Genomic DNA, 115343 nt, shown 5'->3' on the forward strand with positions numbered 1-115343 from the left:
CTTCTCGTCGCTAATATCGAAAGCCACTACTTTGGCATTGAATACGTGCTTCGCGTATTGCACGGCGAGGTTGCCCAAGCCGCCGATACCGAAGATGCCAATCCACTGTCCGGGCTGGATGCCGCTGACCTTAACCGCCTTGTAGGTCGTCACCCCGGCGCATGTGACGCTGGTCGCAGCGGCCGGGTCGAGCTGCTCCGGTACTTTGACCGCGTAATCCGCCCTGACGATGCATTGCTCCGCCATCGCGCCGTCTACGGTATATCCCGCATTTTTGACCTCTCTGCACAGCGTTTCCCGGCCTGTCAGGCAATATTCGCAGCGTCCACAGCTCTCGAACAGCCATGCGATGCTGACCCGGTCTCCAACGCGCAGGTTCGTGACCCCTTCGCCCAGTTCAACGACTCTGCCGATGCCTTCGTGGCCCAGCACCCGGCCCGTTACGTCGCCGAAGTCCGCGTTTTTAACGTGCAGATCGGTGTGGCATACCCCGCAGTATTCCATTTGGACCAAAGCCTCGCCGTGCTTTAGGGGACGAAGCTGCTTGTCCTCGATATGGACGTTTTGATCCTTCGTGACAACTGCTGCTTTCATGATCATAAATCTCCTTTGGCTGATATCGTTGGTATCACTGCTTCATACAGAGACTACCCGATATCATTCGAATTCTGTTTTGGAAATATACCTTAAGAATAAGAACATATATGGTTACCCCGTAATTGATATGAATTATCAACTACGGGGTAACGGGGGCAATTCCATAGCAATTTTTATCGGCAATTAAGTTTAGAGAGTAAAACAAAGAATGTTTCTTTATTGAGCTGTCTTTCCCATATTGGTGAACCTGTGATGAGATTCTCACTCGGAAACTTGGTTTAGCTTGCGTAGAAGCAAAGCCAGAAGGGCACCGACAATCCCCAGCCCAAGCAGTTAATGGAGGAGGGGGTAGTCACAGGAGTTTGCCGTAAAGTGGATCCGTGTTATCCCCAGCAGTATGAAAGCTATTGTCTAACGTATATTGAACCTTTGTTTAATCCAAACCTTGGAGAAAGTACGAGCTCTTACGAAAGATGAGACAAAAATTTAGGAGAAGAAAGAATGTAAGTCACTTCATTAAGCCATCGGGAAACGATGGCTTATGCCATTAATTATCCATTTCAAACAAAGCCATAAGCAACTCAATCGGAAGAACTGGCATACCAAGTCCTTTGCATCTCTTGAGCTTTTTGCGGATCGTCCATGAGTAGAGTCTTGTACTCCAGCATCTTGTTAAGGGTGTCCAGCATTTGGTCGTATTCTTTCTTCTTGCTTTCCGCTCGACAGCCTCTTCCGAATAGTTACGGTAATTGTTGCTTTCTCGCCGGACATGCCGAGCATCCAGCAAGCCTTCCTTTTCATAAAAGCGGATCGTATGGATCGTTAATCCCATCTTGTCCGCCAGTTCCTGAATTCTCATGATCATTTCTCCTTTGGGCCGCTTGCCCTAGAGTTCACTTCATAGTTTATGCTTAACACGTTCAAGCAGTCAACTCATGAAGGAGGATATCATTATGCATGTTTTTGTTACAGGAGCAACAGGGTATGTCGGTTCCGCAGTTGTCCGGGAACTGATCGGCGCGGGACATACAGTAACGGGTCTTTGCCGTTCTGAAGAGAAAGCCGCAGGATTAAAGGCAGCGGGAGCTGAAGCGCTATACGGCACGCTGGACGATCTCGATACTCTGCGCAGCGCCGCTGCAGCTGCGGACGGCGTGATTCATCTGGCGTTCACCGGCGACTTTTCCGACTTTGAAGCTGCGCTGGCTCTGGATTTGCGGGCCGCCCAAGCCATGGGGGCGGCGCTCGAAGGCTCCGGGAAGCCGTTTATTACCACGGGTCACCCTCACGAAAATGGACATACCGTGGACGATGCCGTGCTCGCCATGGCAGAGCGGGGTATTCGGGCATCCATCGTCACGCTTGCACCGACCGTGCACGGCGAAGGCGATAGGGCCTTTGTGCCGATGTTGATCAACATCGCCCGGGAGAAGGGCTTCGCCGCCTACATCGGCGACGGAATGAACCGCTGGCCGGCGGTTCACCGTCTGGATGCGGCGGTTCTGTACCGACTGGCGCTGGAATCCGCCCCGGCGGGCTCACGGCTGCTTGGCGTCGGCGATGTAGGCATTCCGTTCCGCGAGATCGCCGAGGTCATCGGGCGGCAATTGAACGTGCCGACGGTTAGCATCACACCTGAAGAAGCAACCGCCCATTTCGGCTTTCTTGGCCCCATTGCGGCATTCGACATCGCAGGCGTGTTCAACACTGCGCAGGGGAGTCTGGCAACACGGGAGCTTCTGGGCTGGAAACCGGTGCAGCCCGGACTGATCGCCGATCTCGAAGAAGGGCATTATTTTGGGGTGTAGAGATTAAAGTGAAATTATTGATCCGTATGCAAAGTGGAGACGGCGAGATGAACCGATAAATAAAGAAAAAATGAGGCGGCAAGAAACTGATTAAAGTTCCAAGAGACCCGTTCTTTCGGTGGCTGTAAGGCACGGATAATTCAGACATGTAATTTAATTTGGGGATGGGAGTTGTTGCATTTTTTATTTTGTGGTGGTAACATTACCGCAGAGCCTATGACATGTCATAGGACCACAACCAAATAAGCTACAATCCTTCGGGGCAGGGTGAAATTCCCTACCGACGGTGATGGCTGAAACGGATAGCGGCGATTTTCGCCGGTCGGTATTAATCCCCTCCGTTTCAAGCACGAGTCCGTGACCCGCGAAGCGCTGAACAAGCGCAAGCGGCTGAGCCGGTGCGATTCCGGGACCGACAGTATAGTCTGGATGGGAGAAGGAAAACGCGAAAAAACACGCACGTTTTAGTTATTCTTTATTATTTACTATTTCGGTGTGTTTGCAACCAAAGAGCTTTTTGTATTTCAAGTTCCGCATTTCACAAAGTTTAGTTGCGCGATGAAATGACGGCTTGAAAATACGGCGTCTTTAGGCTACCCGTCTTTTTGGCGGTATTGTCTTTGCCGTCCGCTCTTTTGGCTTGCGTCTTGCGTAGGATAACTCTCATACAACCCTGCCGGATTGGTTTCGGCAGGGTTATTTGGTTTTGTTTGGGGTTTTGGTTTGAGATTTATGTGATTTTGGATTTCGGCGGGAGGCGAGAGGCAATGCAAGTGATCGACGATGAATACTACATGGGGCTGGCCCTGGATATGGCCGAGCGGGCCCAAGGCCAAACCGGCGTCAACCCGGTGGTCGGCGCGGTGGTCGTAAAAGACGGCGCGCTCGTCGGCCTGGGGACGCATCTTGAGCGCGGCACGCCGCACGCGGAGGTTCACGCGCTGAACATGGCCGGAGCGAACGCCAAGGGCAGCACCGTTTACGTCTCGCTGGAGCCCTGCAGCCATTACGGTTTGACGCCGCCTTGCGCCGAGCGGCTGATTACCGAGGGGGTCAAGCGGGTCGTGATCGCCTGCGAGGATCCGAATCCCCAGGTTGCCGGCAGGGGCATCGCCATGCTCCGCGATCAGGGGATTGAGGTAAAGGTGGGCGTGCTCCGGGAAAGGGCCGTGAAGATCAACCGGAAGTTTATCAAATTTATTACGACGGGGCTCCCCTACGTCACGGTCAAAACGGCCAGCACGCTCGACGGCAAAATCGCCTCCCGCACCGGGGACAGCAAATGGATTTCCAATGAAAGCGCGCGGGAAATCGTGCATACGATGCGGCACCGGCATCAGGCGATTATGGTCGGCGTCTCCACCGTCGTTGCCGACGATCCGCAGCTCACAACCCGGCTTTCCGTTCCGGGGCTGTCGCCGGTCCGGTTGATCGTCGATTCCACGCTGCGGATTCCCGAAACGGCCAAGGTGCTGCAGGATCATGCGGCCCCGACGATCCTGCTGACGACGGAGCGGGCCGATCCGGCCAAGGCGGAGCTGCTAACAAGCCTGGGCGCCGAAGTGATGCGCTGCGGAAACGGGCCGCAGGTGGACCTCAAACTTGCCCTGGAACAGCTCGGAGCCAAAGGCATCTCGTCCGTGCTGGCGGAAGGCGGCGGCCGCTTAAACGGCTCGCTTTTGCAAAACCGGCTTGTGGATGAAATCGTGTTGTTTTTTGCCCCCAAGCTAATCGGCGGCGGCCAAGAGGCGGCGGTGAATTTCAGGTTTGCCGGCTTCGATTTGATGCGGGACGCCGTCACCTTGCGGGATATGGAAATAACGCAAATCGGAGATAATGTGTGCATCCGGGGTTATCCGGTTTGGAGCGAAACGTAAATGAACCAGAGGAGGGAAAAGAGATGTTCACGGGACTTATCGAGGAAATCGGAACGATGAAGTCGATCGGCCGCAAGGGAGAGGCGATGCTGCTGGAAATCTCCGCGCAGGTGGTCAGCGAAGATATCAAAATCGGGGACAGCGTCGCCGTCAACGGAGTCTGTCTCACGGCCACCGCCGTAGGCGCCGCCTCCTTTACGGTCGATGTGATGCCGCAAACGTACCGGAATACGAATTTGAAAGATTTGAAGCCGGGCAGCCGGGTCAATCTGGAACGGGCGATGGCGGCAAATGGGCGCTTCGGCGGCCATATCGTTCAGGGGCATGTCGACGGCGTCGGGAAAATCGTCGGCACAGGCCGGGACCAGAACGCGGTCGTATACGAAATCGCACCGCTTCGATCTTCTTTGTTCAAATACATCATTCCCAAAGGTTCGGTTACGGTGGACGGCATCAGTCTGACGGTCGTGGAGGCCGGGAGCGGGAAATTTGCCGTTTCGATCATCCCCCATACCCTTTCCGAGACGGTGCTTGCGTTTAAACGCCCGGGAGATACGGTAAATGTGGAATGCGATGTGCTGGGAAAATACGTGGAGCATTTGCTGAAATACGGAAAAAATCACGGCGAACCTGAGGATGAAGGTCCCGGCAGCCCAACCGGCCAATCCGGAATCGATCTGCCGTTTTTGACCGCCAACGGTTTTGCCTAAAGTTTGTTGAAACAGGAGGGGAAAAAGCATGAGCGAGATACGATTGGACCGTGTGGAAGATGCGATCTACGAGTTAATGCGAGGCAAAGTTATCATCGTCGTAGACGATGAAGACCGGGAGAACGAAGGGGACTTCGTCGCCCTGGCGGAAAAAGCGACGCCGGAAGTGATCAATTTTATGATCACGCAAGGGCGCGGACTCGTCTGCCTGCCGATCACGCAGGAGCGGGCCGAAGAGCTTGATTTGCAGCCGATGGTTGCGCAAAATACCGATTATCACGGGACGGCTTTTACCGTGTCCATCGACCATGCAAATACGTCGACCGGGATTTCCGCCTATGAACGTTCGCTTACGGTCAAAGGGATTATGGACCCGAACGCGAAGCCGGCGGACTTCCGGCGGCCCGGCCATATGTTCCCTCTGATCGCCAAAAAAGGCGGCGTGCTCCGGCGCGCGGGCCACACGGAGGCCGCGGTCGATTTGGCCCGCATGTGCGGCTCGTATCCGGCGGGGGTCATCTGCGAGGTGATTAAGGAAGACGGGACGATGGCCAGACTTCCGGATTTGGCCGAGATCGCCAAAACGTTTGATCTGAAGCTGATCAGCATCAAAGACTTGATTCATTACCGCAACGAAAAGGAAAAGCTGGTCAACCGCGAAGTCGAAGTGCGGATGCCCACCGATTACGGCGAATTCCGCGCGGTCGCTTATACGAACGAGGTTGATTCGAAAGAACATGTGGCGCTGGTTAAAGGCGAAATCAACAGCACTGAGCCGGTGCTCGTCCGCGTTCACTCGGAATGTCTGACCGGCGATGTGTTCCATTCGCATCGCTGCGATTGCGGCCCGCAGTTTGAAGCGGCGCTCCGGCAGATCGAGGAAGCGGGGAACGGCGTGCTGCTGTACATGCGCCAGGAAGGACGCGGCATCGGGCTGATCAATAAACTGAAAGCCTATAAGCTGCAGGAAGAAGGTTACGATACGGTCGATGCCAATCTGAAGCTCGGTTTTCCGCCCGATCTCCGCGATTATGGGATCGGCGCGCAAATCCTGAAGGATTTGGGCGTGCGGAAAATCCGCCTGCTGACGAACAACCCGCGCAAAATCAAAGGCCTGGAGGGATACGGCCTGGAAGTGGTCGAGCGGGTGCCGATTCAAATGAAGGAAAACGCCGATAACGCCAAGTACTTGCATACGAAGCAGACGAAGCTTGGCCACCTGCTGAAGTTCGACGATCTGGAGCAAGACGAGTCGCCCCGGGTCTGACAGGCCGAAGGGCGAACCGCTAGCGATTTTCATTCCAATAATGAAAGGTATGATTCGATATGGCTAACGTAAACGTATTTGAAGGGCATTTAATATCGGAAGGGTTAAAATATGCGATCGTCGTGGGGCGCTTCAACGAGTTTATCACGAGCAAGCTGCTGTCCGGCGCGCTGGACGCGCTGAAGCGGCACGGCGCCAAGGACGAGGAAGTCAGCGTCGCCTGGGTGCCGGGCGCATTTGAAATTCCGTTTGCGGCTCAAAAACTGGCGGAAAGCGGCAAATACGACGCGGTCATCACGCTGGGCACCGTTATCCGCGGCTCCACCTCGCACTACGATTACGTCTGCAACGAAGTCGCCAAGGGCGTCGCGGCGGTTGGCCTGAAAACCGGCGTTCCGACGATCTTCGGCGTTTTGACGACGGAAAATATCGAGCAGGCGATCGAACGCGCCGGCACCAAAGCCGGGAATAAGGGTTGGGACGCGGCGATAACGGCGATCGAGATGGCAAACTTGACGAAACAGCTAAAATAGTGCTTATTTAATGTAGTACTCTAATCGACGTTAGGGTACTACTTTTTTCATTTTTAAGGTAAACTTATTTACATATGTATGGTTACGGGTGGAGGATGTTCATTGACGACAGTATTGTACAAGCTGGAAACCTTCGAGGGGCCGCTGGATCTGCTTTTGCATTTGATCGACAAGGCGGAGATCGACATTCAGGATATTTCCGTCAGCGAAATTACGGATCAGTACCTCGAGTATTTACAAGACATGCAGGAGCTTGAGCTTGAAGTGACGAGCGAGTTCCTGGTGATGGCGGCGACGCTGCTGTCGATGAAAAGCAAGATGCTGCTGCCCAAGCCGCCCGTAATCGAATTTGACGATGATTTCGATTATTTGATGGAGGATGACGAGGACCCGCGGGAAGAGCTGATCCGCAAGCTCATCGAATACCGCAAGTATAAGGAAGTCGCCGGGCATTTGCACGAGCGCGAATGGGAGCGGAGCCTGATCTTCTCGAAGGAGCCCGAGGATTTAACTCCGTTTATGCCCGAGGTGGTGGAGAATCCGGTCAAAGGACTGCACGCCGCCGATTTGATCGCCGTGTTCCAGAAAGCGCTGAGACGGGCGGCCAAGCGAAATACGGTAGCGCGAATCCATCGGGATGAAATATCGGTCAAGGACCGGATCAAGGAAGTGGTGTCGGCCCTCCAGGAGTTGGGGAGGGGCGGAAGACTGCTGTTTTCGAAGCTGCTGCATGACGGGATGTACCGGCATGAGATCGTCGTAACCTTTTTGGCGGTGCTGGAGCTGATGAAGATGAAGCAGATCGTTTGTTACCAAAACAAATTGTTTGATGATATTGTCATGGAGTGGAGAGGGGAAGGAAACATCGATGGATTTTCAGGAATTGAAATCGATTATTGAGGGGTTGCTGTTTCTGGCCGGGGAAGAAGGCCTCAGCTTGAAACAGCTGGCCGAGGTAACCGAGCAGCGGCAGGAACTCGTCGCCGACGCGCTGGAGGACATGAAGTCGTCGTTCGAGCGGGCCGAAAGAGGGCTGCAGATCGTGCAGATCGCGGGCAATTATCAGCTTGCGACGCTGCCGGAGCACGCTCCTTATTTCGAGCGGCTGGCCTACTCCCCGTCCCGTTCTTCCTTGTCCCAGGCCGCGCTGGAGGCGCTGTCGATCATCGCCTACCGGCAGCCGATTACACGGGTTGAAATCGAAGAGATCCGCGGCGTGAAATCGGAAAGGGCCATCCATACTTTGGTGAATAAGGATCTGATTGAAGAAGTAGGACGTGCGGATGCGATCGGCCGTCCGATATTGTACGGGACAACCAAAGCGTTTCTGGATTATTTCGGACTGGCCAGCCTGGACGACTTGCCGGATCTGGCCGATTTCGAAAGTCCGGAACAGCTGGAGGAAGAGACGCAGCTGTTGTTTCAAAAGCTGGAGGAGCAGCAGCTGACCTTCGACGACGTGGACGGCGAAGAAGGCGCCGGATCCAAGGAAAATTTTTGAATGCAGGCCGTTTGGAAGGTGGCTACACCTTTTGAACGGCCTGTTTTGCCAGGAGTACCCATCCCTCCAATCGCTCAAATGTAGAAGTCAGAGCCATTAAAGAACGCCGTCAGGCGTTTTTCTTAATTCGCGAATTTTTTCCTGTCCGGGAAGGCATACTACCATGGAGAATTTTATTTGATAGGTATGGAGGGCTTTCCCGTGTGGATTTGGCTCGGAGGCATCCTGATCCTGCTGCTGCTCATCATTTTTTTGATTTTGATGTCCAAAGTCCGCCTGCGTTTGTTCATCCGGAAAGTAAACGATGACGATACGATAAAGCTCGATATTACGATGCTTTACGGGCTGTTATCCATGCACTATCAGGTGCCTTCCATCCTGCTGAAAAACTGGCGGGAAGGACTGGAGATTGAGCAGGAGCGAAGCGAAAACATGATTTTTGATTCGTCCGACAGCAAGCGGGACGTCAACAAGGATAAGGTGAATTCGTGGATCGATGATTTGGATCGAATGATAAAGGCGACGAAGGGGTTTAAAAAATGGCTGAAAAAGACGCTGCGCCGGGTTACTTTTCAAGGATTGGAATGGTCCACAAACGTCGCGCTGGACGATGCCGCCCATACGGCGACCTTAACGGGAGCGCTTTGGGGACTTAAATCGACGCTGGTCGGATGGTTGACCCGCCATATCTCTTTACAACAAAGACCCAAGCTGTTTGTCGTTCCTGTATTCGGCGGCAAGCCGTTATTTACCACGGAACTCAGCTGCATAGCGGAAATTCGCTGCGGTTATGCTATATATGCAGGACTGGTACTTATAGTTCGCGTGTTAAAAGTGAAGGGAGGAGTGAAAAAATGGCTGAACATCCTATCCAAGGGTTAATGCAAACGGCGATGGAAAACATCAAGGAAATGGTGGATGTCAATACGATCGTAGGCGAGCCGGTGCAAACGGCGGACGGCGGCGTCATTTTGCCGATCAGCCGCGTCGGTTTCGGATTTGCCGCCGGGGGCAGCGATTTCAACGTGGACGAAAAAAACGGTGCTTCCCATGAAGGGGGCAGACTTCATCCGTTTGGCGGCGGCAGCGGCGGCGGCGTTTCGATTAATCCGATCGCCTTTCTCGTCGTCGGAAAAGCGGGCGTTCATATCGTTCCATTGGACAACCAAACCCATCTGGTGGAAAGAATCATCGATTCTGTTCCGGGGCTCATCGATAAAATCCAATCGATGTTTCCGGGCAACGGCACCGCAAATGCAGGCATGATGATGGGCCAAACCTTTCAGGCCGCGCAAGCCCCCCAGACCGCTCAAGCCGGCATGAACGAGCCGAATGTGAACCCTGCCCCTGCCGTTAATCCTTTCGCCTGACCGACCGATCCTTTCCGGGACCTCCGGGAGGGGTCTTTTTTTGGCGGGAAGCTTGGACATACTCCCTCTTTCCGCCGCATATAGTTAACCAAGAACTCGCTACATATTACCGGAGGAATCTATGATGAGGAATTTATCACGATCCCGCGCGTTGAGAAGCTTCTGCGGAAAGGTGGCGGGGATACTGATTTTGCCGCTTCTGTTGCAGACCGGGACGGTTCAGGCCGCTCCTTCCGCGGCCGAGCCGCAAATTCACGCCCAGGCGGCGGCGTTGATCGATGTGACATCGGGGCGGATTTTGTACAGCCTTGAAGGGGACAAGGAGCTGCCGATCGCAAGTTTGACCAAAATCATGACCGCCATCGTCGCCATTGAGCACGGGAAGCTGGAAGATACCGTCACCGTGGGAAGAAACGCTTTCGCCAAAGAAGGGTCGTCTTTGTATCTGCGGTTGGGCGAAGAGATGAGCCTGGAAAATATGCTGTACGGGCTGATGCTCCGTTCGGGCAACGACGCCGCCACGGCGATTGCCGAGCATGTCGGCGGCTCCGAGGAAGGCTTCGTATACCTGATGAACGAAAAAGCCAAATTGCTGGGCCTGGCGCATTCGCATTTTCAAAATCCGCACGGTTTGGATGCGAAAGGCCACTACTCTTCGGCGAACGATTTGGCCAAGCTGACCGCCTACGCGCTCAAAAATCCGCAGTTTAAGGAAATCGTCCGCACGCCGAGCAAAAAGGCGCCGAATCCGAACGACCCTTGGGACTATAAATGGCTGAACAAAAACAAAATGCTCCGTTTCTACGAAGGGGCGGATGGCGTGAAAACCGGGTATACGAAAATCGCCAGACGCTGCCTTGTCAGCTCGGCGACCCGGGCCGGCCAGCAACTGGCGGTCGTCACGCTAAACGACGGGGATGATTGGAACGATCACCGGAAGCTGCTCGATTACGGGTTCGCGAATTTTCCGCTGACGAAAATTATCGAGGAGGGCCAAACGGTACAAAGCGGTTTGATTACGGGAACAGGCTTCAGTTACCCGCTGGCCAAAGGGGAACAGGAGAAAGTCGAAAGAAGGCTGAAGCTCAGCTCGCCGGCCGCCGCCTCGTTTGGCTATCGGGGAAAAATCAGCGTGATGCTGGACGGCAAAGAAATCGGCGCCGTTCCCGTTTATGAACAAGGGACGGACGGGCAGACACCGGGCCGGACGGCCGATACCTGGGGGGCCAAGGATTCGGGAAATACGTCGTTATGGGCGGAGTCCGGGGCATATCCCAACCGGGTAAAATTCCCGGAAGCCTGGGGCGGAACGTTCAAAAAAGTAATCCAAACCCTGTTGCTGGCCGATTAATGCGGCTGCCTCATGCAGGGAAGGCTATGGGAAGATTATTTATTGGGCAGAGGAGGGGAAACCATTTGGTCAATAAAATATGGCTTGCACTTATTCTGATCGGATTTTCGTTTGCGGCGGCCAAAGGGGAAATCGGGACGGTGACGCAGGCCGCCTTCGACGGGGCGGCAACGGGGGTTACTGTCTGCTTCGGACTAATCAGCGTACTGGTGTTTTGGCTTGGGATCATGCGGCTGGCGGAGGATTCCGGCCTCGTCAAGGCGATTTCGCGCCTGCTCGGTCCGGTGGTCGCCTATCTGTTCCCGGACGTGCCGAAAAACCATCCGGCCATGGGCTACATTTTGTCCAACATGAGCGCTAATTTGCTGGGCCTAGGCAACGCCGCCACGCCGATGGGAATCCGGGCGATGCAGGAGCTGCAGCAGCTCAATCCCGACAAGGAAACGGCGTCGCCGGCGATGTGCACGCTGTTGGCGCTGAACACCGCGAGCATCACGCTGATTCCGACGACGCTGATCGCGATCCGCATCAATTTCCATTCGGCGAATCCGGCCGAAATCGTTGGCTCCACCTTGCTCGCCACCGCGATTGCCACCGCGGCCGCCATTGTGGCGGACCGCTGGTACCGGAGGCGGAGCCTGCGCAGGACGCCGCCCCAGGCTCCCCCGACCACGCCGTCTGCGACTTTGCTGGAGAGGTGATGCCGCTTGCTGGATTGGCTTAACGTGGTTTCCGCTTGGGCGGTGCCGGTAATGATCGCTTTTATACCGTTATATGCTTATTTAAAAAAAGTGCCTGTCTATGAATCATTTGTTGACGGGGCCAAGGACGGTTTCTCCACCGCGATCGGCATCATCCCTCACCTCGTAGGCATGATGGTGGCGATCAGCGTGTTTCGCGCTTCGGGGGCGCTGGACGCGCTGGTCGGCTGGATGGCGCCGCTGCTTGCGCGGCTGAACGTGCCGCCCGAGGTGCTTCCGCTCGGTTTCCTGCGGCCGTTGACCGGAACGGGATCGCTCGCTTTTACGACCGATCTGATCAAAACGTACGGCCCGGATTCGATGATCGGCCGCATCGCCTCGACGATTCAAGGAAGCACGGACACGACGCTGTATGTGCTGACGGTTTATTTCGGCGCGGTCGGCATCAAAAACGGCAGGTATGCCTTGAAAGTCGGGCTGTTTTCCGATGCGGTCGGATTTGTGGCCGCGATCGCCGTTTGTTTGGTGCTGTTCGGATGATTAGACGATTATATGAAGCCAGGGCCGTTCATGGCGTTTTCCAAGCCGCTGTGGGCGGCTTTTTTCTGTACGTGCGGCGGCTATTGTGATTTTGTGCGTCTATGGGTATCATGTGTATGAGGTGACTATTGATCATGGAAAGATTACAGAAAATATTAGCCGGTGCGGGCGTGGCTTCCCGCCGTAAATGCGAGGAACTGATTTTGAGCGGCAAGGTGCAGGTGAACGGCGAAACCGTCACGGAGCTGGGCACCAAGGCGGACCCGGCCGCCGACGTCATTACGGTGGACGGCAAACCGATCGGCGCGGAAAAGAAGCTGTATCTCGTATTCAACAAGCCGAAAGGAGTTATTACGAGCGCAGCGGATCCGCAAGGCAGAAAAATCGTCACCGATTATTTAAAAGGCGTCAAGGAGCGGGTTTATCCGGTAGGACGGCTTGACTACGATACCGAAGGGCTGCTGCTCCTGACCAATGACGGGGAATTCGCCCATTTGCTGACGCATCCGAAACACCATGTGCCCAAAACGTATCATGCCACGGTCAAAGGGGTGCCGCACGGCGATGATTTGGAAAAGTTGAAGAAAGGAATCATGCTTGAGGACGGCATCACGGCTCCGGCCGAAGTAGAGTACCATGACGTCGATCCGGAAGGGAAGTTCGCCACCATTTCCATCACGATTCATGAAGGGCGAAACCGTCAGGTGCGGCGCATGTTCGATGCGATTTCTCACCCCGTGTCCAAGCTGAAGCGGATTTCCTTCGGCGATCTGTACCTCGGCAATTTGAAGCGGGGGCTGTACCGCCACTTGACCAAAGAAGAGGTCGACGGCCTCTACAAGCAAGCCCGCAGCGCCTCCCCCACCTCCCCCAAGCGCAAATAGTGCGTGAATGAAACGGCGGTAAAGGCAAGAGGGTGAAATGATTCTGAAGAAGCGGCAGCGTTCGCCTTTGTGAGCGGATTTCTACAGCTTGTGAATTTACATGATCAAAGAAATCCGCGAACAACAGCGATCGTAAGAACATTTCACCCGGCTGCCCCTATCCGCACGATCATTTCGAACCGCACTTTTGCGCGTCACATAATATTCATATTTCCCAAGGCTGAAATTGTGGCAATTTTCGTTATAATGTTCATAGAGTGTTCACGATTTGTTCAACGCTTTATGATTATGTTCATAGAAAGGAAGTTTTCGATGGGAAAGGCAAGACGGCCGATTCAGATCGTGATCTTAATGCTGATCGTTATCCTTGGCGGTTATGCGATCAGCAACGCGGTGTTTGGCGACGACTCCGGCAAGCCCGTCGTAGGAGAGAAGCCTCCGGCGTTCAAGCTGCTGGGTCTTGATGGCAACGTACATACACTTGGCGATTACAAAGGCAAAGCGGTGGTCATCAATTTCTGGGCGACCTGGTGCACGTATTGCGTCAAGGAAATGCCCGCCTTGCAGACCCAGTGGGAAAAGTGGAAGGATCGGGACGTCGTCATCCTCGGGATCAATACGGGGGAGGACAAGATGACCGTGGAAAACTTCGTCAAGCAGACCGGCGCCGGATTTCCTATTTTATTTGACAGCGACAACAAGGCGGTGCGCGATTATGGGATCGTGCCGATGCCGACGACGTTTTTTGTGGACAAAAAAGGCAAAATCGCCTCCATCCATCAGGGAGAGTTGAATCTTGACACCCTCGACGATCAAATTGCTCAGTTGGTTAACCCTTGATAGGAGAGGAGGCGGAAAATGGCGTTCATCGAAAATACAAAATGCGAATGCGGCCACCAGAACCGGGTCGGCACCGTGTTATGCGAATCTTGCGGGAAACCGCTGCAGGATGACGGAGCTCCCGGAGAGCTGCTGGAAATGCGCTACGACGGCGTGGCCAGAAGATCGCAGCGGGCCAACCCGAATTTCATCGACCGGATATGGAATTTTTTCTCCTCGGTGAAAGTCGCGGTTTATCTGATCATCATCACCCTGATCGGCGCCAGCCTCGGCACGATCTTCGAGCAGGAAAGCAATTTTATCAATTTCGATCCTTCCGCCTTTTACAAAAATAAATACGGAACGATCGGCGAGATTTACTACAAATTGGGCTTATCGCACACGTACGAATCGTGGTGGTTCATTCTGCTGCTGGTGATGATCGGGGCCTCCCTCGTCATCTGCAGCCTGGATCGGGTGCTGCCGCTTTACAAAGCGCTTTCAAAACAGAAGATCCGCAAACATCCGGAGTTTTTGACCCGGCAAAAAATCGTCTACCAGGGCCAAATCGGCGAGGACGGCAAGGCCTGGGTCCAGCGGGCGGTCCAGCCGCTCCGCAAAAAACATTACCGCGTCCATACGGACGGGGATGCGCTGCTGGCCGAAAAACAGCGGTTCAGCCGCTGGGGGCCGTATGTCATCCACATCGGGCTGATTGTTTTTTTGCTGGCCGTATTGTTCCGCGGGCTTCCGGGACTGCACATGGACAAACATTACTGGTTCCCGGAGGGGGAAATCACCCGGATTCCCGATACGAACCTTTATTTGAAGAACGAAAAATTCAGGGTGGAATATTACAGCGAGGATGAAATGTCGGAGGACTTTAAAAAAACCGGCAAGATCGTCCCGAAGCTGTACGAAACGCAGGCCGTGCTGTACGAATGCACCGCCGATTGCGACGATCCCTCGAAGCAGCCGCAGCTCAAGGAAGTGGAGCGGCATGCGATCCGGGTCAACGACCCGCTGAGCTATAAAGGCCTGAAGGCGTATCAGTTCGACTTCGATCTGACGCCGAAGCTGCGCTCCGTGCAGCCGGTGCTGGTGGACAAGGTGACGGGGGAGCAGTACGGGAAATTCAAGCTGGAGATGAAGAATCCGCAGCGCGAATTTAAGCTGGGGCCTTACACGCTGGAGCTTCAGAACAAATACATGGAATTTTCCTTGAATGAACAAGGGCAGCCGGTCTCCTTGTCCGGGGAGCCGAACGCGCCGGCCTTTTTATTTTTGGTCAAAGGTCCGGATTTGCCCAAAGAAGGCGCGCAATACATTTACTTCCCGAAACAGGTCGACAAGGAACGCTTCCAGCAGGATGCGATCAACGAGAAGCTGGGCGGTTTGCAGAACAAGCTTACGCTTGATGTCCTCGGGATGGAGGATGTCGATTTCATCAGCGCCTCCAGTTACCTGAACATCCGCGTCGACCGGGCGATGCCCTTTGTCTGGCTGGGGCTGGCGATCGTCATGCTCGGGCTCGTTCTGGGATTCTACTGGCAGCATCGCCGGATTTGGCTGCGCGTGGACGGCGGCAAGCTGACGCTGGGCGGCCATACGACGAAAAACTGGTTTGGCATGCGCCGCGAAGTGTCCGCGTTCCTGAAAGCGATGGGCATTGATGCGGATGAGAAGTCATTGGAAAACGGGGGGGAACGTCCATGATATTTTTGGAAATCAGCCGGGCAGCTTTTATGATCGCATTTTTCCTGTATTGCGCTGCCTTTATTTTTTACATCGTTGCCGTGACCGGGAAAACGTGGAGAAACCGCGACCCGAAGCGGCATGAGCACAAGTGGGGCCGCATCTCGTTTGCGGCCTCCTCGTTGGGCCTCGTCTCGCATTTAGTCTATTGCGGAACGCGCTGGGCCTACAGCGGGCATGTGCCGGTCAGCAATATGTACGAGTTCATGACGTTTTTGTCGATGATGATTATGATCGCCTTTACGGTCGTCTTTTTGATCTACCGCAAAATTTTGCTCGGCGTATTCGCGCTTCCGCTGGCGATTATCATTATGGCCTATGCCGCCGTGTTTCCGCAGGAGGTTCAGCCGCTGATTCCTTCGCTGCGTTCCATTTGGTTGTATATCCATGTCACGCTGGCGGCTACGGGAGAATCTTTTTTTGCCGTCGGCTTTATCGCCGGATTAATGTATTTGCTGCGGGTCATCGACTTTAGAGGATCCGGTAAATCCGCGCGCCGGCAAAAACGGTGGATTGAATTTACGTTTTTTTCGATTATGATAGTAGTGGGCTTTCTTGTTTCCGTATTCGCTTTCCGGGCCGCCGGATATGAAGCGGTGTTCATACAAAATGAGACAAAGATTGACAGCCAAGTACAAGGGGATAGTACAATAGGAAAAGAAGTTTATCAACTTCCGCCGATCGTAGCACCGTATCATAGCGAACCTGCGCAAATCAAACCGTTTTTGGGAATGGCGCAGCCTTTGTTCGAGGCCCCTTCCTGGATGAACGGCGCCAATGCCGGACGCAAGCTGAACACGATCATCTGGGCAATACTAACGGGAGCGGTGCTTTATGTACTGATTCGTGCGCTCCTTCGCAAACCGCTGGCTCAGGCGCTGGCTCCGGCGGTGCGGGCCATCGATCCTGACGATCTGGATGAAATCAGCTATCGGGCGATTGCGATCGGGTTTCCGATCTTTACCCTGGGCGCGCTTGTGTTTGCGATGATCTGGGCGCAGCAGGCCTGGGGAAGATTTTGGGGTTGGGATCCGAAGGAAGTATGGGCCCTGATTACATGGCTGTTCTACAGCGCGTATCTGCACCTTCGTTTATCGAGGGGCTTTCAAGGCCGCCGGGCTTCCTGGCTAGCGGTTTTGGGCTTCCTCGTGGTCATGTTCACATTGGTAGGGGTTAACCTGGTTATCGCCGGCCTGCATTCTTATGCGGGCACCGATTAAATAGCAGCACATCAAATGGAAGCTCACGCGCAATAGGTAAGAAGATGAAGGGGTTGTTGTTAATGTCAGATGAAACGAACCGCATTTTGGTAGTCGACGATGAGGAAAGAATCCGCCGGCTGCTTAAAATGTATTTGGAAAAAGAAGGCTACGAAATCGATGAGGCCGAGGATGGCGAAACGGCTTTGAAAAAAGCGACGGTCAACGACTACGGGTTGATCGTGCTTGATGTTATGCTGCCGGGAATCGACGGGGTCGAAGTCTGCAGCCGCCTGAGACAGATCAAATCGACGCCGGTGCTGATGCTGACGGCCAAGGGCGAGGAAATCAACCGGGTTCAGGGATTTGAAGTGGGCGCCGACGATTACGTCGTCAAGCCGTTTAGCCCCAGAGAGGTGATTTACCGGGTGAAAGCGATCATGCGCCGGGCCTCGGCGACAGCCTATTTGTCCAAAGAAAGCGGGACTAGCAACAATATCGTGTTTCCTCATCTCGTCATCGAGCATGACGCTCACCGGGTTACGGCAAGCGGCCAGGAGGTCAGCCTGACGCCTAAAGAATATGAGCTTCTGCATTATTTGGCGGTTTCCCCGGATAAAGTGTTTTCCCGGGAGGAACTGCTGAAGGACGTTTGGAATTATGAATTTTTCGGCGACCTGCGGACGGTCGACACCCACGTGAAGCGGCTGCGGGAGAAGCTCAACAAGGTTTCGCCGGAAGCCGCCGCGATGATCACGACCGTATGGGGCGTGGGCTACAAGCTGGAGGTCGCGAAGTAAGTGAATTTCTGGAGAACGCTGGTCGGCAAGCTTTGGATCACGATAACCTGCCTCGTTGCTTGCGTGTTGATGTTGATGGGGTTGTTTCTGCTGCCTTACATCGATACGAATTTCACCAATTCCGGAGCCGTGAAGAGACTGTTTGTCATCGTCGCGATGATCGGGTTCTCGCTTACGACGTTTTTTGCGTTGTTTCTGTTCACAAAAATCACGCAGCCGATGCAGAAGCTGATTCAGGCTACCGATTCGGTGCGCAAAGGTAAATACGATACCCGTCTTTCGCTGAGAACGAGCGACGAAATCGGCGAATTGGCGATCGCGTTTAACCATATGGCGGAAGAGTTGGAAAATACGATCCGCAGCCTCAGGCACGAGAAGGAGCATTTGTCCAGCGTGCTGCGCAGCATGAATGACGCGGTCATTACGCTGGACCGGGAAGGCGCCGTCATCTTGACGAACCCGCCGGGGGATCAAATCCTCAGCATGTGGGGAGATTTGGATGAAGAAGACGCCGGCTTCGAAATAGGCGGACAAGACGCCGGGGGAAGGTTGGCGCCGCAGCCGCTGCTGCAGATGTTTCGCCGGGTGCTGGACCGGGAAGGCGACCAGCGGATGAACGTGCATGTCATGAAAGGCGTGTGGTCGGTCCACATGGCCCCCTTGTCGTCGGACGGGGAAATCCGCGGCGCGGTCGCCGTCCTGCGCGACGTTACCGAAGAGGTGCGCCTGGAGAAGATGCGCCGGGATTTTGTGGCCAACGTCTCGCACGAAATCCGCACGCCGCTGTCGATGATGCAGGGGTACAGCGAAGCTTTGCTGGACGGGATGGCGGCTTCTCCCGAAGAAAGCGCGGAACTGGCGCGGGTGATCCATGAGGAATCGCTGAGAATGGGCCGGCTTGTCCATGATCTGCTCGACCTTGCCCGGATGGAAGCGGGGCATACCGATATGGACAAGCGGCCGGTTGATTTTCGCGGGCTTGCCGAGCGGGTGTACCGCAAGTTCATGGTCCGGGCCAAAGAGCATGGCATCGACCTGAAGCTTGAGCTGGGCGAAGGCCCGCTTTGCCTGGAAGCGGACGAAGACCGGATGGAGCAGGTGCTCACCAACCTGCTGGACAACGCCTTCCGGCATACGCCGGAAGGGGGGGCGATCGGCATTTCGGCGGCCACCCGGGACGGCGAGCCAGGGAAAGAGCTGCACATTTCGATTAAGGACAGCGGGGTGGGGATTCCAAGCGACGATCTGCCGTTTATTTTCGAGCGCTTTTACAAGGCGGACAAAGCCCGGGTGCGCGGAGAGAACGGGGGAACGGGACTCGGCCTCTCCATCGTAAAGAACATCATCGACGCCCATCACGGCTCGATCCGCGCCGAAAGCGGCGTCGGCAAAGGCACCGTTTTTCACATCGCGCTCCCTGTCGAAACGGGACAATAATCGTAAAAAGAAAAACATCCTTCGCCAGAGAAGGATGTTTTTTTGTTGAATACCGCAGATAAATCTTGTTCACCGTGGAACATTATTCAAAAATAATTTGCAGCGCCTTATTCAGTTCGGGCAGCTTTGTCAGATCGTCAAGCACTTCTTTCGTCACGGCCTTGTCCACCGTCAATACCATGATCGCTTCCCCGCCGACCAGCTTGCGGCCGACCTGCATGGAGGCGATATTGACGTCGTTTTTGCCGAGCAGGGTGCCGACGTTGCCGATAATCCCCGGTTTGTCATTGTGCGAAATGAAGATCAGATGCCCTTCCGGAGCAACGTCGACCGGGAACTTGTCGATTTGCACGATGCGGGCTCCGTAACCGTTAAGCAGCGTGCCGGCGATCCGGCGTTCCGCGCCGTCCTGCGTTTTCAGGGTGGCGCTGATCAGGTTGGTGAAGCCTTTCGTCGCCGAAGCCTGGGACACGACAACGTTAATGTCGCGGACTTTCGCCAGATGCATGGAGTTGACGATATTTACGTCGCTGCCGAAATGGCGGGACAATACGCCCTTGATGATGTAGCGCGTAAGCGGCTGCGTATCCACCTCGGCCAGGTCGCCGGCGTAATCGACGTGAATTTCTTTGACCGCCTGGTTGTTAAGCTGGGACAGGAACACGCCGATTTTTTCGCCAAGCTCGAAATAAGGCTGCAGCTTGTTCATAACGCTAGGTGCGACAGGCGGCATGTTGACGGCGTTTTTAAACGGCTCGCTGCGCAGAATATGCAGCACCTGCTCCGACACGTCGATCGCAACGTTTTCTTGAGCCTCCACCGTGGAAGCGCCAAGATGAGGCGTGACGATAATTTTCGGATGGTGCAGGAAAGGATGATCCGCTTCCGGTGGTTCTTTTTCGAAGACGTCAAAGGCGGCGCCGGCCACGATCCCTTGATCGATCGCTTCAACCAGCGCTTGCTCGTCGACGATGCCGCCGCGGGCGCAGTTGATGATCCGCATGCCTTTTTTCATCACTTCAAATTGCGGACGGGCGATCATATGCTTGGTTTCCGGCGTCAGCGGCGTGTGGACCGTAATAAAGTCGGCGTTTCTAACGATGTCGTCGACCGTGGCCAGCTTGACCCCAAGCTTCTCGGCGCGATCTTCCGTCAGGAACGGATCGTAGCCTAAAATCTCCATCCCGAACGCCTTGGCGCGTTTGGCCACCTCGCTGCCGATCCGGCCCATGCCGAGCACGCCCAGCGTTTTGTTGCGCAGCTCGACGCCGAGGAACTTGCGGTCCCACTGGCCCGAGATCGTTTTGGCGTAGGCCTGCGGGATATGGCGGGCGAGCGCCATCATCATGGCGAAGGCGTGTTCGCAGGTCGTGATCGTGTTGCCGTCCGGCGCGTTAATCACGATGATACCGCGTTTCGTAGCGGCTTCCAGGTCGATGTTGTCGACCCCGACTCCTGCGCGGCCGATCACCTTCAAGCGGGAAGCGGCGGCCATGATTTTTTCGGTGACCTTCGTTTGGCTGCGCACCAGCAAACCGTCATACTCGGCGATGATTTGTACAAGCTCGTCCTCGCTGAGTCCCGTTTTCTTCTCGACCGCGATGTCGTCTGCATCCATCAGCTGCTGAATCCCCATATCGCTGATCGGATCCGATACTAAAACTTTAAACATGTTTGAACCTCCTAAAAGTTTTGTATAGCAAGGCTTCCTCGAAAGTTCTTCGTACAAAACTTTCTTCGGAAGCATAAGCTTACGGTAGTGCATTAGCGCTTTTTTTCGTTACTGCAGAAAAGAATGGGGATAATGGGGTGCGCCCCACAAGATGCCAGCCCATAAAAGGGCGTGCGGGCATTAAAAAAACTCCCGATCCGCACACTACTTCCGTAGTAAGGGACGAGAGTTGTTCGTGGTACCACCCTAATTCGCTGCGCCTTCGCAGAAGCAGCCTCATTTGTCATCGCTGACAGACTGATAACGGAGTTCACCGACTGCGCCTACTGAACGTTCAACGCAGTGACTCAGGATCGCTAAAGTTCATCGTTCCGCTACCGGTTTGCAGCACCACCGGCTCTCTGGGAGCTTTCCGACAACTTCCTTCCTTCAAAGCCTTTCGTCAAATGTAATTTTTCATAATGTAACACGCCCCGCCTCAAGGTGTCAACTACTTCCCGAATAAATAGCGGCAATAACCCGGGCCCGTATCCCGGGGCTTTTGCCAAACTTGAACCCGGCTGATTTTTTGGTTATGATTTTGATAATGTCGAAAAACGTCTGTTATCCCCGGGGAACGGCCGATCTTCCGGTTAGTATTCCGTGAAAATAGGGAGCTCGGGCAGCAGCTCGGACGCATAATACGACGATTTGAAGCGGGAAAATTCATCCCCTTTGACGGCTTCAGTTTCTGTGACAATTTTCACAATAGAAGACACAGTTTTAAGATTTAAAGCCTTGGCTCGGCCGCTTTTGATCATTTGGTCAATTTTCGCGGTCATGTCTTGGGGAAGGTAGGCTTCATACCGCTTTTCGCTTTGCATCATATCGGCGACCGCTTTGTTTTTGACGGCCAAGGGATATTTGGACCATTCCTGAACCGGGATGTTTGCTTTATAATCGAACGTGGCCGGGATTTGACTGTTCGTCTTCGCCGTCCATTTAAGAATCGACGAATAAAATTTATTTTGCGCCTCAAGCCCGAAGTTTACCGCTTCAACGGTGAACTCGTTTTGTTTCAGCGCAGCCGCGAGCGCTGCTCCTTTTTTGTGTTTTACCGCTCCGGCGCCTTGATTGAACAGCTTCAAGCTTTTCATATAATCGGTTTGCGCCTCCTTCAGCAGAGGAGAAGAATCGGTTATGTATTGGGCTGCGATCTGCTCATACCCACGGTCGGCAATTTCGCGGATCTCCTTCAGATAAGCGCTTGATTCGGATGAAGTTGCGTCCTGTTCCAATAGCTCCAGGCGGGAAAGATAGGCTTCCTTAAACTGCTGATACGGCTGAAAGACAACGTAATAAAAAGAGACCAAATCCTGCTGCTGATAGGAGACGGCCGTTTCCTGCCCCGGCGGCACGACTTTGAGGTAAGCGTATTTTGCTTCGATTTTGTTCATGCCCGTCTGAAAGCCCCATAGAAACGTGCCGAATCCGACGATCAGCGTGAACAGAAAGCCCATGATAAAAAACGCTTCCTGACGGGTATTTTTTTTGCTGTTCATTATGAATTCCTCCTTACAAATGGTTTTGAATAGGCTAGAATAATAATAAAGGACAGGGATTGACAAAAACTATGAAAAAATTCAAATTCGGCAAGGTGAAGATCCAGAAAGTCGATCCCGGGCAGCTGGACGATCGTTTGCTTTTGATCAATCTATATTTGACGCAAGGGCTTACTTTATTTATCGGCTTAATCATCATTTTTTTTCAAAAAAGAAATCCGCTGTCTTTGCTGGCCTGGCCGGAGCATGCCGAATTCCTCTATTGGAGCCTGGGGCTTGCCGCGGTGATGTTCGGCGCCGATTTTCTGCTCTCCCGGTTTATTTCGGAGGAAAGCATGGACGACGGGGGGATCAACGCCAAGTTGTTCCGGGGCCGCCCGGTCTGGCATATTGCCGTTATCTCGGCGATGGTCGCCGTCTGTGAAGAACTGCTGTTTCGCGGAGCGATCCAGCATGGCATCGGCGTCTATTGGACGAGCATTTTGTTCGCCGCCATCCACGTCCGCTACCTGCGGCACTGGATTCCGACCGGATGGGTATTTGCCAGCAGCTACGGGTTAGGATTTATATACATGCAAACCGGGACGCTATGGGCGCCGATTGTATGCCATTTTCTGATCGATTTCGTATCGGGATTAGTGATCAAATTTCGGAGGGAGTCATGAGCGAACGTTTGAGTCGATTGGAACGTTACGGCCGCGGCAGGGCGAAAACAACGCCAAGAAGCCGCCGCGGCCGCGTTCACCTAGTGGAGAAAATCGAAAAATCCCGGGGAAATCCAAGCCCGCCAGATCATAACACAACAGCCGCGGAAGCGGAGGTTTCGTTCGAGATGCCGCGGCCGAGGACCTCGGCTTCGCCCGCTAGGGCGGCATCCGCTTGGGCCGGAACAGAGCAGGACGTTATGGAATTGCCCGCCCGCAGGGAATTGTTTCCTTCGCAAAGGCTGAAATGGACAAGATGGTTTTTTAATTCGCTATTATATATATTCGTCATCATTTTAGTTTTTTTGCTGTGGTGGGGGGTCAGCGATTCGCCTTGGGGCCAAAGCCATGGCTTGTGAGGTCCGGCGGCTTGTCTCCTAATTCGAGGCAGGAAACGCAGGGAGCCCGCGCCAAAATGCTGCCAAATGCAAAAGTGCAGGCGATTTTCGGTCAACAAAAGCACTGAAGGTGGCTCACCAAATGCAAAAGTGCATTTCATTTTCGGACAAAAAAGCATCGTTTTTTGTCGAATGAACTTCAACGGAATGTACTTTTGCATTTCAACGGCATAAAACGGGAGATTCGCGGGGAAATCAAATGCACTTTTGCAGTTGGTCACGTCAAGTGAATCCCTAACGGACACAGTTGACGTTATTTGCCCATTTCCCGCACTGGCGTTGCAATTAACCTTTGCTCAAGCTTTCCCGTAGAACCATCCGAAATCTAACGGTTGCAGTAGCGGCTATTTGCCGAAAAAAGACCATTTCGAAATTCTAACGGTTGCCAGCGGCGTTATTTGCCTGAATCCAAGCAAAAATTACCGATTTTCAGCAAATAAGCTCCATGGCAACCGTTACAATTTGAAATCAACGGTATTGGAACAAATAGCGCTTGTGGCAACCGTTAGAATATTGGTGTGCCCAGAAAATGTATCTTTCCACAGATTTAAATGCTACGTTAGTGGTGAACCATGTCCTTATTTTGTAAATTAAACCTTTTTTTCAAATTAACGGAAATTTGTGGTCCTAATTTGCAGCAAACCGGGGAAAATCACCTTCCACTATCGTTGCATTAACTTTCAATCTAGACAACTTGTCGCCCTGATACATTCCAGAACTTGCAATTTGGAAATCTTTCGTTCGGGGGCCGATTAGGGTCTCTGATGTCCGTTAGCGCTGCTGAAGGCCGCCCGCTTGGGCGGCTTTTGTCATCTTTTTCGTCCGAGTTCCGAGTTACTTCGCTTTCTGCCGGCCGGCGTCCGTCTGCCCCGCTGCCTGCCCCGCTGTCTGATCCGCCGCCGGAGCGGGCCCGATGCTGTCGGGGTCAACGAAGCCGTAGCCTTTATTTTCCAGTTCCGTCAGCAGCTCGTCCAACGCCTCCACGGTCCAGGGCAGTTCATGCATCAAAATGTTGCTTCCGGCGTGCAGCTGATCCAGCACATTTTGAATGACGGCGTCGGGCTTGTTTTTGTTTTTGCTGTCCCAATCCAGAGACCCGTTGGACCATGTCATGTAGATCAAGCCGTTGTCGTCGGCGATCCCATGCGTAACCTCGTTCCCGGAACCGAACGGAGGACGGAAAAATCTCGGGGCTTCGCCGATCGTCTCTTTGACGATGGTTTGCACATCCTCGATTTGTTGGCGCATTTTTGCTTTGCTCTCTTTTTTGAGATCGATGTGGTCCCAGCTGTGATTGCCGATGATCTGCCCGCGGTCGTGAATAAGCTGCAGGAGCTCGGGATGCGCTTTGACCCGGTAGCCGTTGACGAAAAAGATCGCCTTGGCGGCGTGCTTATCCAGCGTATCGATCAATCCCTCGATCATTTCCCGTTCTTTCGGCCCGTCGTCAAACGTCAATAGAACCACTTTTTTGTCGGTTTCTTCCTCGTTGGGCACGACGTTGTATGCTTTGTTGATGTGGTACAGCAGCTTCGGCTGCTCCGGCTTCGCCGCTTCGGCGGACTCTCCCGGTCCGGACGCGGAATTTTCATCCTGCGGCGTCTCCGGGACAGTCCGGATTCCGTTTCCGTCAGGGGAGCCGGCGGTTTCTTGAGACTCCGGCGCGGAAGTGGCGGCACTCGCCGCATTTTCTTCGCCTGGCGCGCTTGAATCGGGCTGCCTAACGCGGGAATCGGGCTGGCCGCAAGAGCCGAGCAAAACGCAAGCCGCCAAGGCGAGCAGGATTTTTTTGTAAAGCAAACGGGTCATCTCGCTTTCCTGTATTTATGCCGCATGAGTTTGTCGCAAACCGCGAACACTACAGATGATTTTAACATATCTAAGGAGGTATTTTGGTGAGATCTTCCACATTTTTAGGCGGAGTGTTGGTCGGAGCCATCGCGGCGATGTGGGCCTCGCGGCGGAGAGGCGGGATGATGTCCATCATGAATGGGGCGGGGAGCGCCCTGAAGCTTGCGGGTCTGAAATCCGATTTCCTGGGAGGCGGGCAAGGGCGGCATGGTTCGGAAGGTTCCGAATCGCATCATAAGGGGTATACTTCCAAGGCAACCGAAGAACATCGGGCCGGGGCAGGAAACGCCCAGGTGTATCCCAGTTCGGTTTCTGCGTCCGATGAGAAACATTCGAAGGAATACAATTTAAAGCAAATCACCGATTTTATTAAAGGCGACGCGGATGTGCGCCGGGAAGTGGAATCGATCCTAAAGGAGACGAATACGGTTATTCCGGGACTATAACCTCCAAAATGACGGAATCATTTTCCGCTGCGGTAAAGTTCGGCGGAAAATGATTCTTTTTTGTCTATTTTATTACGTGCATTTAAGGTGAATAAATGATAACATACATATCAAAGAACCATTTCCATCACACATTACAGCAGGTTTCATAATCTGTTATTACACGGTATAAAGAGAGGAGGATCCTGTATGAAGATAGAAAGACTTGGCCAGGATAAAATACGGATTTTCCTCACGTTCGACGACTTGAGCGAACGCGGCATTCAGAAAGAGGACATGTGGCAGGAAATTCCAAAAGTCCACGACCTGTTCACCGAAATGATGGATCAGGCTTATAACGAAGTGGGCTTTGACGCCACGGGCCCTCTCGCCGTGGAAGTGTTCGCCCTCCCCGCTCAAGGGATGGTTGTCATCGTAACGCGCGGTAAATACGATCATCATCATCACGGGATCGGATCGCCATATGAGGATGAACTGCCGGAAGAAGTTTATGAAATGGAAGTAACGCTGGAACAAAGCGACACGATTCTGTATTCGTTTGACGATTTCGAAAACTTGATCGAAGCAGCTCACGTTTTGCAGCCTATGCTCCAAAATGCTGGCAGACTGTATAAATATAATGGGAAATGGGTTCTTCAACTGGAGCCTGACGAGTTGGATGAAGGCAAACATCCGGCTTTAATCGCGGTATTGGCCGAGTTTGGCGAAGCGACGTCGGTCACTACGGCGATGCTTGAAGAATACGGAAATCTGGTCATGGCCGACAACGCGATCGAGGTTATTTGCAGCCATTTCAAACGTCAGGATTAATCGGCGTGCCAGGAACGCGAGTATGGATTCATGATGAGAGAGAGACAAGGAACAGCAAGCGGCAGACAAGGGGGGATTACCGTTGCTCTTTTTCTCTATTGCCACTGCAGCGGTAGCTCCCGGCCTTGCCCTGCTTACTTATTTTTATCTTAAGGACAAGTATGACACGGAGCCGCTGCATATGGTCGTCAAAGTATTTATGCTTGGCTTTTTGATCGTATTGCCGGTTATGATCATTCAGCGCGGCTTGACGCTGTGGCTTGGCGACAATCCATGGGTTTCCTCGTTCGGGATTTCGGCCGGCGTCGAGGAAGCCTTCAAGTGGTTTGTCCTGTATCACATGATCTACAATCATACGGAATTTGACGAACCCTATGACGGTATTTTGTATGCGGCGGCGATTTCGCTTGGCTTTGCCACGGTCGAAAACGTCATTTACGCCTTTGCCAGCCATGCCACGCTTGGATCTTTGCTGGTGCGGGCGCTGCTCCCGGTTTCCGGGCATGCCATGTTCGGCGTCATGATGGGATATTATTTGGGGCGGGCCAAGTTTTCGGAAGGTGCGGTAAGCCGGAAGTTTTTGATTTTTTCCTTGTTGCTGCCGATTATTTACCATGGGGTGTACGACTGGATTCTTAATAATACGACCCAATATTGGCTCTGGTACATCGTTCCTCTAATGGTCTTGTTGTGGTACGGCGGATTGGGCAAAATGACCCGGGCGAACAGCCGCTCGCCGTTTCGCTTGACGACGGGGGCCAAGGGGCAAGATTAATTTTAGGACGAATAGGGCATCCTATTTTCAGGAATGGCTGCGAAACTTGCGGCTTTATGAACTGGAAAGGGGTGCCTTTTTCGTGCGCGTCAAGGTGAAAATCACGTGCAAATCATGCGGAGAACGGTTTGTGCTGCGCGGTAAAAAAGAGCGTGGCCATATCGAAACCGGATTTAAGCAATGCTTGTGCAACAATCGGCACGATTTCGAAATCGAAGAAGAAACCCCATTATAACAGACTTTTTGAACGACCTCTTTAGCATGCATAAAGTTCCTTCCTTCTTGTCAAACTAATTCCAACCAGTTAAAGAAGGGAGAGAGCACTAGCCTAATGTATACACGTCTGAGTGCGATATTATTTCCGGTTACGGCGATTTTATTGATCGGCGCCTTAGTATGGGGCTACCAGGAAAACCAGGAAAAGAATTCGATCTTGATCAAAGCGGAAAACCAGTATCAGCGGGCGTTTCACGATCTGTCCTACCATATGGACAAACTGCATGCCGAATTGGGCAATACCCTTGCGGTTCACTCGGCTTCCACCGGATCGCATCGGAAAAGCCTGGTCAACGTGTGGCGGATTACGAGCGAGGCGCAAAACGAAATCAACCAGCTCCCGCTAACTTTATTACCCTTTAACAAAACGGAGGAGTTTTTGTCCCGGATCTCGAAATTTTCCTATCAGACGGCTGTCCGTGATTTAACCAAGCAGCCTTTGACCGATAACGAGATCAAAAACCTGAAGGAGCTGTATAAAAGCTCGGCGCTAATCTCCCAGGATTTGCAAGGCGTTCAGCACAAGGTCATCGCCAACCGCCTGCGTTGGATGGACGTCGAGACGGCGTTGGCCAGCGAGAGAGAACCCCGGGACAACACGATTATCGACGGCTTCAAAACGGTGGACAAAAGAGTCGGCGAATACCCTGAGCTCGATTGGGGGCCGTCCGTTTCCAGCATGTACAACAAACGGTCGGTCAAAAAGCTGGGGGGCAAACCGGTCACGATTCAGGAGATCCAGCGTAAAGCCGCTGATTTTACGGGGATGAAAGATCCGTCGGCGATTCAGGTGGCGGAAAACGGACGCGGTACGGAATGGGCTTCATACACGGCGAACGTTCCCGGAGGACGTGACGGGGAAGCTTGGTCGCTCGATTTTACGAAAAACGGCGGACACTTGATTTCCTACAACTATAACCGGCCCATCGGCCAGAAAACGGTCGATATGAACACGGCCAAAACCCGCGCCGACGAATTTTTGGCCAGCAAAGGCTATTCCGGTTTAACCCCGGTTTCCTACGACGAGTACGGCAACGAGGGGAACTTCACGTATGTAAGCAAAGATGGGGACGTGCTGATTTACCCCGAAAAAGTCACGCTCCGCGTCGCCCTCGACAACGGCCAGGTAACCGGGCTGCAGGCCAGCGACTATGTATACGAGCGCGAGAACAGAAGCGCGGTCAAGTCGCCGAAATTAACGCTGCAGCAAGCCCGCAAATTTTTGAATCCGGAATATAAGGAAACGTATCACCGGTTGGCGCAGATCGAAAACGACCAAGCGGAAAAAGTGCTTACTTACGAATTCGGCGGAGCCATTAACGGTTCGAACTACCGGATTTACATCAATGCGGATAACGGCAACGAGGAAATCGTCGAGGAAGTCAGAAAGAAAAAAGGGGCCGTTCAGTCCTAAGGTCAAAGTTCAGCCTATAAAAGGAACACGCGAGTATGCGAGGGCTTATCGCCTTTAAGCGCTCGCGTTTTATATTTATGCGCTTTTGCGAAGATTTCCGCTACAATCCCGTCCAGGCGTGATATAATCAGGGGGAAGCCAACAACTGAAATAGGACGGTGGGAAAACTTGTTTCCTAAAGTGAACGATCTCGTATACATTCAGGGCGCCTCGACAGACAAGCAGGATACGGATAAGGAATGTAAATCGCGGATCGCGGACGTGGAAGAAGAATCGTTTCTGATCGAGGTTCCGATCGAGAGCGGAAGCGGGCGCATCAAGAAGCTTTACATCGGGGACGAGCTTTCCATTTATTTTTTGACCGATGACGGAGTTAAAAATTACTTTAATACATATGTGCTCGGTTTTGCCGACGAGGTCGTACAGCTGGTGCGCATCCGCAAACCGGAAGCGGAGACGATCACCAAAATTCAGCGCCGCCATTTTTTGCGGGTTGTCGCTTCGCTGGAAATCGCCGTTAAAACGAAAAACAATCTTCGCTTTGTTACCTATACCGAAGACGTCAGCGGCGGCGGCGTTTCTTTTATTTGCGACGGCACGTACAAGCTCGTTCAAGGCGACCAGCTGTTCTGCTGGCTGCTGCTTTCGTTCAAGAACGGATCGATCGATCACGTTCCTTTCGAAGCCGAAGTGGTGCGCACGAAGAAGCTGGAAACCGGAAAAACGATGATCATGATCAAATTCGTCAGCATCTCCGATATGGAGCGGCAGAAATTGATTCGTTACTGCTTCGAGCGCCAGTTTGATTTCAAAAACCGCTAATCCGGCGGGTCTTCTCCTTTTCGCATTTGGAAAAGCTATATATTAACGGCTGATCGTGAAAATGGCGCGAGGAGGAAATGAAGATGCGGAAAATGAACGATGACGAAGCATATACGGCACTGTTTATAGAGTTTTCCGGGAAGGTTGAAAAGGCGCTGAAGAAGGCGGTGATCGCATTGCTTGCGGCGCTGTGCCTGTTCCAGGGACTGCTGCGGATTCCCGAACTCAGGCCCTTCCTCGCTTCGGCGGATCAATTCGAAGGAACCCCGCTTTATAAGGACGAGTTTAAAAAGCCGGGTTTTTAGCGCCGAAGCTTATGCTTAGGCCCGGCTGAATTCAAGATTCGACGCCCGATCCGCTTCGTGACCTACTTCGTGATGAAAAGCCGGCAGGATAAATCGGGCGGCTAAGCCTTTTGTTTCTTTTGCATCCCTTTGCTATCTGTGGTATAATTTTCACGTCGCAGGCAATGCCTGCTTTTTTCTTGAGGATCAGTTTTGAGGAGGAATGCCCCTTTGGCAAGCGAGGCGTCAACATCACAGGCTAAGATCAACATCGCGATCGACGGTCCTGCTGGGGCAGGGAAAAGCACGATAGCCCGCATGGTTGCCGGCAGATTGTCCTACGTATACGTCGATACCGGCGCAATGTACCGGGCGGCGACATGGTATTTTCTGCGGCAGGGCATTGAACCGGACGAGGTGGACAAAGTGCTGCAAATCGTCCCCGACCTGGTTATTGAATTATTGCCCGGCGAGCAGGGGCAGCAGGTGATTGTGAACGGCCAGGACGTGACGGAAGAAATCCGTTCCATGGCGGTAAATGCGAAGGTGTCCCGATATGCGCAAATCGAGGGGCTGCGAACCAGGCTTGTCTCGCTGCAGCGGCAAATGGCTTTGCGCAAAGGCGTCGTGATGGACGGGCGCGATATCGGCACCACCGTACTGCCCGATGCGGAAGTCAAGATTTACATGACGGCCAGCGTTGAGGAACGGGCGCGCCGGAGATACAAGGAAATGAAAGAGCAGGATCGGGTTTCGTTCGAAGAACTGGTGAACTCTATCGCGGAACGCGACCGTCTGGATCAGGAACGGGAAGTTTCCCCCCTGCGGCAAGCGCCTGACGCGACCTATCTGGATACGACCGAGATGACCCTGGATGAAGTCGCCGACCGGATCGTTTCCTTGTGCAGAAATTATGGAAGTGAGAGAGGAACAAGATGATTTACCGCTTCTGCCGCGCTGTGCTTCGCGCGCTTTACAAGCTGCTGTTTCGCTTTGAAGTCACCGGTTTGGAGCATATTCCGCGAGAGGGCGGCGTGCTTCTTTGCTCCAATCATCTTACGTTACTGGATCCGCCGACCATCGGCGTCATGCTGAAACGCAAGGTGCATTTTATGGCCAAACAGGAACTGTTCCGGATATTTGGCTTCGGTTGGCTGATCACAAAACTTGGCGCTTTTCCCGTCAAAAGGGGAGGCGTGAGCAAGGAATCGATCAAAACGGCGTTAACGCTGCTCCGTTCGGGGCATGTGATGGGGATCTTCCCCGAAGGCCGCCGCGTCAGAAACGGGGAAGGCGGCGGGATCGGCAAGAAAGGCGCGGCCACGTTCGCCCTTCGCAGCGATGCGGTCGTGATTCCGGTAGCTATCGTAGGCGATTATAAATTGTTTCGCAAATTAAAGGTGGCGTATGGTCCGCCCGTCGACTTGTCCGAATTTAAGGAGAAGGATGTTCCGGATGCGGCCGAGCAAGCCACGGAGAGAATTATGGCGGCCATCGCAGCGCTCAAAAAATTGTGAGAATGACCGGCCCTGCCGGAGCAATGCATGAAGGCGGGGAACTTTTGGGAAGCTATATTTTAGATATGTTTTGAACTTCGCTTCATGCGGGTTTAAATAAATGGGTTTTTGAATTGAGGAGGTTATTGACATGTCGGAAGAAACAAAAAATGTTCAGGAAGCTGCGGAAGTGGCAAGCCAGGACGAAATGGAACAAATCGTTTCCTTGAAAAAGGGGGACACCGTCAAAGGGACGATCGTCAAAATCGAGGATAACCAAGCTTACGTAAGCATTGGATATAAATATGACGGTGTTATTCCTATCCGCGAATTGTCCTCCGTACACTTGGACAATGCGGCGGACGCCGTTCAAGTCGGCCAGGAAGTCGAAACCAAAGTCGTGAGCATCGACGACGAGAAAGAACGCCTCGTGCTTTCCAAGCGCGCGATCGACAGCGAAAACGCCTGGGAAGACCTGGAGAAGAAATTCGCCAGCCAAGAGACGTTCGAAGTTACGGTGGCCGATGTTGTCAAAGGCGGTATTGTGGCTGACGTAGGAGTCCGCGGCTTCATTCCGGCATCGATGGTGGAGCGTCACTTCGTGGAAGACTTCAGCGACTACAAAGGCCGTACGCTGCGCGTTAAGGTGAAGGAACTGGACCGCGAGAACAATAAGGTCATCCTTTCCCAAAAAGACGTGCTCGACGAGGAATTCGAAGCCAACAAACAAAAGGTCATGAGCGAGCTGCAGGAAGGGCAAGTGCTGGAAGGCACGGTTCAGCGTTTGACGCAATTCGGCGCGTTTGTTGACGTAGGCGGCGTAGACGGCCTGGTCCACGTGTCCGAAATCGCCTGGAGCCATGTCGACAAACCGGCGGACGTTCTGAGCGAAGGCGAAAAGGTCAAAGTGAAGGTGCTGAAAGTCGACCCGGAAAAGGGCAAAATCAGCCTCAGCATCAAAGCCGCTCTTCCGGGTCCTTGGGATACGGCAGCCGAGAAGTTCCATACCGGCGATATCGTAAGCGGCGAAGTGAAACGCCTCGTCAATTTCGGCGCGTTTGTGGAAATCGCGCCGGGCGTGGAAGGACTCGTTCATATCTCTCAAATCTCGCATAAACATATCGGTACCCCGCATGAAGTGCTGAAGGAAGGCCAAACGGTGCAAGTCAAAGTGCTTGACGTCAATCCGGCCGAAAAACGGGTTAGCCTCAGCATTAAGGAAACCGAAGAAGCTCCGGCTCCAGCTCCGAGAAGCGAAAAACCGTCCAAAGGCAGCGGCGTGAGAAAAGAAGATTTGGGCGATAACCCGAATGTTTCGCTGAGCAACCAAGGCCTTAGCATTACGCTCGGAGAGCGCTTTGGCGACAAACTGAGCAAATTGAAATAAAATGGTGTAGCAGGCTCGATCATCGGCGGACCCTGAAGAAGCGGGTTCGCCGATTTTGTTTGCCGGCCTTGGGGCCGGGGACTTAAGGGCGTGTTAGCCATTTTATGTTTTTTTTGCTATGATGAAATACGTGTATTAAGACGAAACAAGGTGATTTTAATCATATAAGATGGAACGCTTACAAACCTAGGAGGAATGTCTATGGCAAGACCCGTAGTGGCTATTGTCGGGAGGCCGAACGTGGGGAAGTCTACTATTTTCAACCGCATTATCGGCGACCGCCTCGCCATTGTAGAAGATAAGCCGGGAATTACGCGCGACCGGATATACGGGGTTTCGGAATGGAACGGCAAGCCCTTCAGCATCATCGATACGGGCGGTATTGAGCTGGATGACGAAGAACCGATTTTGAAGTCGATCCGGATGCAGGCGGAGCTTGCCATCGAAGAAGCGGACGTCATCGTCTTTATGTGCGATGGCAAAACGGGGGTTACTTCTTCGGACGAAGAGGTGGCGGCCTTGCTGTACCGCTCCGGCAAACCGATCATCGTGGCCGTCAACAAGGTGGACAATATCGGGCGGATGGAGAACATCTATGAATTTTACAATTTGGGCTTCGGCGAACCGATCGGCGTCTCCGGCAGCCATGGAACAGGCATCGGCGATTTGCTCGACGCGATTACGGACAATCTTCCGGAAGAGACGGAGGACGAATACGACGAAGATGTCATTCGCGTAGCTCTCATCGGCCGGCCCAACGTCGGAAAATCTTCACTGGTGAACGCCATTTTGGGAGAAGAACGGGTGATTGTCAGCGACATTGCCGGTACGACGCGCGATGCGATCGATACCCCCTTCGAGAAGGATGGTCAGCGTTATGTCCTGATCGATACGGCCGGGATGCGCAAACGCGGCAAGGTTTATGAAACGACCGAAAAATACAGCGTCATGCGCGCGATGAAAGCGATTGAACGCGCGGACGTGGTGTTGGTCGTCATCAACGGCGAGGAAGGCATCATCGAGCAGGATAAGCATATCGCCGGTTACGCCTATGAAGCGGGCAAAGCTTCCGTCTTCGTCGTCAACAAATGGGATGCGGTCGAGAAGGACGATAAAACGATGCACCAGTTCGAGCAAAAAATCCGCGACCATTTCCTGTTCATGACCTACGCGCCGGTCGTATTCCTGTCGGCCAAAACGAAGCAGCGCCTGCACAAGCTGCTGCCGGTCGTGCAGCATGTCGCCGACCAGCACGCTAAACGGGTGCAGACGCATTTGCTCAACGACGTCGTTTCCGATGCCATCGCGATCAATCCGCCGCCGACGGACAAAGGACGCCGTTTGCGTATCAACTACGTGACCCAGGTAGCCGTGAAGCCGCCGACAGTCGTGGTGTTCGTGAACGATCCGGAGCTGATGCATTTCTCCTATGAACGGTATTTGGAGAACAAAATCCGGGCGGCCTTCGATTTTGAAGGAACGCCGATCCGGCTGTTTACGCGGCGCAAGTCTGATGAAGGTTAGGGGAGAGTAAGGTGATTTTACCCATCGTAGCAGTAGTTGTTTGTTATTTGCTGGGCTCGGTCAGCTTCAGCGTGGTCCTGTCGAAGCTCTTGAAAGGGATCGACATCCGCCAGCACGGCAGCGGCAACGCCGGAGCGACCAATACGCTGCGCGTGCTCGGCAAAGGTCCGGCGATTTTGGTGCTTGCGCTTGACGTATTAAAAGGGATCGCCGCCGTATGGCTCGGACGCTGGCTGGGAGGCGGCGACGCGTGGACGGCGGCGCTTTGCGGTATTGCGGCGATCATCGGCCACAATTGGCCGCTGTATTTTCGCTTTCGCGGGGGAAAAGGGATCGCCACCACGATCGGCGTGATGGCCACTCTCTTTTTCTTCCCGGCCTTGTACGCCGGCATCATCGCTATTCTCTCGATTGTGTTTACCCGTTACGTATCTTTAGGTTCCTTGATCTTTGTGTTTTTGACGCCGATTTTTCTTGCGGTTTCCGGCGAATTCGGCCCCTACTTTTGGACGAGTCTGATCATTGGCGTGTTCGCCTTCTGGAGACATCGCACGAATATCGTCAAAATCGTTCAAGGAAAGGAAAACAAGCTGGGTTCCAAAGGAGGAAAACGAGTTGTCTGAGAAAGCCGCCGTGCTGGTGGCGGGCAGTTGGGGGACGGCACTAGCCAGCGTGCTCGCCGACAAAAATATGGAAGTGTCCCTATGGACGCGAAATGAAGCGCAAAAGGAAGAGATCAACGTCTTGCACCGCAATGAGCGTTTTTTGCCGGGGGTCGCGTTGCCGGGCAACCTGAAGGCCACCACGGATTTGGAAACCGCCGTCAGCGGGGCCAAAGCGGTGGTCATGGTCGCCCCTTCCTCCGCCGTGCGCGAGGTGGCCCGCTCGCTGAAACCGTATTGGCGCGAGGATATGCTGATAGTCCATGCTACCAAAGGCTTTGAAATCGAAAGCCTCAAGCGCATGTCGACGGTCATCTCGGAAGAGCTTGGCTGCGAGGAGGGCCGGATCGTCGTGTTGTCCGGACCGAGCCATGCGGAGGAGGTCGTCAAGCGCAGCCCGACCACGGTGGTGGTCGCTTCGCTGGTGGAGGAACAAGCCGATTTGGCTCAGGACTTGTTCATGAATTCAGACTTCCGCGTCTATACGAACCGCGATCTGGTCGGGGTCGAACTGGCCGGAGCGCTGAAGAACATCATTGCGCTTGGGGCCGGGATGTCCGACGGGCTTGGCTATGGAGACAACGCCAAAGCGGCGCTGTTGACCCGCGGGCTTGCGGAAATCACCCGAATCGGCGTGGAAATGGGCGCCAATCCGCTAACGTTCTCCGGGCTGGCCGGCATCGGCGACCTGGTCGTGACGGCGACGAGCCGGCACAGCCGCAATTGGCGGGCCGGATATCTGCTTGGGCAGGGCAAGCCGCTCCCGGAAGTGCTGAGCTCGATGGGCATGGTGGTTGAAGGGATCCGCACGACGAAAGCGGCCCATGCCATTTCGCAGAAATACCAGGTGCAGATGCCGATCGCCGCGCAGCTGCATCACGTCTTGTTCGAAGGGCTGGACCCGCGGACGGCGGTGGAAGCGCTGATGGGGCGCGACCGGAAGACCGAAATGGAGGTCATGTCGCTGGAGACCTGGGAGCAGTGGCATTCCTAGAGCCCGTTTTGCATAGACAGCTTCACCTTTCCGAAGGTGTCCTCATACATTGGTGGAGAGGACAGCGGAGGAGGCGAATGCATGAGCAAAATATCCAAAGAAGCGCTGGATACCATCAACAAAAAAACCGGCAAAAAGATTACCGAGGGTTCGGTGAGAAAACTGGCCAGCACCGTTAAGCCGTCAACGATGCAAAACGAAGCGGAGCTGCGGAAGCTGATCAAGCAGGTGTCCGCGATGGCCAAAATCCCCGTTTCGGAAAGCACCGTGTCGGAAATCGTCAACGCCGTGAAAAAGAGCGGCATGAACCCGGCCAATATGGAAGCCATGATGAAAATGATGATGAAAAAATAATGATATGGGGCCATCCCCCAAACATCGGCTCTGCGGCGTGAAAGCTGCAGGGCGTTTTTTTAAGAATATAGAAATTCAAGTTTTCATCCGTCTTCTTTGCAAGTACGTCGGTAGACGTTTTTCTTAAGTCCCTTCGGCGCGTAGCCTATAAAGCGGCGAGATGCTATAATATGGATCATATCAATCCAAACGAAATGGGAGAATCAAACCGATGGATGCAATGACGAAAATGTGGCTATCGATAGCAGCCGTTTTGATTATGGGATTATCCGTGTTTTTGATTACGTTTGCACGGGCGAAAACGAAAGGCATCGTTAAGGGAATCCTTTCGTTGCTGGCTTTTGTCATCATGCTGGCGGGCTTTCTGACCGGCCTCGTTTCCATCACATAAATTTCGTTAGGAAGCAGCGTGAAATTCTTGGCAGGAAAGAGAAGAGGGAGTTAACATGAATGGAAATCGGAGCTATGCATTTCCGGGACTAACCGCGGCCATCGGGCAAATGGCCGGGCTGTGCGCGGGGGCCGAGGCCAAGTGGCTGCTCGGAGGCAGCTGCGGCTTGTGGCTGCAGGGCGTCCGGCTCGATACGCGGCCCAGGGATATCGACGTGTATGCCGATGAAGGGGACGCGCGGCTTGTGCATGAGCGAATGAGCGAGTATGCTACCGATATCCCCAGGCAAGACCGGACCGGCTCGTACGCGTCGCTGCTTAGCCATTACCGGCTTGACGGCGTGACGGTTGAACTGGTCGGCGGATTTGAGGTGAAAACGGACAGCGCGTTTTACCGGACCGAAATCGCGGGGATTCTGGACGAGAACGCTCCCCTTGTCCGCTTGGGCGGGGCGGAGCTTCGCTTGATGCCGCTGGCCCATGAGTTTGTTTTTAACGTGCTGCGCGCGCGGCCGGACCGGTATTTGGCGATTGCCGAAGTTATCCGCGGCGAGGCTGACCGCCACTTGCCGCTGCTTCGCGAACTGCTGCGGAGAAATCAATGGACGGCCGGTATCGTCGGAAAAATGGCCGAGGTGCTGGATCGCCCGCTGCTGTCCGGGCCGTGGGGCGAATACGGCGGCGGACAAGCTTAAGGAGGCGCGCCGGTGGAGGTTCAGGTCATGTTTTGGCCGCAGGGCAAAAAGGTGAAGGTACGGCAGGGAACAAACGTGTTGAGGGCGGCCCGGGAGGCTAGGCTCCATATCGCGACCCGCTGCGGCGGCCAAGCCGCCTGTCTGCTGTGCAAGGTCCGGGTGGAGAAGGGGGGCGAGAGCGCGTTATCCCCGCTATCTGCGGCGGAAGCGCGCAAGCTGGGCGCGCTGGCGGAGGAAGGCATCCGGCTGGCCTGTCAGGCCAAAGTGATCGGAAATGCCGAAATCCATCTCCCGGAGGACCCGTTAAAGGCGGCCGTACGCAAGAAACTGCTGGAACAGCAGGAAGACGACAGATTGTGGTAATAATGCCACAGCCCCGATCGGGGAACCGGAAGAAAGAAATGAAAAGGATGGAAGCGAACAATGCCGGGAAATCGAAATATCCGTAGATTCGAAGAAACCATGGCACGGCAAATCGGTTTGGGCATGCTGCTGCTCGCCCTCATAACGCTCCTGTCAGGATGTATGTATCGCGGAGAGCAGCAGGCCGGACCGGTTTCCTATATGGATAGCGTCGACCGCGTCCAGCGGGCGCTGGACCGTTTTCAGGAGCGGGAGGGGATTCTCCCGATCATCACCGCCGGGGAGGAGACGCCGCGGTACGAGAAGTACCGGATCGACCTGGACCGCCTGAAGCGGTTGGGATATCTAGATGAAATTCCGTCGGCCGCCTTTGAAAAAGGGGGCAGCGTCTATTTTCTCGTTATCAATGAAGAGGTAGACCCTGCGGTAAAAGTGCTGGATCTCCCTACCGTGCAAAAGGTCAACGATGTCCAGCGGAGCGTAACCGCTTACCGTTCCTCCCACGGCGGCCGGCTGCCGGGAGAGGAGGCGGGGGAGACGTATCCGGGGCTGTATACGGTCGATCTTTCGCTCATCGGGGCCGAGAACGATGAACCGGTCAGCGTATACTCCGGCGAAACGTTGTCCTACATTATGGACTCCCAGGGCACGGTATATGTGGACTATGCCTTTGACATGATGCAAATCATCGACAAGACCCAGGCGGCTCCAAAGCAAGGCGAGGACTTAAGAACGATATTAACCGGCAATTCGTATTTTGTGCCGGTCAAGTCGCTGCCCTACCGGTTTATCGACGGGGCGCCGGTCCCGGTAGTCGAGGCGGATTGACGGACTGCGGGCCAGGTAAGGCGATGGATGGCAAGGCCGCTTCGGAATATTTTCCGGACGGCCTTTTTTGCTAGGCAGCTTATACAGTCATACTTTTTTCAATAGAATCATACAAATGGAGCATGGCGGATAAATGCCCGTCTTGTTCGGCGCGAATCGGACGATAAATTGCGAGTTCAAAAGGCTTCGTGACCAAAAGATGACTTTTTGAACTACCTCTTAAAGCAAAAAAAATGGGCTTGGACGGTTAATGCCGTCATATTTCCGCATCTGGTACATATGCTGTTACTAGTCCAAATGCAGGTACGAGTTTACGCCGCTTCGTTCAGCTTCGATCCAAGCCTTGGTTTACGGCGGCGGACATGGGCAAGAGGAGCTGCCGCTCCTGCCGTAACAGTGAAGCCCGAAATATTGGTAAATCAACGAAGCGGATGCTCGGGGAGCATTTTTCCTTCGGCGAAATTTGAGGAGGGGATATCATTGGTATTGGAGAAAGTGGACATTTTTAAGGACATTGCCGAACGAACCGGGGGCGATATTTATCTGGGCGTCGTTGGAGCCGTCCGCACCGGAAAATCGACGTTCATCAAACGTTTTATGGAAACCGTCGTGCTTCCGAACATCGCGAATGAAGCGGACCGGGTTCGCGCCGTGGATGAACTTCCGCAAAGCGCCGCCGGAAAAACGATCATGACGACCGAACCGAAGTTCGTGCCGAACAATGCGGTTCAGATCAAAGTGGCGGAAGGTTTGGAGGTCAACGTAAGGCTCGTCGATTGCGTCGGATACGCCGTGGAAGGCGCAAAAGGCTACGAGGATGAGAACGGGCCGAGAATGATCTCCACGCCATGGTTCGAAGATCCGATCCCGTTCCAGGAAGCGGCGGAAATCGGAACTCGCAAAGTAATTCAGGAGCACTCCACGCTGGGGGTTGTCGTTACGACGGACGGGACGATCGCCGATATTCCGCGCTATTCCTACGTCGAATCGGAGGAACGGGTCGTTGCCGAATTGAAAGAGGTGGGCAAACCTTTTGTGCTCGTCATCAACTCGACGCGCCCGAACAGCGAAGAAGCGCAGCAGCTGCGGGGAGAGCTGGCGGCCAAATACGATATTCCCGTCATCGCGCTCAGCGCGGCGACGATGACGGAAGAAGACGTGACCGGCGTGCTTCGCGAAGTGCTGTACGAGTTCCCGGTTCACGAAGTCAACGTCAATCTGCCCAGCTGGGTTATGGTGCTGAACGAAAACCACTGGCTGCGCAGCAATTATGAAAACTCCGTCCGCGATACGGTGAAGGACATCCGCCGGCTGCGGGATGTCGACCGCGTCGTCGGAAACTTCATGGAATACGATTTCATCGAACGGGCCGGCCTCAGCGGCCTCAACATGGGGCAGGGTGTCGCGGAAATCGATCTGTACGCCCCGGACGATCTGTACGACCGCATCCTGGTGGAAGTGGTCGGCGTGGAAATCCGCGGCAAAGACCATCTGCTGCAGCTGATGCAGGAATTTACGCATGCCAAACGGGAATATGACCGGTTTGCCGAAGCGCTGGAGATGGTCAAAACGACCGGCTACGGCATCGCCGCCCCGTCGCTGGCCGAAATGATGCTCGACGAGCCGGAATTGATCCGCCAGGGCTCCAGATTCGGGGTCAGACTGAAAGCGACGGCTCCGTCGATTCATATGATCCGCGTCGATGTCGAATCGGAATTTGCCCCGATTATCGGCACCGAAAAGCAAAGCGAGGAATTGGTCCGCTACCTGATGCAGGACTTCGAAAACGACCCGATCAAAATTTGGGAATCGGACATTTTCGGCCGCTCGCTGCACTCGATCGTACGCGAAGGCATTCAGGGCAAAATCGCCATGATGCCGGACAATGCCCGCTACAAGCTGCAGGAAACGCTGGGGCGGATCATCAACGAAGGTTCCGGCGGCCTCATCGCCATCATTTTGTAGATATAATTGCCTCCTCAATGACCGTGCGCGTGCTGATCTTTGGCCGCGTGCGGTTGTTTTGCTGCGTCCAGGTTCGATCTGGGCAAAGCGGCTATCGACTTCGCGGATCAGAACGAGCCGTTGCAGGAAAGCGATTGCCCTACCCGAGCGCCTACCCGGGCGGACCTGCTCTTTACTCCAGCTTTCTTGGTCCATTGTTGAATGGATTAGTTGCAAAACATACAGCAGCTTATCCGGAAATGCTGCCACAGCGCTTGATGAAGTGTAAAACCTGCAGTATTCCGCTACCTTTCGAAGAAGAGACAATGACACGAAGAAGTAGTTGTACGAAATGCAGTTAAGCGAATGGTTAGGTAAATGGATATAAAGTTAGATGTATGATTTGCAATTGGTTAGACGTTTTTCTTATATCGCGGCAGGCGTTTATATATTAAACTTACATAATGATCCAAGTTAATAGTTTCCAAAGGAGCAAGACATGTCAAACCGTAAATGGACTTTTATCCTGGTCCCTGTCTTCCTGCCATTCGTCTGGCTGCTGTTGCAATTTACTCTGTCTTCACTTCAAATTCACCAATTTGCCGAGCAATTGAAGACGGTTTCACCCAAAGACGGAGGTTCGGAAACAAAAGTGGTCTTGATATCGCAGGAATTGGACAATTTTTTCTGGCGGTCCATCGAACAAGGAGCCCGAAAGGAAGCGGCACAGTACGGGATGCGGCTCGATTATATCGGGCCGGGCCGCATCAATCCGTCCGAGCAGATCAAGCTGCTGGATAAAGCGATCGCCGCCAGGGCGGATGCCATTCTGGTTCAAGGCATCAATGATCCGGAATACCGCCGATTAATCGACAAAGCGGCCGGACTTGGCATCCCCGTCATCACGATCGATACGGATGAGCCGGATTCCCAAAGACTGGCTTACGTCGGAACGGATAACGAGGGGGCCGGAAAGCGGATGGGCGAGCTGGTGGCGAAGGCTTCCGGGGAGCGCGGCGACATTGGAGTTGTGATCAGCAACGAGCGCGTCGAGAACCAGCGGCTCAGGCTGGCTGGCTTTCGTTCCGTGATCGGCCGTTATCCCGGGCTGCGCATTGTGGAGATCCGCTCCTCGGACATTTCGCGGCTTCAGGCAGCCCAGCAAGCTCAGAACATGCTCGCCCGGTATCCGGAGATCCGCTACGTGGTTGGATTCAGTGCGCTGGACGGCCCTGGCATTCTGGAAGCCGCGGAGCGGATTGGCTCGAGGAGTCTGCATATATTCGCTTTTGACGATATGGCCGAAACGCTGGAAGCCGTCGGAGATAACAAAATCGAGCTGACGATTGTTCAACAGCCCGTGGAAATGGGGGCCATGGCCATAAAACGGCTGAATGATTATTTAAAGGGGAACGATCCCCAGGAAATAACATACACCAGGGTTTATGAAATACATGCGGACTCTTCCGACAAAACGTCCGGAGATGGCGGCCGATGACGATTAGAACAAAGCTGCTGCTGTTCATCCCCCTCCTGGTTGTGTTCGCCAATTTCATCGCTTATTTTGTTTTTCAAAGCGGAAAGGTCGTACAACAGAGCTACGATGAAATGCTTGGCCGCATTCTGCTCATCGAGCAAACCTCAGAAAGCGCGGAGAGCAACTTAAAGCTCCTGTACGCATATCTGCTTAATCCAAGCGACGATAAGGCCGTGCAAGGCCCGGCAGAACGCCAATTGATGCAGCTGCAAGGCAGAATCCGGGAAGTCTCCGGCACGGCGGATTCTTCTTTCTTCGAGGAGGACTACATGAACTTGCTGGTCACATTTCTGGAGCAGAAACAAGCCGCCGTTTTGGATGCGAATACGCAGGATCCCGGGTCGGCTTTTGAACATTATATTGAAGCGGAGAAAACCGTCGGCTACATCCATGAGGAGGGACAGCGGCTGATCGACGCCGAACTGGCTTATTACCGGCCGATCATCGAGAATATCCGCAAGCAGAATGCGCGAATGAACGGACTTGGAGCGGCGTTGTTCGGCATGAACGCGCTGATGGGGGTATTGCTTGCGATCTGGGTCTCGCGCAGCATTACCGGCCCTGTCGGCCGGCTTGTCGGGCTGGCGAAACGGATCGCCACGGGCGACCTGAATATCGGGCCCCAGCCGCGGCGGGACGATGAACTTGGCGTATTGTCGGAGGCCATTTCGCAAATGTCCGCCGATTTGAACATCCTCATCGAGAAGGACAAACAGAGCCTGGAAATGCGGCGGCTCGTGAAGGAATTGGAGCTTAGGGCCCTGCAAAATCAAATTAATCCGCATTTTTTGTTCAATACCTTAAATGTGCTCTCGCAAATGGCGATTCTGGAAGGGGCGGAGGAGACCAGCGACCTGATCGTTTCGCTGTCCAATCTGCTTCGGTACAGCCTGCAAAAGCTGGACAAGCCCGTCACTCTCCAGGAAGAGCTGGATCATATCCGCGAATACGTAACCATCCAGCAGGCGCGTTTCCGGGACAGAATTCGCTTTGATTTTCACTATGACGCTTCCGTGCTGCAGCAGCAAATTCCGGCCCTGACGATCCAGCCGCTCATTGAGAACGCTTTTCTTCACGGTGTGAAGGATTTGGAAGACGGAGCCGTAATCGCGTTGACGTTGTCGAGAACGGGTACGGATGTGCAGATTGAAATTTCGGACAACGGAAAGGGCATGCCGGAAGAAACCCGTCTGTCCGCGCTCCGTCTCGAAAGCGGAGCCGAAAACGGCGGTTCAACAGGACTGGGAATGCAAAACGTGTTTAAGCGGCTGCAGTTGTTTTACGGAAAGGAAGGAATGGTAGAAATCAGCAGTCATGCCGGACAAGGCACAGCCATAACAATACGAATTCCGGCCAGGAAGGAGAGTGAGCGGACGGATGTATCGGTTGTTGATCGCGGATGACGAGGCTTTGGAAAGGGAGGGGCTGGAACTGACCGTGGAACGGGCCATGCCGGGGGTATTCCGGTTTATGCATGCCGGCAACGGCCGCATGGCGATCGAATGCGCGGAAGAGCACCGGCCCCATATTGCCATGTTGGATATCAACATGCCGGGCATCGGCGGGCTTGAAGCGCTTCGCGAATTAAAGGAGCGTCTTCCCGATACCCGATTCGTGCTCGTCACCGCTTATGACTATTTTGCCTATGCCCGGGAGGCGCTCTCTTTGGGCGTAAAGGAATATATCCTGAAGCCGGCCAAGCGGGAAATGGTTGTCGGTACGCTAAAAAGGCTGATTGATGAAATTGAGCGCGAGAAGCGGGGACGCAAAGAAGAATTGGAGCTTAGGCACAAAATTTCTCAGCTGATGCCGCTCGCGGAAAACGAGCTGGCTTTAATGCTTATGGTCGACCAGACGGTGGATTCCAGCGCTTCCCAGCTGTCGGAATGGCTGGACTTTCGGCTTGACCGGGGGAGCGCCATCGTTGCCGCCTTTGAAAGCTATACGGACGAGCAGGACAAAAAGAAAATTTACGATCATTTCCGCAGTTATGTAAAAACGCACGGCCCGGATTCCCTTGTCAGCTCCTTGATCGACCATCATATCGCCGTTTTTTTGCGAAAGCCGCCCGCCACCGGAGACAACGGCTGGCGGCAATTGGTCGAATGCCTTGTCCGCCAGCTCCACGATCTGGCCCGGCAGCAGCTTGGCATACAGACGGCCATTGGCATCGGATCGCTGCATAGCGGCGAGGAAGGGTTCCGCAAGTCCTATTTCGAAGCCGTTTTTGCCTCCACCCTGCACAAGCAAGGCGAGGGTTACTGCCGCTTTGACGAACTGCAGCCGTCAGAGGCCGGAAACGCTTCTTTGCTTGCCGTCGAAGCGGCGAAAGGAATCCAGCAGCAGACCTACGTCATGTCGGCGTTGCAACGGTTGCGTGAACAGCGGGAGGTCCAAACGCTGTCCGTACTGGCCAGGGCGAAATTGTATATCGAGGAACGGTTCACCGATGATCTTTCGCTGGAAGAAGTGGCTGATTACGTCCATTTGAATGCTCACTACTTCAGCAAAATTTTTAAGCAGGAATACGGGGAAACGTTCATCGACTTCGTAACCCGGCTGCGCATTGACAAGGCCATTTCTCTGATTAAAGCCGGCAATCTTACCCTTAAGGAAGTCAGCTTTGAAGTGGGGTATAAGGACCCGAACTATTTTAGCCGCGTGTTTAAGAAGATCATGGGCGTCCCGCCTACCGAGTTCAAAGGCCAAAAATAATAGACTGATTCGTCCATGCCGGCCATCGGCATGGATTTTTTTAAGCTCGAGTGTGAAAGTAATGCTAGGTTCAGCCCCCACGCCTCCAATTCGGGAGACGAAGCCAAAATCGTGCATGAAAAGGTCCGTTTAGTGCAGACGATAACCCCCCTTCCTTAGCTAAGCGCATGCTAAACTTTTCCTTGAAGAACGGAAAATCCGGAGGGGAGATGATAAGATGGCAGTAGCCATTAAGTCGGAAAGCGCTAAACAGAAAGCGCTTCAAGGGGAAAAACAGAGTATGCTCTTTGTTACGCTGGTATCCATCGTAGCCGCGCTCGGAGGTATCCTGTTCGGTTTCGACATCGCGGTTGTTTCGGGGGCAATCGACTTCCTGCAGCAGCGTTTTTCGCTGAACGAATTTCAGGTTGGCTGGGCGGTGTCAAGTCTGATTGTCGGGAGTGTCACGGGGGCGGCTTTATCCGGCTACATGAGTGAAAGGATCGGCAGAAAAAAGGTATTGCTGGCCGCCGGATTTTTGTTCGTCGTCGGCTCGATTTGCTCGGCGCTTCAAGACACATTCACCGGGTATGTTATCTTTCGCATGATCGGCGGCGTTGGGATCGGGATCACTTCGACCATTTGCCCGGTGTACAACGCGGAGATCGCTCCCGCCAAATACCGGGGCCGTCTGGTTGCTTTAAATCAACTTGCGATCGTTACGGGCATTTTCCTGGTTTATTTTCAAAATTCGTGGATCGTCAGCATGGGGGATGAAGCCTGGGGCGTCTCGACGGCCTGGCGCTGGATGTTCGGCGCGGGAGCCGTTCCCGGGCTGGTCTTTATGATCTTGATGTTTTTTATACCGGAAAGTCCAAGATGGCTTATTAAACAGAATCGGCCGTATGAAGCGCTGCCGATACTGCTGAAAATTCACGGTGAAGAAGCCGCTAAACAGGAAGTGCTTGAAATCAAGGAGTCGTTCCAAAACGAGAGCGATTCATTCCAACAATTGTTCGCTCCCGGCATTCGGGTTGCTCTTTTCATCGGTGTTATGCTCGCCATTATACAGCATATTACCGGCATCAACGCCATTTTGTATTACGCGCCGGTTATTTTTAAAGGAATGGGTCTCGGTACGGACGCCTCTTTGACCCAGACCATCTGGATCGGGTTGATCAATGTGTTGTTTACCATCGTCTCCGTATGGCTGATCGACAAAGCGGGGCGAAAAGTTTTGCTGATGATCGGCACCTCCTTAATGACTATTTGTTTGGCCATTATCGGAGCCGTTTTTAAAATGGATTTGACCGCCGGACCGCTGGTGCTGATCATGATTTTGATCTACGTGGCCGCCTATGCCATATCGCTCGGACCGATCGTATGGGTGATGATTTCGGAGATTTTTCCCAACCGCGTTCGCGGCAAAGCGGTCGCCATCGCTTCGATGGCATTGTGGGCCGGCGACTATCTGGTATCCCAGTTATTCCCTCCGCTGCTGAGTTCGGCCGGTCCGTCCAATACCTTCTGGACATTCGGAGTCATCTCGCTTTTCGTTGTAGTCTTTATATGGCGCAAGGTTCCCGAAACCAAAGGCAGATCGCTTGAACAGATGGAACAGATGTGGCTTGGGAAATAACCTTGCTTTCGAAAAAAACCTCTGAAGTCAGACCGCAAATCGGGATGCTTCAGAGGCTTTTTGTCGTGCAGAACTGGAGAAAATGCCGGCCGATTACGGAAAATTCGGCTTCACGCCTTGAAATCACTTGAAATTATGCATGGGCTGTATTACTATAAATTTGTTCCGAAGCCCCTGGGAACGTGCCATTTCGGTATTTTTTAGGGGATTTGTACGCATAGGATACGAAAATTACGTATATTCTGCGGTAAAACGGAAACACAAATAGCAAGAGGTATTATTTTCCTGCAGTGGGAGGTGAATCAACATGAACAAATCCGATTTGATTTCTCAAGTAGCAGAAAGCACGGAGTTGTCCAAAAAAGATGCGACGAAAGCGGTGGATGCTGTTTTCGAAGCGATTTCTACGGCGCTTCAGAACGGTGACAAAGTTCAACTGGTAGGCTTCGGCAACTTTGAAGTCCGCGAGCGTTCCGCGCGCAAAGGCCGCAACCCGCAAACCGGAGAGGAAATCGAAATCCCTGCGAGCAAAATCCCTGCGTTCAAGCCGGGCAAAGCGCTCAAAGACGGAATTAAATAAAGATTTCTACATATCTTCCGTGCACAAAAAGACCGTGGGCTTCTCGTTCACGGCTTTTTCTTTTCGCGTGAATCAAAGCATGGCACAAAGATAAGTTGAAGGGAGAGGCGCGGCAAATATGGATAACCATCAGCAAGCAGGCGGAAACGAATACGGCGCGGCCAGCGGGGATTATTGGGTGGTGAAGGCCAAGGAGCAGGGGGTTACCGTCATCGGGCTGACCCGGGGCAAAGATACCCGTTTTCATCATACCGAGAAACTGGATAAGGGCGAAGTGCTGATCGCCCAGTTCACGGACCACACCTCCGCGGTGAAGATTCGCGGCAAGGCCGTCGTCTACACGAAATACGGTACGATCGATACGGAAGAGTGAATTTTCTTTCGGCAGGCATAGCCTGCTTTTTTTCTATGTACAATGGGGTATAGGAGTACTCGGATAACCTCGCGCCGAATGGCCGAGCATATCAAAGGGGGATGCCCCATGAAGTATACACCGCTCATAAAAACGGCTCTGCTGACGCTCGGCTGCGCGGCGGCGCTGGCTTCCATCTCGTGGCTCGGCGAACGAAGCGGAACGCCGCCGCATACGGCCGCCGTGTTCGCGGGGCAGAAGCCGGCCGAATTAACAAACGACAACTTGGTGGACGGTCTCTCCTCGCTGGACCTTCCGGTGCCGATCGGCAAGGTGGATTTGACCGGAGGCATTTTGTCCGTGGACCTTAAAGTCACCGAGGAGGATTTCAGCGCCGACCGCATTTATCAAGGGATGGCGGAAATGCTCGCGTTTTCGTTCGAACGGACGAGCAACGTCGATCAGCTGCTGCTGCGGCTGTTTGCCGAGGACCGTTGGCTCGGCACGAAATATTTGCTGCTCGCCGCCGATGTCCGCCGCAGCGATTGGCGGACGGCCGATTTGGCGGAGCTGCAGCAAACGGGCGACCGCCAGCTGTCCGAGGCGCTGAGGCAGCGGCTAAGGGTGACGGAAACGCAGCTGTGGATGTCGCGTTTTCTTCGCGCACCGGCGGGCCGTTAACCGGCCGCCGCTGTCGCCGGCGGCTTGTTCCCCGGCGCGATTGCCGCCCGGCCGGTTGGCGGGATCCTGCGCGTCCAACCTCTGTGCGCAGGGAATTAACATGTGATATAATATACAAGATTACGACCTATTTTTAATTTGAAACGTGGTAAGAACAAGCGGCTCGGACGGAGGCAAAGGATGAAACCTTATCGCATAACAGAATTGGCAAAAAAATATGTCTCCTATGACATGATCTCAGCCCACACGGCGCTTCCGGATTTTCCGGTGCCCCGTGTTCGTTTGCTTTATGCCTTTTTAAACGACCGGCAGAGCCGGGCGGCGGATGCGGCCGAAACCTGCGCGCTGGCTGCTTTTCTCGTTCAGCTCGGCATGGATACGCACGATCTGATCGATGTGGAGGAACGCTCGGGGAAGGAAACCACCGCCATGCGTTCGCGCCAGCTCAAGGTGCTGGCGGGCGATTATTTCAGCGGAGTATTTTACGACCTGCTGGCCCAGGCCGGGGAAATCGGCATGGTGTCGTCCATGAGCGCGGCGATTTGCGAGGTGAACCGCCTGAAGGTCGAACTGTACAGCAAGCTTAAGAGGAGGCTGCTGTCCGCGGAAGAGTACCTGAAAGAATGCGTCCATGTCAAAATGGGGCTTTTTCTTTCTTTTTCCCATCTGCTGGACAAGCCGGCGCAAAATTTGTGGCGCCTGCTGCTGGCCGAATTAAGCCGCTGCGAAGTGATGCTGGAAGAGATGAAATCGAGCGGCGAGCTTCCTCAGAACCGCCAGGGGTACGCTTTTTTGCGCATCCTGGAGACCGGTACCGCCGAGGATCTTGAATCGATTGCCGAGCGGAAGGTCGGGGAGCGGGATTGGTCGCTCCTGCTGGTCAAGTACAACGTGAAGGAACAGCTGATGTCCATGCTCCGCCAATCGGTGGACCGGGTGCAGGCGCTGCTGCATGAATGCAAGATGGAAACGGCGCAAAGCGAGCTGAAAGCGATTCTTGAGCCTTTTATCGCCGCTTTGTCCCCGGCGCGCCGTTCCGCGCAAGAAGGGTAGGTGTTATTCATGAGACAGATGTCGCCCGACTCGAAGGGACAGTACGTACACGAAGTGTTTGAGAACATCGCGCCCAAATACGACATGATGAACGATTTGATCAGCTTCGGACGCCATAAGGCCTGGCGCAAATTTACGATGGCCAAGATGAACATGCCGCCGGGGGCTACGGCCATCGATTTGTGCTGCGGCACCTGCGACTGGACGATCAGCATGGCCGAGACGAGCGGAGGGCAGATTACCGGGCTCGATTTCAGCGAACACATGCTGGAATACGGCCGCCGCAAAATCAAGGAACGCCGTTTGGAGCAGGCGATTACCCTGGTTCAAGGCAACGCGATGGAGCTGCCGTTTGCCGATGATTCGTTCGACTACGCCACGATCGGCTTCGGCCTGCGCAACGTGCCCGACCTGCACCAGGTGCTGCGGGAGATGAAACGGGTCGTCAAGCCGGGCGGGATGGTCGTTTGCCTTGAGGCGTCCAAGCCCACCTGGCAGCCGTTTAAGAGCATTTATTATGTTTACTTCCAAAAAGTACTTCCGATGCTGGGCAAGCTGGTGGCCAATCGCTACGAACAGTACAAATGGCTGCCGGAGTCCCTGATGCAATTTCCCGGCCGCGAGGAACTCGCGCAAATTTTCCGGGAGACCGGATTAACGAAGGTCGAAGCGTATCCTTTAACCGGCGGGGTCGCCGCCTTGCATCTTGGAACAAAGGAGACGCCTCATGTTTAGAAAACTCGTAATTTTCCTGCAAATGATCAAATTCGAACATACGGTATTCGCACTGCCTTTCGCCTTCATGGGCGCGCTGCTCGGATCCCAGACTATAAACAACCACCTTCCGTCCTGGCCGCAGATCGGCTGGGTGCTGCTGGCGATGTTCGGGGCCCGGAGCGCGGCGATGGGGCTGAACCGGCTGATCGACCGGGTCAGCGACGCCAAAAACCCGCGCACGAAAAACCGGGCCATCCCGGCGGGACTTTTGAAAATCGGGGAAGTGGTCGCCTTCGTCATCGTTTCGTTCGCGCTGCTGTTCTGGGCCGCCGCGGAGCTGCATCCGCTGGCTTTGAAGCTGCTGCCGATCGCGGTCTTTATGCTCGTGTTTTATTCTTACACCAAACGGTTCACCTGGCTCTGCCATGTCGTGCTTGGCCTGACGATCGCGCTGGCGCCGCTCGGCGGCTGGGCGGCCGTGACCGGCACGGTGGACTGGACGGCCATGGTATTTTTCGTGACGATTACGTTTTGGATCGCCGGCTTTGACGTCATTTACGCCTGCCAGGACGTGGAATTCGACATCAAGGAAGGGCTGCATTCGATCCCCGTTCGCTTCGGCGTCGCCAAATCGCTGAAAATCGCCCAAGCCTTCCATATCATCACGGCGCTCGGCTTTATCGCGCTGCTGCTGATGACCGATCTCGGCTGGTGGTATATCGCGGGCATGATCATCGCTTATTTAATTTTATTCTACGAGCATCATATCGTGTCCCCGGGCGATCTCAGCCGGCTGCAAACCGCTTTTTTTACAATGAACGGCGTGCTGAGCATCGTGGTCTTTTCCTTTACTTTGATTGATTTGGTGGTGCGGCATTACTGATGGACAGACAAAAGGCTATCGTCGTCGGGATCACGGGGGCCAGCGGCTCGGTATATGGCGTCAAGCTGATCGAAACGCTGCTGGAGATGGAGTTTACGGTGCATCTGGTCGTGTCGGGCGCGGGCTGGCGCGTGCTGAAGGAGGAGCTTGGCTGGAATACTGCCAGCCGGGAGGAAACGCTGCAGGAGCAGTTCGGGCGTTTGCCCGGAAAGCTCGTGTACCACAACGTGGCCGACATCGGCGCGTCGATCGCCAGCGGCTCCTTCCTCACATGCGGCATGATCGTGATGCCGTGCTCGATGGGGACGCTCTCGTCGATCGCCAGCGGCGCATCCGATAATTTAATGGCCCGGGCCGCGGACGTTATGCTGAAGGAAGGCCGGCCGCTCGTGCTCGTTCCGCGCGAAACGCCGCTTCATGCGATCCATTTGGAAAATATGCTGAAGCTGGCCAGGTTGGGCGTACGCATCATCCCGGCGATGCCGGCGTTTTATTTCGGACCGCAAACGATCGACGATCTGGTTAAATTTTTGGTCGGCAAGGTGCTGGATAATTTGGGCATTGAGCATGCCTTGTTCAAAAGATGGGGGGATGACCATGTGCAACCGGGAGAATAACGACATCCTCATCGGAAAAATCAAATACAGCAACGTATGGCCCGTATTTCATCATTTCGACGTTTCGCGCCTGCCGCAAAGCAGCCGTCTGGTCACCGAGGTGCCTTCGGCGCTGAACCGCAAAATGCTGAGCGGCGCGCTGAATATATCCCCGGTGTCTTCTTTTGCTTACGGCTACGGTGCGGAGCGGTTTTTGCTGCTTCCCGATCTTTCCGTCAGCTCGGACGGCCCGGTTAAATCGATTTTGCTGTTTTCGCGTAAACCCCCGGAACAGATTGCGGGCGGAACGATCGCGCTGACGAATACGTCGGCGACCTCGGTCAACCTGCTGAAAATCATTATGGAGAAAGCTTACGGCGGGCGTCCGACCTATTGGGACAGCGAACCCGAGCTCGATGCCATGATGGATAGGAGCGACGCCGCCTTGCTGATCGGGGACCATGCCATCGAGGCTTCCTGGCGGGATCACGGTTATATCGTGACCGATTTAGGGGAAGTCTGGAAAAAATGGACCGGTTACGGCATGACCTTTGCGGTGTGGGCCGTGCAAAAGACGTTTGCGGAAGCACACGGCGAATATCTGGCCGCGGTATGCGAGGCGTTTGAGGCGAGCAAACGGCAAAGCCTGGGCGATTTGACGCCGCTCGTCGCACGGGCTTGCCACGAAATCGGCGGAACGCCGGAATATTGGACCCGGTATTTCGGCAGCCATATCCGCTATGATTTCGGCGAACAGCGCCGGGCCGGTCTGGCTTTATATTTTAGGTACGCCTACGAGATGGGCCTGCTTGACCATCGGGTGGAAATAGAGATGTGGAGTGACAATTCGTTGACGCGGGTGAAGAAATGAAGATTATGGACATTTTCGGCGCACTCAAAAAGGATATGGATTTTATCGAGCAGCAGCTGTACCGGAGCATCGACGGCGATGACGGCATCCTAAGCGAAACGTCCCTGCATCTGCTGAAGGCGGGGGGGAAGCGGCTGCGGCCGGTGTTCGTGCTGCTCGGCGGCAAGTTCGGCAATTACGATCTGCAGCAGCTGCAATATATCGCCGTTCCGCTGGAGCTGATCCATTCGGCATCGCTCGTGCATGACGATGTGATCGACGATGCCGAAACCCGGCGCGGCAAACCGACCGTCAAATCGAAATGGGACAACCGGATCGCGATGTATACCGGAGATTATATTTACGCCAAGGCGCTGATGCAGGTTACGCAGCTGGGCAACCCGTACATACACCGGACATTGGCCAAAGCGATGGTGCAGATGTCGATCGGGGAAATGGAGCAAATCCGCGATTTCTTCAACACCGAGCAAAGCGTCCGCGATTATTTGCTGCGCATCCGCCGCAAAACCGCGCTGCTGATCGCCATCAGCTGCCAGCTTGGCGCGATGGCGGCGGAGGCCCCGGACAAAGTGAACTTATTGCTTTATCGTTATGGTTACAATGTCGGAATGGCGTTTCAAATCCGCGATGATCTGCTGGATCTGTTCGGCACGGAGAAGGTGATCGGCAAACCGCCCGGCAGCGATATGCGGCAAGGGAACATTACGCTGCCGGTCCTTTACGCCCTGCAGGAGCCGGAGCTTCGGGAGCCGCTGCTGCGGGAAATCCGCGGGATTCAAGCGGGAGACGGCAGCGGCGACGTGTCCCGGGCGATCGAGATGATCCGGACCAGCCCGGGAATCCGCCGGGCCGAGGAGCTGGCGGACCGTTTCATCCGCAAGGCGCTGGACGCTTTAAGCGAACTTCCCGACAACAAATCCCGGGCTCATTTGCAGGAAATTGCGCACTTTGTCAACAAACGCTCCTATTAGCGGTAGTTCAAAACACGAATTATTTAGCTTTACGGGTTTCGCTTTTTTTTGGTAAAATGCAGGTGAAACCGCCTTCTTCAAGGCGATGTTTATAAAGTTTATAACGACGACGCGATTTTTCGGGAGGGAATCCATGGAACGAACGTTTTTGATGGTTAAGCCGGACGGGGTACAACGCGGTCTGGTCGGCCGGATCATTAGCCGGTTTGAGGATAAGGGGTTTCAAATGATCGCCGGCAAGCTGGTTCAAGTATCCGAAGCCCAAGCCAAAAAGCATTATGCGGAGCACGAGGGAAAGCCTTTTTTTGACGAATTGGTCGGCTTCATTACGTCCGGGCCGGTATTCGCCATGGTGTGGGAGGGCGACGATATCATTGCTTTATCCCGGATGGTCATCGGCAAGACGAAAGTGACGGAGGCGCTCCCCGGCACGATTCGCGGCGACTTTGCCGCCCATACGCCGTTTAACCTGATCCATGGTTCCGACGGACCGGCAAGCGCGGAACGCGAGATCGCCAATTTTTTCGCTCCGCATGAACTCATCAATTATTCAAGAAGTGTAAGCCGATGGATATGAACCGGATCATTCCCGACCTTGCTCGGACAGACAACGCAGAAACGGCACCGGATCCGGATTACCTCGGCTTTATTCAAAACATCAAGAAGAGCACGGGCATCGATCTGGCCCAGTACAAGGAAGCGCAAATGAAGCGGCGTTTGACGACGCTTCGCAACAAAAACGGCTTTTCCTCGTTCGCGGATTTCTATGCGGCGATGATGGGGAACAAGGCGCTCTTTTACGAATTTCTCGACAAGATGACGATCAACGTCTCGGAGTTCTGGCGCAACCCGAATCGTTGGGAAGTGCTGCGGGACAAGGTTTTGCCCGAGCTCGCAAAGGACGGGGGCAAGTTGCGGGTTTGGAGCGCCGCCTGCTCCACGGGGGAAGAACCGTATACGCTGACGATGATATTGGCGGATATGGGCCTGCTCCCCCGCACCTATCTGCTGGCTTCGGACATCGATGACGGGGCGCTGGCCAAAGCGCAGGAAGGGCTGTATTTGGAGCGTTCGCTCAAGGATGTGCCCAAGGACGTAGCGCAGCGCTATTTCGCGCCGGATGGCGCGATGTACCGGTTTGACGCCAAATTGAAGAAGGCCGTGACGTTCAAGAAGCAAAACCTGCTGCTGGACCGGTTTGAAGAAGGCTTTGACCTTATCGTCTGCCGGAACGTGATGATTTATTTCACGGAGGAAGCCAAACAGGGCCTTTATCATAAGTTTTCCGAAGCGCTCCGCCCGGGCGGCGTTTTGTTCGTCGGCAGCACGGAGCAGATTTTTTCGCCGGGCCAATACGGTTTGGAAGCGACCGAAACGTTTTTTTACCGGAAACAAGCTTAGAATCCTGAAGCCATCAAGGTTGAGTCGGGGTTTTGAGGGGCGAGGCAGATGCAGATGCTTTCGAAGTGCGTTTTTTTCAAAACGCTTTAGGTTAGATGAAGCCAGGGAGTGAGCAGCGGAGCTAAACGGTATCGTAGAAAACGGCCTCGTACACAAGCGTTGCATTTAAATTTGGCAAGATACATTTTCTGAGCACACTAATATTCTAACGGTTGCCACAAGCGCTATTTGTTCCAAAAACGTTGATTTCAAATTGTAACGGTTGCAATGGAGCTTATTACACTGAAAATCGGCAATTTTTGCTTGGAGTCAGGCAAATAACGGCGTTGGCAACCGTTAGCATTTAGAAAAGGTCTTTTTTCGATAAATAGCTGCTGTTACAACCGTTAGATTGCCGGCGGGCGACTGTATCGATTCGAAAGCCAACGCTTTTAAAGAAATGTTGAGCAATAGTTAATGCAACGCCAATGGGCCTCGCAAGCATTGGCTGGTAAATCCTACGTGAGCAACGGAGATGTTTCCGCAGGAAACATGCTTCGGAAGCATCCGCCCCGCCCCACCCGGCTGAATTCAAGATTCGATGCCGAATCTGCTGCTGCGAGATACTTCGCCATAAGTAAAACTCATCTCGATATACTTTCTAAAAGGCCAGCCAGACCGTTTTAAGAGGAAGTTTGTTCTTGCGATATAAGGATGCGAAAATTCCAAGCGGTTTCATTCTTATATCTTCAAAAGCCGACTGTATATTCCAGGCTGTATTTTCCAATACTTGTAGCCATAAGGTCATTTGGCATTGGAGGACAGGCCATGGACAAAAGAAAAGTGATCGAAGCTTACAGACGCGGGTTTTTGACGCCGCAGGAATGCGCTCAGGTGCTGGGCATCGAAGGCTCCCATCTGAAGCGGATGCTTGAGGATTTCCCGGCGGATTCGCGGCGGCCCGCCGCTTTGGACAACCGCCCGGCTTCGGGGTAAATGTCCGTGAAACACAGGAATAACGTTAAATTCGCGGTGCTTGAATGTTTAAGGCATAGCCTGCTCTCTTGAAAGGAACCCCAGGAGATGGCAGGTTATGCCTTTTTGCGCTGCGGAGTAGAAGTTCGGATAACTATTTGGGGCTAGCGGAACTTTTTGTTCTTGTTAGCCGGATTATCCCGGGTTATCCGGGTTATCGGGGTTATCCGGATTGAGCATGTTTATAACGGACTTCAAAAATAGCGGCACTTTATGTACTTATTGTACGGAGTCACGTATATTCATCCCCATTAGCGGCATTTTTTGTACTTATTTTTCTATGTATGGTGCAGTTCGCGGGCATTTCCTTGCGGTTCGGGAAAATAGCGGCATAAATTGTCCCTATTCCTCTTTCAATGGGCGATAGCGCCGGAATAACGCCCTTTTTTGCCCTTAAGTTTTCGCCGGGGCTCTCGGACGGCATTGTTTTTTTCCTGTCTCGTCCGCAAAGGAAGAGGCGGAAACAAAGAAGAAATTGCCGCAATGTTGAATCGCGCGCGTGACAGACCCGGTGATAAATATTATAATGAGCAAAGAAATTATCGGATTTTAGTTCTTTACAGTTTAACAGTTTAAAGGGGGAACGCATCATCATGAGTTTACGTTATTTGACCGCCGGGGAGACGCATGGACCCCAGTTGACTGCGATTATCGAGGGATTGCCGAGCAATCTTCAGCTGGATCCCGACGCGCTCAATTTTGAGTTGGCCCGCCGTCAGAAAGGGTACGGCCGCGGCCGGCGGATGCAGATCGAGAAGGATACGGCGCAAATCGTCGGGGGCGTACGGCACGGCTTTACGACCGGGGCGCCGGTGGCGCTGGTGGTGGAAAACAATGACTGGAAGCATTGGCAAAAAATTATGAACACCTGGCCGATCGAAGGGACGGACGAAGAGAAGCGCAGAGTGCACCGGCCCCGTCCCGGACATGCGGATTTGAACGGGGGCTTGAAATACAACCTGAAAGACCTGCGCAACGTGCTGGAACGCTCCAGCGCGCGGGAAACCGCCGTGCGGGTAGCCGTCGGCGCCGTAGCCAAGCAGCTGCTGGAGCGCTTCGGCATGCGGATCGCCGGGCATGTCATCCGCATCGGCGAGATCGAAGCGCCGCCGCATAACTTGCCGCTGGATGAGCTGGCGCGGGTCACGGAAGCGTCGTCGGTTCGGGTGGCCGATCCGGAAACGGAGAAGAAGATGGAAGCCTATATCGACAAAATCAAGGAGGAAGGCGACTCCATCGGCGGGATCGTCGAATGCATCGTGGAGGGCGTGCCGGTCGGGCTCGGCAGCCACGTGCAATACGACCGCAAGCTGGACGGCCGGATCGCCCAGGCGGTCGTGTCGATCAACGCCTTCAAGGGCGTGGAGATCGGGATCGGCTTCGAAGCCGGGACGATTCCGGGCTCGCAGGTGCACGATGAAATCCTCTACAGCGAGGAGCGCGGGTATTACCGGGCGACCAACCGCCTGGGAGGATTTGAAGGCGGCATGACCAACGGCATGCCGGTCGTGGTGCGCGGCGTGATGAAGCCGATTCCGACGCTTTACAAGCCGCTGCAAAGCGTGGACATCGACACACGCGAGCCGTTTGCGGCTCAGGTGGAACGCTCCGACGCCTGCGCCGTTCCGGCGGCCAGCGTTGTGCTGGAGCATGTCGTGGCTTGGGAAATCGCCAAGGCGTTCCTGGAGAAATTCGGCGGCGACTCCATCGAAGAAGTCGAACGGAATTATCAGGGTTACCTGAACCAATTGGAGAGTTACTGATGAGAACGCTGCAGGTCGATTTGGGAGAGCGTTCGTATCCGATCTATATCGGCGGCGGTTTGCTTGGGAAAGCGGGAGAGTTTTTCGAGAACCATCAGTTGTCCAAAAAAAGCCCGGTGCTGCTCGTAACCGATGAGCATGTGGCTCCCCTATATTTGGAAACGGTGGAATCTTCGCTGCAGGCAAGCGGGTACACGACGGTGAGCAAAGTGGTGAAAGCCGGGGAAAAATCGAAGTCGCTGGACGTTTACGAAGACGTCATGACGACGGCGATCGAAGGCGGTCTGGACCGCCGCTCGGCTGTGGTGGCTCTCGGCGGCGGCGTCGTCGGCGATTTGGCCGGCTTTGTGGCGGCCAGCTACATGCGCGGCGTGCCGTTCGTGCAGATGCCGACGACGATTCTGGCGCATGACAGCAGCGTGGGCGGCAAAGTGGCCGTCAACCACCGCCTGGCCAAAAACATGATCGGCGCCTTTCATCAGCCGGAAATGGTGCTGTACGACGTGGATAGCTTGCAAAGCTTGCCGCCCCGGGACGTGCGCGCCGGCTTGTCGGAGATGGTAAAGCACGGGCTGATCTGGGACGCCGAGTTCGCCGCCTGGTGCCGCGAACACGCGTCCGATTTGCTCGCTCTTGACCCGGAGGCGCTCGGCTTCGGGCTGACGCAGGGCTGCGCTATCAAGGCGAAGGTCGTGTCCGTGGACGAACGGGAGCAAGGCCTCAGGGCGATCCTGAATTTGGGGCATACGCTGGGACATGCGATCGAGGCGATCGGCGGGTACGGCGAATTTTTGCACGGAGAAGCGATTTCGATCGGGATGGCGGCGGCGGCGAAGCTTGCGGTGAACCGGGGCCGGGATGCCGCCCTGTATCAAGAAACCGTCGCTTTGCTGCAGCGCTTTGAGCTGCCGACGGCAATGCCGCGCCATTTGGACGAGGAGAAGCTGATCGGAGCGATGATGCACGACAAGAAGTTCAAGGAACAGCAACTGGTGTTTATTTTGCCCGTCGCTATCGGCCAGGTGGAAATCGTCAGCGATGTGGCGCTGGGCGAGGTGCGGCGGGTGATCGCGGAATTGAAAGAGGAGGAACCCCATGTATAACCGAGGAATTCGCGGGGCGACGACCGTGACCCGCAACGAAGAGCAGGAAATTTTGCAGGCGACGGCCGGATTGCTGAAAGAAATCGTGAACCGGAATGAAATCGTACCCGAGGATATCGCCAGCGTCTGGATTACGGTAACCCCCGATCTGGACGCCACCTTTCCGGCCCGGGCCATCCGCGGCCTGAGCGGCTGGGATATGGTGCCGCTGATGTGTTCGACGGAAATCCCGGTGAAAGGCGGTCTGCCGAAATGCATCCGCCTGTTGATTCACGTGAACACGACCAAAGGGCAGCGGGAAATGAAACACGTTTATTTGAACGAAGCGAAAAGCCTGCGCCCGGACTTGAGCGCGTCCAATTCTTAAGGAGCGGCCGGGCTGCCTAAAAACCGGTGTTGCCAAACGGGCTCGACATAAGGTATAGTAAGTTTAAGATTTTAGATGAGCGAGTTTTTGCATCGTATAGTTCAGTTATTGTGAGTTAGTGTTTGCCTAGAGCCAGCTAAGTTTTTGAGATGATTTAGAGCCGAGTAGAGTATAGTTGAGATGAGTCGAGTTTAGTTGAGCGATAGCCAATACGCACTATAGCAGTTCACGCAGGTTATTGGTTTGCCGTATGTCGAGCGCAGGGCAACCTTTGACATTTGCAGTGCGGGACACGTGGGCGGGATGGCTTTCCTTATAAACCGCAAATCTTTGGACCTCTACTTCGGTAGAGGTTTTTTTATTTTTATATCCCGATAAGGAAGTGAGAGACATGGCAACCCCGCAAGTAGAACAGGTCATTGCTTTGGCTAAAGATTACAATCTGATCCCGATTACCCGGACGCTGCTCGCCGATTTGGAGACGCCGATCCGCATTTTCCGCCGCGTCTCCCAGCGGGAGCGGGCATTTTTGCTGGAGAGCGTGGAGGGCGGGAGCCAGTGGGCGCGCTATTCCTTTATCGGCACCGACCCGTTTTTGACGATTGCGGCGAAAAAAGGAGAAGTGGTGCTGGAACGTGCAGGCGGCAAAGAAACGCTGCGTTCGGCGAAGCCGCTCGATGAGCTGAAAGCGATCCTGCGGAGTTACCGCAGTCCGAAGCTTCCGGAAATGCCGCCGTTTACCGGCGGAGCGATCGGGTTTTTCGGCTACGATTTGCTGCAGTATTACGAAAAGCTTCCCGCCCACCGGGTGGACGATCTGAATATGGACGATATGCAGTTTATGTTTTGCGATCAGGTGATCGTGTTCGACCACGTCAAGCAGCGGATTCTGCTGGTCGCCAACGTGCACGTTAAGGAAGGCGACCGCGACGAGGACATCCGGCGTTCTTACGAGCTGGCGGAACGGAAGCTGGACGAGGCGGCCGACCTGCTGCACCAGGAAGGACCGGGCGAAAGCTTCAACCGCCGCCCGATGCCGGTCGTGACCGATTTGGGCGATGTCCGTTCCAACCTGACCAAGGAGCAGTTTATCGCTAATGTGGAGAAAGGGAAGGAATACATCCGCGCCGGAGATATTTTTCAAGTGGTGCTGTCGCAGCGGTTCCATATCGAAACCGAGGTCGATCCGCTCCATGTGTACCGGGTGCTGCGCACGCTCAATCCTTCTCCTTACATGTACTATCTCAAGCTGGACGGCGAGATCATCGTCGGAACGTCGCCGGAGGCGCTGGTGAAGGTGGACAGCGGGCGGGTCGAGACGCGGCCGATCGCCGGCACCCGGCCGCGCGGGGCAACGGAGGCGGCCGACCTCGCCTTGGAAGCGGAGCTGCTTGCGGACGAAAAAGAGCGCGCCGAGCATCTGATGCTGGTCGACCTGGGCCGCAACGATTTGGGCCGGGTTTCGGAATTCGGCAGCGTTCAATGCGAGTCGTACATGGAAATCGAGCGATATTCGCACGTGATGCACATGGTTTCGAAGGTTTCCGGCCGGCTGCGCGGCGACAAGGACTTTTTCGACGCTTTTCTGTCCTGCCTGCCGGCGGGCACCGTATCCGGGGCGCCGAAGCTGCGGGCGATGGAGATCATCGCCGAGCTGGAGAACGAAGCCCGGGGCACCTATGCGGGGGCGATCGGGTATCTCGGATTTTCCGGCAATATGGACTCGTGCATCACGATCCGGACGATCGTGTTTAAGCACGGAAAAGCTTACGTGCAGGCCGGCGGCGGGATCGTCTGGGATTCCGTGCCGGAAAACGAATATCAAGAGTCGGTGAACAAGGCCAAAGCGCTGCTGACGGCGATCCGCACGGCGGAGCAGATGTTTCCGCCCGCAGCCAAGGACGGCGATGTGCTGAACCAAGACTATTTATACGAATATATCCCGGGAAAATAAAGAAAGGAGCGAATGGCCATGGCAGGACAGCAAGCGGTGCAGGACGGGATCAACCGCCTGATTCAAGGACAAAATTTGGGACGGGAGGAAGCGCGGGGCGTCATGCAGGCGATCATGAACGGCGAGTCGACGCCGGCGCAAATCGGCGGGCTGCTGACGGCGCTGCGCATCAAAGGCGAGACGGTCGAGGAGATCACCGGTTTTGCGGAGGCGATGCGCGGGGCGTCGAGCCGGATTGCGACGGAAACGAGCCGGCTGCTGGATACTTGCGGTACGGGCGGATCGGGCATCCACAAAATCAACATCTCGACGACGGCGGCGATCGTGGCCGCGTCGGAGTCGGTGCGGGTAGCGAAGCACGGCAACCGCTCGGCCTCGGGCCGTTCGGGCAGCGCCGACGTGCTGGAAGCGCTGGGCGTGAACATTCAGCTCGACGCCGAGCAGGCCAAGCGGTGCCTGGACGAAATCGGCCTCTGCTTTATGTTCTCGCAGCTTTATCATCCTTCGATGAAGCATGCGGCCGGCCCGCGCAAAGAGCTCGGCATCCGGACCGTGTTCAATATGCTCGGGCCGCTCACCAATCCGGCGGGCGCGGATCGCCAGGTGCTCGGCATTTACGACCGCACGAGAACGGAAACGATCGCCGAGGTGCTGCGCGAGCTCGGTTCCAAGCGGGCGCTGGTCGTCAGCAGCGAGGAAGGGCTGGACGAAATCAGCCTCTCGTCGGCAACGCGGGTATCGGAGCTGAAGGACGGCGTGGTGACGACGTACGAGCTGCAGCCGGAGGATTTGGGACTTGGCAAGTATCCGCTCGGCGCAATGATCGGCGGCGATCCGCAGACGAACGCGGCGATTGTGCAGCGGGTGCTGAGCGGAGAAAAAGGCGCTTACCGGGACATTGTGCTGGCGAACGCCGGCGCTTGCATTTACGTCGCCGGGCTGGCGGACAGCATCCGCGAAGGCGTCGCCATCGCCGCGGCGGCAATCGATTCGGGCAAGGCCTACAGCAAATTGGAGCAGTTAATTCGGACAACGGGGGAATTAAGTTATGTATCTTGAGCGGATTGTGGAGACCAAAAAAAGCGAAGTCGAGCATCTGGCCGCCGTGTTTTCGCTGGCCGACGCCGAGCGGCGCATCGCGGAGCTGGCGCCGGCGCGGGGCTTTCACCGCGCGCTCGCTTCCGGGCGTAAACGGGAAATGGGCTTGATCGCCGAGGTGAAGAAGGCATCGCCGTCCAAAGGCCTGATCCGCCCCGATTTCCATCCGGTGGAGCTGGCGAAGAGCTATGAAGCGGCGGGGACGGACTGCATTTCCGTGCTGACGGACGAGACGTATTTTCAGGGGAGCGGCGCCTATTTGTCCGCCATTCGCGAGGCGGTTAAGGTACCGCTGCTGCGCAAGGATTTCGTCATCGACGAGCGGCAAATCTACGAAGCGCGGCTGCTTGGCGCGGATGCCGTGCTGCTGATCGCGGCCATCCTCAGCGATGCGCAGATGCGCGATTATCTGAAGACGGTGGCGGCGCTTGGGCTCGATGCGCTCGTGGAAGTGCACGACCGCGAGGAGATGGAGCGGGTGCTGGCGTTAGGGACGGCGGGGCTCATCGGCATCAACAACCGGAATTTGCGGACGTTTGAGGTGTCTCTAGAGACGACGGCCGCGCTTGCCGAGCTGGTGCCGCCCGAAGTGACGCTGATCAGCGAAAGCGGCATCCGGACGCGGGAAGACATCGCGTATTTGGCGGCGAACGGAGCCAAAGGCGTGCTGATCGGCGAAACGTTTATGCGCCAGGCGGATGTCGGGCAGGCCGTTCATGAGTTGATGGGGCTTTTGCCGCAAGCGGCCGCGCCCGGGGGGACCGCGGAAAGAAGGGCTGCTCATGAGTGATGCGGCAGCGGTTAAACAGCGGGAAACGGCGGTAAAAATTTGTGGACTTCAAAGCGTTGAAGTGCTAAAATCAATGGTGAACTTGCCCGTGGATTACGTTGGATTCGTGTTTGCGCCAAGCAAGCGGCAAATCGACGGCGCCCGGGCGGCGGAGCTTCTTCCGGTGCTTCGCGAGTGGAGCGGGGGAGAACGTCCGCAAAGCGTCGGCGTTTTCGTCAACCCCTCGATCGAGGAACTGGCGGGTATTATACGGCAGGCGCCGCTGGATATTTTGCAGCTGCACGGCACGGAAAGCCCGGAGTTTTGCCGGGCGGTCAAAGCGGCGTTTCATGTGAAAATTTTCAAAGCATTTTCCGTAAAACAAGACGGATCGGTTCATGGCGAACGGTCCTTGGAAGCATATAGCGGCATATTGGATGGGATCTTGCTCGACACTTACGATCCGAAATACGGCGGGGGATCGGGTGTGACGTTCAATTGGAGCGCCGCAGCGCCGTACCGGCGTTGGGCTAAGGCACAGGGCATTCCTTTTCTCGCTGCCGGCGGGCTGCATCCCGGAAATGTGCGTGATCTGCTTGATGCACTTGGCCCCGACGGGGTCGACGTATCAAGCGGCGTGGAGACGGATGGGGTTAAAGATATCGCGAAGGTTGCCGCCTTCGTAGAGAGGGTGAAGCATAACATGAAGCAAGCGCAAGTGCCTGATGAACACGGACGCTTTGGTCCGTTTGGCGGCCGTTATGTGCCGGAAACGCTGATGAACGCGCTGATTGAACTGGAAGAGTCCTATTTAAAATATAAAGACGATGCTGATTTTCAGCAGGAGATCGCTTATTTGCTGAAGCAATATTCCGGCCGGGAGACGCCGCTGTATTTCGCGGAGCGTCTGACCGAGCATTTGGGCGGAGCGAAAATTTATTTGAAGCGCGAGGATTTAAACCACACCGGAGCCCACAAAATCAACAACGCGATCGGTCAGGGGATTTTGGCCAAGCGGATGGGCAAGAAAAAAGTGATCGCCGAAACCGGGGCCGGGCAGCATGGCGTAGCTACCGCCACCGTCGCCGCTTTGCTTGGTCTGGAGTGCAAGGTGTTTATGGGCGAAGAGGATACGAAACGCCAGCAGCTCAACGTGTTTCGGATGAAGCTGCTGGGCGCCGAGGTTATCCCCGTCATGTCGGGGACGCGGACGCTGAAGGACGCCTGCAATGAGGCGCTGCGCTATTGGGTCAGCAACGTGCACGACACGTTTTACATCCTCGGTTCGGCGACCGGGCCGCATCCGTATCCGATGATGGTGCGCAACTTCCAGCGCATTATCGGCGACGAGACGAGACGGCAAATGCTGGAGACTGAAGGACGGCTGCCGGACATGCTGGTGGCCGCGGTCGGCGGCGGAAGCAACGCGATCGGGATGTTTTACCCGTTTATCGAGGACAAGGACGTCCGGCTCGTCGGCGTCGAAGCGGCCGGGAAAGGCGTGGATACCGAATTCCACGCGGCCACGATGACCAAGGGCAAAAGAGGCGTGTTCCAGGGCTCGATGAGCTATTTGCTGCAGGACGAATACGGCCAGGTGCAGCCGGCGCATTCGATTTCGGCCGGGCTGGATTACCCGGGCATCGGGCCGGAGCATTCTTATTTGAAGGATATAGAGCGCGCCAAGTATTATCCGATCACCGATCGGGAGGCGCTGGAGGCGCTGCAGTTGCTCAGCCGGACGGAGGGCATTATCCCCGCGCTGGAATCGGCGCACGCCGTGGCCCAGGTTGTGAAGCTGGCGCCCGGGATGAGCCCGGGTGAGATCGTCGTCATTTGCCTGTCCGGCCGCGGCGACAAGGATGTTGAATCGATTATGGCATATACGGAAGGCAGGGGATCGTTATGAGTACGGCGCTGGTCAATTTGCTGGATGCGACGTTTGCGAAGCTGAAATCGTCCGGGAAAACGGCGCTCATTCCGTTCATTACCGTCGGGGATCCCGATCCGGAAACGACGTTGGACATTCTGGCCGTGCTGGAGCAGGCCGGAGCCGATATCGTCGAGCTGGGCGTGCCTTATTCCGACCCGCTTGCCGACGGTCCGGTCATCCAACGCGCCTCCGAGCGGGCGCTGGCGCACCAAATTACGGTTGAGACGTGCATTCAAACGGCGGTAAAGGCCAAGGCGCGCGGGATCAAGCTGCCGTTCGTGCTGTTTACGTATTACAATCCCGTGCTGCAGATGGAGCTCCCGCGCTTTTTTGACCTGCTGCGGGAAGCGGGGATCAGCGGGCTGATCATTCCCGACTTGCCGTACGAAGAAGCGGCGGAGGTGCTGGAGCTGGCGGATGACGCAAACGTCAGGCTGATTCCGCTCGTGGCTCCGACCTCCAGCGGCCGGATCACGCAGATTCTGGCCCGCGCCCGCGGTTTCGTGTACTGCGTGTCTTCGCTCGGGGTTACCGGGGAGAGAGCTTCTTTTCACGCCAGCGTCGACGAATTCATCGCTTCGGTCAAAGCCGAGACCGATCTGCCCGTGGCTGTGGGCTTTGGCATCTCCAACCGGGAGCAGGTCGAGCGGTTTGCGGACATTTGCGACGGAGCCGTCGTTGGCAGCGCGATCGTGCGAAAAATCGAAGAAACGCTGCCGCTGCTGGGAAGCGAGTCTTCCAAGGAACAGGGATTGTTGCAAATTCGCGACTTTGTGGCACAATTGAGGGTATAGCGGCTATTTAAGTTGAACTTTTGAATGCAGATGATAGGGCAGCCGTGAAATGTTCTTACGATCGCTGTTGTTCGCAGATTTCTTTCGATTGGCTAACTCACCGTTTTTCATTAGTTCAACTGATTATAGCAGGGAGAAAGTTACAAAGGGAGGAAAAATGCATGTTGCCCAAACCCCAGATCGTGGGTCTGCCGGTATATCAGCCCGGTAAACCGATCGAAGAAGTAAAAAAAGAGCTCGGCCTTGATGATGTGATCAAGCTGGCCTCTAACGAAAATCCGTACGGCTGTTCCCCGCGCGTCCGCGCCGCCATTGAGCAGGAGTTTATGAACATCAGCCTGTATCCGGACGGCAGCGCGGCGGAATTGACGGAGGCGGTGGCGGGGCATCTTGGCGTCAACCGGGAGCAAATTATTTTCGGCTGCGGCTCGGACGAAATTATCGCGTTGATTGCCCGTGCGTTTTTTCTGCCCGGCGACGAAACGGTGATGGCCGATCAGACGTTCAGCGTTTACAAGAGCAACGCCGATATCGAAGGCGCGGTCAGCATCGAGGTGCCGCTGAAAGACGGCACGCATGATCTGGAGGCGATGCTCGCCCGCCTCGGCACAAAAACGAAGATCGTATGGATTTGCAACCCGAACAATCCAACCGGAACGATTGTTCCGCACGAGCAGCTCGTTTCTTTCCTGGATCGGGTACCGGGCCATGTCCTCGTCGTGCTGGATGAAGCTTATGCCGAGTATGTGACCGATGCCGCTTATTCCGACGGAATCGGTTTGCTTGAGAAATATCCGAACTTGGTCGTATTGCGGACGTTCTCGAAAATTTACGGGCTCGCCTCGCTGCGGATCGGTTACGGCGTGGGCCAGCCGGCGGTGATCAAGCTGATCAACCAGGTGCGCGAGCCGTTCAATACGTCCCGCATCGGGCAGGCGGCGGCCAAAGCGGCTTTGGCCGACCAGGAGTACGTGCAGGGCTGCCGCGAGAAAAACCGCAGTGGAATCCAGTATTTATATGAGCAGTTTGATCGCTTGGGCTTGTCCTATTTTCCGGCTCACGGGAATTTCATCATGGTCGACGTTAAACGCCCGGCCGCGGACATGTTTCAAGCGCTGCTGAAGCTTGGCGTTATCATCCGCGCCGGTTTTCCCAAATATCCGGATTCGATTCGGGTGACCGTCGGTTCGGCGGAGCAAAACGCGAAATTTATAGACGCTTTGGAACAGGTGCTGAGCAAGTCGGCCACAGAGGTATAATTCAATTTTTGGTTTGCATATTCGCAGAAAACGAGTGAGATTACATGACAACAAAAATCGCCATATTTGGGGTAGGTTTAATCGGAGGATCGCTGGCGCTTTGCCTTAAGGGCAAGCCCGGCATCACCGTCGTGGGGCACGCGCATCGTCCCGAGTCTTTAAAACGCATCGTGGAGCGCGGCGTCGTGGATGCCGCGACGCTTTCCATGGAAGAGGCGGCCGAGGATGCCGACTTTATTTTTTTGTGCGTACCGGTCGGAAACTTGGAAGAGTATATGGTGAAGCTGAACCGGCTTCCGCTCAAGCCGGGCTGCATCGTAACGGACGTAGGCAGCACCAAAGCGGCGGTGGCCGCCAGTGCCGCGGCCATTTCGCGTCCCGGCGTGCATTTTATCGGCGGTCATCCGATGGCCGGGTCCGAGCGCTCCGGCGTGGAAGCGGCCTCTTCCTTGCTGTTCGAGAACGCCTATTATGTGCTGTCTCCGTCTTCGGACATTCCTGAGGAGGTGTACATACGCCTTGAGCAGCTGTTGTCGTATACGAAGGCGCAAATCGTCCGCGTCGATCCGGTGCTGCACGATGAAATCGTCGGTGCGATCAGCCATCTGCCGCATATTATCGCGGTTGCGCTGGTCAACCAGGTGTGCGATTACAACAGCTCCAACGGGCTGTACCGGATGCTTGCGGCAGGGGGGTTCCGGGATATTACCCGCATCGCCTCCAGCGATCCTGTTATCTGGCGGGATATTTTGCTCAGCAACCGCAAGGTGGTGCTGGATTTGCTGAACGATTGGAACCGGGAGATCGAAGGCTTCGTCAAGCTGCTGGAGGACGAAAACGGAACGGGGATTGAGGAGGCTTTCCAAAAAGCGAACCGCTTCCGCAGCGAGCTGCCGGAACGGCGCAAAGGCGCGATCACTTCCTTGTTCGATATCTACATCGACGTGCCCGACCACCCGGGCATTATCGGACAGATCGCCACGGAGCTGGGAACGCGCCACATCAATTTAAGCAATATGCAAATTATTGAAAGCCGGGAGGACGTGCCGGGGGTGATGCGCCTTTCTTTTCGCCAGGAAGCGGAGATGGAGCGTGCGAAAGAGCTGCTGCAGGGGCTTGGTTACTCGGTCTATGTCTAAGCCGGGGGACAGGCAGCCCGTAAGGTGGTCCGAGAGATGACTAAAAGAACGCAGCGCCCGGGAAAAGCCGGGCGTGTGCGTTTTAGAGGCCGCAATTTGGGTAAGCCGTATTATACCGTATTTCGCTGTGCGCAAGGCCGTTTAGGCTTTGAGTACGCCCAAATTATGAAAGCGCTAAAAAAAGTTGTTGACAAAATGAAAACGGATACAATATACTAAGACTACAGTATGGTTTCTCTCCACTCCTATCCAATATCTGTTGCTCCAGCGTGAGCAAGGGCCGCTTCGAAAGAAGCGGTCTTTTTTTTGCTTTTGGCGGCCTGTTGGCGGCCGAATGGAGGTATTGGATGAGGCTAACGGACAGGGAAATCTTATTCCGAAAATACAGCCGCTATAAAATTGTAACGGACTCAAGTGCACCGGCGTTGCATTAACGCCTACACAAAATCTCTGGTACACCTTGCCCGCAATTCCATTTGAAATCACGCCAGAAATCTAACGGTTGTATTATTCGCTATTTTGCCCAAAAAGCCCCTTTCTAAATTTTAACGGTTGTGAGCGCGGTTATCTGCTCCAATCTGAGCCCAAATCGCCGGGTTTTAGCTAAATAAGCGCTATGGCAACCGTTAGAGTGGTGGCGAGAATGCAACGCTAGTGACTCGTGACTCAGGTGCACTTATTTAGCTGAATTCACCGGATGTGTCGGGGAAATGCTCGGAAGAAGGTCGATGGTGTCTTAGCTAGGCTGGAAAATGGATGTAGACTAAAATAACCGGGGAAATGAGCAAATAACGGCTCGGTGGTCCCTTAGCCAAGGGGTGGCTCATGCCCCGGCAGACGTTGCAAGGCAAACGTTGCCCCAGAGAAGTTGCCCTAATGACGTTACCCCAACGGACGTTGCCCTAGTGACGTTGCCCCAACTAGCGTAGCCCCAACTAGCGTAGCCCCAACTAGCGTTGCCCCAACTAGCGTTGCCCTAACGGACGTTGCCCTAACGGACGTTACCCCAACGGACGTTGCCCCTGCCGAGGTTCCTCCCGGCCCAAATGCTGTTTGCGGTAGGCCTGCGGGCTAACGCCGTGTTTTTTCTTGAATGCCTTGCTGAAATAGTAAATATCCGGGAAGCCGGACTGCTCCGCCACCTCTTTGACCAATAGCTCGGGCTTAAGCAGCAGCTCGCAAGCTTTGGCCAGGCGGATCCGGTTCATTTCCTCGATGAGGGTCCGCCCCGTCTTCCGCTTGTAAAGCCGGGAAAGATGGCCGTAGCTCATGTGCAGGGAAGCGGCCAGTTCCTCCACGTTCAGGCGTTCTCCATGAAAATCCTCCAAATAGATTTCCACCTTGCGAACGAGGGCGTCCTTGGTTTCGCCCGGCTCCGCTATAGCCAGGCGACCGGAGCCCGGAATCGAAGTTAAAATTTCCAGGAACTGCACGAGCAGCAGCTGCAAATAAAGCGGGGAGCGGCCCGCTTCCGCCTCGTGAAACAGCTGGACCAGCAGCGGCCGAATTCCGTAATCGTCGCGGTAAGCGCCGGGAGGCCAGTCTTTGAGCAGGCTCAGCCGTTCGAACAAGCCCTGCCCGCCCGCATCCGGGCGGGTGCCGGATACGGGCCTGAACCGCCAACGAAAACAAACGCCCTCGTGCGGATCGTCACGATAGTATATATGGGAATGGGTCATGCCCGGAGGGATCAGGAAAAACTCGTCTTCGCGGACCATGACGTCTTTGTCCATAAACCGGGTTTGCATCCGGCCGGACAATACGTAGTTAAATTCGTACCAGGTGTGGGCGTGGGCCGGGCATCTTCCGGCGCCGCCGGTTTGTTCGATCACGATATCGGCCCAGTCGATCACGGCGTCATCGACCCGGATTTCGCGGCACAGCCCGTTCAGCACGGAGGCCAGCTCTTGCCTCCATTTTTTCAAGTCCATAGAGATGCTCCTTTTTGTTCCTTTGCCCCAATCATATCATAATAGGACAAAAATTGATGAGGATTAGTAATTTACTTCAGGCCGTCCCGGAACGCAAAATGGGGGTGAAGTCAAAAGTTGAAACTTGCTCCAAGGGAGGAACGCAGTTCATGTTTTGGACGGAAGAAAAATTAAACGCACGGATTCGCGAGCTTGAAGCTTATCGCTACCGCGATGCGGTGCCGATCGCCGAATTCCGCGCGTTGGTCGACGAGGAAGGGCGGATCGCAGCCAGACCGCCGAAGGGCGGGGAGTGGAGCGCGATGCCGGCCGGTGAACGCTGGGAAGGCCGCGACCTTTACTTGTGGCTGGAGGCCGAGACGGTAATTCCCCAAACGTGGAAAGGCCGCCGGGTCGTCGGGGTATTTGATTTCGGGAAGACGGGCGGAGGGAACAACTCCGGCTTCGAGTCATTGCTGTATGTCAACGGAGAGCCTTATCAAGGGGTGGACTCCAACCATCAGGAGGTGTTTTTCCCCGCAGAAGCCGCCGGAACTTCCGTGCTGCTGCAATTTCGGCTTTGGTCCGGTCTGGAGGGCGGAGGTAAGCCGCAGGTCCAGGAGCACAGGCTGAAGCGGGCGGAAATCGCTTGGCTCGACGGGACGGTCGACCGTCTGTATTATACGGCCCGGGCCGTGATGCAGACCGTGGAAGTACTACATAAACACGCTCCCGAACGGACCGACCTGCTGACGGCGCTGGACCGGGCGTTTTTGCGGATCGATTGGTCGCAGCCGGGCTCCGAGGCGTTTTATGACTCGCTGGCGGCGGCCGAAGAGCAGCTGACGCGGGCGATTTCGGCGCTGCCCAAGTCGTCGCCGGTCACGGTTCGCTGCATCGGGCATACGCACATCGACGTGGCCTGGCTGTGGCGGCTCAAGCATACCCGGGAAAAAGCGGCCCGCTCCTTCAGCACCGTTTTGCGGCTGATGGAAATGTTCCCGGAATACGTTTTTTTGCAAACGCAGCCTCAACTGTATGAGTATTTGAAGCAGGATTACCCGGAGCTTTACGAGCAAATCAAGGAACGGGTCAAGGAAGGCCGCTGGGAGGCGGCCGGGGGGATGTGGCTGGAAGCCGACTGCAATTTGACGAGCGGCGAATCGCTGGTGCGGCAGCTGCTGTACGGCACCCGTTTTCTGCGCGAAGAGTTTGGTGCGGAATGCACATATTTGTGGCTGCCCGACGTTTTCGGGTACAGCTGGGCTTTGCCGCAAATCCTGCGCAAGTCGGGTTTCGATACGTTCATGACGACCAAAATCAGCTGGAACCAATACAACCGGATGCCGCACGACACGTTTAAATGGCGCGGGATCGACGGCAGCGAAGTGCTGACCCATTTCATCACCACCCCGCAGGACGGCAGTTTCTGGTGGTACACCTACAACGGCAATATCGAAGCGTCCAGCGTGCAGGGCATCTGGGATACGTACCGGGACAAGGAAATCAACAAAGAGCTGCTCCTGTCCTACGGTTACGGAGACGGGGGCGGCGGCGTCAACCGGGAGCATCTGGAGCTGCGGCGCCGCCTCGAAGCGATGCCGGGGCTGCCGAACGTCGTCACCGGGCGGGCCGACGAATATTTCGCCAAACTGCACGAGACGGTGGAAAAGGCGGACCGTTATGTCCACACATGGGACGGCGAGCTGTATCTTGAGTACCACCGGGGCACTTATACGAGCCAGGCTTACAACAAAAAAATGAACCGCAAGCTCGAACTGCTCTCCCGCGACGCCGAATGGCTGCTCAGCTTGGAGGCGCTGCTGGGCGGGGGTGACTGGGCCGCGTACCCGAAAGCGAAGCTGGACGAAAGCTGGAAAACGATTTTGCGCAATCAGTTCCACGACATTATTCCAGGCTCGTCGATTCCCGAAGTGTACCGCGACTCCAAGCTGGAATACGAGCATGCCGCGGCGCTGCTGCAGGAATGCCGCAGCCAGGCGATCCGCGCGTTGACCGGGGGCCGGGTGGCCGGCGATGCAGCAAACGATGCCGCTGCGGCGGGCGCTGCCGTGTCCGGCGATGCTGTCATCGGCGCCACGGAAGGTGAGCCGACCTATACCGTTTGGAATCCGTCCTCTTGGACGTATAGCGGCCTGGTCCCGGTCCATGGCGCCGAACCCGGCGGCCGCTGGACCGATGCCGGCGGCCGGGAGCTCGCCGCCGAGTTTGACGGAAGCACGGTATGGGTAAAGGTGGAAAACGTTCCTCCGTTGGGATTTATGGCGATAAGCCGCGGCTCTGAAGGCTGGAAGGAGGAGGCAACCGCTTCGCAAGGAGCGTCTGCGGGAAGCGAAGCGGCCATAGAAACGCCGTTTAAAGTGCTGCCGAACGGCATCGAGACTCCGCTGTATCGGATCGCTTGGAACGAACATGGCCAGTTGACCTCGGTGTTCGACCGGGCTGCCGGCCGCGAGGTGCTCGCCCCGGGGGAACGCGGCAACGTCTTCCAGGTGTTCGAAGACAAGCCGAAAATGTTTGAAGCTTGGGATATCGATATTTTTTATCAGGAGAAGATGCGCGAGGTTGAAGATCTGAAGGAATGCCGGGTTGAGGCCGGCAAGCTGCGGGCGGAAGTCGCTTTTACCTGGCGGTATATGAACTCCACGATCAGCCAGCGGATGATCTTGTACTCGGGTGACCGGCGGATCGAGTTCCGGACGGAGGTGGATTGGCAGGAGCGCCAGCAGCTTTTAAAGGTCGCATTTCCGGTGGATGTGCGGGCGACGGAGGCCACCTACGACATCCAGTACGGCAACGTCAAACGCCCGACGCATTGGAACACCTCCTGGGATTTGGCCCGGTTCGAAACGGTCGGGCATCAGTGGGCGGATCTGTCGGATCACGGTTACGGCGTCAGCCTGCTGAACGACTGCAAATACGGCCATGACATTAAAGACAATGTGATCAGGCTGTCGCTGCTGAAATCGGCGACTTACCCCGATCCGGAGGCCGATCGCGGGGAGCATACGTTCACGTATGCGCTGTATCCGCACGAGGGGCATTGGTCCGAAGGCGAAACCGTACAGGCCGCCGCGCTCCTGAATCAGCCGGTGTACGCTACGCGCGGCCAAGCGGCGGCATCCAATTTCTCCTTGCTGCGGGCCGTGCGCGTCAGCGGCAGCGGCGAAGCAGCGATCGACGCGGTCAAAAAAGCGGAGGACGGCGACGCTCTGATCGTCCGCTTCCACGAGTATAAAGGGGGCCGGGGGACGATTCGCCTGGAGAGCGATCTCACTTTTGTCTCCTGGCAGGAAACCGACCTGATGGAACGCCCTGCCGGCGAACTCAATCGGGGTCCTGCCGAACTGCAGATTTCGCCGTATGAGATCAAAACGGTCCGGCTCGAGTTCCGCTAAGGCGGCGGGGGTGCCCGGCAAGCATTCAACGCGGATTGACACTCCAGGAAGATCCAGGTAAAGTAGTGATAGTGAATCGAATAGGAAATTCCACTAGGGGCGCCGTATTCGGCTGAGACAAGAGCGTATCTTGGACCCTTTGAACCTGATCTAGTTCGTACTAGCGTAGGAAAGTGGAGCCGGTATCGCGCCGTCCGCACGTTATCGCAAGTATCATGCGACAGGTTTTGCGCGTTCAAGCCGCTCCCTCTACGGGGCGGCTTTTTTGCTGTCTCGTAAGCGGCCCGCCTCTCACCCGACCCTAAGCCCCTACGCCCTTACGATGGATGCTCCTGTATCGCAGTTCACATTTTATCGGAGGTGGAGACGATGAGTTTTACGCAAACGCTGCGCCAGCGGGCGGACGAGGTTTTTGAAGCGATTTTTGAGCATCCTTTTGTGCGGGGAATCGCCGACGGCAATCTGCAGAAAGAGCAATTGATTCATTACGTCAAACAGGATTACGAGTATTTGAACGCGTACATGCGGATCTACGGGATCGCCATATCGAAGTGCGAAAGCCGCGGCGATATCGCCCTGTTCAACGAGCAGATCTCTTTTATTTTGAACAGTGAAATCCATCCGCACCAAAATTTTTGCGCTGTCGCAGGGGTCCGTTTTGAAGATCTGCAGGGTTTCCCCTTGGCGCCGTCTGCGCATCATTACATCCGCCACATGCTGACGGTAGCGCATGAAGGCAGTTTGGGCGAAATCTTGGCCGTGCTGCTGCCCTGCCCCTGGACGTATCTGGAAATCGGCCGCAAGCTGCTGGCGGAAGTGAGGCCGGCGCCGGAACATCCTTTTCACGATTGGATCCAGTTTTACGGCGGCCGGGTGACGGACGTGACGCAGCGGTTCCGGGACGTTCTCGATCAATGGGCGGAAACCGCGGCGGAAGCGGAACGGCGGAGGATGGAGGAGCATTTCATGCAAAGCTGCCAACTGGAGTACCTGTTCTGGGACATGGCCTACAAGCTGGAGGAATGGCCGGTGCAAACGGGCCGGCGGAGCGATGACCCGTTGTCGCGGGCGAATTAACGAAGGGGGCGAACTACAAATGAGCATATTGGAAAAAGAATTATCCGCTTTGCTTACAAAAGTGCAGAACGCGAAACCGCTCGTGCACAATATGACCAACGTCGTCGTAACCAATTTTACGGCCAACGGCCTGTACGCGCTTGGCGCATCCCCGGTGATGGCTTACGCACCGGAGGAAGCGGCCGATATGGCCAAGATCGCCGGCGCCCTCGTGCTGAACCTGGGAACGCTGTCCGCCGCCCAGGTCGAGGCGATGATCATCGCCGGGTCGTCGGCGAACGCCCATGGAGTTCCGGTGCTGTTGGACCCGGTCGGGGCGGGAGCGACGCGCTTCCGCACGGAATCGGCGCTGCGCATCCTGCGCGAGGTCAAAGTGTCGCTACTAAGGGGGAACGCGGCGGAAATCGCCCACCTGCTCGGGGAAAGCCGCGACATCAAGGGCGTGGACGCCGGGGAGAGCAGCGGCGGGGATCAGGCGGAGCTGGCCGTGCGGGCGGCACGGAAGCTGAACACCGTCGTCGCCGTCACCGGACGCGAGGACGTGATCACCGACGGGAAGCTGTGCCGGGCCGTCAGCGGCGGGGACGCGCTGCTGACGCAGGTGACCGGCACGGGCTGCCTGCTCACGTCGGTGCTTGGCGCCTTCGCCGCGGTGGAACGCGACGTGCTGCTGGCCGGCACCGCCGGGCTGGCGTTCTACGGCGCCGCCGCGTCCCGCGCCGCGGAGCGTACTGCGTCCGCCGGGCCCGGCAGCTTCCAGATCGCCTTCCTCGACGAGCTGGCCAAGCTGCACCCGCACTCGCTGAAAGGCCATGCGGCGGTCAGCGAGCGGGAAGCCTCCGCGGCCGGCGGGTGGTGGCTCGGATGAGCGGCGCGGTCCGGAAGGCGCTGACGATCGCCGGGTCGGACAGCGGCGGCGGGGCCGGCATTCAAGCCGACCTCAAAACGTTCCAGGAGCTGGGCGTGTTTGGCATGTCGGCGATTACCGCCGTCACCGTCCAAAACACGCTGGGCGTGCGGAACGTGTACCCGCTGCCGCCGGAGGCCGCGGCGGAGCAAATCGGGGCGGTCGGCTCGGACCTGGCCCCGGACGCACTGAAAACCGGGATGCTGTTCAGCGCCGAAATTATCCGCGCCGTGGCGGGGCAAATCCGCGCTTTCGGCTGGGTCCGGGTCGTCGTCGACCCGGTTATGATCGCCAAAGGCGGCGCCGCGCTGCTGCAGCCCGAAGCGGTTGCGGCGCTGAAGGAGTATTTGCTGCCGCTGGCGCAGGTGGTGACGCCGAATATCCCCGAGGCCGAGGCGTTATCCGGCATCCCGATCACCGGCATGGCCGGCCGGCGCGAGGCGGCTAAGCGCATCCACAGCCTCGGGGCGAAGCACGTCGTCATCAAAGGCGGGCATGACGAGAGCGGAAGGGGGCGGATCGTCGACCTGCTGTATGACGGCGCCGGTTTTACCGAGTTCGGCGGACGGCGGATCATGACGCGGCATACGCACGGTACGGGGTGCACCTTCTCCGCGGCGGTCGCGGCCGAGCTGGCGAAGGGAGCGGCCGCCGCCGAGGCGATATCGACCGCGCGGGCGTTCATTCAGGCGGCGATCGAAGACGAGCTTGGCCTGGGGCTGGGGCACGGCCCGACGAATCATTGGGCATACCGGCGCAGGAAGGAACAGGGGGTGCGGCCGTGAACGGGCGTATTTCAGCAGCGGCTATGCGCAAATCCCTCGGCGTGTACCTGGTGATCGGCAGCGCCAACTGCCGGCAAGATCCGCTGCAGGTGACCGAGCAGGCACTGGCCGGAGGCGCAACGATGATTCAATTCCGGGAAAAGGGGCCCGGCGCGCTGACCGGGGGGCCGAAGCTAAGGCTCGCCGAACAGCTGCAGGCCGCCTGCCGCAGGGCGGGGGTTCCTTTTATCGTTAACGACGATGTCGACTTGGCCCTGGCGATAGATGCGGACGGAATTCACGTCGGCCAGGACGACGAAGCGGCCGGCCGGGTCCGCGCGCGGATCGGGGAGCGGATTCTCGGCGTATCCGCGCATACCGTGGAAGAAGCCCGGCTGGCCATTCACAGCGGCGCGGACTATCTCGGCATCGGGCCGATCTATCCGACCGCGTCCAAAGCCGATGCCCGCGAGCCGCAGGGCCCCGGCTTCATCCGGCGGCTGCGCGAATGCGGCATCGAGGCGCCGCTCGTCGCGATCGGCGGGATCACGGCCGCAAGCGCCGGGGAAGCGATCCGCGCCGGGGCGGACGGAATCGCCGTCATTTCCGCCGTAACGCAGGCCGCCGATGTCCGCAAAGCGGTGGAGGAGCTTCACGCCGCCGCCGCTTTAGGCCGCGGATGAAATGACCAGAAAGCAAAGCAGGGCCATCCATGACCGGACGGCCCTGTAATATTTTTCAACAAATGACCATGGGTTTATTTTTTAAATTCCGGCTCCTGTGGTATAATATGAATTGTTTTTGGCTATAATGTATGGCTTCGCCAAACGATCTCCAACGGAACAAACAGAAGTTTATATAAACGACCGCAACTTTTTTGATCCTGTTCGGTAATAATTAATGTAAGAATCGAACGGGAAGAAGCACATGGAAGTGCGAGGAGGTTTCGCCCCGAAATGACCGATTCCCAGATGATACGCGAGATTAAAGAAGGCAACACGGAACTGTATTCGGAGTTGATGCGAAGGTATCAGCGAAAAATATTGGCTTTCGTTTATCACATGTTGAAAAGCGCTCAATTGGAGCAGCTTGCCGAAGATTTATGCTCGGAGACGTTCTACAAAGCGTTTCGCAGCTTGCATTCGTTCCGGGAGGTGGACGCTTCTTTCTCCACCTGGCTTTACACGATAGCACGGAATACAGTGCTTAGCGAACTGCGCAAACAGCGCAGCGGAAGTGTTCCGCTCGAAGAGAGCGGGTACATTCCTTTGGCGCCAATCGAGGTCGCCCCGGAACAAGCCGTTCTGCGCAGCGAGAAGGTTGGTATGGTGCGTGAAGCGATCAACAAATTACCGGAGAAACAAAGGTCCGCTTTGATATTGCGCGAATACGATCAATTGGACTACCAGGAGATCGCCAGTATTTTGGGCCAGAGCGTCAGCGCCGTAAAATCGCTTTTGTTCCGCGCACGAAGCAGCGTCAAAAGCCAGCTTGAACCCTACTTTTACGAACCGGTCTACGAGCATTACGAAGGGATGAAAAGCAGATGAATTGTAGAGAGGCCCAAGAACTGTTCGGTTTGATGCGGGATTTGCCCGAACAACATCCCCAGCGTATAGAGCTGGAGCGGCATCTTTTGGGCTGCGAGTTTTGCAATACTGAGTACCATTACTGGCGGGAAAGCATGGACATGCTGCAGTACATACCCATAGAAGTGACCGAGGAGCAGGCCGAGGCCGTAAACCGTAAGGTCATGGACCGTATTTATGCGGAATCTCCGTGGCTGGCGCCGGATGTCAAGGCCGGCGTGACCCGAGGCTACCGCCGGCGGATTATCGGCTGGGCCGCCAGCTTTTTGGTCGTGTTCCTGTGCAGCTTTATTTTTCTGCTCGTGGACCATTCCGGCCAGCCCGAGGCTTCGCAACCGGCGACAGGCATCCTTCCCACAGCCGTTGCCGCTCCCGATGCGAAGACATCCGAGCCCATGTCGTTTACTCTGCCGAGCATTTCTCCGGGGATTGTTGAGCCGTTCGCCGCTCAAATGGGACCGGCCTATCCGCAATACTGGATGCTGCTTTCGATGGCGGGCATGCTGCTTGCTTTGATTTCCTGGAAAGGAATCCGCCGTTCCAAAAGATAATAAACGGGTTTGAAACGCTTCTTTCGCTACAAAAGCGGGCGGGGCGTTTTTTTCGTATACTCCTGGACAGGCATCGCTTTAGAGGGGATAAAAAGAGCTGCCGAGCGAGCTCGACAGCTGATCATTATTCCGCTTGCCCGGTTTGCATCGGTTCGCTATTTTCACTAAGAACATTTCCGTCCGTATCGAGAAAACGGATAAGCGGTTGTTTATCGTTTTTATAGTAATCGGAGTGTTCGTACAATTGACGGATAATCGGATCAAACAAGGCGGTCATAATCCCTACACCCAGTTCTCCGCCGGATTCGGCCGGGTCAAGAACAAACTCAATGGTTTGATCATCAACCATCTCTGCGCTTTTAAAAGGTGTCTCTTCTCCGTCTTCTGTGGGTTTAGCGAGTTCATCGAGAAATGCCTTGAAATCTTTGTGCGATAGATGTACTTTTTCCCAATCACTGGCATCCATGCCTTCCAAACCTTTGGAATCCAGCAAATCCTTGCCTTGGCTTTCGGTTTCTTCATCTGCCGTTTCCACATGGTTTCCGGAATTCTCTTTGACGGACGCGTTTGTTGGAGTGGAGTTTGCGGGAGCGGTGTTAGCAGGCTCGCTGCTATCGCTTTTTCCCCCGCCGCAGGCCGCTAATGCGGAAAGCATTAGGATTGATGTCATCATTACAGCTAAACTTTTTTTCCATGGTTTCATCTTCTGTTACTACCCCTTTTCCCGAATGAAAATAAGGGCTCTGCCGAAAAAATGGCGCTTGAGCTATCGATGGAGCACGAAACACACTTCAATTTCTAACGGACTGTAAAGCCGCCATTTCAGTAAAATCGGGAGATTTCAGAAGTTACCGGGCACCAGAGCCGCTATTTTACCTGGAACTGCCGGTTTCTAGTCATTTTCGGGCCAATAAGGTCGCTGCGGTCCGTTAGAAAATAAAACTCCTGTTTTTTAGCGAAAAAAAGAGCGTCTCAGTCCGTTAGCCGAAGTTCGGCGACCACGGCTCTCTCAAAGGTCATCGTCAAGCGCTTTTTTAAAGCCGAGCCCTTTTTCCGCCTTGCGCGAGTAAAAAGACCTATTCACAACCTATGTATAAGAAAAAAATAGTCTTATAGATTTAGTATACGTTAGTTTTTCACGGAAGGCCAACCTAATAATGGAAATGGCGGAGCTGAACAATTCTATAATCGCAAGAAAAATTTCCTTAGAACGCGGTCTGTCTTCTATGGGTGTACGCCGATATGAATTTTTCTTATAATAAAGAAATACTCGCTAAAGCCATAAACGTTGAATGCGATGCACACATAAGGAGGATGATTATGCTTGTCGGGTTAATACGCCATGGACTTACCGACTGGAACGCGGCGGGAAAAATCCAGGGTCAAAGCGATATTCCGCTGAATGAAGAGGGTAGAAAGCAAGCGAAACGGCTGGCGCGCAGATTGCAGGAGGAAAAGGAGTACCGCTGGGATTTTGTCATTACAAGCGGTCTGTCGCGGGCTCAGGAGACCGGCTCCATCATTGCCGAAGCGCTGGACATCCCGCTGTACGATCCCGATTCGCGGCTGATGGAGCGCGCGTTCGGCCAGGCCGAAGGGATGACGGCGGAAGAGCGTGAAACGTTATGGGGCAAAAATTGGGATGACCTGGAGCTGGGACAGGAAAAAGACGCGGATATTCGCAAACGCGCGCTTGCTTTTATGAAGGATTTGGCGGAGCGGTACCCGGACAATAACGTGCTCGTCGTTTCGCACGGCGGATTGCTTGCCCAACTGTATATCGCCTTGTACCAAAATAAATACAGCGAGCGGATCGGCAATTTGTCGTTGACGATTTTGGAGAAAAACGATGAGGATTGGCAAATGAGGTTGTACAATTGCACCCGCCATTTGGAAGAAGCGATCGAAGAAAGGTAAGAGGATTCGGATTTTCATAGGGGAAAAGGGCATATAATTCGCCCTTCTCCAATTTCTCGATCTTCCCGCTTTTATCACCACAGCCACCACCAGGAACAGCCAACTTCTTCGCCGTCTCTGATGATATAGTTATCTTTGTTTGTTTTATCATATACATATAAGCTGCATCCATCGGGCTTTTTCGTCTTGGCAACATCGGTTCCAACAGCGCGCCGCAAATCCTCGCCGTGGATCGCAGATAAATCCTTTATCTCGGCAGCGCTAAGCAGAAAGACCTTGTCCTCCGTATCCGGGCAGCCCGCTCCGTTGTCCGCGCAATAAGTCGTCTTTATGAATTGCTTTTCGGCGGCATGGAATGCGGTGTTATAGAATTCATCATTCAGCCACTTGCGCAAATCGCTGTCATGCCATGTAATTTCCATGCAATCGCGCCACTTCAGATCAGCGCTTTTGCCGTGATACCTCTTGCAGTCCCAAACATACTCACTCAAAACAAACAGCTCGCTTTCTGAATTGTGAAGAACACGCCATTTAATCGCCAGTTCTTTACCGTCTACATGTTTGCGGATACGTACCAAACGTAATGAAGTCGCCGGGCTTTAGGTTCCGGTACGTTAAAGCAAAATGCCCCTTTTCCATTAAGTTTTGCCTCCCTGATTTTTCATTCCAACTTCAATCATATAACATTCGTGCAAGATTTCAGGCTTGAGGACAGGGAAGGCCGGTGGGTTGGTGGGCAGATCAATATCTGCTGTCCGGACGCTTTGCACGATTATCCCATTTGATCTGGGCGCTTTGCACGATTATCCCGTTTGATCCGGAAGCAGAGAGGAAGATAAATTCAGGGGAAGAAAATAGGTTTGGGAGAAGCAGACATGTTCGAGATCGTTAGACAGGTTTGTGAGAAGGAGGTTTAGGAGAAGTGAAGCAGACCTGACGGGAGGAATGGGGCAAGACACCGGGAAAAATGAAAGGACCGTGATATGATTAGCCCCCCCACCTTCCCCCTGAACAAGAGGGATAATCGTGTAAAGCAGCATGCAGGGATACCAAGACACGATCGCTATTATAATTTATTTTGTCAAGCACTGATCTCGGTTCTGAGCCCTTTTTTTGCATAAATTCGCATGCCGCAGAATAAACGCCGGTAAATAATCCCATAATGGAATTAAAACGGCGAGGCGGTAAACTATGAATCTGGCGGATATGCTTTCTTTTGCCGATATCGGACAGCTAAGCAGAATAGCGGATCATTACAGGTGCGAGTGCAGCGGTCATTCCAAGCATGAACTGATCCAGTCCATCCTGCAAACGGTGGGACGCCGCGATTTTATCGATCGGCACGTCAGCGCAATGAGCATGGAGGACTTGCGTTTCTTGAATTCGCTGTTATTCGACGGGCGCCGTCAGTTCAGCCTGGAGGAGCTGGTCGCTTGCGCGCAGGCGTCGCGGTTTACGCAGGATGCCAAAGACCGCGAGAGTCCGCGGGAAATGATCGCCAGGTTCCGGCAGCGCGGCTGGTTGTTTAACGGAACCACCCATCAGACCCGCTACCTGTTTGAAGTGCCCGAGGACTTGAAGCGGCGGTTCAGGGAAGCGCTGGAGGCCAGGTTTAAGTCCGAAGTGGCATCGGCGCCGGCCGAACCGCCGGTCTACCGGGAAGAGCCGGACATGCTGGCTGCCGATCTGCTGGTGTTTTTACGGTATGTATCCCATCATGACGTCCCGTTGAACAATGAAGGCGTGATGTACCGGCGAAACCAGCTGCAAATTTTGGAGTCGCTGCACGTGTCCGAGGCGCTGGCCGGCAAAGGCTGGAGGTTCGGGTATGGAAGGCGGTTCAAGGATTATCCCAACCGGTTTGCTTTGCTGTACGATTATGCCTACCATTGCCGTTTCATTCAAGAGAATGGCAGCCAGCTAGAGTTGACGGAGACCGGAAACTCGTATCTGGCGGAAGGCAAAAAAGAGCCGGCGATCCAGCTCGTCCGTTTTTGGTTAAGGCTGTACAAAGGTCCCATTCCCAATTTGCTGTCGCTTGTCTATTGGATCGAGCGCTGTTCGAAACAGTGGGTGACGGTGTCCTCGCTGTACGGCAGAATAGAATCGCTGATCAAGCCGTTTTATTATGACGCTCCCGCGTCGATATTCGAGGAACGTATCCTGATCATGATGCTGCATCTCGGCATGGTGCGCATCGGGGAGGACGAACAGCGCGAACGCTACGTTCAGGCGACGCCTTTTGGCCGCGAAGCGGTGGCGCAGCTGCACGAGAAATAGGTTTGACAACGCCTGAAGGTACTGCTACAATCACTCCCAAATTCTAGGCTAAAGGGGAGCGTGAGCAGTGTGTTGATTCGTTATCAAGGAAAGCTGCCGGTCGTGGATGCAAGCGTGTTTGTCGCCGATGGTGCCAAACTGATCGGCGATGTAACGGTGGGCAGTATGGCCAGTATTTGGTACAATGCCGTGCTGCGCGGTGATTTGGCGGAAATTGTGATCGGAGATCGGACGAACATCCAGGACGGCGTGGTCGGACATGTCAATACATCCCAGCCGTTGATCGTAGGAAACGACGTATCCGTCGGACATTCCGCGATCATTCACGGTTGCCGTATAGGCCATGGCACATTAATCGGGATGGGGGCGATCGTCCTAAACGGCGCCGACATCGGTGAATATGCTTTAATAGGAGCAGGTTCGGTAGTTACGGAAAACAAAAAAGTTCCCCCCTATACTCTTTCTCTGGGCTCGCCGGCCAGAGTCGTACGCGAACTGACGGAAGAAGACCTGCAGCGCATGAAGCGGACGGCGGAAAGTTATGTGGCCAAAGGAAAGGAATATAGGGTCACTTAAGCTTTTTAAACTTGTTTTAAAACCATGGTTTGGAGGTGCATCCTATGGATCAGATGAAGGTTACTTATGAAGCAATGCTTGGTTTGGCGGCAGAAATGATATGGGACGAAGCGCTCCGGAAGCATCGCTCGGAACAAATCTACAGCGAAATCGATACCGCCTTGGCGAATGGCGATGAGGTTGCCTTCCGGCTCCTGACGGATGAACTGAAGACATTGGAAGAACGTTGAAAATCGGATCATCCGCAGCAATATATAATGTAGAAAAAGGTCGATCGGCGACGAAAAAACGCTGCTCGATCTTTTTTTATCGAAGATGGCATTGTCAATCGTTCGTGTTTATAATTGGGAAGGAAAATCATCAGTAAAGGGGATATGGATGTATGAAATTCAGTGAAGTGGAGGCTTCCGGGTGGGAGGAGCTGCGCCCGTATTTGGACACCTGCCTCGTCCCGGTCACGGGATTAACCGGTTTGGAACGGCCGTATGAAGTGACGGAAAAATTGGAAAGACTTCAAAGTGTCATGGATTGGGTGGAAATCCCTTTTAAGGGCAGAGTCGTCACATATCCCTCGATTCAATATGCGGGAGATCGTTTATCCCAAGCGATCAACAAGGTTTGCGAAAATGTCAAGCGGAGCGGATTTGCTTATGCGATCGTTGTATCCGCCGAACTGAATTGGGCTGACGAGGAGCTGCCGAATGCCGATCTTATTATCACGCCGGGACGGTTTTCCAATCCCGATCCGGATGGCGGATCTGCGGCCGGACGGGTTAAGGAAAAAGTCCAGCATTTGTGGACAGGCGGGTCAAGGGACTGAATGTGACAAATTGTTGACATTTTTAAGTAGGGCAAGGTTTTGCCGCCGGAAAAAGATGTGTCAAATTCTTGACGCTCCTAAAACGCTAATATATTATTAATATGTCTTAGATGATGTTGTGATTATTGTCATTGAAAGTCAGGAAGAATTGGTTGCAAAGGGGGTTGAAGACATATGAGCAATCAGCACGACCAGCATGAATCATCGCACAAACCGCCCATTCGCAAAGAAATGTCCCGTCGGCAATTTCTTACATACACCCTTGGGGGCGCCACTGCATTTATGGTGGGTGGTGTGACGCTGCCCATGGTTCGGTTTGCCGTAGATCCAATTCTGCACAAAAAAGGCGAAGGCACTTTTGTAAAAGTGGTTGAAGTCAGCAAAATTACAAATGAGCCGCAGGAATTTTCCTTTGAATTGCAGCAGCAGGATGGATGGTATCAAAGTACGGCATCGCTTACGGCGTGGATCCGTAAAGACGAGAGTGGAAAAATTTATGCGCTTTCACCGATCTGTAAACATTTGGGTTGTACGGTTGGCTGGAACAATGACAAAAATTTTCCGAACGAATATCATTGCCCATGCCATGGAGCGCATTACACGATCGAAGGCAAGCAGCTGGCGGTTGCGCCGAAGCCGCTTGACGAGTACAAGGTCATGGTGAAAGACAATTGGGTGTATTTGGGTCAGACGGTCCCGAATACGATCGTGAAATAAGGAGGCGTAGATACGGATGTTTAAAAACGTATACAACTGGATTGACGAACGTCTGGATATCACGCCGATTTGGCGGGATGTCGCCGATCACGAGGTTCCGGAGCACGTTAACCCGGCGCATCATTTTTCCGCTTTTGTTTATTGCTTCGGCGGCTTGACGTTTTTTATTACGGTCATCCAGATTTTATCGGGGATGTTTCTGACGATGTATTACGTTCCCGATATCATCAACGCTTACGCCAGTGTCGAATATTTGCAGACGCAGGTGGCCTTTGGCCAGATCGTCCGCGGCATGCACCACTGGGGAGCGAGCTTGGTTATCGTTATGATGTTCTTACATACCCTTCGCGTGTTCTTTACCGGTTCCTACAAGGCGCCGCGCGAAATGAACTGGGTTGTGGGCATGCTGATTTTCTTCGTCATGATCGGGCTCGGCTTGACGGGATATTTGCTGCCGTGGGATAACAAAGCATACTTTGCGACAAAGGTTACTTTGGAAATCGCCAACTCCGTTCCGGTGCTCGGCCCGGTCATTAAAGAACTGCTGCAGGGCGGTACGATTGTCGGCGCGGAAACGCTGACCCGTTTCTTCGCGATTCACGTGTTCTTCCTTCCGGCCGTGCTGTTGATCCTTCTGGTGGGGCATTTCATTATGATCCGCCGTCAAGGGATTTCCGGCCCGCTATAAGCTACCTCTAACTAAAAATGGAGAAGGGAGGGCATAGAGGTTATGGCCCACAACAATTCGAAGGAAAAGATCGTATACGTCGGAGATTCGCGTGTGCGTAAAGGCAACGGATTTATCACGCCTCCGGATTACACGGCATACCCGGGTAAATCCGAAGCGTTTATCCCTAACTTCTTGCTGAAGGAATGGATGGTAGGCGTCGTGGTGCTGGTCGGCTTTTTGGTGCTGACGATCGCCGAACCGGCTCCGCTGGGTTATCCGGCCAATCCGACCGCTTCGGTCATTCCGATGCCGGACTGGTATTTCTTGTTCCTGTACCAATTTCTGAAATATCCGTACGCATCGGGCGATTACGTCGTGCTCGGCACGCTCGGGATTCCCGGGGTTGCTTTCGGGAGCCTGCTGCTGGCGCCGTTTTTGGACCGCGGTAAAGAACGCCGCTTCTACAAACGTCCGATCGCTTCCTCGCTGATGTTCCTTTCGCTGGCGTCGATCGTTTATTTGACGAACTTCGCCTGGACGCATTACCAGGAGGAACTGAAAGCTACGGGGCAAGTTCCGGAGCATATTCAGCGGGAAGAGGAAGCCCGGGAGAAACGGGAAAAAGGCTTGCCGACTTCCAATGCGACCAAACAGCAGGAAGTGGCGATCGTGGACAAGGATGATCCGGCGATGGAAACCTATAAGAAAGCGACTTGCGTTTCCTGCCACGCCGCCGACCTGAAAGGGGCTGCCGGTCCTTCCTTGCGCGGTGTAGGCGACAAGCACGGCAAGGAAGAAATCATGTCGATCATCAAAGAAGGCTACAACGGCAGAATGCCGGCCGTGTACGACACGGCGATCGGCGCCGGCGTAACGGACGAGGAACTCGACCACCTGGCCGAATGGCTTGCGAAACAAAAAACGGAACAGTAAAATAGGAAGTATGCGAAAAACCTGATCGTTGATTCGATCAGGTTTTTTTGAGGAAGGAGCAGTCCGTTGAAATTATCGTATTTCTGGAGCCGGGCCTTTTTGGCGTCCCGTCCGATTTTATGGGCCTTATTCGTATGCAACTTGCTGGGCACGGTTTACGGGTATATTTGGTACGATGGGCAGCTGCGGTATACCTGGGAGAACCATCCGCATTGGCAGATTATATTTGTGCCCGACAGCCCAACGGCCAGTCTCTTTTTCACGTTAACGCTGTTGTTTCTCCTGTTTCCGCAGGCGCTGGGGAGGTTTACGGGGGTTCGATCGCTGCTTGAAGGACTGGCTGTCGTGACAAGCGTGAAGTACGGCGTATGGGCGGTGTCGATGATCTTTGCCGGCGCTTACCAGGGCGGCCCGCTGGTCTGGCAGGATTGGATGCTGGTCGCATCGCATTTGGCGATGGCCGTTGAAGCGCTGCTGTACGTGCGTCTGTACCGGTTTGGGCCGATCATGCTGCTTGGCGCCGGGGCTTGGACGCTGCTGAACGATACGGTCGATTATACATATGAAGTGTATCCGTGGCTGCCGGAAACGTTGTGGGACGATGTGCCTGCGGTTACGGTGTTTACCGTCGCTTTGACCGCCGCCAGCGTTGTCGCGGGGTGGTTGGCGCTGAAAGGCGCAAAGAGAGCCTAGTAGACGATTTTGGAAATAATGTCGGCAAAATTAGTCTGTTGAAGATTTCGGGTGACAACATCAAGGAAAAAAAGGGCGCTATTTCAGCGATATCCCCCTTGTTGCGTGAAATAGAGGAATTTTATGGAGCTATTCTCACGATTTAGTGGCGAAGGACCGTCTTTCGACCTGTTCATCGAAAATTAAGACCCAAAAGTTCCGCTATTTTATGGGGACGATACTGAACACAAGACTAATATAGAACAAAGTGATCAACTTTTAATCACGAAACAGGTCACGAAGCGGACTTGTCATCGAATCTTTGAACAGGTACTTAAACGTTGAAGGTTCTACCCATGGACAGCCTGCCATACGATGATGGTAGGGAGGGATGTCCGTGAAAACGAAAGGAAAGCTCGGGTGGCTTTTTGTGCTGTTGCCGCTGCTGCTGCTGGCAGGCAGTCCGGCGGCCGCGGCCTCCCCGGCAGGGAAGGGGTTAGACGGCGGCCGGGCCCCGGCTCCGGTCTCGCAATTGTCCGACGAAGAGCGCGGGGATAAACTGAAGCAGCTGGAAACGGCGGCGGAAGCGCTGTACGGCCATATGCAGCAAGGGCGCGTCGAGGAGGCCCATGCCGAGATGGAACGGTTGATCGCCGCGCTTGAAGGCGTTTCTTTTAAAGGCTTGACCTCGGTGGAAGGCATTCATGCGCTTGCGGAAAGCATTATGGACGCGAGAGAAACGCTTGCCCGGTCCGAGATCGTCCCCGATGAGTGGTCGCGCTCTTCGGCCGTGCTGCGGCTGGCCGTAAACAGCCTGCTTCATAAGGACAAGGGGTTATGGCTGCAATATTACAAAGTAATGGCCGATGACATGCAGCGGATGAACAACGCCCGCGTAGGGGGGCAATCGGAGAAGCTGCGCGCGGCGTTTGGGAATTTGCAGCAGCATTACGAGACGATCCGCCCGGCCGCCGTCATTCGCCGCGATCCATCCACGGTCAACCGGTTTGATTCGTGGCTGTCTTACGCCGAACGGCTTAGCAATGACCAACCGATGGACGAAGCGGCGCTTATGGAGGCGATTCGCCAGGGGGAAAGCGCGTTAAAGGCGCTGTTCGGCCGCAAAGGCGAAGAGCCTGTGTTCCTGCCGATCGCCGGCTACGAAAATCCGTGGTATTGGAGCGGTTTGATCGGATTATGGATCGTGCTCGCTTTAGGATACACGGGCTTACGTAAATTCCAGGCTGCTCAGACGGTCACAGCGGTAGGCAGAACCGACGAGGATTCGTACCGGCACCGCTTTTAACACCGCGAAATAGCCGGCGGCAAGGGATCATTCCACTCCCTTGCCGCCGGCTATTTTTTGGTCTTGTAGACGGTAGCCGTGGTATTTTTCGTCTTAATCTTCCTTAAACCCTTCCCCGTGCACATCATGCACATCGCTGATAATGACGAACGCCCGCGGATCGACCGACTTGGCGATGCGCTGGAGCCGCCGGATTTCCTGCCGCGACACGACGCAGTAGGCCATATGCTTCGCCTGCTTGGAGTAGGCGCCGATCGCCGGTATCAGCGTGACGCCGCGCTCCATCTCCTTCGTGATGATGTCGGCGATTTCCGGGGCGTGATCGCTGATGATCGTAAACGCCTTGGCGGAATACGCGCCTTCCTGAATGAAATCGATCACTTTGGAGGCGATGAACACGGCGACCAGTGTATACAAAATATTCTCCTTCCTAATATAGAACAGCGACAGCCCGATGATGATCACGTCCAGCGTCAGGATGACCTGGCCCATGCTGAACCCGAATTTCCGCCCCAAAATCCGGGCAACGATGTCCGAGCCTCCGGTTGTGCCGCCGAAGCGGAAGACGATGCCAAGGCCGGCGCCCAGCGTCACTCCCGCGTACAAGGAAACGAGAATATAGTCGGTTTTTGTTTCAAACGGCAAAATCCAGCCGTGATCGATCAGCCGTTCGAACAGCCACAGGAAAAAAGAAAGCGAGCCGATGCCGATGCCGGTCCAGACGATGGAGCGGCCGCCCAAAATTTTCCACCCAAGAAGAAAAAGCGGAATGTTCAGCAGCAGGTTGGAGAGCGACGGCGAAATGCCAAACGCATAATTGAGCAGCAGCGTAATCCCGGTAACGCCGCCTTCCATCAATTGATTCGGCAATATAAAATAAAGAAGTCCAAACGCGTATACCGCGGTTCCGAGCAGTATCGGCAAAAGCGTTTTGAAAAAAACGGCCAGCTTGTTGGAAAACATCCGATCCCTCACCTGTTCCAAAGGATGAACCTTTGCATTTTTTAACCTATATTAGTATACCTTTTTCCGCCCCGATTAAAAAAGGATTTGTTTTCGCCCCGCCTTTACGATAACATAGGGAAAAACGGGAATATTGTCGGAGGGATAGGCGCTTTATGACGTTGAAAGAAAAAACTCTGGCGGAGATGCAGCGCGAAGTAGACCGGTACATATCGCAGTTTAAGGAAGGCTACTTCAGCCCGTTGTCCATGCTGGCCCGCATGAGCGAAGAAGTAGGCGAGCTGGCCCGAGAGGTAAACCATACGTATGGGGAGAAGCCGAAAAAGCCGGATGAAGCCGAAAACTCCATCGAGCTGGAACTCGGCGATATTTTATTTATTACGATCTGTTTCGCCAATTCCCTGGGCATCGACCTGACGGAGGCGCATGACAGAGTGATGCACAAATTCGCGACCCGCGACGCCGATAGGTGGACGAAAAAGGACACCGAACAACCATAACTTTCATATGCTGTCAGTATGATCATCCCTACAAGAGGATGTTCAAAAAGTCATGACTTTTTGAACACGCACTATAGAATAGGGGGGCGGCGTATGAAGGCGGAGGAATTTTTGTATAAAGCTTACCGGAGCATCTACGAAAACGACTTTGAGCAAGCGCAGCATTGGTTTGAGCAGGCGCTGGCCGCCGAGCCGGATCATGCGGATATCCATTACCGTTACTCGATTACGTGCGCCCGCAGCAACCGCTTGGACAAAGCGCTGATGCATGCCAGGCTGGCTGCGGCTTTGGCCCCGGACCAGGAGGAATACAGGCTGCATTATGACCGGCTGCAGTCGATGGAATTGACGCATATGGCCAAGAAACGGCTGGAGGGCCGCGAAGAGAGCGGCAGGAACGCGGCCGAACCGGCCACGCGCATGCTCAAGCGGGCCGTGGAGCTTGATCCGTTATCCGCGGATGCTCAGGTATGGCTGGCGATTGCCTACGGGGAGCTGGGGCGGTATGAGCAAGCTTTGCACGCCGTGAGAGAAGCGGCCGCGCTGCCTGTGGACCCCGGTATAGCGAAAGAGCTGCAAGAGTTGGAGCAGCGTTTCAAATCCAAAATCAAACAATCATCATAGTAAAGAATGCGAGGAGATGTACATGTCGGATCCGATTAAAGTTGCCGTGGCCGGCGCGGCTGGCAGAATGGGGAAGGAAGTCGTTAAAATGGTGCTTGAGGCCCCCGATCTCCAGCTGGTGGCGGCCGTTAGTGTATCGAAAGCCGGGCTGGACGCCGGAGTTGTGGCCGGCCTGCCGGAATGCGGAGTGGCGCTGTCAGACAACCTGGAACAGGCTTTGGCGGAGCATCGCCCGCGGGTGCTGGTTGATTTCACGACGCCGGCGTCCGCTTTCTCCAACACCGAACTGGCGATCCGGCTCGGCGTTTCTCCGGTTGTCGGTACGACAGGGTTCACCCCGGAGCAAATCGAAGAGTTGGACAAGCTGTGCCAAGCCCGGGGGATCGGCGGATTGATCGCTCCGAATTTTTCGATCGGGGCCATTCTGATGATGAAATTCGCGGCGCAGGCGGCGAAGTATTTCCCGCATCTGGAGATTATCGAATACCATGGGGATCAGAAGCTGGACGCCCCTTCGGGAACCGCGGTGAAAACGGCCGAACTGATCGCGCAAAACCGGCAGGAGCTGCGGCAGGGCAATCCGCACGAGGAAGAAACGATCGAAGGGGCGCGCGGCGGGTATTACAACGGCTTCCGGATTCACAGCGTGCGGCTGCCGGGCGTGTTCGCCCAGCAGGAGGTTATTTTCGGCGGCTTTGGCCAAACGCTGAAAATCCGCCACGACTCTTATGAACGGGCCGGTTATATGCCGGGGGTTAACCTGGCGATCAAGAAGGTGCTGGAATACGAAGGCATGGTTTACGGATTCGACCATTTTGTTGAATGATAAGGAGATTATGACCGTATGATAAACATTGCATTTATTGCTCATGATCGTAAAAAAGAAGATATCGTCAATTTCGCCATCGCTTATGAACATGTGTTTAAGGATAAAAAGCTGTACTCCACCGGAACGACGGGCAAACAAATTATGGAGAATACGAGCTTGAAAATCCACCGTTTCCTGTCCGGCCCGCTGGGCGGCGATCAGCAAATCGGATCATTGATCGCCCAAAATGAAATGGATCTGGTCATTTTCCTCCGCGATCCGCTGATGGCTCAGCCGCACGAGCCGGATATCACGGCGCTGCTGCGCCTGTGCGACGTGCACGGCATTCCGGTCGCCACGAACATGGCCACGGCGGAAATTTTGGTGCGGGCGCTGGACCGCGGCGATTTCGCCTGGCGCGAGCTGGTGGAACAGTATAAACCGGGGCTGGGACAATGAACGGGCCGCTGGATATTTTGATTTTCGGCGCGCATGCCGACGATGCCGAGATCGGAATGGCCGGCACGATCGCCAAACACGTTCACGCCGGATACCGGGTCGGCATTTGCGATTTGACGGAAGCCGAGCTGTCCTCCAACGGCAATCCCGAGCTGCGCAAGCAGGAAGCGGAGCGGGCCGCGCAGGAGCTTGGTCTGGCCGTGCGCCTGAATTTGGGATTGCCGGACCGCGGGCTGTTCGGTACGCCCGAACAAATCGCCGCCGTGGCCGAAACGATTCGCGAGCATGCGCCGCGCATTGTGTTCGCCCCTTATTGGGAAGACCGGCACCCCGATCATATCGCCTGCAGCAAGCTGGTGGAGGAGGCGGTGTTTAACGCCAAGCTGCGCCGTTATAGGCCGGACAAGCCGGCGGTTCCGGAGCCGGAGCTGTACTTTTATTTCATCAACGATTGGAAGACGCCGGACCTGGTAGTGGACGTCAGCGATTTTTATGAGGCGAAAGAGCGGGCGCTCGGCTGCTATCGTTCCCAATTCGGGCAAGGCGCTCCCGGCGAGGATGTCGCCGAGACGCCTTTGAACCAGGGGTATGTCGAACGCGTCAAGGCCCGGGACGCGCTGCTCGGGCAGCGGAAGCTCATTCCGTACGCCGAAGGTTTTGCGGTAAAATCGGCTTATCAAGTTAATCTATTCGGGTCCCGACGCACATAATCATAATCAGGGAACTAGAACATGAAGGAGGCCCCCGCCATATGGATCCATTTTTGAAAATAGGCATCACCTGTTACCCTTCTTTGGGCGGTTCGGGGGTTGTCGCCACCGAGCTTGGGAAACTGCTGGCGGAAAAAGGGCATGAGGTGCACTTTATTTCGCATAGCGTTCCTTTCCGTCTGGGTGGTTACCATAAAAACATTTTTTATCATGAAGTGGAAGTCAGCGATTATTACGTGTTCCGCTACCCTCCTTACGATTTGTCGCTTGCGACGAAAATGGCGCAGGTCGCCAAAACGCAGGGGCTGGATGTGCTGCATGTCCATTACGCTGTTCCCCATGCCGTTTGCGCTTTTTTGGCCAAACAGATGATCGGCGACTCGCTGAAGGTCGTCACCACGCTGCACGGGACGGACATTACCGTATTGGCCCAGGACGAATCGCTGAAGGACCTGATCCGGTTGGCGATTAACGAGAGCGACGCGGTCACGTCGGTTTCGCTGGATCTGACGCGGGAGACGCGGGAGGTGCTGGACATCACCCGGGATATCGATTTGACGTATAATTTCGTCGACGAGCGGGTGTATTACCCCCGGGACGCGGCCGGCTGCCGCGCGGACTTCGCCGAACCCGGCGAACAAGTGCTGATGCATATTTCCAATTTCCGCCCGGTCAAGCGGGTGGCGGACGTCGTGGACATCTTCCATCGCGTCAACGAAGAAGTGCCGTCGAAGCTGCTGCTTGTCGGCGAAGGACCGGATCTTCCGAAAATCCAGCTGAAAATCAAAGAGTTGGGGCTAAGCGACCGGGTGCATTTTCTCGGCAAGCAGGACGATATCGCACACGTCATTTCGATGGCCGATATTTTGCTGCTGCCATCGGAGAAGGAAAGCTTCGGCCTGGTCGCTTTGGAGGCGATGGCCTGCGGCGTGCCGACGGTCGGAACGATTGCCGGGGGCATCCCGGAGCTCGTGAAGCACGGCGAAACCGGCTTCCTCGCCCCGATCGGCGATACGAAACGGATGGCCGAATACTGCCTGACGCTGCTGAAAAGTCCGGAGCTCGGGGCAAAGATGCGGGAAGCCTGCCTGACCCGGGCGAGAAAAGAATTCAGCAGCCAGCAAACGATGGCCAATTATGAAGAGATTTATTACCGTGTGTTAAACCTTGAGGCTCCGCAGTTGAAGCCGGCGTGCAGCTAAAGGGGCACGGCGCGCCGTACCCGCCTATGCCGGCCGGGAGCGAAGGAACGTTTGGAGGCAAGCCAATGAATCGCTGGACACAGGTAGACCCCCTGATGGTGAATCAGGGGGAAATGGTGCTGCATACTTTGCTGGAACGCGGGTTCCAGGCTTTTTTTGTCGGCGGCTGCGTACGCGATGAGCTGATGGGCCGGCCGGTTCACGATATGGATATCGCCACCTCGGCCAAACCGGAGGACGTGGTCGCGGTTTTTGAGCGCACGGTTCCGACGGGGATCGAGCACGGCACGGTTACGGTGCTGATGGATGACTATGCGTTCGAGGTGACGACGTTCCGCAAGGAGTCGCAATACGAGGACCATCGCCGGCCGGCATCGGTGGAGTTCGTGGACGCCGTTAACGAGGATTTGCTGCGCCGCGATTTTACGATGAACGCCATCGCCCGGGATATCGATGGGGCGCTTATCGATCCGTACGGAGGCCAAAGCGACATCAAACGCGGCTTGATCCGCTGCGTCGGCGCGGCCGAGGAGCGGTTCGAGGAGGACGCCCTGCGCATGCTGCGGGCGGTCCGCTTCGCTTCGGTGTTTGGCTTCCGCCCGGCCAAAAGCCTGTGGAAAGCGCTGCTGCGCGGCAAGGACAAGCTGTCCTACATCGCGATGGAGCGCGTGCGGACCGAGCTGGAGAAGGTCGTGCTCGGTCCGCGCCCGCTGCGCGGCCTGGCCTTGCTGGAGCGCAGCGGGCTGCTGCGGCATGTGAAGGCGGCGCTGCCGGAGGCCGTGGCGGGCGACGCGGAGCCGGAGCGGCAGAGCCAGGCGCGGCTGACGCGGCAGCTGCTTGCGGCCGCGCCGCGGCGGGAGCTGCTGACCGCGCTGCCGGAGCTGCCGCCGGAGCCGCAAGCGCTGCGCTGGTCGCTGCTGCTGCAGGCGCTTGGCACTGGCGGCGAAGACGTCATCCCGCTGATGAAACGGTGGACGTTTCCGAACAAGGCCGCCGAGGAGACGGCGGCGATCGTCCGCTTTGACGAGGCTTGGCGGCAGGCGCAAGCCGAGGAGCGCGAAGCGGCCTCGCTTCGCCGCCGCTGGGTCGTCCTGCAGGTGACGCTCGGTCAAACGGCGGCTGCGTGTTGGCTGGGCCGGCAGGCTGCCGTATTGGCGGCTGCGTTTCTCTCCGAAGCGCAGCGGATAGCTGAACGGAAGCGGCTTGACCTCGCCCGGCGCTGGCATGGGGAAGTGCGGGCGCACGCCTTGTCCGAGCTGGCCGTCAGCGGCAAAGACGTGCTTGAGCTGACCGGTCAAAAAGGCGGCCCTTGGCTCGGCGAACTGATGAAGCAGCTTCTTTTATCGGTCGCCGCCGGGGAGGTACATAACGACAAACAAGCGTTGCTGGAGTACGTGAAAGCGGGGTTAAGCGAAACATGGAAGCAAACCGATTGATCGACATGCTCCTGGAGCATCCGGGGCAATATATATCCGGAGAGGAGATCAGCCGCCGCCTTGCGATCAGCCGGACGGCGGTATGGAAGCAGATCGCCAAGCTGCGCGATGAGGGGTATGAGTTTGAATCCGCCCCGCGGCGCGGTTACCGGCTTATTCGCAAGCCCGACAAAATTGCCCATTCCGCCTTGGCGCGGGCGCTTGAGGGCCGCGCTCTGTTCGGGCGGCAAATCCGGCTGCTCGAACGGACGGTCTCCACGCAGGCGGAGGTTCGGGAGCTGGCCGAGGCCGGGGCTCCGTCCGGCACCCTGGTCGTCGCAGAGGAGCAGACGGGCGGCCGCGGCCGTCAGGGCCGGGCGTGGTATTCGCCGCCGGGCAAAGGCGTGTGGATGAGCCTGCTGCTTCGCCCGGACCGGCAGCCGCTGTCCTTTGCGCCGCAGCTCACGCTGCTGATTGCGGTGGCCGTATGCCGCGCCGTGCGCCGGGCCGCCGGCGTCGATGCGGGGATCAAATGGCCCAACGATCTGCTTGTGCACGGCCGCAAGCTTTGCGGCATCCTCGTCGAATCGGTCGGCGAGGACGAGCTGATCCGCTACGCCATCGCCGGTATTGGGATCGACGTCAATCTGGAGGCCGAAGATATCCCTGAAGAGCTTCAGGACGTCGCGACGTCACTGTACATTGAAAGCGGCCGCCGCATCGACCGGGCCGAGCTGATCGGGATGGTGCTGGCGGAGCTGGAACAGCTGTATGAGCTATACATTCAAGAGGGCTTTGCGCCGATCGGCCATCTGTGGGAAGCTTTATCGGTTACCCTGGGCCAGCGGGTCACGGTCAAAACGCCCGCCGGAGACGTCAGCGGGCTGGCTACGGCTCTCGATCCTTCCGGGGCGCTGGTGCTGGCCGAAGATGACGGAAACATGCGCACTATTTTTTCCGGCGAAGTGCAAATTGGCGGATGAAAAACGTGACGCAATTTGTTATACTGTGCTCAGGAGGCGGTATCGGCACACGTTCGAACTGCACTCCCCAGCAGCTGTAGGTTAATGTGATGAAGCCTGCGTTGGATTCTGCTCTGAGCCGAAGAGGACCGAGACAGAAGGAACGAAGCAAGTGACTCCTTCTATGCATTCGGACCTTTTTAGTGCCAAACTAAAAGGTTTTTTTGTCGTGCGCGTTTTTTCGTTGTACAAAGGTACGCGGGTACGCGAATGGACGCGGCGCGGCAGGCCAAACCGAAGGAGATGGGAAAATTGGCTGGAAAACAAGCATTAAACATCGTGAAATTGAAAAAAATGAAGCAGGACGGTACGCCGATTGCGATGATTACCGCCTACGATTATCCGTCGGCGCAATTGGCGGAAGAGGCCGGCGCGGATATGCTGCTCGTCGGCGATTCGCTCGGCAATGTGGTGCTGGGTTACGATACGACGATTCCGGTGACGCTGGACGATATGGTCCATCACAGCCGCGCGGTGGCTCGGGGGGCGCAGCATACGTTTATCGTGACGGATATGCCGTTTATGACGTATCACGGCAGCGTTGAAGAGACGCTGAAGAACGTCCGCCGCCTGATGCAGGAAGGGCATGCGCACGCGGTCAAGATGGAAGGAGGGGCGGAAATCGCCCTGGCCGTCCAGGCGATCGTGCAGGCCGGGGTGCCGGTGCTGGGCCATATCGGGCTCACGCCGCAGTCGGTCAACCAAATCGGCGGCTACCGCATCCAGGGCAAAGATGCGCAGGACGCCCGGCGCCTGCTGGAGGACGCCAAGGCGCTGGAGCGCGCGGGGGCGTTTGGGATCGTGCTGGAGCTGGTCACCGAGGAGGTGGCGGAGGCGATTTCCAAGGAGCTTTCCATTCCCACGATCGGCATCGGCGCCGGCCGCGGCTGCGACGGCCAGGTGCTCGTGTTTCATGATGTTCTTAAATATACCCCGGATTACCGGGACAAACGTTTCGTCAAAACGTATGCCGACATTGGAACGCAAATCCGCAGCGGCATTTCGGAATACGTACGCGAGGTCAAAACCCGCGCTTTCCCGGCTCAGGAGCATGTGTTCGCCGCGGAAGACGGCGTGCTTGAGACGTTGTACGGCAAAGGAAAGGTGGAAACAAAAGCATGAAGACCTTTACGGAAATCCGGGCGCTTCGGGAGCATTTGCAGGCGGAGCGTTTTGCCGCGGCGGGGAAAGGGGAGGACCTGCGGGTTGGACTCGTCCCGACGATGGGCTACTTGCATGAAGGCCATGCCAGCTTGCTGCGCAAAGCGCGCGGCGAGAATGACCTCGTCGTGCTGAGCGTGTTCGTCAATCCGATCCAGTTCGGACCAAACGAAGATTTTGAACGGTATCCGCGCGATGCGGAAAAGGATTTGGCGCTCGCCGAACGGGAAGGCGTCGATGCTGTATTTATGCCGAGCGTAGAGGAAATGTATCCCCGCCCGACCTGGACCAAGGTCAAAGTCGCGGAGCTGACGGAACGCCTCTGCGGCGCTTCGCGGCCGGGGCATTTCGACGGCGTGACGACCGTCGTGAGCAAGCTGTTTCACATCGTGCAGCCGGCCCGCGCCTATTTCGGGCAAAAGGACGCCCAGCAGGTGGCCGTGATCGCCCAGATGACGGAGGATTTGAATTTTGACGTGGAGATCGTTCCGTGCCCGATCGTACGGGAGGCGGACGGCCTCGCGCTCAGTTCGCGCAACGTATATTTGAGCCCCGAGGAGCGCAAGGCGGCGCTCGTGCTGTCCAGAAGCCTTCTTCAGGCGCGGGAGAAAGCGCAAGCGGGCGGGGCGGTCACAGCCGGCGAAATCCGCGCGGATCTGACCCGGAGCATTGGCGGTGAACCGCTGGCCGATATCGATTACGTGGAGATCGCCGATTTTCCGGGACTGTCTCCGCTCGCCGACACTGAACGCCTTGACGATGCCGGCCGCGGCGCCGACGCGCTTATCGCGGTGGCCGTGAAGTTCGGCACGACGCGACTGATCGATAACGTGATTTTGACCAAAAAGGGGATGGCCTAATTGTTCAGAACGATGATGAAATCAAAAATCCACCGCGCGACCGTGACCGAAGCGAATTTGAACTATGTCGGCAGCATTACGATCGATGAAGAGCTGATGGAGGCCGCCGATATTCTGGAGAACGAAAAAGTGCAGATCGTCAACAACAACAACGGCGCGCGCCTGGAAACGTACGTGATTCCGGGACCGCGCGGCAGCGGCGTCATCTGCCTGAACGGCGCGGCCGCGCGGCTCGTGCAGCCCGGCGACAACGTCATTATCATTTCCTACGCGGCGATGTCTCCCGAGGAAGTGCGCAGCCACCAGCCGACCGTCGTTTTCGTGGACGAAAGCAACCGGCCCGTGGAAAAAGCCCATCAGGAGCTGCACGCGGCCATTCGTTAAATAAACCCGTACCGCGCGCCTGAATTTCGCCGCCAATCGGAAGCAAATATATGCAATTGACGCTTGCGGGAATGAAAAGCCCGCCCGAAACAAAAAATGATCTTAAGGCTCGGACTGATTTCATTTTCGTTAAGGGTGGGGTGCGAATGATGTTTCAGCATGTTTTTGCGGAAATGAATGAGATGTTGGATGATATTTCGCGTAAATATCCGCTGGCCGCGGGCGCCCAAAAGCAGGAGCTCGCGCAAGCATGGCGACTGCTCAAGCACATGAGCGACGGGATCATTGAAGAGTGGCTTTGTTTCGAAGAGAAGATGGCCGCGCTGCGCCAAAAATGGGGCAGCCTTGAAGCCGAGGAGGTCCTGTCGCTCCCCGAGATCGAAACGGGTCCGTTTATCAAAGGACAAGGTTATTATAAATTGATGATGTTTCCCCAAGCGCTGGAGCAGTTTGAGCAGGTGCTGAAGCAGTATCCCGGCAGCGCGCTTGGCCGTACCTACCTGGCCATGTGCCATCTGCATCTGGAGCGAAGCGAGGAAGCCGCGCGGCAGTTTTGGCTCGTTCTGGAGAAAGCCGGAAACAAAAGGCTTCGCTCCATCATTTATAATGCGCTCGGCTGCATCGAGGCGCAAAAAGGCATTTTGGCCAAAGCCAAGGAATACTTTACCCTGGCTCATCACAGCGATCCGTCCCTCGCCGAGCCTTTGGCGAATCTTGAGGCATGTTTGAGCAGCACGGGCAAATTGTATTATGGCAATGAATTGGCCTCTTTGCTGTAAACCGTCTTAATCGTTGGCATGATCGAACTTTTTATGGCAGAACCGGTTGAGCGATGCGTAAGTCCGCCCATGAGCGCGGGCGCATCGCTCTTTTATTTTGTGATTTTAATTACACATAACGCCCGGCATGAATTTTCAAATCGCTCTTCTTCTGTTATGCTGTATTAGAGACTGGAACGAAAGGGACTTAAAAAGCAATGAAATATGCCGTGCTCGATTTTGAAACGACGGGCAACCAGTCCTCCGATGAAATTATTCAAGTGGGACTTGCCATTATAGAACCGGATAAGTCGATTTCGCAGGTATACAACTCCTTCGTCAAACCGGGAATACCGATTCCGCCGTTCATCACGGGGTTGACCGGCATCACCGAAGACGATGTCAAGGATGCGCCGGACCTCGACGAAGTGATGATGGAGATGGTTCCGCTGCTGAACGATGTAGTGCTGGTCGGGCACAATGTCGCTTTCGACTTCAACTATCTGCAAAGCGCTTTGGACAAAACGGGTTATCTGCCGTTTACGGGGCGGATTCTGGATACGATGGACTTCCTGAAAATCCTCTTTCCTTCGCTGACCTCCTATCAGCTGGGGCTTGTGGCCGCCGAATTCGAGGTGCAGCACGAGCGTCCGCACCAGGCGGACAGCGACGCCTTGGCGACGGCGCTGATTTTTCTGAAATGCCTGGAGGAATGCGAGCGGCTGCCGCTGTTGACCCTGCAGCGCCTGGCGGATTTGTTTGCGGGCGAGGACAGCGACCTCGGCTGGTTTTTCGATGCCATGGTCCAGGAGAAGGAACGCGAAACGGAGCAAAGCGATGACGGTTACATCTTTTATCGCCAGTTCGCGCTGCAGGCCGAGGATTGGATGGATATCGAATCTCCGCGGGGCGCTATGGCGGACAATCCGCTGGAGGGTGTGTCCTTTGAGCAGTTCATGGAGCAGGTGAGGGAGCGGCTGCGCGAAAGGCTGCCCCAATACGAGGAGCGCGATGCTCAGAACAAGATGCTGGAGGAAGTGAGCCGGGCTTTTAACGATGACAAGCATCTGCTGATCGAAGCGGGGACCGGAACGGGGAAATCGCTTGGTTACTTGCTGCCCGCGATCTACCATAGCGTCAAACGGGAAGAAAAAGTAATGGTCAGCACGCATACCATCAACCTGCAGGAGCAGCTTCGGGAAAGAGACGTTCCGCTGCTCGCCGAGGTGGTGCCGTTTCCTTTCCTGGCTGCCGTATTTAAAGGCAGGCAGCATTATTTGTGCTTGCGCAAATTTGAACATAAAATAAATAGAAGAGACTTTGCCACGCCGAAAGAAGAGGTGATGACGGCGGCGCAAATGGTAGTGTGGCTGACGCAAACGGTCAACGGCGACGATGAAGAGCTCAATTTGGGCAATCGCGGCGGCGATTTCTGGGAAACGGTGGCCAGCGAGTCGGACTCCTGTCTCGGGCGGTCCTGTCCATGGTTCCGCAAATGCTTCTACCATCGGGCCAAACATGAAGCCGGGGTCGCCGATGTGGTCATTACGAACCACTCCAAGCTGTTTACCGATATCCAGGCCGGGCATCAGCTGCTGCCGGGATACGAGCGTCTGGTCATCGACGAGGCCCATCATTTGGAGGATGTGGCGGGGAAACACCTGGGCATTCATATGAAGTATTTTACTGTCATTCATACGCTCACCCGGCTGTTTAAAGACAGCAAGACCGGCCAGCTGCCAAATCTCCGCATCGCTTTGCAGGCGGCAGGGGGCGAAAAAACGGGCGAATGGTGCCAGGTCATCGACGAAATGTACCCGACGCTGATCGATGTGAAGGAAAGCTGGGACAAGCTCAGCGAGCTGCTGTTTGCCCTGATGCCGGAACGGAGCGACGCCGCGCCCGGCGATCCGGGCCAATTCGTTTACCGCCTGCTTCCGCTAAAGAAACCGAAAGAATGGGATAAGCTGCTGGCGCTGGAGAACCAGATCTATGTCTCGCTAGGGGACGTGCTCCGCAAAGGCGACCGGATGCTGGCGCAAATCCGGGAAGAGCAGGAGGATTACGGTTCCGAAAGCCTCCTGACCGACATCAACGGGTTATTCAAGGATTTGGCCAACGAGCGGGAGGCCCTGCGTTTCTTCATGAAGCTGGAGAACGAGGAGACGGTGTACTGGATGGAAGCGAACGGGAATTTCCGCAGCCGCTCCCTGCAGATGTATGCCGTTCCGATCGACGTTAGCGCGCAATTGAAGGAATACTTTTTCGACAGAAAAAAAAGCGTGGTGATGACCTCGGCGACGCTGTCGGTCGACAAGTCGTTCCAGTATATGATCGAACAGCTGGGACTGACGGAAGCGGCCGGGGAAGGACGGCTGAACACGGCGATGCTGCCGTCGCCGTTTGATTACCGCAGCCAGGCGCTGCTCGTCATCCCGCGCGATTTTCCGAGCGTAAAGGGGAGCGTGGGCGACGACCATTTCGTCAGCACGCTGGTGCGTTCGCTCGCCGATACCGCGGTTGCGACGCAAGGCCGCATGCTGGTGCTGTTCACATCCTACCGGATGCTGCGGCAGGTTTACGAGCCGTTGAAGGAGCTATTGTCGGCGCAAGGAATCACGGTCATCGGCCAGGGGATGGACAGCGGCAGCCGCAGCAAGCTGACCCGGCGCTTTCAGGGCCAGGCGGCGTCCGTGCTGCTGGGGACGAGCAGCTTCTGGGAAGGCGTGGACATTCCGGGCGAAGCGTTGACGAGCCTGGCGATCGTCCGCCTGCCCTTCCAGCCCCCCAACCATCCGCTGGTGGAAGCGAAAAGCGAACGGCTGCAGAAGGAGAAGAAAAATCCTTTCATGAAACTGTCCGTGCCCCAGGCGGTCATCCGCTTCAAGCAGGGATTCGGCAGGCTCGTCCGCTCCTCGCTGGACCGGGGGATCGTGGTTGTTTACGATACCCGCATCTTGGAGTCTTACTACGGGAAATACTTTTTATATTCACTGCCCGGGCCGAAGATGGAGCATATGCCGCTCACTCAGATGGTTCCGCGCATATCGGAATGGTTAAATCCGGGAGACGAAAACGTCTCTAAGTCCGCGTCAGAATAGGGGGATAAACGTATGAAATCCGAAAAAATTTCCGATGCCGTCGTCCGCCGGCTGCCGGTGTATTTGCGGTTCCTCAACGAGCTGAGCCGGCGCGAAGTGCCTACGGTGTCCTCGCAGGAGCTCGGCCAGAAGCTGGACCTCAACCCGGCCCAGATCCGCAAGGATCTGGCCTACTTCGGCGATTTCGGGCGAAAGGGCATCGGCTACGATGTCGCGTATTTGATCGAGAAAATCCAGCAAATCCTCAACCTGGACCAGCAGATCAACGTTGCGCTGGTCGGCGCCGGTAATTTGGGGCAGGCGCTTTCGAATTACAACGCTTATTTGAAAGACAACATGAAAATCGTGGCGGTGTTTGACGCCTCTCCGGCCAAGATCGGCACGCAAATCAACAACATCACGATCCAGCCGATCGAAGAGCTGACGGAAACGGTGCGGGAGAAAAATGTCCGGATCGGGATCATTACCGTCCCGGATTACGAAGCGCAGCGCGTGGCGGATCAATTGGTGGCGGCGGGAATCGGGGCCATTCTGAACTTCGCTCCGACGATTTTGAAGGTGCCGCCGGAAGTCCGCATCCATGCCGCCGATTTCACGACCGATTTGCTCAGTCTGGCTTATTATTTGAATGATGGAAACGGAAAGGAACAACCTGCCCATGAGTCGTAAATGGTTAATCAAGAACGGAACCTTTGTCGTGTTCGAACAAGATCGTTCCATTGTACAGGGCTATATGCTCGTTGAGGGCGATACGATTTCCTATATCGGCGAGCAGCTTCCTGAAGGGGCGGAAGACGCGGAAACCTTCGACGGAAAAGGGCTGCTGTTCATGCCGGGGCTGATCAACACGCACGGCCACGCGGCGATGTCGCTGCTGCGCGGATACGGCGACGACATGGTGCTGCAGACCTGGCTTCAGGAAAAAATGTGGCCGATGGAAGCCAAGTTCACCGCCGGCGATGTGTACGCTGGGACGGCGTTGTCCGTGCTGGAGATGCTGAAAGGCGGAACGACCACGTTCCTGGACATGTACGACCATATGGATGAAGTGGCCAAAGTGGTTCAGCAGTCGGGCATCCGCGCCGTGCTGATGCGCGGCGTCATCGGGTTGTGCCCGCCGGACGTGCAGCAGCAGAAGCTGAACGAAGCGATCGCGTTTGCGAAAAATTGGCACGGTCAGGCGGACGGCCGAATCACGGCGATGATTTCGCCGCACGGGCCGTACACCTGTCCGCCGGAATTTTTCGAGAAATTCGTGCAAGCGGCTAATGATCTGGATCTGCCGATGCATACGCATATGTCGGAGACGCGGGCGGAAGTGGAGCAAAACGTGAACGATTACGGGGTCAGACCCGTTCAGCATTTGCTGAACCTCGGGATGTTCTCCCGTCCGTCGCTGCTTGCTCACGCCGTGCATTTGACCGATGAGGAGATCGATATTTTGGCGGCCCATAACGTGGCGGTGTCGCACAATCCCGGCAGCAACCTGAAGCTGGCCAGCGGCGTGGCGCGGGTGCCGGCACTGCTTGGCAAAGGCGTGGTCGTTTCGCTTGGAACGGACGGCGCCGCCAGCAACAACAACCTCGATATGCTCGAGGAGGTCCGCCTCGCCGCGTTGATCCACAAAGGCGTTTCCGGCGATCCTACCGCCGTTCCGGCGCTGGAAGCCCTCAAAATGGGCACGGAATACGGGGCGAAGTCGGTGTTCTTGGCGAATACGGGGAAACTCGCGGCCGGCATGAAGGCGGATTTTATCGCGCTGAATACGGAACAGGCCCATTTCCTGCCGAAGACGGATTACGTTTCCCATGTCGTCTATTCGGCCGGCTCCAAAGATGTAGAGCATGTGTGGGTTAACGGCGAGCAGTTGGTCAAACACGGGGCTTGCCTCACCCTCGACGAGGAGCGTATCCGGCGCGAGGCGCAAGAGGCCTTCGAAGGGCTGCTGGCCCGGTAGGCGCTTGGAGGCTTGGCACTGGTTGCTTGCTGCTTTTTGAATGGCGCGTGCAGCTGCGGCCGTGGACGTGGACGTGTCATGTTCGTGGCTGCACCTGTGGCTGTGCCTGTAATTACGGCGATTTAGCGGTAAAAAAGGGCGTTATTTTCGGATTTGAAGAGGTTTCCGCTGCAATAAGGGACTTTTTTGTCGCTATTTCCCGGCATAGGCCGTGATATTGACGATATCGCCGTCCTCGGGGAAAATAAGAACTAACATAGCCGTTATTTTAACGATGCGGAGGAAAAACGGCGGAATAACGACCGGAATTAACGTTATTTTTCTGCGACTGTGCGAATGTGCGCGAATGTGGGTTTAGACGACTGGCTACAGGGGAAAGGAAGAGAAGGTTGAGAAAGAGAACCAAGTGGCTCCTGCTTTCGCTGCTGATTTTAGTGATCGTGCTTTTTGCCCTTCACCGTTTTTATATCTACGTTCTTCAGGATACCTGGGCAAGCGAAAATGCAGTGATTGAGCAGGCGAAACAGGAGACGGACCTGGTCCAGGGCGATAAAGTGTGGAAATCGGTGTGGGACGATGTGTGCTGGGTGGTCCAGGGCAAAGACGGGTCAGGCCGGGAGATGATGGTATGGCTCCGGGAAGGTCATGAACCCGTGGTGCGGCTGCTCTCGGAAGGTGTGTCGGAGACCCGGGTGCGGACGATCATTAACGAAAGCCTGCCCGGGATTACTATCGTCAGGCTGGTGCCCGGCATCTACAATGAACGGCTGGTATGGCAGCTGTTTTATAAACAAAAGGATCACCACTACTACCGTTTTTACGATTTCGGCACCGGTGAGGCGTTGAACGATGTATTTACGCTTCCGAACCGCTGATCCGCCATGAAGTGAACCGAATAGGAGATTTGAAGCATACGGTTTCTATGTTCAGCAACTTGGACGTGGAGGCCGTTTTTTGTAATATGAAAACATACGTTCGATTGAATTTTAATATTTTCATATTAGGAGGGCATGCGCTTGGTGAATTCCGATCAACCGCCGTGCGAGCAAAGGATTTATAACGATGTAATGAAATCGTTCCAGGATTATTTTGGATTGCGTATCCTGCAAGCAACCCCAATCAAACGCGGCTGGCTTAATTTAAAGTGGAAAGTTGAAACGGATTCCGGAGAATACGTGCTAAAACAATACAATAAGGAGAGGTACCGGCTGTACAATCCAAGCCAGCTTTCGACGGCGCTTTCCGAACAAATCAGATTATTCCGCCAAGGTATCGCCTGTCCTCAGCTTTTTACATACCAAGACCAAATCATGCTGGAGTCCGAGTGTGGGGAGAAGTTCGTGGCCATGCAATATTGCAAAGGCAAATTGATCTCTCCCGGGGAAGCCAACGCCTCCCAAATTCATGATTTGGGGAGAATGACGGGGAAAATGCACCTGCTGCTAAACGACGGGACGCTTGGAAGGGGACAGGCCCCGCAATTTATCCCGCCTAGCCGTGAGGAACGTTTGGCTCATTGGAAAGCGGTCCGGGCTGAAGCGGAATCGTCAGGCAAAACCGATATTCTCGAACCTGTCGAAAAACAACTGCTGGCCACGGAATCGGTGGATCCGCAAAGGTTTGAGGGGATCCGGCAAGGCTGGGCGCACCGCGATTTGTGGGCGGACAACCTGTTGTTCGACGATGATCGCTTATCGGCTATTTTGGATTTTGACCGGCTCAATTTTGACTATCCCTGGCTGGACGTCGCCCGGGCGGTCATGTCATGCGCCTTTCAGGAGACTTTGGACGTTTCGTTAGCCGCGGCGTTTCTTGAAGGATACGGCAAAGAATGCCCGTTGCAGGAAGGATTATTGGTCCGCTCGTTGGAACTGCTTTGGTATATGGAAAGCGCTTGGTGGATTCATGAAAACATGGATCGGCACAGCGCTCCGCCTGCCCGGTTTGCCAAAGAAATGATTTGGCTCGCCGGCCATCTGGGCGAGTTGCCGCTTCTGCTTGAGAATATGTAGCAGTCTACCCATTTAAAATTTGAAATATAGCCATACTTTTTTTCGATATTTGATAGATCATGTGATATACTCTTATTTGTGGATTTGATATAAGAAATGATATATCAAATTATATATCCGACTAAGCGACGGTTCTTGAAAAAGCAACCACTTCAGAAATATAGATAAGGGGGACATCACGTGAAACTGCGTATTGGACCAGTTGTGTCGAGTGTTGTCATTTCCGCCGTATTGCTGTTTGGCGGATGGTTCATATATCGGCAGTGGGCGATTGAGCGTCCGCTGGAAAATATCGTAAAAACTTATGATGGCGTAAACGATGTACAGTTGGACATTAAGCCGAACGAACTTGCCGTGAAGCTGGACCTCGCACCCGGGACGGATCTCGGCGATCTGGTGCGGAAAATCGAACAGGACGGAAAACGGCAAATCGGCGGACGGACGTTGAAGCTGGACGTGAAAGACCATTCTTCGCCGATTCTGGACGAGCTGTGGCAGAAAGCGCTGTTCAGCGTGGCGCAGGCGATGGAGACGAAGAAATATACGGAAATTACGTCCGCGCTGGAGCAAATGGAGCAGGCGAATTCCAAAGTGACGGCCAAGGCGGAGATGGATGAGGACAATGTTTACATTACGCTGACGGACGGACAAGCCAGCAAGTTTATCATTTTGCCGCGGACTCCACAGCGATTGGGGGCATGGCCGAATGCGTAAATGGATGGTGGAGGCGGCCATAGGATTTATTCCGGTGCTGCTATTGTTCCTGGCGATCGTTGGCTACAACGTCGTACCGCTCGTGATTTTGTTTGTTTTGTTCGGCGTGTTGTTTGCGGCGATCAAGATGCGCGGAGGCGGAATAGCGATTGGGGCGGCCCAGGAGCGGAAGCGCCGGCAGAGAGGCCCGGACAAGCTGACGTTTGAGGAAATCGGCGGCCAGGAGAGCGCCAAGCAGGAATTGCGCGAAGCGCTCGATTTTATGGTGCGCCATGAGGAAATCAGCAAATTCGGGATCCGGCCGATCAAGGGGATTTTGCTGACCGGACCTCCCGGAACCGGTAAAACGCTGCTGGCGAAAGCCGCCGCCCAGTACACCAACGCGGTGTTCGTGGCGGCTTCGGGCTCGGAATTTGTGGAGATGTATGTCGGCGTAGGCGCGAGCCGCATCCGCGAGCTGTTTAAGGAAGCGAAGATGCGCGCGGCCAAAGAAAACAAGGAGAACGCGGTCATTTTCATCGATGAGATCGAGGTGATCGGCGGCAAACGGGAAGGCGGGCAGCAGCGCGAATACGATCAGACGCTGAACCAGCTGCTGACCGAAATGGACGGAATTTATTCGTCGGACACGCCGCGCATTCTCCTGATCGCCGCGACCAACCGCAAGGAAATGCTGGACGGCGCGTTGCTCCGGCCGGGGCGGTTCGACCGTCATATTCAGGTCGATCTTCCCGACAAAAAGGGCCGGCTCCACATTTTGGAGCTGCATGGGAAGAACAAGCCGCTGCACGAAAGCGTCAGCCTGGAGAAGGTGGCCGAGGAATCGTTCGGGTTCTCGGGGGCGCAGCTCGAAAGCGTCATGAACGAGGCGGCCATCTACGCGATGCGCGAAGAGGCGGCCGAGATCATGCAGCCCCATCTGTCGATGGCGATCGATAAGGTGATGATGGGTGAGAAGACGGACCGCCAGGCGAACGAGGAAGAGAAGCGCCGGGTGGCGATTCATGAGCTTGGCCACGCGATCGCCGCCGAGGTCGTGGCTCCGGGCAGCGTGAATCAAGTGGCGCTTAGCCCGCGCGGAAGGGCGCTCGGCTATGTGCGGCATAATCCGCAGGACGAAAAGTATTTGTACACCAAAGACTATCTCGAAGGGCAAATCATGGTTGCCCTGGCCGGCGCGGCCGCGGAAGAAATTTATTACGGCGGACGCAGCACGGGCTCGAGCAACGACTTTGAGCAGGCGTTGAAAATCGTTCATACGATGATGACCTCCGGGCTGACTTCACTTGGCATCGTGAATATGGAAATGGTAACGACGGAGGTTTTGATGCATGAAAATGCGCGGATACTGGATGAGCTGGCCGCTAGAACGAAAGAAATGCTGATCCAGCATTCGGCAGTATTCGACAAATCTCTCGAAATTTTATTAATAGAAGAGCGCCTTTCGGGCGAGCAATTCCGTTGTCAATTTCGTGACAGCGTGCATTTACCGGCATAAAACATGATGCCGGTTATTTTTTTTACTTTTTCGTCATGCTAAGATATTATTATATGTTGGGTGTAAAAGATGTATTATTCGACATCTGGGGAACAATATTATGCAGAGATCATGAAAGGATGGAGCGAGAGGACCATGAATTACAAAAAAATAGGCGTCATCGGCGGCGGTACGATGGGGCAAGGCATCAGCGAAATGCTTGCGGGCAAAGGGCTCGATGTGCTGCTGGTGGAGGAAACGACCGAAAAATTGAACCATGCTTACAGCATGATTGAGACGAGTCTCGATAAAAAACTCGAAAAATGGGCGATTACGCAGGCCGAGAAAAAGCTGATTTTATCCCGGATCCACAAAGTGACTCATTTCGCCGAACTCGGCACCTGCGATATGGTCATCGAGACCATTTCGGAAGATGTGAACGCCAAAAAAGAAGTTTTCAAGCAGTTGGATCAGGTTTGCCCAAGCCATATCATTTTGGCGAGCAATACGTCGACCCTCAGCTTGACGGAAATCGCCGGTTCCACGAAATATCCGGAACGGGTGATTGGCATGCACTTTATTTATCCCGTTGCCAAAATCGATCTGGTTGAAATTATCCGCGGCCTGAAAACTTCGGACTCCACGTTCGAAGAAACGAAACGTTTCGTGGAGGAAGTTGTGGAGAAGCGCGGCATCATGGTATATGAATCCCCGGGCTTTGTTACGTCCCGGATTATTTGCGTTATGATCAATGAAGCGCTGCATGTGCTCGGCGAAGGCGTCGCTTCCGCGGAAGATATCGACGAAGCGATGCGCATGGGCTACCAATTCCAATACGGGCCGCTGGAAATGGCCGACCGCTTCGGCCTGGATTCGGTGCTGGCCGCGCTGGAACGGATGTTCCGCGAATTCGGCGAACTGAAATACCGTCCATCCTTTGTGCTGAAGAAAATGGTTCGCGCCGGCAACCTGGGCGTGAAAACGGGCGAAGGATTTTTCAAATACGATAAGGACGGTGACCGTTTGTGAAAATTTTAGTTATTAACGCGGGCAGTTCCTCGCTGAAATACCAGTTGTATGATATGACGGACGAATCCGTGTTGGCGAAAGGCCTTGTTGAACGGATCGGCATGGACTCCTCCATTTTGACCCATAAACCTACAGGGAAGGAAGAGGTTACCGAGGTCAGCGATATTTTGGAGCACACCACGGCAATGCGCAAAGTGCTGGAGAAACTTGTGGACAAAACGCACGGCGTTCTGAACTCCATCGATGAGATCGATGCGGTGGGCCACCGCGTCGTTCACGGCGGGGAAGCTTTCAAGAGCTCGGCGCTGATCACGGGGGAAGTGAAATCGGAAATCCGCCGCCTGTTCGACCTGGCGCCGCTGCACAATCCGCCAAGCATGATGGGGATTAGCGCGGCTGAAGCGAACCTGCCGAACGTACCGCACACGGTTGTATTCGACACGGCGTTTCACCAAACGATGCCGGAGAAAGCTTATCTCTACGCGATTCCGAAGGTGCTCTACAAGAAGCATAAGGTTCGCCGTTACGGCTTCCACGGTACTTCTCACGCTTACGTAAGCAAGACGGCCGCCGAATTTTTGCAGCGCCCGATCGAAGACCTGAAGATCATTACTTGCCATATCGGCAACGGCGCCAGCCTGACCGCGGTTAAAGACGGGATCTCCGTCGATACCTCGATGGGGATGACCCCGCTCGAAGGCTTGATCATGGGCACGAGAAGCGGCGACCTTGATCCGGCGATCGTTCCGTACGTGATGAACAAAGAGGAACTTACGATGAACGAAGTGAACTCGATGTTGAACAAGCACAGCGGACTTCTGGCCATTTCCGGCAGCAGCAGTGACATGCGGGACATTACGGACGGTTGGGAAGCCGGCAAGCCCAATGAAACGCTCGCGTTTGAAATGTATGAATACCGCCTGCGCAAATATATCGGCGCTTATGCGGCGGCGATGAACGGCGTCGACGTGATCGTCTTTACCGCTGGGGTCGGCGAAAATTCGGCGATCGTCCGCGAGGCGGTGTGCCAAAACCTCACTTATCTTGGGGTCGAAATCGACAAAGAGCTGAACAAGGTTCGTTCCGGCGATCCGCGCCGCATCTCCACGCCGAATTCCAAAGTCGAGGTTCTGGTCGTGCCGACGAACGAAGAGCTGATGATCGCCCGCGACACGCTCCGGATCGTGCAGGAATCGAAGGGCTGATTGCCGAACATACAAAGGAGTATAAGTTAAATATCCATATTGCGACGTTAGAGGAGAGATAAAGACATGGCGATCAAAACCGTGATTCGTCAAGTGAATGAGCATGTCGGAGAGACCGTCGTCATCGGCAGTTGGCTGAACAATAAACGCTCCAGCGGAAAAATCCAGTTTCTGCAGCTGCGGGACGGTACGGGATACATCCAGGCGGTCGTCGTGAAAAACGAAGTGTCCGAGGAAACCTGGAACGCCGCCAAAAGCTTAACCCAGGAATCCTCGCTGTACGTGACGGGCGTGATTCGCGAGGAGCCGCGCAGCAAGTCCGGTTACGAAATGACGGTAACGGGCCTGGAAATCATTCATTTGACCGAAGACTATCCGATAACGCCAAAGGAACATGGCGTCGATTTCTTGATGGACCATCGTCATTTATGGCTCCGTTCCAGCAAACAGCGGGCGATCATGGTCATCCGCGCGGAGATCATCCGCGCCGTGCAGCAGTTTTTTGACCAAAACGGATTTACATTGGTTGATCCTCCGATTTTGACGCCAACCTCCGCGGAAGGCACAACCAACCTGTTCCATACGAAATATTTCGATGAAGACGCCTATCTGACGCAAAGCGGACAGCTTTACATGGAGGCGGCCGCCATGGCTCTGGGCAAAGTGTACTCTTTCGGTCCGACGTTCCGGGCCGAGAAATCGAAAACGCGGCGCCATTTGATCGAATTTTGGATGATTGAACCGGAAATGGCGTTTACGGATCATGAAGAAAGCTTGGTGATCCAGGAGAATTTCGTTACCCATGTCGTCCGGTCAGTGCTGACAAACTGCCGCGCCGAGCTGGAGACATTGGAACGCGATATCTCCAAACTGGAGAACATCCAAGCTCCGTTCCCGCGGATTACCTACGATGAAGCGATTGAATATTTGCATACGCAGGGCTTCGACATTCCTTGGGGCGAGGATTTCGGAGCGCCGCACGAAACGGCGATCGCGGAACGTTACGACAAGCCGGTGTTTATTACGCATTATCCGGCGGCGATCAAGGCGTTTTACATGAAACCGGACCCGAACCGGCCGGAAGTGGTGCTGTGCGCCGATATGATTGCGCCGGAAGGATACGGCGAAATTATCGGGGGCTCCCAGCGGATCGACGATCCGGAATTGATGGAGGACCGGTTCCGGGAGCATAACCTGTCTCCGGAAACCTATCAGTGGTACCTGGATTTGCGGAAGTATGGCTCGGTGCCGCACTCCGGATTCGGGCTTGGCCTCGAACGCACCGTCGCCTGGATTTGCGGACTTGACCATGTGCGGGAGACGATTCCGTTCCCGCGTATGCTGTATCGTTTGTATCCGTAACGGACGGCGGAAGAGGAAGGTGGGACAAGGGCGATGGCCGATAGTAAAAAATCGCTGATGAAGGGCATCGCTTTGGGGATGCGCAGCGGATCCGTGACTGTGCCTTATCCGCTGCTGGTCCATTACCGCGATCTTCATTTAAGCGATACGGAAGCGATGCTGCTGATCCAATTGCTGGCGTTCCAGCAGGCCGAACAAAACGATTTTCCTTCGATGGAGCAATTGGAGCGGCGGCTGGATATCGCCCCCGGAGGGCTTGCCGCCGTTTTGCGCCGCCTGCTGAAGGAAGGCTGGATCAGCATCGATGAAACGGTCGATGAGATTACGGGAGTTCAGGCGGAGCGCTACAATTTATCGGGGATGTACGAGCGGCTGGGCCAATTTCTCGCGGAAAGGCAAAGCTCCTTGGAAAGGGACCTGCTTCGGGAAGAGCTCGGGGCCGAGCCGCCGGAAGGCCAGGAGCGCAATCTGTTCGTCATTTTCGAGAAAGAATTTGCCCGCCCGTTGTCTCCGATGGAATGCGAAACGATCTCCGGCTGGGTGGACCAGGATCAATATCCGGAAGAGCTCATTTTGCTGGCTTTGAAGGAAGCCGTGTTTGCCGGGAAAGTGCATTTCCGTTACATTGACCGTATTCTGCTTGAATGGAGCCGCAACCGCGTTCGGACGGCGGAGGACGCAAGAGCCTACACGCAGCGGTTTCGCGGCGGCATGCGATAACAAAGGAAGAAGAGACCCTCGCTTTCGGAAGAAAGCGGGGGTCTTTTTTTTGCATTTTACATGAATCTTGATTTAAAAACATACTAGTAACTATCTATCATCGTATGATGGGATCGGGAGATTGTAAATTTAACTGGAGGTCGTTCGTATGCAAGGCTGGATCATTTACAAAAGCTCCGCCAATGATGTAAAGCCGGAAACCTATGAAATAAAACGGCTGATGGAAGAGGCTGAAAAGCAAGGGGTCAATGTGCGGGTGTTTACTCCGGAACAGTTTGAATTGATCGTGACCCGGGACGATCGCAAAAGCGTGATGGTGGGCGGGGAAGTGCTGCAGCTGCCCGATTTCGTGCTGCCGAGGATGGGTGCGGGAACGAATTATTTCGCGTTGGCGCTGATCCGCCACTTGGAGCGGCTGGGGGTGCGCACGTTTAATTCGTCACAAAGCATCGACACGGTCAAAGACAAGCTTTTCACCCTGCAAATCTTAGCCGAATACAATTTGCCCGTCCCGAAAACGATGCTGATCCGCTCGAAAGTGGATGTGGACCTGGTTGAGAAGCATTTGGGTTTCCCGGTTGTCGTCAAGACGATTTCCGGCTCGCAGGGGAGCGGCGTGTTTTTGGCGGAAACGAAATCGAAATTCATCGATTTGCTGGAGATGATCAACGCTTATAAAGAAAATGCCACGATGATCCTTCAGGAATTCGTCGAGTCCAGCCGGGGAATGGACCTGCGCGTACTGACGATCGGCGGGCGCGTCGTTGCGGCGATGAAGCGGATGTCCGGCAACGACAGCTTTAAGGCAAACTATTCCCGCGGCGGGTCGGTCGAGCCGTTTGAAATCAACCCGGAAATCGAGTGGCTGGCGCTGGAGACCGCAAGGCTGCTAAACCTTGACATTGCCGGCATCGACCTGCTGTTCGACGGAGACCATTACAAAATTTGCGAAGCTAATTCCTCCCCGGGATTTGAGGGGCTTGAATCCTGCTGCCGGGCCAATATCGCCGAGGAGATCTACAATTTTTTGCGGGTGCGGTTGAACGTGTTTGAATAGGATTAAATTCGGATCGAGAGGGGGACTCGAGAGAGGGACGAGGGACGCTGCCTCGCTGCCTGCGCGCTTTTGCGGAGACCGCTTTGAAATAGCGTATTTTTATGTGCTTATTATTCGGATATGAGCACGTTTATCCCTATTAGCGGATTTTTTTGCACTTATTCCCTATGAAAGGTGCGGAACTGGGGCATTTCCTTGCGTTTCCAGAAAAATAGCGCCATAAAACGCCTCTATTTCCTCTCAAATGGATAGATATGACCGGAATAGAGACATTTTTTGCCTTTATGCTTTTGCTGGAGCTTCTATTGCCGCCGGAGTGAATTTCTCCGGCGGTTTTTTGTGCCTTCTTGCTTTTGTTCAAGTTGACCGGGGTTTATCCCTGAATTGCCGCCACCGCGAAAATGGCCCACCCGATCAGGAAGCACACGCCGCCGAGCGGCGTGATCGCGCCAAGCTTACGGATGCCCGTCAGGCTTAGGGCATACAGGCTGCCGGAGAACAACACGATCCCGGCAAGCAGAAACCAGCCGGCCAGGACGATCTGCGAGGCGTGCGCAGACTGAGCGGCGGCAAGCCCCAGCAGCACCAGCCCCAAACCGTGGGCGATATGATATTGGACGCCGGTTTGGTATGTCTTCTGCTGCTCCCCGGTGAGGATTTTTTTCAAGGCATGGGCGCCGAACGCGCCTAGAGCCACGGCGATAAACATCATGATTCCGCCAAGCGCAAGCAATGTTTGCACGACTGATCACCTCGTTACTATATTACTCTACTGCAGATATGGGAGCAATCGGTAAAAATAAATGGCTTGTCGTTCATGGGCAGCCAAGCTATAATTGATCATGATAATCATTATCAACATCATGTACATGGATTTACGCTTAAGCATCTGGGGTTCCAGCTCTAAAATTGGGAAAGGGTAGGATTCGGTTTCACCATGAAAAGACCATGAAAATACCAGGAAACGTAATGCGCATAAGTTTTTGCTACCTGGCTGCTGTATCGATATTGCTCGTTACGATGTTCCTCGCCATATCATATGGGGCTAAAGAGATGACGCTGGGTACGGTGTATTCGGCCATTTTTCGTTATGATCCATCCGTTACCGCGCATCAAATCATCCATGATTTGCGGCTGCCCCGGGTATTTGGAGCGGCGCTGGTAGGCGCGGCTTTGGCGGTGGCCGGCGCGTTGATGCAGGGGATTACGCGCAATCCGCTGGCGGACACGGGGATTTTTGGGATCAACGCAGGATCGGCCTGCATGGTAGCTGTAAGTTTCGCCTTTTTGCCGGGGCTTTCTTATTCCTGGCTCATGCTGTTGTCCTTTGCGGGGGCTGCCGCGGCCTGTCTGATCATTACGGCGCTGGCTGCCTTGTCCGCCGGCGGAATGACCTCGCTGCGCCTGACGGTTGCGGGGACGGTAATGGCTTCGATCCTTAGTTCGGTCAGCAGTGGCATCGCCATTTATTTTGACCTTAACCAGGATCTCGCCTTCTGGTACGCCGGAGGCGTGGCCGGCGTGACCTGGGAACATCTTCGCGTGCTTTCGCCGGTCATCGTTTTAACGCTGCTCGGGACTGTTGCGTTAGGCAGACCTTTATCTTTTTTGGCTTTGGGCGAAGAGTCCGCCGCCAGTTTGGGCGTAGAGATCGGAAGAATCCGGCTGCTCGGCATGGCGGCGGTCGTCATCCTGGCCGGTTCCGCCGTGTCCGTGGCGGGATCGATCAGCTTTGTCGGCCTGGCGGTTCCGCATATCGTCAGAAAACTGGCCGGCGTAGACTACCGC

Annotated in this window: 117 protein-coding genes, 1 pseudogene, 2 riboswitches and 1 other annotated feature (2 of these 121 only partly in view); of the genes and pseudogenes, 107 read left to right on the forward strand and 11 right to left on the reverse strand. The window is 55.1% G+C overall.

Features of this window, described 5'->3' with window-relative positions; genetic code table 11:
• Both adhP and NYE74_RS15925 read right to left on the reverse strand, forming a co-directional pair.
• Positions 1 to 594, reverse strand: the 5' portion of a protein-coding gene (adhP, locus tag NYE74_RS15920; protein WP_036621866.1) for an alcohol dehydrogenase AdhP. It extends 432 nt beyond the left edge of the window; 594 of the gene's 1026 nt are visible here — the first part of the coding sequence; the start codon lies at positions 592 to 594; its stop codon lies beyond the left edge, outside the window.
• Positions 595 to 1144: 550 nt separating this feature from the next.
• A complete protein-coding gene (locus NYE74_RS15925; RefSeq protein WP_227872850.1) occupies positions 1145 to 1456 on the reverse strand; it encodes a MerR family transcriptional regulator in 312 nt (103 codons plus the stop codon).
• 94 nt (positions 1457 to 1550) lie between these two features.
• Here NYE74_RS15925 and NYE74_RS15930 point away from each other — a divergent pair, with 94 nt between their 5' ends.
• The 18 genes from NYE74_RS15930 to NYE74_RS16015 all read left to right on the forward strand — a co-directional run bounded on the left by NYE74_RS15930 (position 1551) and on the right by NYE74_RS16015 (position 19149).
• Positions 1551 to 2405: an SDR family oxidoreductase gene (locus NYE74_RS15930; RefSeq protein WP_124332646.1), complete on the forward strand. Its 855-nt coding sequence runs from the start codon at positions 1551 to 1553 to the stop codon at positions 2403 to 2405.
• Positions 2406 to 2654: 249 nt separating this feature from the next.
• Positions 2655 to 2850: riboswitch (FMN riboswitch) on the forward strand.
• Between the two features lie 322 nt (positions 2851 to 3172).
• On the forward strand, positions 3173 to 4282 hold the full coding sequence (gene ribD / locus NYE74_RS15935) for a bifunctional diaminohydroxyphosphoribosylaminopyrimidine deaminase/5-amino-6-(5-phosphoribosylamino)uracil reductase RibD (RefSeq protein ID WP_124332647.1): 1110 nt from the start codon (positions 3173 to 3175) through the stop codon (positions 4280 to 4282).
• Positions 4283 to 4305: 23 nt separating this feature from the next.
• Positions 4306 to 4992: a riboflavin synthase gene (gene ribE / locus NYE74_RS15940; RefSeq protein ID WP_124332648.1), complete on the forward strand. Its 687-nt coding sequence runs from the start codon at positions 4306 to 4308 to the stop codon at positions 4990 to 4992.
• Between the two features lie 28 nt (positions 4993 to 5020).
• A complete protein-coding gene (locus tag NYE74_RS15945) occupies positions 5021 to 6259 on the forward strand; it encodes a bifunctional 3,4-dihydroxy-2-butanone-4-phosphate synthase/GTP cyclohydrolase II (RefSeq protein WP_036621875.1) in 1239 nt (412 codons plus the stop codon).
• Between the two features lie 59 nt (positions 6260 to 6318).
• On the forward strand, positions 6319 to 6792 hold the full coding sequence (ribH, locus tag NYE74_RS15950) for a 6,7-dimethyl-8-ribityllumazine synthase (RefSeq protein ID WP_124332649.1): 474 nt from the start codon (positions 6319 to 6321) through the stop codon (positions 6790 to 6792).
• A 78-nt stretch (positions 6793 to 6870) separates the two neighbouring features.
• The gene (locus NYE74_RS15955) at positions 6871 to 7692 is read left to right on the forward strand and encodes a segregation and condensation protein A (protein ID WP_124332650.1); all 822 of its coding nucleotides are present in this window, start codon (positions 6871 to 6873) and stop codon (positions 7690 to 7692) included.
• Positions 7661 to 8293 (forward strand): SMC-Scp complex subunit ScpB, encoded by a 633-nt coding sequence (scpB, locus tag NYE74_RS15960; protein ID WP_124332651.1) that lies wholly within the window; start codon positions 7661 to 7663, stop codon positions 8291 to 8293. Before NYE74_RS15955 ends, scpB begins: the two co-directional genes overlap by 32 nt.
• Before the next feature lie 201 nt (positions 8294 to 8494).
• On the forward strand, positions 8495 to 9175 hold the full coding sequence (locus NYE74_RS15965; protein ID WP_124332652.1) for a DUF2953 domain-containing protein: 681 nt from the start codon (positions 8495 to 8497) through the stop codon (positions 9173 to 9175).
• Positions 9148 to 9663, forward strand: coding sequence for a GerW family sporulation protein (gene ytfJ / locus NYE74_RS15970; RefSeq protein ID WP_051985382.1), 516 nt, complete (start codon positions 9148 to 9150; stop codon positions 9661 to 9663). Before NYE74_RS15965 ends, ytfJ begins: the two co-directional genes overlap by 28 nt.
• A 124-nt stretch (positions 9664 to 9787) precedes the next feature.
• Positions 9788 to 11014 (forward strand): D-alanyl-D-alanine carboxypeptidase family protein, encoded by a 1227-nt coding sequence (locus tag NYE74_RS15975; RefSeq protein ID WP_155619863.1) that lies wholly within the window; start codon positions 9788 to 9790, stop codon positions 11012 to 11014.
• A gap of 65 nt (positions 11015 to 11079) precedes the next feature.
• Positions 11080 to 11715, forward strand: coding sequence for a nucleoside recognition domain-containing protein (locus tag NYE74_RS15980; RefSeq protein ID WP_316561025.1), 636 nt, complete (start codon positions 11080 to 11082; stop codon positions 11713 to 11715).
• 6 nt (positions 11716 to 11721) lie between these two features.
• Positions 11722 to 12255: a spore maturation protein gene (locus NYE74_RS15985; RefSeq protein ID WP_036621884.1), complete on the forward strand. Its 534-nt coding sequence runs from the start codon at positions 11722 to 11724 to the stop codon at positions 12253 to 12255.
• Positions 12256 to 12389: 134 nt separating this feature from the next.
• Positions 12390 to 13139, forward strand: a complete 750-nt coding sequence (locus NYE74_RS15990; protein WP_036621885.1) for a pseudouridine synthase — start codon at positions 12390 to 12392, stop codon at positions 13137 to 13139.
• 312 nt (positions 13140 to 13451) lie between these two features.
• Positions 13452 to 13979: a redoxin domain-containing protein gene (locus NYE74_RS15995; protein WP_341004919.1), complete on the forward strand. Its 528-nt coding sequence runs from the start codon at positions 13452 to 13454 to the stop codon at positions 13977 to 13979.
• A gap of 18 nt (positions 13980 to 13997) precedes the next feature.
• The gene (gene resB, locus NYE74_RS16000; protein ID WP_341004921.1) at positions 13998 to 15674 is read left to right on the forward strand and encodes a cytochrome c biogenesis protein ResB; all 1677 of its coding nucleotides are present in this window, start codon (positions 13998 to 14000) and stop codon (positions 15672 to 15674) included.
• Entirely contained in the window at positions 15671 to 16933 is a 1263-nt protein-coding gene (gene ccsB / locus NYE74_RS16005) for a c-type cytochrome biogenesis protein CcsB (protein WP_341004923.1), read from the forward strand. Before resB ends, ccsB begins: the two co-directional genes overlap by 4 nt.
• Positions 16934 to 16995: 62 nt before the next feature.
• Positions 16996 to 17712 (forward strand): response regulator transcription factor, encoded by a 717-nt coding sequence (locus NYE74_RS16010; protein ID WP_328271694.1) that lies wholly within the window; start codon positions 16996 to 16998, stop codon positions 17710 to 17712.
• A complete protein-coding gene (locus tag NYE74_RS16015) occupies positions 17713 to 19149 on the forward strand; it encodes an ATP-binding protein (protein ID WP_328271693.1) in 1437 nt (478 codons plus the stop codon).
• An 82-nt stretch (positions 19150 to 19231) separates the two neighbouring features.
• Here the strand turns inward: NYE74_RS16015 and serA are convergent, their stop codons facing one another.
• The gene (gene serA, locus NYE74_RS16020) at positions 19232 to 20821 is read right to left on the reverse strand and encodes a phosphoglycerate dehydrogenase (RefSeq protein WP_036621892.1); all 1590 of its coding nucleotides are present in this window, start codon (positions 20819 to 20821) and stop codon (positions 19232 to 19234) included.
• Positions 20822 to 21036: 215 nt separating this feature from the next.
• Positions 21037 to 21263 (reverse strand) — a binding site (T-box leader).
• A 190-nt stretch (positions 21264 to 21453) separates the two neighbouring features.
• On the reverse strand, positions 21454 to 22362 hold the full coding sequence (locus tag NYE74_RS16025) for a hypothetical protein (RefSeq protein WP_328271692.1): 909 nt from the start codon (positions 22360 to 22362) through the stop codon (positions 21454 to 21456).
• A gap of 71 nt (positions 22363 to 22433) precedes the next feature.
• On the opposite strand from NYE74_RS16025, the gene NYE74_RS16030 reads away from it, so the two are divergent.
• Positions 22434 to 23027: a CPBP family intramembrane glutamic endopeptidase gene (locus tag NYE74_RS16030; RefSeq protein ID WP_328271691.1), complete on the forward strand. Its 594-nt coding sequence runs from the start codon at positions 22434 to 22436 to the stop codon at positions 23025 to 23027.
• Between the two features lie 127 nt (positions 23028 to 23154).
• Here the strand turns inward: NYE74_RS16030 and NYE74_RS16035 are convergent, their stop codons facing one another.
• Together NYE74_RS16035 and NYE74_RS16040 are read right to left on the reverse strand one after the other, a co-directional pair.
• A complete protein-coding gene (locus NYE74_RS16035) occupies positions 23155 to 23685 on the reverse strand; it encodes a hypothetical protein (protein ID WP_328271690.1) in 531 nt (176 codons plus the stop codon).
• Between the two features lie 613 nt (positions 23686 to 24298).
• A complete protein-coding gene (locus tag NYE74_RS16040; RefSeq protein ID WP_341004924.1) occupies positions 24299 to 25273 on the reverse strand; it encodes a polysaccharide deacetylase family protein in 975 nt (324 codons plus the stop codon).
• Between the two features lie 86 nt (positions 25274 to 25359).
• Between NYE74_RS16040 and NYE74_RS16045 the strand changes: the two genes are divergently transcribed.
• The 46 genes and pseudogenes from NYE74_RS16045 to NYE74_RS16270 all read left to right on the forward strand — a co-directional run bounded on the left by NYE74_RS16045 (position 25360) and on the right by NYE74_RS16270 (position 68166).
• The gene (locus NYE74_RS16045) at positions 25360 to 25761 is read left to right on the forward strand and encodes a hypothetical protein (protein ID WP_328271165.1); all 402 of its coding nucleotides are present in this window, start codon (positions 25360 to 25362) and stop codon (positions 25759 to 25761) included.
• A 189-nt stretch (positions 25762 to 25950) separates the two neighbouring features.
• Positions 25951 to 26571, forward strand: coding sequence for a genetic competence negative regulator (locus NYE74_RS16050; protein ID WP_036621898.1), 621 nt, complete (start codon positions 25951 to 25953; stop codon positions 26569 to 26571).
• 82 nt (positions 26572 to 26653) lie between these two features.
• Positions 26654 to 27346, forward strand: coding sequence for a glutamic-type intramembrane protease PrsW (prsW, locus tag NYE74_RS16055; protein ID WP_328271164.1), 693 nt, complete (start codon positions 26654 to 26656; stop codon positions 27344 to 27346).
• Between the two features lie 331 nt (positions 27347 to 27677).
• Positions 27678 to 29036, forward strand: a complete 1359-nt coding sequence (ypeB, locus tag NYE74_RS16060; protein ID WP_328271162.1) for a germination protein YpeB — start codon at positions 27678 to 27680, stop codon at positions 29034 to 29036.
• A gap of 168 nt (positions 29037 to 29204) precedes the next feature.
• Positions 29205 to 29858: a flagellar brake protein gene (locus tag NYE74_RS16065; RefSeq protein WP_341004925.1), complete on the forward strand. Its 654-nt coding sequence runs from the start codon at positions 29205 to 29207 to the stop codon at positions 29856 to 29858.
• 83 nt (positions 29859 to 29941) lie between these two features.
• A complete protein-coding gene (locus NYE74_RS16070) occupies positions 29942 to 30163 on the forward strand; it encodes a hypothetical protein (protein ID WP_326043525.1) in 222 nt (73 codons plus the stop codon).
• A 210-nt stretch (positions 30164 to 30373) separates the two neighbouring features.
• A complete protein-coding gene (cmk, locus tag NYE74_RS16075) occupies positions 30374 to 31081 on the forward strand; it encodes a (d)CMP kinase (protein ID WP_328271160.1) in 708 nt (235 codons plus the stop codon).
• Entirely contained in the window at positions 31078 to 31659 is a 582-nt protein-coding gene (locus NYE74_RS16080; protein WP_124332659.1) for a lysophospholipid acyltransferase family protein, read from the forward strand. Before cmk ends, NYE74_RS16080 begins: the two co-directional genes overlap by 4 nt.
• 130 nt (positions 31660 to 31789) lie before the next feature.
• Positions 31790 to 33025 (forward strand): 30S ribosomal protein S1, encoded by a 1236-nt coding sequence (rpsA, locus tag NYE74_RS16085; RefSeq protein ID WP_036621907.1) that lies wholly within the window; start codon positions 31790 to 31792, stop codon positions 33023 to 33025.
• Between the two features lie 201 nt (positions 33026 to 33226).
• Positions 33227 to 34549 (forward strand): ribosome biogenesis GTPase Der, encoded by a 1323-nt coding sequence (der, locus tag NYE74_RS16090; RefSeq protein WP_036621908.1) that lies wholly within the window; start codon positions 33227 to 33229, stop codon positions 34547 to 34549.
• 11 nt (positions 34550 to 34560) lie between these two features.
• On the forward strand, positions 34561 to 35172 hold the full coding sequence (plsY, locus tag NYE74_RS16095; protein ID WP_328271159.1) for a glycerol-3-phosphate 1-O-acyltransferase PlsY: 612 nt from the start codon (positions 34561 to 34563) through the stop codon (positions 35170 to 35172).
• Positions 35165 to 36205 carry an NAD(P)H-dependent glycerol-3-phosphate dehydrogenase gene (locus NYE74_RS16100; RefSeq protein WP_328271158.1) on the forward strand — a complete coding sequence of 347 codons (1041 nt, stop codon included), beginning with the start codon at positions 35165 to 35167 and terminating at the stop codon, positions 36203 to 36205. Before plsY ends, NYE74_RS16100 begins: the two co-directional genes overlap by 8 nt.
• Positions 36206 to 36286: 81 nt before the next feature.
• Complete coding sequence (locus tag NYE74_RS16105) at positions 36287 to 36559, forward strand: stage VI sporulation protein F (RefSeq protein WP_316561394.1); 273 nt, start codon at positions 36287 to 36289, stop codon at positions 36557 to 36559.
• 211 nt (positions 36560 to 36770) lie between these two features.
• On the forward strand, positions 36771 to 36950 hold the full coding sequence (locus tag NYE74_RS16110) for a DUF2768 family protein (RefSeq protein ID WP_036621912.1): 180 nt from the start codon (positions 36771 to 36773) through the stop codon (positions 36948 to 36950).
• 55 nt (positions 36951 to 37005) lie between these two features.
• The gene (locus NYE74_RS16115; protein WP_340928054.1) at positions 37006 to 37644 is read left to right on the forward strand and encodes a hypothetical protein; all 639 of its coding nucleotides are present in this window, start codon (positions 37006 to 37008) and stop codon (positions 37642 to 37644) included.
• Between the two features lie 12 nt (positions 37645 to 37656).
• Positions 37657 to 38007, forward strand: a complete 351-nt coding sequence (locus NYE74_RS16120) for a 2Fe-2S iron-sulfur cluster-binding protein (RefSeq protein WP_328272884.1) — start codon at positions 37657 to 37659, stop codon at positions 38005 to 38007.
• Positions 38008 to 38067: 60 nt separating this feature from the next.
• The gene (locus tag NYE74_RS16125; RefSeq protein WP_051985384.1) at positions 38068 to 38835 is read left to right on the forward strand and encodes a hypothetical protein; all 768 of its coding nucleotides are present in this window, start codon (positions 38068 to 38070) and stop codon (positions 38833 to 38835) included.
• 486 nt (positions 38836 to 39321) lie between these two features.
• On the forward strand, positions 39322 to 40800 hold the full coding sequence (gene spoIVA / locus NYE74_RS16130; RefSeq protein ID WP_036627955.1) for a stage IV sporulation protein A: 1479 nt from the start codon (positions 39322 to 39324) through the stop codon (positions 40798 to 40800).
• Between the two features lie 478 nt (positions 40801 to 41278).
• Positions 41279 to 42277, forward strand: a complete 999-nt coding sequence (locus tag NYE74_RS16135; protein WP_328272882.1) for a sugar-binding protein — start codon at positions 41279 to 41281, stop codon at positions 42275 to 42277.
• A complete protein-coding gene (locus NYE74_RS16140) occupies positions 42274 to 43719 on the forward strand; it encodes a sensor histidine kinase (protein ID WP_328272880.1) in 1446 nt (481 codons plus the stop codon). The genes NYE74_RS16135 and NYE74_RS16140 overlap by 4 nt, the downstream gene beginning before the upstream one ends.
• Positions 43694 to 45031, forward strand: a complete 1338-nt coding sequence (locus tag NYE74_RS16145; RefSeq protein ID WP_328272879.1) for a response regulator transcription factor — start codon at positions 43694 to 43696, stop codon at positions 45029 to 45031. Before NYE74_RS16140 ends, NYE74_RS16145 begins: the two co-directional genes overlap by 26 nt.
• A gap of 217 nt (positions 45032 to 45248) precedes the next feature.
• Positions 45249 to 46649, forward strand: coding sequence for a sugar porter family MFS transporter (locus tag NYE74_RS16150; RefSeq protein ID WP_328272878.1), 1401 nt, complete (start codon positions 45249 to 45251; stop codon positions 46647 to 46649).
• Between the two features lie 307 nt (positions 46650 to 46956).
• Positions 46957 to 47229, forward strand: coding sequence for an HU family DNA-binding protein (locus tag NYE74_RS16155; RefSeq protein ID WP_036621920.1), 273 nt, complete (start codon positions 46957 to 46959; stop codon positions 47227 to 47229).
• Positions 47230 to 47347: 118 nt separating this feature from the next.
• Positions 47348 to 47602, forward strand: a complete 255-nt coding sequence (gene mtrB / locus NYE74_RS16160; RefSeq protein WP_341004926.1) for a trp RNA-binding attenuation protein MtrB — start codon at positions 47348 to 47350, stop codon at positions 47600 to 47602.
• A gap of 108 nt (positions 47603 to 47710) precedes the next feature.
• On the forward strand, positions 47711 to 48262 hold the full coding sequence (locus NYE74_RS16165; RefSeq protein ID WP_341004928.1) for a hypothetical protein: 552 nt from the start codon (positions 47711 to 47713) through the stop codon (positions 48260 to 48262).
• Between the two features lie 180 nt (positions 48263 to 48442).
• Positions 48443 to 49315, forward strand: a complete 873-nt coding sequence (locus tag NYE74_RS16170; protein ID WP_341004929.1) for a heptaprenyl diphosphate synthase component 1 — start codon at positions 48443 to 48445, stop codon at positions 49313 to 49315.
• Positions 49316 to 49324: 9 nt separating this feature from the next.
• Positions 49325 to 50050 (forward strand): demethylmenaquinone methyltransferase, encoded by a 726-nt coding sequence (locus tag NYE74_RS16175; protein ID WP_371861045.1) that lies wholly within the window; start codon positions 49325 to 49327, stop codon positions 50048 to 50050.
• Entirely contained in the window at positions 50043 to 50915 is an 873-nt protein-coding gene (locus NYE74_RS16180; protein ID WP_036621926.1) for a UbiA-like polyprenyltransferase, read from the forward strand. The genes NYE74_RS16175 and NYE74_RS16180 overlap by 8 nt, the downstream gene beginning before the upstream one ends.
• Complete coding sequence (locus NYE74_RS16185; RefSeq protein ID WP_213509543.1) at positions 50915 to 51532, forward strand: UbiX family flavin prenyltransferase; 618 nt, start codon at positions 50915 to 50917, stop codon at positions 51530 to 51532. The genes NYE74_RS16180 and NYE74_RS16185 overlap by 1 nt, the downstream gene beginning before the upstream one ends.
• Positions 51513 to 52382, forward strand: coding sequence for a menaquinone biosynthetic enzyme MqnA/MqnD family protein (locus tag NYE74_RS16190; protein WP_341004930.1), 870 nt, complete (start codon positions 51513 to 51515; stop codon positions 52380 to 52382). Before NYE74_RS16185 ends, NYE74_RS16190 begins: the two co-directional genes overlap by 20 nt.
• Positions 52379 to 53353: a polyprenyl synthetase family protein gene (locus tag NYE74_RS16195; RefSeq protein WP_036621930.1), complete on the forward strand. Its 975-nt coding sequence runs from the start codon at positions 52379 to 52381 to the stop codon at positions 53351 to 53353. Before NYE74_RS16190 ends, NYE74_RS16195 begins: the two co-directional genes overlap by 4 nt.
• 133 nt (positions 53354 to 53486) lie before the next feature.
• On the forward strand, positions 53487 to 53930 hold the full coding sequence (ndk, locus tag NYE74_RS16200; RefSeq protein WP_036621931.1) for a nucleoside-diphosphate kinase: 444 nt from the start codon (positions 53487 to 53489) through the stop codon (positions 53928 to 53930).
• On the forward strand, positions 53921 to 54754 hold the full coding sequence (locus NYE74_RS16205; protein WP_036621932.1) for a CheR family methyltransferase: 834 nt from the start codon (positions 53921 to 53923) through the stop codon (positions 54752 to 54754). The genes ndk and NYE74_RS16205 overlap by 10 nt, the downstream gene beginning before the upstream one ends.
• Positions 54755 to 55561: 807 nt before the next feature.
• Positions 55562 to 55729 (forward strand): hypothetical protein, encoded by a 168-nt coding sequence (locus NYE74_RS16210; protein WP_164815325.1) that lies wholly within the window; start codon positions 55562 to 55564, stop codon positions 55727 to 55729.
• A 632-nt stretch (positions 55730 to 56361) separates the two neighbouring features.
• Entirely contained in the window at positions 56362 to 57531 is a 1170-nt protein-coding gene (gene aroC / locus NYE74_RS16215; RefSeq protein WP_036621937.1) for a chorismate synthase, read from the forward strand.
• A complete protein-coding gene (gene aroB, locus NYE74_RS16220) occupies positions 57531 to 58634 on the forward strand; it encodes a 3-dehydroquinate synthase (protein WP_341004931.1) in 1104 nt (367 codons plus the stop codon). Before aroC ends, aroB begins: the two co-directional genes overlap by 1 nt.
• Complete coding sequence (gene aroH / locus NYE74_RS16225) at positions 58627 to 59001, forward strand: chorismate mutase (protein WP_036621942.1); 375 nt, start codon at positions 58627 to 58629, stop codon at positions 58999 to 59001. Before aroB ends, aroH begins: the two co-directional genes overlap by 8 nt.
• Positions 59002 to 59392: 391 nt before the next feature.
• On the forward strand, positions 59393 to 60955 hold the full coding sequence (trpE, locus tag NYE74_RS16230; protein WP_341004932.1) for an anthranilate synthase component I: 1563 nt from the start codon (positions 59393 to 59395) through the stop codon (positions 60953 to 60955).
• An 18-nt stretch (positions 60956 to 60973) separates the two neighbouring features.
• Positions 60974 to 62014, forward strand: coding sequence for an anthranilate phosphoribosyltransferase (gene trpD / locus NYE74_RS16235; RefSeq protein ID WP_036621944.1), 1041 nt, complete (start codon positions 60974 to 60976; stop codon positions 62012 to 62014).
• Positions 62004 to 62843 carry an indole-3-glycerol phosphate synthase TrpC gene (gene trpC, locus NYE74_RS16240; protein WP_341004933.1) on the forward strand — a complete coding sequence of 280 codons (840 nt, stop codon included), beginning with the start codon at positions 62004 to 62006 and terminating at the stop codon, positions 62841 to 62843. Before trpD ends, trpC begins: the two co-directional genes overlap by 11 nt.
• Positions 62836 to 63498 (forward strand): annotated as a pseudogene (locus NYE74_RS16245) (phosphoribosylanthranilate isomerase); the annotation flags it as partial. The gene trpC and the pseudogene NYE74_RS16245, both read left to right, overlap by 8 nt.
• A 27-nt stretch (positions 63499 to 63525) precedes the next feature.
• Positions 63526 to 64731: a tryptophan synthase subunit beta gene (gene trpB, locus NYE74_RS16250; protein WP_036627961.1), complete on the forward strand. Its 1206-nt coding sequence runs from the start codon at positions 63526 to 63528 to the stop codon at positions 64729 to 64731.
• Entirely contained in the window at positions 64728 to 65549 is an 822-nt protein-coding gene (gene trpA / locus NYE74_RS16255; protein ID WP_341004935.1) for a tryptophan synthase subunit alpha, read from the forward strand. Before trpB ends, trpA begins: the two co-directional genes overlap by 4 nt.
• 161 nt (positions 65550 to 65710) lie before the next feature.
• Entirely contained in the window at positions 65711 to 66808 is a 1098-nt protein-coding gene (gene hisC, locus NYE74_RS16260; RefSeq protein WP_036621946.1) for a histidinol-phosphate transaminase, read from the forward strand.
• A 44-nt stretch (positions 66809 to 66852) separates the two neighbouring features.
• A complete protein-coding gene (locus tag NYE74_RS16265) occupies positions 66853 to 67947 on the forward strand; it encodes a prephenate dehydrogenase (protein WP_124332667.1) in 1095 nt (364 codons plus the stop codon).
• A 36-nt stretch (positions 67948 to 67983) separates the two neighbouring features.
• Positions 67984 to 68166, forward strand: coding sequence for a hypothetical protein (locus NYE74_RS16270; protein ID WP_316560943.1), 183 nt, complete (start codon positions 67984 to 67986; stop codon positions 68164 to 68166).
• Between the two features lie 782 nt (positions 68167 to 68948).
• Here NYE74_RS16270 and NYE74_RS16275 read toward each other — a convergent pair.
• Positions 68949 to 69878, reverse strand: a complete 930-nt coding sequence (locus tag NYE74_RS16275) for an AraC family transcriptional regulator (RefSeq protein ID WP_341004938.1) — start codon at positions 69876 to 69878, stop codon at positions 68949 to 68951.
• A gap of 149 nt (positions 69879 to 70027) precedes the next feature.
• On the opposite strand from NYE74_RS16275, the gene NYE74_RS16280 reads away from it, so the two are divergent.
• The 7 genes from NYE74_RS16280 (at position 70028) to NYE74_RS16310 (ending at position 78164) form a co-directional block, all read left to right on the forward strand.
• Complete coding sequence (locus NYE74_RS16280; protein ID WP_341004940.1) at positions 70028 to 73276, forward strand: alpha-mannosidase; 3249 nt, start codon at positions 70028 to 70030, stop codon at positions 73274 to 73276.
• Positions 73277 to 73361: 85 nt separating this feature from the next.
• A riboswitch (TPP riboswitch) is annotated at positions 73362 to 73465 on the forward strand.
• 180 nt (positions 73466 to 73645) lie between these two features.
• Complete coding sequence (tenA, locus tag NYE74_RS16285; RefSeq protein ID WP_341004941.1) at positions 73646 to 74353, forward strand: thiaminase II; 708 nt, start codon at positions 73646 to 73648, stop codon at positions 74351 to 74353.
• A 19-nt stretch (positions 74354 to 74372) separates the two neighbouring features.
• Positions 74373 to 75221, forward strand: coding sequence for a hydroxyethylthiazole kinase (gene thiM, locus NYE74_RS16290; RefSeq protein WP_155620382.1), 849 nt, complete (start codon positions 74373 to 74375; stop codon positions 75219 to 75221).
• Positions 75218 to 76045: a bifunctional hydroxymethylpyrimidine kinase/phosphomethylpyrimidine kinase gene (gene thiD / locus NYE74_RS16295; RefSeq protein ID WP_341004943.1), complete on the forward strand. Its 828-nt coding sequence runs from the start codon at positions 75218 to 75220 to the stop codon at positions 76043 to 76045. The genes thiM and thiD overlap by 4 nt, the downstream gene beginning before the upstream one ends.
• Complete coding sequence (gene thiE, locus NYE74_RS16300) at positions 76042 to 76707, forward strand: thiamine phosphate synthase (protein WP_036621954.1); 666 nt, start codon at positions 76042 to 76044, stop codon at positions 76705 to 76707. Before thiD ends, thiE begins: the two co-directional genes overlap by 4 nt.
• A 273-nt stretch (positions 76708 to 76980) precedes the next feature.
• The gene (locus NYE74_RS16305) at positions 76981 to 77574 is read left to right on the forward strand and encodes an RNA polymerase sigma factor (protein WP_036621956.1); all 594 of its coding nucleotides are present in this window, start codon (positions 76981 to 76983) and stop codon (positions 77572 to 77574) included.
• On the forward strand, positions 77571 to 78164 hold the full coding sequence (locus NYE74_RS16310) for a hypothetical protein (RefSeq protein WP_036621959.1): 594 nt from the start codon (positions 77571 to 77573) through the stop codon (positions 78162 to 78164). The genes NYE74_RS16305 and NYE74_RS16310 overlap by 4 nt, the downstream gene beginning before the upstream one ends.
• A 124-nt stretch (positions 78165 to 78288) precedes the next feature.
• Here the strand turns inward: NYE74_RS16310 and NYE74_RS16315 are convergent, their stop codons facing one another.
• Positions 78289 to 78867: a hypothetical protein gene (locus NYE74_RS16315; protein ID WP_341004945.1), complete on the reverse strand. Its 579-nt coding sequence runs from the start codon at positions 78865 to 78867 to the stop codon at positions 78289 to 78291.
• A 617-nt stretch (positions 78868 to 79484) separates the two neighbouring features.
• On the opposite strand from NYE74_RS16315, the gene NYE74_RS16320 reads away from it, so the two are divergent.
• The gene (locus tag NYE74_RS16320; RefSeq protein ID WP_341004946.1) at positions 79485 to 80081 is read left to right on the forward strand and encodes a histidine phosphatase family protein; all 597 of its coding nucleotides are present in this window, start codon (positions 79485 to 79487) and stop codon (positions 80079 to 80081) included.
• 74 nt (positions 80082 to 80155) lie between these two features.
• Here the strand turns inward: NYE74_RS16320 and NYE74_RS16325 are convergent, their stop codons facing one another.
• Positions 80156 to 80659 (reverse strand): DUF6273 domain-containing protein, encoded by a 504-nt coding sequence (locus NYE74_RS16325; protein WP_341004947.1) that lies wholly within the window; start codon positions 80657 to 80659, stop codon positions 80156 to 80158.
• Between the two features lie 613 nt (positions 80660 to 81272).
• Here NYE74_RS16325 and NYE74_RS16330 point away from each other — a divergent pair.
• The 9 genes from NYE74_RS16330 (at position 81273) to NYE74_RS16370 (ending at position 88055) form a co-directional block, all read left to right on the forward strand.
• Positions 81273 to 82361 (forward strand): hypothetical protein, encoded by a 1089-nt coding sequence (locus tag NYE74_RS16330; protein ID WP_036621964.1) that lies wholly within the window; start codon positions 81273 to 81275, stop codon positions 82359 to 82361.
• Between the two features lie 69 nt (positions 82362 to 82430).
• Complete coding sequence (locus NYE74_RS16335) at positions 82431 to 82937, forward strand: gamma carbonic anhydrase family protein (protein WP_036621965.1); 507 nt, start codon at positions 82431 to 82433, stop codon at positions 82935 to 82937.
• Between the two features lie 44 nt (positions 82938 to 82981).
• A complete protein-coding gene (locus tag NYE74_RS16340) occupies positions 82982 to 83167 on the forward strand; it encodes an IDEAL domain-containing protein (RefSeq protein WP_036621966.1) in 186 nt (61 codons plus the stop codon).
• A gap of 152 nt (positions 83168 to 83319) precedes the next feature.
• The gene (locus tag NYE74_RS16345; protein ID WP_124332670.1) at positions 83320 to 83757 is read left to right on the forward strand and encodes a DUF2487 family protein; all 438 of its coding nucleotides are present in this window, start codon (positions 83320 to 83322) and stop codon (positions 83755 to 83757) included.
• Positions 83758 to 83931: 174 nt separating this feature from the next.
• Positions 83932 to 84474, forward strand: coding sequence for a ubiquinol-cytochrome c reductase iron-sulfur subunit (locus NYE74_RS16350; RefSeq protein WP_036621968.1), 543 nt, complete (start codon positions 83932 to 83934; stop codon positions 84472 to 84474).
• A 16-nt stretch (positions 84475 to 84490) separates the two neighbouring features.
• A complete protein-coding gene (qcrB, locus tag NYE74_RS16355; protein ID WP_016311825.1) occupies positions 84491 to 85162 on the forward strand; it encodes a menaquinol-cytochrome c reductase cytochrome b subunit in 672 nt (223 codons plus the stop codon).
• 42 nt (positions 85163 to 85204) lie between these two features.
• The gene (locus NYE74_RS16360) at positions 85205 to 86077 is read left to right on the forward strand and encodes a menaquinol-cytochrome c reductase cytochrome b/c subunit (protein WP_124332671.1); all 873 of its coding nucleotides are present in this window, start codon (positions 85205 to 85207) and stop codon (positions 86075 to 86077) included.
• A gap of 66 nt (positions 86078 to 86143) precedes the next feature.
• Positions 86144 to 86770, forward strand: coding sequence for a DUF1405 domain-containing protein (locus tag NYE74_RS16365; protein WP_036621973.1), 627 nt, complete (start codon positions 86144 to 86146; stop codon positions 86768 to 86770).
• A gap of 376 nt (positions 86771 to 87146) precedes the next feature.
• Positions 87147 to 88055, forward strand: a complete 909-nt coding sequence (locus NYE74_RS16370) for a sporulation protein YpjB (RefSeq protein WP_051985388.1) — start codon at positions 87147 to 87149, stop codon at positions 88053 to 88055.
• 93 nt (positions 88056 to 88148) lie between these two features.
• Here NYE74_RS16370 and NYE74_RS16375 read toward each other — a convergent pair whose 3' ends face one another.
• Positions 88149 to 89018 carry a YitT family protein gene (locus NYE74_RS16375; RefSeq protein ID WP_341004950.1) on the reverse strand — a complete coding sequence of 290 codons (870 nt, stop codon included), beginning with the start codon at positions 89016 to 89018 and terminating at the stop codon, positions 88149 to 88151.
• A 155-nt stretch (positions 89019 to 89173) separates the two neighbouring features.
• Between NYE74_RS16375 and NYE74_RS16380 the strand changes: the two genes are divergently transcribed.
• The 24 genes from NYE74_RS16380 (at position 89174) to NYE74_RS16495 (ending at position 113555) form a co-directional block, all read left to right on the forward strand.
• Complete coding sequence (locus tag NYE74_RS16380; protein ID WP_036621981.1) at positions 89174 to 89518, forward strand: nucleotide pyrophosphohydrolase; 345 nt, start codon at positions 89174 to 89176, stop codon at positions 89516 to 89518.
• Positions 89519 to 89611: 93 nt separating this feature from the next.
• The gene (locus tag NYE74_RS16385; protein WP_036621983.1) at positions 89612 to 90142 is read left to right on the forward strand and encodes a tetratricopeptide repeat protein; all 531 of its coding nucleotides are present in this window, start codon (positions 89612 to 89614) and stop codon (positions 90140 to 90142) included.
• 22 nt (positions 90143 to 90164) lie between these two features.
• On the forward strand, positions 90165 to 90968 hold the full coding sequence (gene dapB, locus NYE74_RS16390; protein WP_124332674.1) for a 4-hydroxy-tetrahydrodipicolinate reductase: 804 nt from the start codon (positions 90165 to 90167) through the stop codon (positions 90966 to 90968).
• An 18-nt stretch (positions 90969 to 90986) separates the two neighbouring features.
• Positions 90987 to 91409, forward strand: a complete 423-nt coding sequence (mgsA, locus tag NYE74_RS16395) for a methylglyoxal synthase (RefSeq protein WP_036621989.1) — start codon at positions 90987 to 90989, stop codon at positions 91407 to 91409.
• Positions 91406 to 92119, forward strand: coding sequence for a bacillithiol biosynthesis deacetylase BshB1 (bshB1, locus tag NYE74_RS16400; protein WP_124332675.1), 714 nt, complete (start codon positions 91406 to 91408; stop codon positions 92117 to 92119). The genes mgsA and bshB1 overlap by 4 nt, the downstream gene beginning before the upstream one ends.
• 41 nt (positions 92120 to 92160) lie before the next feature.
• On the forward strand, positions 92161 to 93321 hold the full coding sequence (gene bshA, locus NYE74_RS16405) for an N-acetyl-alpha-D-glucosaminyl L-malate synthase BshA (RefSeq protein WP_036622003.1): 1161 nt from the start codon (positions 92161 to 92163) through the stop codon (positions 93319 to 93321).
• A 65-nt stretch (positions 93322 to 93386) separates the two neighbouring features.
• Positions 93387 to 94757, forward strand: coding sequence for a CCA tRNA nucleotidyltransferase (locus tag NYE74_RS16410; protein WP_155620380.1), 1371 nt, complete (start codon positions 93387 to 93389; stop codon positions 94755 to 94757).
• Positions 94739 to 95719, forward strand: a complete 981-nt coding sequence (locus tag NYE74_RS16415; protein WP_036622006.1) for a biotin--[acetyl-CoA-carboxylase] ligase — start codon at positions 94739 to 94741, stop codon at positions 95717 to 95719. Before NYE74_RS16410 ends, NYE74_RS16415 begins: the two co-directional genes overlap by 19 nt.
• 291 nt (positions 95720 to 96010) lie before the next feature.
• Entirely contained in the window at positions 96011 to 96880 is an 870-nt protein-coding gene (panB, locus tag NYE74_RS16420) for a 3-methyl-2-oxobutanoate hydroxymethyltransferase (protein ID WP_036627969.1), read from the forward strand.
• Entirely contained in the window at positions 96877 to 97779 is a 903-nt protein-coding gene (gene panC, locus NYE74_RS16425; protein ID WP_036622011.1) for a pantoate--beta-alanine ligase, read from the forward strand. The genes panB and panC overlap by 4 nt, the downstream gene beginning before the upstream one ends.
• The gene (gene panD, locus NYE74_RS16430; RefSeq protein ID WP_036622012.1) at positions 97780 to 98163 is read left to right on the forward strand and encodes an aspartate 1-decarboxylase; all 384 of its coding nucleotides are present in this window, start codon (positions 97780 to 97782) and stop codon (positions 98161 to 98163) included.
• Positions 98164 to 98312: 149 nt separating this feature from the next.
• Positions 98313 to 98942 (forward strand): hypothetical protein, encoded by a 630-nt coding sequence (locus NYE74_RS16435; RefSeq protein ID WP_036627970.1) that lies wholly within the window; start codon positions 98313 to 98315, stop codon positions 98940 to 98942.
• Between the two features lie 197 nt (positions 98943 to 99139).
• A complete protein-coding gene (gene dinG / locus NYE74_RS16440; RefSeq protein ID WP_124332677.1) occupies positions 99140 to 102022 on the forward strand; it encodes an ATP-dependent DNA helicase DinG in 2883 nt (960 codons plus the stop codon).
• 12 nt (positions 102023 to 102034) lie between these two features.
• Positions 102035 to 102691 carry a redox-sensing transcriptional repressor Rex gene (locus tag NYE74_RS16445; protein WP_124332678.1) on the forward strand — a complete coding sequence of 219 codons (657 nt, stop codon included), beginning with the start codon at positions 102035 to 102037 and terminating at the stop codon, positions 102689 to 102691.
• Entirely contained in the window at positions 102681 to 103979 is a 1299-nt protein-coding gene (locus tag NYE74_RS16450) for an amidohydrolase (RefSeq protein WP_036622018.1), read from the forward strand. Before NYE74_RS16445 ends, NYE74_RS16450 begins: the two co-directional genes overlap by 11 nt.
• A 389-nt stretch (positions 103980 to 104368) precedes the next feature.
• The gene (locus NYE74_RS16455) at positions 104369 to 104854 is read left to right on the forward strand and encodes a cell wall elongation regulator TseB-like domain-containing protein (RefSeq protein WP_036622019.1); all 486 of its coding nucleotides are present in this window, start codon (positions 104369 to 104371) and stop codon (positions 104852 to 104854) included.
• A gap of 135 nt (positions 104855 to 104989) precedes the next feature.
• Positions 104990 to 105991, forward strand: coding sequence for a phosphotransferase (locus NYE74_RS16460; protein ID WP_124332679.1), 1002 nt, complete (start codon positions 104990 to 104992; stop codon positions 105989 to 105991).
• A 180-nt stretch (positions 105992 to 106171) separates the two neighbouring features.
• Positions 106172 to 106705: a hypothetical protein gene (locus NYE74_RS16465; protein ID WP_036622021.1), complete on the forward strand. Its 534-nt coding sequence runs from the start codon at positions 106172 to 106174 to the stop codon at positions 106703 to 106705.
• On the forward strand, positions 106698 to 108203 hold the full coding sequence (locus NYE74_RS16470; RefSeq protein ID WP_036622023.1) for an AAA family ATPase: 1506 nt from the start codon (positions 106698 to 106700) through the stop codon (positions 108201 to 108203). The genes NYE74_RS16465 and NYE74_RS16470 overlap by 8 nt, the downstream gene beginning before the upstream one ends.
• A gap of 135 nt (positions 108204 to 108338) precedes the next feature.
• Positions 108339 to 109211, forward strand: a complete 873-nt coding sequence (locus NYE74_RS16475) for a 3-hydroxyacyl-CoA dehydrogenase family protein (protein WP_036622025.1) — start codon at positions 108339 to 108341, stop codon at positions 109209 to 109211.
• Positions 109208 to 110416 carry an acetate/propionate family kinase gene (locus tag NYE74_RS16480; RefSeq protein WP_036622030.1) on the forward strand — a complete coding sequence of 403 codons (1209 nt, stop codon included), beginning with the start codon at positions 109208 to 109210 and terminating at the stop codon, positions 110414 to 110416. Before NYE74_RS16475 ends, NYE74_RS16480 begins: the two co-directional genes overlap by 4 nt.
• 66 nt (positions 110417 to 110482) lie before the next feature.
• Entirely contained in the window at positions 110483 to 111778 is a 1296-nt protein-coding gene (gene asnS / locus NYE74_RS16485) for an asparagine--tRNA ligase (protein ID WP_036622032.1), read from the forward strand.
• Between the two features lie 33 nt (positions 111779 to 111811).
• Positions 111812 to 112498: a DnaD domain-containing protein gene (locus NYE74_RS16490; RefSeq protein WP_036622035.1), complete on the forward strand. Its 687-nt coding sequence runs from the start codon at positions 111812 to 111814 to the stop codon at positions 112496 to 112498.
• 148 nt (positions 112499 to 112646) lie between these two features.
• Positions 112647 to 113555, forward strand: a complete 909-nt coding sequence (locus tag NYE74_RS16495) for an ATP-grasp domain-containing protein (RefSeq protein WP_036622036.1) — start codon at positions 112647 to 112649, stop codon at positions 113553 to 113555.
• A gap of 373 nt (positions 113556 to 113928) precedes the next feature.
• Here NYE74_RS16495 and NYE74_RS16500 read toward each other — a convergent pair whose 3' ends face one another.
• Positions 113929 to 114297, reverse strand: a complete 369-nt coding sequence (locus tag NYE74_RS16500) for a DUF423 domain-containing protein (protein WP_036622037.1) — start codon at positions 114295 to 114297, stop codon at positions 113929 to 113931.
• A 227-nt stretch (positions 114298 to 114524) separates the two neighbouring features.
• Between NYE74_RS16500 and NYE74_RS16505 the strand changes: the two genes are divergently transcribed.
• A protein-coding gene (locus NYE74_RS16505) for a FecCD family ABC transporter permease (protein ID WP_227872854.1) crosses the window boundary here: on the forward strand, positions 114525 to 115343 show its 5' portion. Its footprint extends 168 nt past the window's final position; the window shows 819 of its 987 coding nt (coding positions 1-819); it begins with the start codon at positions 114525 to 114527; the stop codon falls past the right edge of the window.

The organism is Paenibacillus sp. FSL P4-0127 (assembly GCF_038007325.1).
Lineage (GTDB): Bacteria > Bacillota > Bacilli > Paenibacillales > Paenibacillaceae > Fontibacillus > Fontibacillus macerans.

Excerpts from the sequence above, each read along its gene's own strand:
- trpD (WP_036621944.1), top strand. The coding sequence starts at position 60,974 with ATGGCAGGACAGCAAGCGGTGCAGGACGGGATCAACCGCCTGATTCAA.
- NYE74_RS15990 (WP_036621885.1), top strand. The coding sequence starts at position 12,390 with ATGGAAAGATTACAGAAAATATTAGCCGGTGCGGGCGTGGCTTCCCGC.
- qcrB (WP_016311825.1), top strand. The coding sequence starts at position 84,491 with ATGTTTAAAAACGTATACAACTGGATTGACGAACGTCTGGATATCACG.
- NYE74_RS16385 (WP_036621983.1), top strand. The coding sequence starts at position 89,612 with ATGAAGGCGGAGGAATTTTTGTATAAAGCTTACCGGAGCATCTACGAA.
- aroC (WP_036621937.1), top strand. The coding sequence starts at position 56,362 with ATGAGTTTACGTTATTTGACCGCCGGGGAGACGCATGGACCCCAGTTG.
- NYE74_RS15930 (WP_124332646.1), top strand. The coding sequence starts at position 1,551 with ATGCATGTTTTTGTTACAGGAGCAACAGGGTATGTCGGTTCCGCAGTT.
- NYE74_RS16340 (WP_036621966.1), top strand. The coding sequence starts at position 82,982 with ATGGATCAGATGAAGGTTACTTATGAAGCAATGCTTGGTTTGGCGGCA.
- NYE74_RS15955 (WP_124332650.1), top strand. The coding sequence starts at position 6,871 with ATGGTTACGGGTGGAGGATGTTCATTGACGACAGTATTGTACAAGCTG.
- resB (WP_341004921.1), top strand. The coding sequence starts at position 13,998 with ATGGCGTTCATCGAAAATACAAAATGCGAATGCGGCCACCAGAACCGG.
- NYE74_RS16375 (WP_341004950.1), bottom strand. The coding sequence starts at position 89,018 with ATGTTTTCCAACAAGCTGGCCGTTTTTTTCAAAACGCTTTTGCCGATA.
- NYE74_RS16025 (WP_328271692.1), bottom strand. The coding sequence starts at position 22,362 with ATGAACAGCAAAAAAAATACCCGTCAGGAAGCGTTTTTTATCATGGGC.
- NYE74_RS16150 (WP_328272878.1), top strand. The coding sequence starts at position 45,249 with ATGGCAGTAGCCATTAAGTCGGAAAGCGCTAAACAGAAAGCGCTTCAA.
- NYE74_RS16140 (WP_328272880.1), top strand. The coding sequence starts at position 42,274 with ATGACGATTAGAACAAAGCTGCTGCTGTTCATCCCCCTCCTGGTTGTG.
- NYE74_RS16105 (WP_316561394.1), top strand. The coding sequence starts at position 36,287 with ATGAGCAAAATATCCAAAGAAGCGCTGGATACCATCAACAAAAAAACC.
- ytfJ (WP_051985382.1), top strand. The coding sequence starts at position 9,148 with ATGGCTGAACATCCTATCCAAGGGTTAATGCAAACGGCGATGGAAAAC.
- mtrB (WP_341004926.1), top strand. The coding sequence starts at position 47,348 with ATGGATAACCATCAGCAAGCAGGCGGAAACGAATACGGCGCGGCCAGC.
- NYE74_RS16360 (WP_124332671.1), top strand. The coding sequence starts at position 85,205 with ATGGCCCACAACAATTCGAAGGAAAAGATCGTATACGTCGGAGATTCG.
- NYE74_RS16445 (WP_124332678.1), top strand. The coding sequence starts at position 102,035 with ATGAAATCCGAAAAAATTTCCGATGCCGTCGTCCGCCGGCTGCCGGTG.
- NYE74_RS16275 (WP_341004938.1), bottom strand. The coding sequence starts at position 69,878 with ATGGACTTGAAAAAATGGAGGCAAGAGCTGGCCTCCGTGCTGAACGGG.
- asnS (WP_036622032.1), top strand. The coding sequence starts at position 110,483 with ATGGCGATCAAAACCGTGATTCGTCAAGTGAATGAGCATGTCGGAGAG.
- NYE74_RS16185 (WP_213509543.1), top strand. The coding sequence starts at position 50,915 with ATGGACAGACAAAAGGCTATCGTCGTCGGGATCACGGGGGCCAGCGGC.
- trpA (WP_341004935.1), top strand. The coding sequence starts at position 64,728 with ATGAGTACGGCGCTGGTCAATTTGCTGGATGCGACGTTTGCGAAGCTG.
- NYE74_RS16490 (WP_036622035.1), top strand. The coding sequence starts at position 111,812 with ATGGCCGATAGTAAAAAATCGCTGATGAAGGGCATCGCTTTGGGGATG.
- NYE74_RS16195 (WP_036621930.1), top strand. The coding sequence starts at position 52,379 with ATGAAGATTATGGACATTTTCGGCGCACTCAAAAAGGATATGGATTTT.
- NYE74_RS16330 (WP_036621964.1), top strand. The coding sequence starts at position 81,273 with ATGAATCTGGCGGATATGCTTTCTTTTGCCGATATCGGACAGCTAAGC.
- trpB (WP_036627961.1), top strand. The coding sequence starts at position 63,526 with ATGAAGCAAGCGCAAGTGCCTGATGAACACGGACGCTTTGGTCCGTTT.
- NYE74_RS16380 (WP_036621981.1), top strand. The coding sequence starts at position 89,174 with ATGACGTTGAAAGAAAAAACTCTGGCGGAGATGCAGCGCGAAGTAGAC.
- rpsA (WP_036621907.1), top strand. The coding sequence starts at position 31,790 with ATGTCGGAAGAAACAAAAAATGTTCAGGAAGCTGCGGAAGTGGCAAGC.
- NYE74_RS16115 (WP_340928054.1), top strand. The coding sequence starts at position 37,006 with ATGAATGGAAATCGGAGCTATGCATTTCCGGGACTAACCGCGGCCATC.
- NYE74_RS16415 (WP_036622006.1), top strand. The coding sequence starts at position 94,739 with ATGGAAGCAAACCGATTGATCGACATGCTCCTGGAGCATCCGGGGCAA.
- NYE74_RS16050 (WP_036621898.1), top strand. The coding sequence starts at position 25,951 with ATGAAGATAGAAAGACTTGGCCAGGATAAAATACGGATTTTCCTCACG.
- aroB (WP_341004931.1), top strand. The coding sequence starts at position 57,531 with ATGAGAACGCTGCAGGTCGATTTGGGAGAGCGTTCGTATCCGATCTAT.
- NYE74_RS15945 (WP_036621875.1), top strand. The coding sequence starts at position 5,021 with ATGAGCGAGATACGATTGGACCGTGTGGAAGATGCGATCTACGAGTTA.
- trpC (WP_341004933.1), top strand. The coding sequence starts at position 62,004 with ATGTATCTTGAGCGGATTGTGGAGACCAAAAAAAGCGAAGTCGAGCAT.
- NYE74_RS16460 (WP_124332679.1), top strand. The coding sequence starts at position 104,990 with ATGCGCTTGGTGAATTCCGATCAACCGCCGTGCGAGCAAAGGATTTAT.
- bshA (WP_036622003.1), top strand. The coding sequence starts at position 92,161 with ATGGATCCATTTTTGAAAATAGGCATCACCTGTTACCCTTCTTTGGGC.
- thiD (WP_341004943.1), top strand. The coding sequence starts at position 75,218 with ATGAGCGGCGCGGTCCGGAAGGCGCTGACGATCGCCGGGTCGGACAGC.
- NYE74_RS16435 (WP_036627970.1), top strand. The coding sequence starts at position 98,313 with ATGTTTCAGCATGTTTTTGCGGAAATGAATGAGATGTTGGATGATATT.
- NYE74_RS16270 (WP_316560943.1), top strand. The coding sequence starts at position 67,984 with ATGACTAAAAGAACGCAGCGCCCGGGAAAAGCCGGGCGTGTGCGTTTT.
- NYE74_RS15925 (WP_227872850.1), bottom strand. The coding sequence starts at position 1,456 with ATGAGAATTCAGGAACTGGCGGACAAGATGGGATTAACGATCCATACG.
- hisC (WP_036621946.1), top strand. The coding sequence starts at position 65,711 with ATGTTGCCCAAACCCCAGATCGTGGGTCTGCCGGTATATCAGCCCGGT.
- NYE74_RS15975 (WP_155619863.1), top strand. The coding sequence starts at position 9,788 with ATGAGGAATTTATCACGATCCCGCGCGTTGAGAAGCTTCTGCGGAAAG.
- panC (WP_036622011.1), top strand. The coding sequence starts at position 96,877 with ATGAAGACCTTTACGGAAATCCGGGCGCTTCGGGAGCATTTGCAGGCG.
- scpB (WP_124332651.1), top strand. The coding sequence starts at position 7,661 with ATGGATTTTCAGGAATTGAAATCGATTATTGAGGGGTTGCTGTTTCTG.
- ribH (WP_124332649.1), top strand. The coding sequence starts at position 6,319 with ATGGCTAACGTAAACGTATTTGAAGGGCATTTAATATCGGAAGGGTTA.
- NYE74_RS16040 (WP_341004924.1), bottom strand. The coding sequence starts at position 25,273 with ATGACCCGTTTGCTTTACAAAAAAATCCTGCTCGCCTTGGCGGCTTGC.
- NYE74_RS16180 (WP_036621926.1), top strand. The coding sequence starts at position 50,043 with ATGTTTAGAAAACTCGTAATTTTCCTGCAAATGATCAAATTCGAACAT.
- tenA (WP_341004941.1), top strand. The coding sequence starts at position 73,646 with ATGAGTTTTACGCAAACGCTGCGCCAGCGGGCGGACGAGGTTTTTGAA.
- NYE74_RS16315 (WP_341004945.1), bottom strand. The coding sequence starts at position 78,867 with ATGAAACCATGGAAAAAAAGTTTAGCTGTAATGATGACATCAATCCTA.
- serA (WP_036621892.1), bottom strand. The coding sequence starts at position 20,821 with ATGTTTAAAGTTTTAGTATCGGATCCGATCAGCGATATGGGGATTCAG.
- NYE74_RS16030 (WP_328271691.1), top strand. The coding sequence starts at position 22,434 with ATGAAAAAATTCAAATTCGGCAAGGTGAAGATCCAGAAAGTCGATCCC.
- NYE74_RS16305 (WP_036621956.1), top strand. The coding sequence starts at position 76,981 with ATGACCGATTCCCAGATGATACGCGAGATTAAAGAAGGCAACACGGAA.
- NYE74_RS16410 (WP_155620380.1), top strand. The coding sequence starts at position 93,387 with ATGAATCGCTGGACACAGGTAGACCCCCTGATGGTGAATCAGGGGGAA.
- NYE74_RS16210 (WP_164815325.1), top strand. The coding sequence starts at position 55,562 with ATGGACAAAAGAAAAGTGATCGAAGCTTACAGACGCGGGTTTTTGACG.
- NYE74_RS16125 (WP_051985384.1), top strand. The coding sequence starts at position 38,068 with ATGCCGGGAAATCGAAATATCCGTAGATTCGAAGAAACCATGGCACGG.
- mgsA (WP_036621989.1), top strand. The coding sequence starts at position 90,987 with ATGATAAACATTGCATTTATTGCTCATGATCGTAAAAAAGAAGATATC.
- NYE74_RS16310 (WP_036621959.1), top strand. The coding sequence starts at position 77,571 with ATGAATTGTAGAGAGGCCCAAGAACTGTTCGGTTTGATGCGGGATTTG.
- trpE (WP_341004932.1), top strand. The coding sequence starts at position 59,393 with ATGGCAACCCCGCAAGTAGAACAGGTCATTGCTTTGGCTAAAGATTAC.
- NYE74_RS16350 (WP_036621968.1), top strand. The coding sequence starts at position 83,932 with ATGAGCAATCAGCACGACCAGCATGAATCATCGCACAAACCGCCCATT.
- ypeB (WP_328271162.1), top strand. The coding sequence starts at position 27,678 with ATGTATACACGTCTGAGTGCGATATTATTTCCGGTTACGGCGATTTTA.
- der (WP_036621908.1), top strand. The coding sequence starts at position 33,227 with ATGGCAAGACCCGTAGTGGCTATTGTCGGGAGGCCGAACGTGGGGAAG.
- NYE74_RS16205 (WP_036621932.1), top strand. The coding sequence starts at position 53,921 with ATGGATATGAACCGGATCATTCCCGACCTTGCTCGGACAGACAACGCA.
- NYE74_RS16135 (WP_328272882.1), top strand. The coding sequence starts at position 41,279 with ATGTCAAACCGTAAATGGACTTTTATCCTGGTCCCTGTCTTCCTGCCA.
- ccsB (WP_341004923.1), top strand. The coding sequence starts at position 15,671 with ATGATATTTTTGGAAATCAGCCGGGCAGCTTTTATGATCGCATTTTTC.
- bshB1 (WP_124332675.1), top strand. The coding sequence starts at position 91,406 with ATGAACGGGCCGCTGGATATTTTGATTTTCGGCGCGCATGCCGACGAT.
- NYE74_RS16280 (WP_341004940.1), top strand. The coding sequence starts at position 70,028 with ATGTTTTGGACGGAAGAAAAATTAAACGCACGGATTCGCGAGCTTGAA.
- NYE74_RS16155 (WP_036621920.1), top strand. The coding sequence starts at position 46,957 with ATGAACAAATCCGATTTGATTTCTCAAGTAGCAGAAAGCACGGAGTTG.
- NYE74_RS16320 (WP_341004946.1), top strand. The coding sequence starts at position 79,485 with ATGCTTGTCGGGTTAATACGCCATGGACTTACCGACTGGAACGCGGCG.
- NYE74_RS15995 (WP_341004919.1), top strand. The coding sequence starts at position 13,452 with ATGGGAAAGGCAAGACGGCCGATTCAGATCGTGATCTTAATGCTGATC.
- NYE74_RS16165 (WP_341004928.1), top strand. The coding sequence starts at position 47,711 with ATGAAGTATACACCGCTCATAAAAACGGCTCTGCTGACGCTCGGCTGC.
- NYE74_RS16010 (WP_328271694.1), top strand. The coding sequence starts at position 16,996 with ATGTCAGATGAAACGAACCGCATTTTGGTAGTCGACGATGAGGAAAGA.
- dinG (WP_124332677.1), top strand. The coding sequence starts at position 99,140 with ATGAAATATGCCGTGCTCGATTTTGAAACGACGGGCAACCAGTCCTCC.
- NYE74_RS16265 (WP_124332667.1), top strand. The coding sequence starts at position 66,853 with ATGACAACAAAAATCGCCATATTTGGGGTAGGTTTAATCGGAGGATCG.
- aroH (WP_036621942.1), top strand. The coding sequence starts at position 58,627 with ATGTATAACCGAGGAATTCGCGGGGCGACGACCGTGACCCGCAACGAA.
- NYE74_RS16080 (WP_124332659.1), top strand. The coding sequence starts at position 31,078 with ATGATTTACCGCTTCTGCCGCGCTGTGCTTCGCGCGCTTTACAAGCTG.
- dapB (WP_124332674.1), top strand. The coding sequence starts at position 90,165 with ATGTCGGATCCGATTAAAGTTGCCGTGGCCGGCGCGGCTGGCAGAATG.
- NYE74_RS16175 (WP_371861045.1), top strand. The coding sequence starts at position 49,325 with ATGAGACAGATGTCGCCCGACTCGAAGGGACAGTACGTACACGAAGTG.
- NYE74_RS16110 (WP_036621912.1), top strand. The coding sequence starts at position 36,771 with ATGGATGCAATGACGAAAATGTGGCTATCGATAGCAGCCGTTTTGATT.
- NYE74_RS16450 (WP_036622018.1), top strand. The coding sequence starts at position 102,681 with ATGAGTCGTAAATGGTTAATCAAGAACGGAACCTTTGTCGTGTTCGAA.
- NYE74_RS16170 (WP_341004929.1), top strand. The coding sequence starts at position 48,443 with ATGAAACCTTATCGCATAACAGAATTGGCAAAAAAATATGTCTCCTAT.
- NYE74_RS16145 (WP_328272879.1), top strand. The coding sequence starts at position 43,694 with ATGTATCGGTTGTTGATCGCGGATGACGAGGCTTTGGAAAGGGAGGGG.
- ndk (WP_036621931.1), top strand. The coding sequence starts at position 53,487 with ATGGAACGAACGTTTTTGATGGTTAAGCCGGACGGGGTACAACGCGGT.
- NYE74_RS16495 (WP_036622036.1), top strand. The coding sequence starts at position 112,647 with ATGCAAGGCTGGATCATTTACAAAAGCTCCGCCAATGATGTAAAGCCG.
- NYE74_RS16475 (WP_036622025.1), top strand. The coding sequence starts at position 108,339 with ATGAATTACAAAAAAATAGGCGTCATCGGCGGCGGTACGATGGGGCAA.
- ribE (WP_124332648.1), top strand. The coding sequence starts at position 4,306 with ATGTTCACGGGACTTATCGAGGAAATCGGAACGATGAAGTCGATCGGC.
- NYE74_RS16190 (WP_341004930.1), top strand. The coding sequence starts at position 51,513 with ATGTGCAACCGGGAGAATAACGACATCCTCATCGGAAAAATCAAATAC.
- NYE74_RS16470 (WP_036622023.1), top strand. The coding sequence starts at position 106,698 with ATGCGTAAATGGATGGTGGAGGCGGCCATAGGATTTATTCCGGTGCTG.
- thiM (WP_155620382.1), top strand. The coding sequence starts at position 74,373 with ATGAGCATATTGGAAAAAGAATTATCCGCTTTGCTTACAAAAGTGCAG.
- NYE74_RS16070 (WP_326043525.1), top strand. The coding sequence starts at position 29,942 with ATGCGGAAAATGAACGATGACGAAGCATATACGGCACTGTTTATAGAG.
- ribD (WP_124332647.1), top strand. The coding sequence starts at position 3,173 with ATGCAAGTGATCGACGATGAATACTACATGGGGCTGGCCCTGGATATG.
- NYE74_RS16345 (WP_124332670.1), top strand. The coding sequence starts at position 83,320 with ATGAAATTCAGTGAAGTGGAGGCTTCCGGGTGGGAGGAGCTGCGCCCG.